This is a genomic window from Phyllobacterium sp. GQ127 (assembly GCF_059758635.1).
In genome coordinates this window covers 1-115,343 of record NZ_JCAXDZ010000007.1, presented here as the reverse complement: position 1 = coordinate 115,343, position 115,343 = coordinate 1, and the positions used below count along the sequence as shown (strand labels likewise).

Sequence of the window (115,343 nt, the reverse complement as noted above, 5' to 3'; positions counted from 1 at the left end):
GGACGGGCGGACGGGCATATCGTCCTTGAAGTCCGGCCAGCGGGTCGAAAGGTCTTCATAATAGGACGGACGGCCAAAACCTTCCCAATCTTCGCCGCCATCAGCGGGATGCTGAACGGCGACCATCATGGTTGCCATATCCGGCAACATCAGCGGACCGCACATTTCTGCGCCGATCGGCACGCGGAAGAAAAGTTTCGAGGTCGCACGGGCAGCACCTTCCGTATCAACCGCCCATAGACCATCGGTACGGCCCGTATCCTTCGGCGAGTTGCCATCCGTTGAAACCCACAACCGTCCATCAGCATCGACAGAGCAATTGTCCGGCATGCCGAACCAGCCATTCTTTGTGGTTTCGGTGGAGAAAGATGCGCCGACATCGGCAATGGAAGGATCGCCGCACTTGAGCAATATTTCCCATTTGCCCTTTGTTGCGGCGAAATCGCCATCAGCCTCGGCAATTTCAACGATATGGCCGAACGCGTTCTTGGCACGCGGATTGACAGCGTCGATCTGATCGTCCTTGCGTTTGGTATTATTGGTCAGCATGACATAGACCTTGCCGTTGACACCATTCGGCTGGATGTCTTCCGGCCTGTCCATCTTGGTAGCGCCCAACAGATCGCCTGCACGACGGGTTTCAATCAAAACATCCGCTTGCGAGGCGAACCCGTTTTCGGCTGTCAAAGGACCGGTGCCATGCACTATCGGCAACCAGTTAACAGTTCCGTCGGCTTCAAACTTTGCGACGTAAAGCGTGCCTTCGTCCAGCAGGTCCAGATTAGCAGCGCGATCATCAGGATTGAACTTGCCGGTGGTTACAAACTTATAAACGTAGTCGAAACGCTCGTCATCGCCGAGATAAAACACGACTCGGCCATCTTTGGAAACGATCGACTCAGCGCCTTCATGCTTGAAGCGGCCCATGCTGGTGCGTTTCTTGGGGACAGATACCGGATCGTTCACGTCGACTTCGACAATCCATCCGAATCTGTTGGCTTCATTGGGGTCTTTCGAGACATCGAAGCGATCATGGAATTTGCCCCATTCATAACTGCCCTCCGGAAGGCCGAGGCGTTTGTAGTTTGCCGCTTCCTTGCTGTCGGCAGCCAGTTCGCCCGTGAAATAGCCATGAATATTTTCTTCGGCCATCACATAGGTGCCCCAGGGCGTGACGCCTCCAGCACAATTATTAATTGTCCCGAAGACTTTTCTGCCGGAGGAATCTGCATTGGTTTTTACACGGTCATGACCGGCAACAGGACCGGACAATTGCATCTCGGTATTGGCGGTGATGCGGCGATTCAGCTTGCCGTCCTTGACGACCTGCCATTTACCATCGGTCTTCTTGATCTCGACAATAGTGCCTCCATGGGCAGCCATCTCGATATCAACACGCTTCTTGTCGGCAGGAGCGACTTCGATCTTGCCCTCAGCAACCTTAACGATGCCTGGGAACATGAGATGTTCATTCGTGTATTCATGGTTAACGACCAGAAGACCATGCTCAGACGAGCCATCTATCGGAATATAACCGACATAATCATTATTGTAGCCAAACTGCTTCGCCTGAGATTCCGGAGTCTGATTACGCGGATCAAACTCTGGAGAATCCACGAAAATTCCATCGCCCCAGCGTAAAAGCACATCCGCATCATATCCGGCTGCAACATGGTGTTTTTCATCAATACCGGCTTCTACTTCCTCAAAACTGAAAGCAGATTTGGTTTCAGCGCGAGCATCATCAGCCAGCATCAGCGCCATCGGGCTGACGGTGGCTGCAATAGCGGAAACCGCGAGTGATCCTTTCAGAAAGCCACGGCGGGAGAATCGAGCTGCAATTAGCTCGCCCATTGTAGGATTGTCGGTCGGATTGTGGCCAGGACCATCATTCTCTTCGAGCTGGCTGGTTCTGAAAACGGGAGTTTGATCATTCATGGCGTGACCTCTGGCTGTCTGGCTGGGTTGCGGATTAGAACCGTTCCAGAATGGCTAGAAGTTCAGCGTAACAAACTGATGACAAGAGTTCAGCTTTTATAGCGGTAGCTACCAACGATTAAAGTCAGAAACCTATTAAGACGCAATCAGCTTACTGAAAGAGTCGAGGTCCACATTGCCTCCTGAAAGGACGACCGCCACCGTCTTGCCCTTGATATCGACTTCGCCAGAAGCCAGCGCAGCAAGACCAACAGAACCGCCGGGCTCAACCACCAGTTTCAAATGGCTTGCTGCCTCGCGCATGGCTTTGCGCACGGCGATATCGGAAACAGCGATGCCGCCGGCCAGATTTTGCCTGTTGATTGGAAATGTGAGATCGCCGGGTTGAGCAGTAAGAATTGCATCGCAGATTGAGCGATATCCCGTCTCATTGCTGCGAATTTCACCAGCGACCAATGAACGGCGCAAATCGTCAAAGTTTTCCGGTTCGACGCCCCAAATGCGCGTTTGCGGAGAGCGCGCTTTTACTGCAATCGAGACGCCACTGATGAGACCACCGCCGCCGCTGGGCACAAACACATCATCCAGCGTGATACCGCGTTCTTTGGCTTCATCAGCAATTTCAAGCCCGATCGTGCCCTGACCCGCAATAATGGATGGGTCATCGTAAGGCGGCACCAAAACCATGCCACGCTCTTCAATGAAGGGGGCGGCAATCACGTCCCGACTCTCGGTGTAACGGTCAAAAAACACAACCTCCGCCCCGTAGGAGCGGGTATTATCAACCTTAACCTGTGGCGCATCGCTGGGCATGATGATGACTGCCTTGATGCCGAATATGCGGGCAGAACTTGCGACGCCTTGTGCGTGATTGCCTGAAGAGAATGCAACGATCCCGCGCTTTTTCTCTTCCGGCGTAAATTGACTGATACGATTATAGGCACCGCGAAACTTGAATGAGCCGGTCCGTTGCAGGCATTCTGGCTTGAAGAAAATACGCGCATTGTAGCGGTCGTTGAGACTTTCCGATTCCATCAGCCGTGTCGGCACAAGCTGCCCGGACAATCTCTTTGCGGCAGCTTCGATATCGGCAATCCCGGCGGCGAAATTCTGATGATCCATGAGCCCTCTCCTGTCAGCTATCCAGTCGATAGCATTCTATAATGCAGCAGGCACCCAAATCATTGTCATCATATCAATCTGGCACGAATACCGCATTGGCACGCTTTTCCAGAAACTCGGGCAACTCTGCAATCGAGCCAAGGATCGCGTCACTGAGGTGGGCAAGGTCATCCAATGTGCTGTTTCCTGACAGGACGCCTATGGCAAGTCCCGCTCCAGCGGCATGGGCCATTTCCAGATCGTGGGAATTGTCACCCACCATGGCAATCGCTTCGACTGGCAGGCCGGTTTTCGCGGCAAAGAGGTGAAGCTGGTCTGCATGCGGCTTGGCGCGGGCAACGGAGTCATATCCTATGATTGCCGAGAAAAGCGGTGATAGCCCCAAGGCTTCAGCTGTAGCGCGAGCGCCTGCTTCAGAATCATTGGTTGCTATGCCAAGCACGAAACCCCGAGCGACAAGAGCTTCGAGCGTTGCGTGCAATCCATCGATTCCGACAGCGCGGCGCGAGCCTTCCTGAACTGTATAATGATCATAGTCACGAATACATTGCCGTTTCTCTTCGAGAGAAAGCTCGGGATGCCACAGATCGACAACATCATTGATGGTTCCCGCAGCGACCACTGAGCCACCGCGGAACTTTTGCATCTCCCAATCATATCCCCCAGCCTCAACGAGAGCCTTCGCGCGGGTTTCATCACCCTTGGCGGCCATGTGCGCTAGTTCCATGGTGATGCCAAACCACGTTTTATTGAAATCGACCAGCGTTCCATCCTTGTCGAACAGAATACCGCGTATCTCGTTAGACTGGGTGGTTCGCATCATGATTCCAGCGAGCCGGGCTTGGCATTTTCAGAACGTCTGCTGCCAAGAAGTTTCAGGAGATCGTCGCCACGGCGGGTATAGCGATGGCCGCGCCTTGTCAGAACTCGGCCAGCCTGTGGAGCGGTCAATATTATATCACCGGCGGGATCCCCCGGCACGGTCACAACAGTGACCAGCTTGTCACCCGCCTTCACTTGAGCACCAATATCGACATGGAACAGGATCATCCCGCCTTGAGGAGCTCTGATCATCTCGACATTTTCAAGCGGCGTGACAGGTCCGTTGAAATCTACCGTCAGTGCAATACTCGTATCGACGATGACGCCGCGATGAACAAGGAACTTGTAAAGACCTTCCGCATCAGACTTTCCAGTATCGATATTGACATCACTGAGGCCACGAAACTCCACTGTGGTGACGGCTCGGGTTTTCTGTCCTGTTTTCGGCAGTTGGAGCACCGGATGCGCGCAAGCTTCTTCAAAAGCTGCATCGGCGGTGCTGTCCCACGAAAGAATAGCGGTAGAGCCGAGGGCGGACGCCAGATCATACATTTCCGGCAAAAACGCCTGGTGGATGTAGAGGTAGCTTTCGCTTTCATCGTCACAATGCAAATCGAGGACAATCTCGTGCGGGAGTGCCTGACGCAGAAGTTCGGCTTTCAGTCGCTCTGCCAGTGGCACCGGACCATCAATGGCGGGCAAGGATGATGTGTCAAAATTCTCCAGAAGGGGAAAGGAACGGTTGAAGTTCGTACTGGAGAAAAATTCGAAGCGACCAATATGCTGATGTGCCATCCACTGTGCAGAGCCTATCGGGTTGGCTTGAGGAATGACCGTTATATTCCCGGCAATACGCCCTTCCCTGGCAGCTTTTTCCAGCATGGGAATAAGGAAATGCAATGCAGCCTGGCCGGGTAGCTCCGAGCCGTGGAGGGACGATTGCAGATAAGCGCTTGTTGCCTCCCTATCCTTGCCCTCAAAACGCAACACGCGCAACTCAATGCTGTTGCCCGGCACATCACCGGCCAGTTGGATTGTCTCGGTCTTCATCATGCTATTCCTGGTCTGTTGACTGCTTCTATGTAGTCTATTGTTATTTTTCGCGGCGTTTACGCAGGTGCGCGACGAGTCCTTGCGTGGATGCGTCCTTGTCCTTTGCGCTGACCTCGCCCGAAACAACAGGAAGAAGCTCCGTAGCCAATTCCTTGCCAAGTTCGACGCCCCACTGATCAAATGCATTGATTCCGTAGAGCTGCGCTTCGACAAAGACCCGGTGTTCGTAAAGTGCGATGAGACGGCCAAGCGTATAAGGATCAAGCTTATCGTGGATGATCGTTATCGATGGACGATTACCGGTGAATACGCGATGCGGGGCAATGCGATTGACTTCTGATTTTGGCAGGTTTTTTGCAGCGAGCTGTGCCTTGGCCTCTTCCAACGTACGGCCCTTCATCAAAGCTTCAGACTGTGCCAGGCAATTTGCCAGCAACATCTGGTGCTGATTATCAAGTTCCGGCTCATGTCCGTTGGCAGCGACAATGAACTCGACGGGAATGGTATCGGTGCCCTGATGCAAAAGCTGGAAGAATGCGTGCTGGCCATTGGTGCCGGGTTCGCCCCAGACAACGGGTCCTGTCGGGCCTGAAACCGGCTTGCCATCAATGGTAACGCCCTTGCCATTCGATTCCATGTCAAGCTGTTGGAGATAGGCAGGCAGACGCGCAAGGCGCTGGTCATAGGGGATCACGGCCCGGCTCGTATAACCGGAGATGGCGCGATGCCAATACCCGACGAGACCAAGCATCATTGGCAGGTTCTTCGAAAGCGCTGCCTTGCGGAAATGTTCGTCCATTGCATGGGCGCCATCCAAGAACCGACCGAAATCTTCCGGGCCAATGGCGATCATCAAAGGCAGGCCAATGGCGGACCAGATTGAATAGCGTCCGCCAACCCAGTCCCAGAAGCCGAAAATACGATCTGCCGGAATCCCGAACGCATCAACTTTTTCAAGAGCTGTCGAGACAGCCGCGAAATGCTTACCGACAGCCTCCTCACCCAAAGCATCGGCAATCCATTTACGGGCCGCCTTGGCATTGGTGATTGTTTCAATCGTCGTGAATGTCTTGGAGGCAATGATGAAGAGGGTTGTCGACGGCTCAAGCCGGGCCAACGTGTCGGCTATATCCGCGCCATCAACGTTGGAAACGAAATGGGCTTTCGGCCCATCGTGATAGGGCGACAAAGCAAGCGTTGCCATGGCTGGACCAAGATCGGACCCGCCAATGCCTATATTGACGATATCGGTGATCGGCTTGTTTTTTGCGCCTTTGATTTCCCCGGAGCGAATACCGGTCGCAAAAACGGCCATACGGTCAAGCACGTCCCTGATGCCCGGCATGACATCCTGCCCGTCGACTTTGACAGGTTTGCCTGAACGGTTACGCAGCGCAACGTGGAGAACGGCGCGGCCCTCGGTATTATTGATGGGTTCGCCCGCAAACATTGCTGTGCGACGGCCTTCAACATTTGCAGCTTTGGCAAGATCACCAAGCAGCGCAAGCGTTTCATCATTGACGAGGCATTTCGACCAATCAAGCAGAAGGTCATCAAGATTGAGGGAATATCGGGAATACCGTTTTTTATCCTCGGCAAATGCATCGCGCATGTTTCTGGGTGCGCCATTCTTCCAATGGGCTTTCAACGCCTGAACCGAACGCTTGATGCTGTTCGCTTGTTCTGAGGCCATAGTCTATCTCCTGAAATAATCGTCTCATGCAAATGTCGCGCAAACCTGCCACTAGAACGACTTTAGTTCAATCGACGAAAGGTGGAATATCTTGGCTTTCCGCGATAAGTGATTGCTATGCCTAAAATCGGGCGATGTATCAGGAGATGCCAAATATGGATTTGACGGGTGAAGAACGGATTGCCGCAAACCGCGCGACTGTCTGGAACGCCCTTAACAATCCGGACATATTGAAAGCGTGCATTCCCGGATGCGAACAACTTGAATGGGTGAGCGAGACAGAACTCGAAGCCACGCTTGCTGTCCGGCTCGGTGTCATCAAACCGCGTTTCAGCGGTGCTATTTACCTCAGCAACCTTAACCCACCCTTTTCCTATACGATAAGCTGCGAGGGCAAGGGAAGCATCGCTGGTATCGCCAAAGGCGGTGCGGATGTCGCCCTTGTAGAGGATGGAAATGAGACGCGCCTGATCTACACAGTGAATGCGCAAGTGGGCGGAAAAATCGCAAAATTCGGCAGTGGCTTGATTGCTTCGACGGCGAGCAAAATTGCCACCCGCTTCTTTGAAAAGTTCAACGAAGCTGTTTCTGCCGCATAACTTCCATGCTGTCGTAATTTCCACAGCTCATGGCGGAAAGCCGTTTGGCTCAGGATCGGCTAAGGCGGATATGCTGACGGCGCGCAATTTTGCGCCGGACAGCCAGTCATGCGCATTTACGATTTCATCATTGTCGGGTCTGGATCGGCCGGCTCAGTCGTTGCGAACAAGCTATCGGAAAACGGGCGTTACTCCGTTCTCGTGCTTGAAGCCGGAGGGTCTGACCGGCGATTCTTCATCAGCATGCCGCTTGGCTACGGCAAAACCTTCTATGACAAATCGGTCAACTGGATGTATCGCGCCGAACCAGACCCCGGCCTCGGCGGCAATGCTGACTATTGGCCGCGTGGCAAGGTGCTCGGCGGATCAAGCTCTATTAACGCAATGGTGTATGTGCGCGGCGCACCGGAAGATTTCGACGAATGGCGCGATACCGGAAATCCGGGCTGGGGTTATGCGGACGTGGCACCAATCTTCCGTTCCCTTGAGCACCATGACGGCCCGGCAACCAGCCTGGGAAGCGATGGTCCCTTGCATGTTACCGATTGCTCCAGGCTCTTCCATCCTCTGGCTAACAGGATGATCGCGGCAGCACAGGAAGCGGGTCTTTCTTACAACCCCGACTTTAATGGCGCAGCGCAGGAGGGCGTAGGACCTTTCCAGCTCACGACCAAAGGTGGTCGGCGCATGTCAGCCGCCAAGGCATTTCTGCGACCGGCGATGAAGCGCCGAAACGTGACGGTGCTTACGCAAGCAATGGCGACGCGGATCATATTTGATGGGAAGCGCGCTATCGGTGTGCAATTTACCCGCAAGGGCAAAACGGAACTTGCCAAGGCTGGCCGCGAAGTCATCCTGAGCAGCGGTTCGGTCAACACCCCGCAATTGCTTGAGCTGTCGGGTATTGGTGACGCAAATAGGCTTCAGGCGCTTGGAGTAGAGGTTCTATACGATAATCCGCAGGTCGGCGAAAACCTCTGCGATCATCTCGGCATCAACTACACTTACCGGGCGAACATACCCTCGCTCAATCAGATACTGCGCCCGTGGTGGGGCAAGGCTGTAGCCGGCATGGAATATCTATTGCGCCGAACGGGGCCGCTATCGATCAGCATGAATCAGGGCGGTGGATTTTTTCGGACCGATCCTTCCCAACCGCGCGCAAACATGCAGCTCTATTTTCAGGCATTCTCAACCCTTGTGCCCAAAAATGGTGAGCGACCCATTTTGACGCCGGATTCATGGCCCGGCTTTTCTCTCGGCCTCTCCAACTGCCGGCCCACCAGCAGGGGTTCGATTCATATTCGCTCCAATAATGCGCATGATGCGCCGCGAATTATCGCCAACGCTTTTTCCACAGAGCATGATGTTGCAGAAATGCTGGATGCGGTGAAGTTCCTGCGAAAAATCGCAGCCACTCCAACAATGTCCATGCTGATTGAAGAAGAGCTTCTGCCAGGACCGGATTGCAACAGTGACGACGAGCTAATTGAAGATTTTCGCAAACGTAGCGGGACAGTTTATCATCCCGTCTCGACATGCAGAATGGGGCCTGATCCGTCCCGATCAGTCGTTGACCCGCGCTTGAACGTTCATGGACTATCTGGCCTGCGTGTTATTGATTGCTCGATATTTCCGAACATCATTTCCGGCAATACGAATGCTGCGGCAATGATGGTCGGAGCGAAAGGCGCGCAGATGATTTTGGAAGATCATCCATAGCGCGCCTCCATCATATCAATATCGCGCACCATTTTACTGGCAATCGTGCTTTCCAGCCGCCGAGCCCGAACCAGTCGATAGATTTCCTGCCGCTCCGCTTTAAGCGCGGTAATGCGTAGCCGCTTTTCAATCTCTTCGCTGAGAGCCGTCAATTCACGCTCTTCACCAAGATGCATCCGGCCATCGATGCGCTTGCGGTAAAGCTCCATGATGCGGGTTGCGACGTCCGTAAAAATATCGGCATCGGCACGCCCTGCCGCCAAATCGTGCTGGGCTTTTTCAATAGCCATAATCGCTGCTTCGGCGGCGGCAATACGTGCGTAATCTTCTTCCTTCTGGTGTGAATCCTCCGCTGGGAGATCGATGTTTTTGAGCAGTTTTGGCAAGCATATGCTTGCCGCAACCAGCGACAGAATAATCACACCGGCGGCCAGGAAAATAACGAGATCACGGGCTGGAAAGAGACTTCCATCGTTCAGGAAAAGTGGCAATGTCAGAATACCGGCAAGGGTGATTGCACCGCGCACACCGGCGAATGACATTGTGGCCACAAGCTGCCAACTTGGCCTGACAACTGTCTGCTGACCGTCGGAACGGCGTGAAAGCGCATAACGCCATGAGGCCCATACCCACAAGAAACGAAGCCCAACGAGAGCCGCAAAAATAACGCCTACATAGACTGGCAACCACCAATAGCTGTATCCGTTTGCGTGAACGTTTTTAACCGCGCCCCAGAATATGCTTGGAAGCTGTTCACCAAGCAGAACGAAGATGGCACCATTGGCGGCAAATTGCGCGGTATCCCAGACCGCCGTGCGCCTCACCCGCGTGACTGCCAGCGACTGACTGGAGCTTTCTGCGTAGCTCATCGTGATGCCTGCAGCCACTGCCGCAAGAATTCCCGACGCATGAACGTGCTCGGCAAGAAGATAGGCGCCGAAGGGGATGAGCAGACTGATAAGTATCTGCGAGCCGCTTTCCTCACCCAGTCGCCGTGTGAGAAACGCTTTGCCACGCGTGACGCCAATCGTGACGCCAATGCCTATGGCAATGCCTGCAAAGGCGAGCCACAGGAACGTGAAAAATGCTGCCGAGAATGAAAATGTGCCAGTCAACATGGCTGCTACCGCAAAGCGCATGCAAACGAGCCCTGACGCATCGTTCAGCAGTGACTCGCCCTCAAGTATATGCATCATTCGGGACGGAATGGGCACACGGGCGGCAATTGCCGAAACAGCAATCGGGTCCGTCGGCGACACGATTGCCGCCAGGGCAAAGGCAACGGGCAATGGTACAGACGGTATCATCCAGTGAACCAGAAAACCGACGCCAAGAACAGTGAAGATTACAAGCCCCAGCGCCATCTCCAGAATGATGCCCTTATCCCTGAACAGTCCTTCCTTGGGTATGCGCCATCCATCCAGAAACAATAGTGGCGGCAAAAACAGCAGAAAGAAAATATCGGGATCAAGTTCGACGCGGACTTTGGCAACCGAGGCGATCGCCGCGCCCAGACCAATCTGTACCAATGGCAGCGGCACCGGCAAAGGCAACACACGCACAATACTGTCACTGACAACAACCGCCAGCAGCATCAAAAGGACAATGGTAATCGTTTCCACGGCGAATCCTGTTTCGGGCTTATATTCAGGAGAGAGAAGTGCCGGTGCTTTGTCGAGGTGAACCTTGGCAACTTTGTGCCGAGATGTGGCCAAATGAAAGAAATGGAGCGTTACATTGAAACTATGATGAATAAGATTTTTTACGTTTACGTTAATGTAATTGCTTGCAACAGTATGGCTCTCGCCATAGGAGAGATTGTTGAGTAGCATGGTGTAGGGGAAAGATACCAAGCTAAAAAACTAACTGGGAGGTTAATGTGGCTAAACAGGCGAATCCGGTAACAAAGTCTAAGATTGCGGCGTCCAAGATCGCAACCAAAAAAACGGCACCATCTGCAGCAAAGAAATCCTCCGGAAATGTCAAAGAGGCTGTAGCCAGCGCGCAAGCAATATCCACCAAGAAAGCTGCGGTTGCTGCTAAACCGGCTACGACTGCAAAAATGGCTGCTGCCAACAAAGCAACGGCGAAAGCGCCTGCCTCCCAGAGCTCTGCTGAAAGCAAACCGGTAGCTGCAGCTGTAAAACCAGCCACACCCGCAAAAACGCCAGCTAAAAACATATCCAAAGCACCGGCCACTAAAAAAGAACCAGCTATCACGCCTGCTGCAAAGCCGAAAACTGCCGCAAAAGCAGTGCCAGCCAGCAAAGTGACGGCCAAAGCGCCTGCAGCCAAGAAATCTGCTGAAAGTAAATCGGTAGAACCAGCCACACCCGCAAAAGCCCCGGCAAAAAAGATATCAGCGACGCCCACCACTAAAAAAGAACCAACCACCCCATCTGCTGCGAAGCCGAAAACAGCCAAAAAAGTGGCTACCGCAAGCAAAGCAACGGCCAAAGCGCCTCCACCCAAGACAACAGCTGAGAGCAAACCGGCAGCGGCAACCAATAAGCCGATCATGCCAACGCCAAAAATGTGGGTGAAACACTATCCCGAGGGTGTCCCGGCGGACATTCCGGACCTGCCTCATCAATCGCTCGGCGCATTCTTTGAGGATGCTTTCAAAAAATTCAGCAACAAGTCTGCATTTAATTGCATGGGCAAAAGCATGAGTTATGGGGAGCTCGACAAACACTCCCGCTCCATTGCGGCCTGGCTGCAATCTCGCGGACTGGTCAAAGGCGACCGTGTCGCGATCATGATGCCGAATGTCTTGCAATACCCGATTGTGATCGCCGGTATTTTGCAAGCCGGACTAATCGTTGTTAACGTCAACCCGCTTTATACGCCGCGCGAGCTGGAATACCAGTTGAAGGATAGCGGTGCCAAGGCCATCATTGTTCTCGAAAATTTTGCTGCCACGCTGCAGAAAGTCGTCACCAAAACCTCTGTGCAACATGTCGTTGTTACCGCTATGGGCGACATGATGGGCCTGAAAGGCCATCTGGTAAATCTGGTTGTAAGGCGCGTAAAGAAGATGGTTCCAGCATGGTCATTGCCTGGACACATCCCTTTCAAGACAGCATTGGCAAAGGGCGCTTCCATGTCCCTCAAGCCGGTTGATGTCAAAAGCTCCGACACTGCTTTCCTGCAATATACAGGCGGCACAACCGGCATTTCAAAAGGCGCGACTCTCACCCACAGCAATATTCTTTCCAATATAGAGCAGATGAGTCTGTGGTGTGATGTTGGCTTCAGGGCCAAAGGCAAACCCGACAGCATTGTTTATGTCTGCGCGCTGCCGCTCTATCATATTTTCGCGCTTACCGTGAATGCGATGATCGGTATCAAGCAGGGTGGTCTGAATATTCTTATCCCGAATCCAAGGGATATCCCCGCATTCGTCAAAGTGCTGCAGAAGCACAAATTTCATTTCTTTCCTGGGCTGAGTACCCTCTTCAATGGTCTCATGAACAATGAAGAATTCCGCAAGCTAGACTTCAAGGAACTCAGAATGTCGTTCAGCGGCGGCATGGCCATGCAAAGGCCGGTTGCGGATCGCTGGCAGGAGTTGACCGGCAGCCTGATGATCGAAGGTTACGGGCTTTCCGAAACTTCACCCGTTGCCTCGGCCAATCCGCTTGATGCAAAAGAATTCTCCGGCACAATTGGCATGCCCATGCCATCGACGGATTTTTCCATACGCGATGATGATGGCAAGGAACTGCCCTTGCTGGAAGTTGGCGAAATTTGCATCCGCGGACCGCAGATCATGGCAGGTTATTGGAACCGTCCGGACGAGACCGCCAAGGTCATGACTGCGGATGGATTTTTCCGCTCCGGCGATATGGGTTATATGGACGAGCGTGGCTACACGAAGATCGTCGATCGCAAAAAAGATATGATCCTTGTCTCTGGTTTCAATGTTTATCCGAACGAAATCGAAGAAGTGGCCATGGAACATCCAGGTATTGCCGAGGCTGCTGCCGTAGCAATCGCCAATGAGCATTCCGGTGAAGCCGTGAAGCTTTATATCGTGCGCAAGGACAAGACGTTGACCGAAGAGGCTGTGAAAGCATTCTGCGCCGAACGCCTTACAAATTACAAACGTCCGCGCGTGGTCGAATTCCGGGATGAACTGCCCAAGAGCAATGTCGGCAAGATTTTGCGCCGCGAATTGCGGGACTAAAAACAAAGGGAGGGCCTCTTTTATGCAATTGCGATCGGAAAACCGCAACACGCTTTTCCAGGAATTGCTTCGACCCTCCCTTATTTTATGCGGGCTGCCCTACATCAATTCTGTTGCCGTCCCTGTCTTCAAAAACGAAGGACCTGAGACCATAATCGTGGTCGCGCAGTCCTTTGATGATACGTAGCCCTTCCCGCTGGCAAATTGCGTGAAGAGCATCAGCATCGTCTACTATGATATGCGCCACATTGAACGGTGGTGCGTCATAATCTTTCTGCAAACTTAAGTGCAGCTCGGCACTCTCGCGCTTCAGAATCATAAACCCGACGGGATTTCCGTTTTCGAACGTCTTGGTGAAGCCAAACACCCGCGTATAAAAATCATGTGCGCGGACCATGTCCTTGACCGGAAGCACGGCTGCAATACGCCCGAAGTGAACAGCGTTGGTGGACTTGTCATTCATTTCATAACCTCAAATATCGAAAGCACATTCCATCACTCATGCACAGTGGCGAAGCGATGGCTGTAACTTTCCCAAAAGATCATGAGACGGTGCCCACGCAGTTCCTATAATACGGCAATCTATTACTGGAAAGAGCTTCAGGCCACCTTGTCGCGCACCTGATAATCCTTGATCGCCGCGAAACGGATCGCCTTCCAACGCTCCGCTTCATAGGAAAGCGAGAAGGAATTTTGCGCAAGGAATACTGGATCATTGTCCAGATCATGCGCGATATCGGCGCGATGACCATTGATGAAACGCTGAAGCTCAGCGGGATCATCGGCAGAAATCCAGCGCGCAACAGTAAAGCGTGCTGGCTCAAAGCCTACAGGCAAGGTGTATTCCACCTTTAGACGTTCGGTCAAAACGTCGATCTGCAGGGCGCCGACAACACCAACAATAGCGGGAGAACCATCATCAGGCAGGAAGAGCTGAACCACCCCCTCCTCCGCCATCTGCTGGAGCGCTTCGCGCAGCTTTTTGGCTTTCATTGCATCATCCAGCCGCACGCGACGCAGGATTTCCGGTGCAAAGTTTGGAACACCGCGGAAAAGCAAATCTTCGCCTTCCGTCAGCGTATCGCCAATACGCAATGTGCCATGGTTTGGGATGCCGACTACATCGCCGGCCCATGCCTCATCGGCAATCTGGCGACTACGGGCAAAGAAAAATTGAGGCGCCGAAAGGCCCATCGGCTTACCGGTGCGCACAAGCTTTGCCTTCATGCCACGTGAAAGCTTGCCCGAGCAAACGCGCAGAAACGCGATCCGGTCACGGTGATTGGGATCCATATTGGCTTGAATCTTGAACACGAAACCTGTCATCTTTTCTTCCGTGGCTTCGACCCGGCGCGTATCGGCATCCTGTGCACGGGGGCTCGGACCAAAATCACAGAAGGCTTCAATGAGATCGCGGACGCCGTAATTGCGCAATGCGGATCCAAAGTAAACGGGCGTCATATGGCCTTCGCGAAATGCCTTAAGATCGAATGGGTTGCAGGCATCACGCGCCAGCGTTACTTCGTCGATCCACGCCTGACGCTCATTTTCGGGCAGGAGACCGGCTGCGCCGGAGGATTCCGGTCCATTGACGGGGCGCGGAGTCTCTTCCGAATCCCGCTGGCGAACCGTATTGTTCTGAAGATTATACGTTCCGGCGAAGCTCTTGCCTCGTCCTATCGGCCATGTGATCGGTGCTGTATCCAAGGCGAGCTTCTGCTCAATCTCATCAAGGATCTCATAAGGATCGCGGCTTTCACGGTCCATCTTGTTGATGAAAGTGACAATCGGGATATCGCGCATGCGGCAAACTTCAAAAAGCTTGAGCGTGCGCGCCTCAATACCTTTGGCGGCGTCAATCACCATGACCGCGCTGTCTACCGCCGTGAGGGTACGATAGGTATCGTCGGCAAAGTCTTCGTGACCCGGCGTATCGAGCAGATTGAAAATGCAATCCTTGTATTCGAATGTCATGACGGATGTCACAACAGAAATACCGCGATCGCGCTCGATATTCATCCAGTCCGAGCGCGTTTGGATGCGATCTTTCTTCGCCTTGACCTCACCCGCAAGCTGAATGGCTCCACCAAAAAGCAACAGCTTTTCGGTCAGCGTGGTTTTACCGGCGTCAGGATGCGCGATAATCGCGAATGTACGACGTTTGGAAACAGGATGGTCAGCAGAAGACATAAATCGGCTCAAAACTAAAGGAAAGGTTGGCGCCTTCTATCAGCCCCAGTCTTTCCCGTCGACCTTCAATTCCAATAGGTCAAACGCTTTCCAGCGCAGGCGTGAATTCATCTGCAATCATGAACGGCTCAATGGCAATGCGTTTGGTATCTTTGACAGTCACGAAACTGTTCGGAGGAACCGGCATCCAATTGCCTGCTTCACCGTCAAGAGGCTCAGAAACAACGCATAAACCCGCATTTGGCGAAAGCGTTGCGGTATAAAGGGACGGCGCAAAGCGATCTGTTGCATAGCGGACCGCATAGAGATGCTGTCCATCGGAAAAGGCTGCTGTCAGCCGGATAAAGGCGGGGACGCCGATACGCTCCGCTTCGGCTTTGATTGTATTGACCGTTGCAGCAAGAGACTGCGCGGGATGCTGATCAAGGCCATGTTGCAGCATGAGCAAGAATATCAGTTCGGAATCTGTCGAACCCAGTTTCTGCGCATAAATTGAGTCATCCAGACGAGACTCCAAACCACGTCGCAGCCTGTCAAAATGGCCAATCTGCCCGTTATGCATGAAGCTCCATTTTCCCGAAACGAAAGGATGGCAATTCATACGGCTAGTCACCCCGCCGGTCGATGCCCGAACGTGAGCCAGGAAAAGATGCGACTTGATCTGACGGGAAAGACTCCGCAAGTTCTGATCGGACCATGCGGGGAGAATATCGCGGTAAAGCCCAGGTTCGTCACGCGCACCATACCAGGCCACGCCAAAACCATCACCATTGGTACGCGTTTTGGCCTCGTGCGCATCATGGCTTTGCGCAATCAGCGAATGGCAGGGAGAGGCAATAACATCTTCAAGAAACAGTTCAGGTCCAAGATAGGCAGCCCAACGGCACATGAATCACCCGATTTCGTAACATAATATTATCTGTAACTGCACTTGTGCGAATCGCCAGCACGCTGCTGGGATAATAGCAGATTATGTGCAAACAATGGGCCCAGCGCATCTTGTCAGTTGACGGTGTGCGCTGACTGGTGAAAAAGGTCTCTTCATGTCACAGAAAATCGATTCCGCTCACCCGAAAAACCCTGCACTCGGCCTGGTCCGCCTTGACCACGCCAAGGGGCTGGACCTGCCCGCCTACGAAACATCCGGCTCTGCTGGCATGGACCTTCGAGCTGCTGTTCCGGAAGACAGACCATTGCTGTTGCTTCCGGGAAAACGGGCATTGGTTCCCAGTGGCCTGATCTTCGCAATCCCGGCCGGATATGAGGCGCAAATCAGACCTCGCTCGGGTCTCGCTCTGAAACATGGTATTACCTGCCTCAACACGCCAGGTACGATTGATTCAGATTATCGCGGTGAAGTAAAAGTGATACTGATCAATCTGGGCGATGACGATTTCTACGTCGAGCGAGGCATGCGCATTGCGCAGGTTGTTCTTGCACCGGTTGTGCAGCTCAATGTTGAGGAGCGACAGCATGCCAGCGAAACGTCACGTGGCTCTGGCGGATTTGGCTCGACAGGTACTGCATAGCAATTAGGAGGGTACCATGGATAAAGGCAAAACATTTCGTCTGTTGCATCAAGGGCCAGATGTGTTGCTGATGCCCAATCCATGGGATCCCGGCACTACAAAGTTTCTTGCTTCACTTGGCTTCAAGGCAATGGCGACCAGCAGTGCAGGCTTTGCTTTTTCTCGCGGCCTTGCTGACGGGGCCATAACATTCGATGTCATGATGCAGCACTGCCGCGACCTTGTTGCCGCCACGGATCTTCCTGTATCCGGCGATCTGGAAAAGGGCAAAGGCGACAGCGCGGACAGTGCTGCCGAAACGATCTTTGCAGCGGAAGCTGCAGGGCTGGCAGGTTGTTCAATTGAAGATTTCTCCGGGGATCCCGACAAGCCCGTCTATGAGTTTTCCCATGCCGTCGAAAGGGTTGCCGCAGCCGCTGAGGCAGCCCGTGCTTTGAAGCGCGATTTCGTCTTTACCGCGCGTGCCGAAAACTTCTTGCGGGGACAAAATGATCTGGATGACACGATCAAGCGTCTTCAGGCATTTGAGGAAGCGGGAGCGGATGTCCTTTTCGCCCCGGGTATTTCCGACCTTGAGAGTATCAAAATTCTTTGCGATTCAGTCTCCAAGCCGTTGAGCGTTTTGGCTCCTCCTTCGCTGACAGTTAGCGAGCTGGCGGCGGCCGGCGTGAAGCGGATTTCGCTTGGACCAAGGCTCACGACAGCTGCGTTCAGTGCTATCCACGACGCTGCCCGACAGGTGCTCGACAAGGGTACATTTGAATTCGGCACAACAGGCGTAACATTTGGCAATTTACAACAGCTCTTCTCACAGGGTGCAACCAAGGAAGTCTGAAGTATGGCCCGTCCAGACCTGGTGATTTTCGATTGTGACGGCGTGCTTGTTGATACCGAAACCGTCGGCAATCATCATCTGGTCAAGATGCTTGGGGAAGCCGGTTTTAAAACCAGCTTTTCCGAACTCCGCAAAACCTATACCGGCATGCCGATGCGGGCGGTTCAGGAGAAGGTCGAGGCCTTGGGCTATTCATTAGGCGATGATTTTGTCGAACGTTGGTATCAAGCTATTCCCGTTATTTTCGAGAATGTAGAGGCCATCCCCCATATCGAGAGTGTTATTGCTGCTGTTAAGGACGCGGGGCTTCCCTATTGCGTTGCATCCTCCGCCAATGTGGAGAAAATGCACATCACACTCGGCAAAACCGGGCTGATTGATCATTTCGAAAATGTTCTTTACAGCGCATCAATGGTTGCGCGCGGAAAGCCCTTCCCTGACCTGTTTCTCCATGCTGCTGCCAAGATGGGGTATGATCCGAGCCAGGCTGTCGTGATTGAAGACAGTGTGGCAGGAACGGTGGCCGGGATAGCAGCGGGCATGCGCGTATTTTCCTATTGCGGCGATGAGCATGCCGATCATGAAGGCCTGGCTGCAGCAGGCGGCATACTCTTTGACGACATGCGAAAACTTCCTGCCTTGCTGGAAATCAGCTGATGAATAGTCCCCTGAAAGTGATTGATATGCACACGGGTGGCGAACCTCTGCGTATCATTATTGATGGCTATCCCAAGCTGCCAAAGGGAACCATTCTAAGCAAGCGGGCCTATGTTCGAGATCGGCTCGATCATCTGCGGAAGATATTGATGTTCGAACCACGCGGTCATTTCGATATGTATGGCGCGTTGCTGGTTGATACCGATCTTCCCGATGCCGACCTCGCTGTGCTGTTCATGCACAATGAGGGTTATTCTACCATGTGTGGCCACGCCATCATTGCGCTTGGCCGTTATGCCGTTGACTATGGTCTCGTGGCCAAGGTGGAGCCAGTAACCACCGTTCGCATCGAATGCCCTTGCGGTATGGTCGTCGCTTCCGTGGAAGTTCGTGACGGAAAGTCTGGCAGCGTCTCGTTCGAAAGCGTTCCGGCCTTCCTTTTTGCAAGCGACCAGATCGTCGACGTTCCGGATTTCGGCAAGATCAGTTTTGATGTGGCCTATGGCGGCGCTTTTTATGCTCTCGCCGATTGCCATCAATTCGGCCTCGAATTCGGACGCGACGCCGCCTCTGCATTTAAACATGCTGCCACAGTGCTGACCGAGGCCGTGAAAGAAGCAGTCCCGCTTGATCATCCCGATCACAAGGATTTGGCATTCCTTTACGGTTCGATTTTAACCGATGGTGCCGATGAGTGGAATGAAGCGCCGACGAAAAACGTCTGCATCTTCGCTGACGCACAGCTGGACCGTTCCCCGACAGGATCGGGTGTTACGGCCAGGCTTGCGGCAATGCACGCCAAGGGGCAGATTGTTAAGGGCACAGCCCGGATATTCGAAAGCATTGTCGGCTCGCGCTTTGCGGGTTTTGTTGAGACCACGACGAAGGCGGGGCAGTTTGATGCAATAACCGCGCGTGTTTCCGGGCATGCTTATTACAGCGGTATGGCCGAATTCATCGTTGAAGATGGCGATCCGCTCGGAACTGGATTCCTTATTTCCTGAAGATTCTAAATAGTAAACCATATGGTTGACTATCTTTTATTGCCGTGATACTAAACCACATGGTTGAATTTCATACATCACATCTCGACGCTGTATTTCATGCGCTTTCCGACCCGACACGGCGGGCGATATTGCAGCGACTTACAGCGGGCGAACATTCTGTCAGCGATCTGGCAACGCCCTTTCAGATGTCCCTGGCAGGGGCATCGAAACATATCAAGGTTCTGGAGAGTGCCGGCCTCGTTCGACGGCGCATCGAAGGCAGAACCCATATCTGCCAACTTGAAGCTGCCAAGCTCGCGCAGGCGCAACAATGGTTAAGCACTTATGAGAAATTCTGGACCGCAAGGCTTGATGATCTTGAAGCTATCCTACGCCAGGAAGATGCCGCAGCATCAAAGTCTGCAACCGGGAAAGGAGGAGAATGAAATGAACGAGCACCTTGGAAATAATACCCTCGGCGTCGTCACTGCACCGGGAACCGTTTGTATCAAACGGGTGCTGCCGGGTCCCGTCGAGCGGGTGTGGGCTTATCTGACTGAATCGGACAAGAGGCGTAAATGGCTGGCGAGAGGGCCCATCTCCAGCTTCGTCGGAGGCGATGTGGAACTGACCTTTCACCATTCAGAACTATCGCAAGATCCCGTACCCGAGGAATACAAGAAATATGAGGGTCATACGAATAAGGGGAAAGTGACACGCTATGATCCTCCGCATATCCTCAGTTACACATGGCCTGATGGGCCAAACGAACCTTCGGAGGTGACATTCGAACTTGCCGCCCTGGGGAATGATACGCAACTGACGATTACACATACACGCCTTGCAAGCAGAAATTCCATGGTCAGCGTAGCGGCTGGCTGGCACGTCCATCTCGCGGTGCTGATTGCCCATATGGAAGGGCGGCAGGTCAAGGATTTCTGGGAAAACCACAGTCGTATTGAGCCGGAATACCAGCAGCTCATTGGCAATTGAACAAGCATCTTATGGGAGAGAAAATCATGAGACCTTCTTATGAGGGAAGCCACAATATTGCGATGAAGGTTCCCCCTCATCAGTATGAGGCAACAGTCGCATTCTACAGGGACATCATCGGTTTGGAGCCACTGACGAACCATCTGCCCTATGTGGGCTTTCATTTCGGATCAAATCAGCTTTGGATCGACAAGGCACCCGGTCTCAGCCAGTCCGAGCTTTGGCTGGAAATCGCAGCTGACAATGTCGGCGCTGCCGCCGGAGATCTTGCTGAGGCAGGTGTCGTGCGTTGCGACGAAATCGAAGAATTGCCGGAAGGGCACAAGGATTTCTGGATCACCAGCCCTTGCCAGATCATTCATCATGTGTCGCAAAAGGGCGAAGGCTGGTAGCTAGAGCAAAATTTTCTCTAGCGTTCAAACAGCCTTTCATGCAGCCAGACGGGCTCACCTGTATAAGTGGTTTCCGCGATTTTGCGGAAGCCATTTTTCTCGGCAATCCGGCGCGAAGCGATATTGTCCGGCGAGATGATGCAGCGTGTGCTTGTGGCCTTGAAGAAACCCGTTCCCCAATGAAGCATCTTTTCCAGCGCTTCATTGCCATAACCCTTGCCGTGAATCTCTTGCGATAATACCCATCCCATCTCCGGCCTGTCACCGAAGGGTGGCTCGATTTCTCTGTTGAAATTGGCAAAGCCGACATCGCCAATATAACGACCGGTCGCCTTCTCTTCCAAGGCCCAGAAACCATAGCCAATCGCATGCCACATGCCGATATATTGCAGCAGACGTCCCCATGAGCGCTCGCGCGTGGACGGCTGCCCCGAGATATATTGATAGACTGCGGGCTGGGTCCAAACTTCGTGCAATGCTTCGAAATCATCCTCGCGATGACCACGCAGGATCAACCGTTCGGTTTCAAGAACTGGGACGGAAATTTTGGTCATGCTCAATTCCAATAACTAGAAAACTTTTACCAGAACATCGTTGGCATGACGTTCACTTTCAAGCACAAAATCCACCGTGCCGATCTTTTGAAACAACTTACGTTGGTAAAACCTGTAAGCCGGCAAATTCCGTTGATTCACCATGAGCCATGCCTGGCGATGGTCACGCGATTGACATGCTTCAACGGCGTGATTGAGCAGGGCGCTTCCAATGCCGCAACCAGCGAAATGTTCCTGTACATAAAGCGTCTCTATTTCCGGCTGGCCGATATGACGAATTGGACATTCCGCTTCAAGATAGAGCCGGATATATCCAACCAGGTGATTTTCCACCTCTGCCACGTAGAGCTGTTTTATTCGGCTTTCTATTTCTCCGGCAAAACGTTCAGCAGTAAACTCTGCAAAGACATAACGCGAGAAAACGTCTCGGATACCCGCCTTGGCATATGTGTGCAGCCATACTTGAATGGAGAGCGCGGCGAGATTTTGCGCATCGGAATGCAAAGCTTCGCGAATGACAATCTTCATGCTTCAAGCTGCTGCAGAGCCGTGGCGATCTTCTGAGCAAGACGCTCCGCAACTTCCTCCTTGCTCATGTCCGGCCATTCTTCAACGCCTGTATGGGTCACGATGCGCACGGCATTCCGGTCGCCTCCCATAACGCCCTTGGTGTGACTTACATCATTGGCAACGATCCAATCGGCGCCTTTCTTGTCGAGTTTTTTTTGCGCATTAATCAGCAAATCCTGCGTTTCCGCTGCAAAGCCGACAACCAGCCGCGGGCGCAGTTTACTATGCCCTACTCCTGCCAGAATATCCGGATTTTCCACCATCTGCAGGGCGGGTGCTTTTTCGCCCGGGTGTTTCTTTATCTTTTCATTCGCTTCATTCGCATATCGCCAGTCTGCGACTGCAGCCACCATCACGGCAGCATCCGCAGGCAGAAGCTGCTCGACCGCATCACGCATCTCACGGGCGGATTCCACATGAATCACTGAGACACCTTCGGGATCCGGAATATTGACCGGGCCGGATACCAGCCGCACCGTCGCACCAAGGCGCGCAAGAGCTGCGGCAATTGCATGCCCTTGCTTGCCCGACGAACGGTTGGCGATATAGCGCACCGGGTCGATTGGCTCATGCGTCGGGCCGGACGTCATTATGATAGTCTTCCCGGATAGTGGCTTTGGCGTGCGGTCGAGTAGTTTTTCGATGGCACCAACGATTTCCATCGGTTCCGCCATTCGCCCTGCGCCACTCTCGCCGCTTTCTGCCATTTCGCCCCTGTTGGGGCCGATGAAACGGATGCCATCCTTTTCCAATGTGGCGCGATTGCGCCTGGTCGCAGCGTGATTCCACATCTTCGGGTTCATTGCCGGGGCAATCAGCACAGGCTTGTCCGTCGCCAACAAAACGGCACTGGCAAGATCATTCGCCAGACCATTTGCCATCTTCCCCATAAGATCAGCCGTTGTCGGAGCCACAACAATCAAATCGGCTTCGCGCGACAGGCGGATATGACCGACATCGTGCTCGTCTTCCCTGGAGAAAAGCTCGGTGAATACCTTATCGGCGGCCAGAGCGCCCACGGCCAGAGGCGTTACGAATTCTTCGGCAGCTTTGGTCAATATGGGGCGAATTTTAGCGCCGCGTTCCCGCAGGCGTCTGATAAGATCAAGACACTTATAAGCCGCTATGCCGCCGCCTATGATCAGAAGAATACGCCGCCCCGCAAGCGATCCTGAAGCGGTTGAAAGAGCATGTGGCAAAGTCGCTGGAGTTGACGGCTCATTGTCAAGTTCACCAAGAACAAGCCGGACTTCTTCTTCCATTGAGCGCCCATTCAAGGCCGCGCGAAGTCGCAATCTTTCCTTGGTAGCGTCATCCAGATTTCGGATCGTTATGCTGGCCATTTGATTGCACTCCACAAGAGAACGATTGCAAATGTGCAATCATTGCAATCAACTTAGCGCAAATTCTGTCACGATAAAAGCTCGTAGGTTATAATGACGAAGCAAATTGCAATCACCCAGAGGGCAATTCGGCCTGATCGTGTGTGCCGCGCTTCGGCCTTGCCGATGGCATGGGCCGTCTGATCATCAAACCGCAAACCCTTTTCAGCCATGCGATCCAGTTCAAGCGACAACCTGTCAGCACGTGCTACCAGATCAGGCGCTTGACGCGCCAGATGCAGCAGCGACATCACACCCTCACGCGCGTCAACAAGAATACCTTGCGGACCCAAATTACGTTTGATCCAGTCGCCAACGACAGGCTCGGACGCTTTCCACATGTTGAAATGCGGGTCGAGCGTACGTGACACACCCTCGACAACAACCATGGTCTTCTGCAACATGACCAGTTCAGGACGGGTTTCCATGTCAAAGAGTTCCGTCACCTCAAACAGCAATGTCAGCAGCTTTGCCATTGAGATGGTTTCAGCCGGCTGGCCATGAATGGGCTCGCCTATCGCACGGATCGCTTGGGCAAAGCTTGCAACATCATGATGATGTGGCACGTAGCCAGCCTCGAAATGCACTTCTGCTACACGCACATAATCGCGCGTAATAAAGCCATAGAGTATCTCGGCAAGGAAGCGGCGCTCCTTCTTCCCGAGCCGGCCGGTAATACCGAAATCCACAGCAACGATGTTGCCGTCAGCATCGACAAACAGATTACCCGGATGCATGTCCGCATGGAAAAACCCATCACGCAGTGTATGACGCAGGAATGACTGGATCAGAGTTTCGGCGAGCTTGATGAGATTGTGGCCAGCGGCGCGCAACCCTTCAATGTCCGACATTTTGACACCGTCGATCCACTCAAGCGTCAGCACGTCGCGCCCTGTACGCTCCCAATCGACTGCTGGCACCCGGAAGCCCGGATCATCTTTCGTGTTTTCACCAATTTCTGAAAGAGCCGCGGCCTCAAGGCGCAAATCCATTTCAATACGTGTCGTCTGCGCCAAGGTGCGCGTTACTTCGATGGGCCGCAAACGGCGGCTTGCCGGAACGTAACGTTCCTGCCAGCGGGCAACCAGAAAGAAGCTCTCAAGATCATTGTTAAAACGTTGCCGAACACCTGGACGCACAACCTTGACGGCAACCTTTTTGCTTCCTTCACTGGTTTTCACATAAGCGGGATGCACTTGGGCAATAGACGCCGCAGCAATGGGTGGCTCAACATTGACAAAGAGATCGTCGACCGAGCGGCCCAACGATCCCTCAATCGCTTTGATCGAGGCCTCCATCGGAAAGTAGTCGAGCTGGTCCTGCAACAGGGCCAGATCATCGGCGACCTCAGTCCCGACGACATCGGGGCGGGTTGCCAGGAACTGGCCCAATTTTACGTAGGATGGCCCAAGCTTGTTGATGGCCCGGGACATGCGCTCCGAGCGGCGCGCCGTCAGCGCACGGCGGCGAGCGAGAAGGCCTGCAATCTTGTGCCCAAACGCGGGAATACCGCTCAAACCATCAGCGGGAAGTGCGGCTATTACGCCCTCACGGGTCAATATCCACCCGGCTCGCATCAAGCGAAATGTTGCTGCAAAACTACTCATTCAGAAATCACAACTTCCAGCCGGAATGCAGCGCCGCAATGCCGCCGGTGAAATTGCGCCAGCTCACTCGCTCAAACCCGGCTTTGCGGATCATGTCAGCAAAATCCGACTGTCGCGGAAACTTGCGAATGGACTCCACCAAATACTGATAGCTGTCGGCATCACCTGTTACGGCCTTGCCGATCTTTGGAATGGCATTGAAGGACCAGGCATCATAAAGCTTGTCCAGAACAGGCAGTTCAACTTCGGAAAACTCAAGGCAAAGGAAGCGCCCGCCTGGTTTTAACACGCGATATGCTTCAGACAGGGCGCGATCTATATGCGGGACATTTCGAATGCCGAATGCGATTGTATAGGCATCGAACCTGTTGCTTTCAAACGGAAGCTCTTCCGCATTGGCTTCAACGAATTCGGTATTTTCGGCGAGGCCTTTTTTGGCAGCTCGGTCTTGACCAACCCCAAGCATGGAGCCGTTAATATCCAATACCGTCGCATGCGCATTGCGCCCGGATGCCTCCACAATCTTGAACGCAACATCTCCCGTGCCACCAGCGACGTCCAGCACCTTCCAATTTGCGGTTTTCGACGGGGACAGCCATGCAATCATCGAGTCTTTCCAGACCCGATGAAGACCGCCTGACATAAGGTCGTTCATGACATCGTAGCGCTTGGCTACCCTATGAAAGACGTCATTGACCCGGGTCTGTTTTTCGCCGTCGCTCACATCCTGAAAGCCGAAGGATGTTTCCATGCCACCCTGTGCACCGGTGCGTTGCTGGTTCATTTTCTTACCTGCCTGTATAATTCGCCGGAACCATAGAATATTGAGACGCAGAAGACCATCGCCTGTTGCGCGACAAAACTGTGCGTCTCCAGCACACACGCTTTGCGGTCACGCTCATCAACAGATAAGGTCGGGCAAGTTCAGTTTAAAGGAATCCCCATGGGCGTGACCATCGTTTCCCACCCGCTTGTTCAGCACAAGCTAACTATCATGCGCGACAAGGACACCTCCACCGCCGGATTTCGACGGTTGCTGAAGGAAATATCCCTGCTGCTTTGCTACGAAGTAACCCGCGATCTGCAACTGACAAATATCACGATACAGACCCCGCTGGTGGAAATGGAGTCGCCGGTCATAGAAGGCAAGAAGCTGGTCTTTGCATCGATCCTGCGGGCAGGCAATGGTTTGCTTGAGGGCATGCTGGATCTTGTGCCTGCGGCACGCGTTGCACATATCGGACTATACCGCGATCACGATACGTTGCAGCCAGTTGAATATTATTTCAAGGCACCGGAAGATATTGTCAACCGCCTCATCATTGTCGTTGACCCCATGCTTGCAACGGCCAATTCGGCAATTGTCGCAATTCAGAAATTGAAAGATCGCGGCGCCAGCAATATCCGCTTCCTTTGCCTGTTAGCGGCGCCAGAAGGAATCAAGCGCTTTACCGAAGCCCATCCGGATGTGCCGGTTTTTACGGCTGCCATAGACAGCCACCTCAATGAAAAAGGCTATATCGTTCCGGGGCTCGGCGATGCTGGCGACCGCATGTACGGCACGAAGTAATTACGCGCCAATGCGGCGCAGGACCGGGTTGACTGTTCGGGGCTTGCGATCCGTAAAACCATAAGCTTTTTCGATAGCAAGCGCCGCAGTCTTCGCATCATCCTGCGTGCGGGCATGGACCCGCGCAATTGGCTCACCCTTCTCCATTTTAGCACCGATGGGTTGTAGCGCTGTGATCCCGACAGCGTGGTCAACGGGGTCTTGCGGTCTGATACGGCCACCACCCAGCGCCACGACTGTGATGCCAATGGCACGGGTATCAATGGATGCAACATAACTGGCAACAGGCGCACTTACTTCGACTGTGATGGGCGCTCTCGGCAGATAATGATCGAGCTTTTCGATAAAGTCGCTCGGCCCGCCTAGACCAGCAACCATGCGTCCGAACACTTCTGCAGCCTTGCCGCTGTTGAGTGCTTCCCGCGTCTTGTCTATTGCGGCCTTCAGATTTGGCGCAAGCCGTGCAGATAAGAGCATTTCTCCAACGAGTGCCAGTGTGACACTTTCCAATCGGGTATCGCGACGATCACCCGTCAGGAAATCAACAGCATTTTTGACTTCAACCGCATTACCAGCGGCCAAAGCAAGCGGCTCATTCATGTCAGTCAAAAGCGCTGTCGTTGGCAGGCCTGCGCCGTTTGCCACCTCGACTATACTGGTTGCCAAGGCCACCGCGTCGCGGTTTCGGGCCATAAACGCACCATTGCCGGATTTCACGTCAAGGACGAGCGCATTCAACCCTGCAGAAAGTTTCTTCGATAGTATCGAAGCCGTTATCAGCGGAATGGATTCCACCGTCGCTGTAACGTCCCGGATGGAATAAAGCCGCTTGTCTGCCGGTGCAAGATTGGCGGTCTGGCCAATAATGGCGCACCCGACTTCCCGCACAACTTTCCGGAACAGAGTGTTATCCGGCTGGCTGATGTAACCGGGGATCGAATCCATCTTGTCCAACGTCCCGCCCGTATGACCGAGACCTCTTCCCGATATCATCGGGACATAGGCGCCGCAGGCAACTGCGAGTGGCGCCAACATCAAGGACACATTGTCCCCAACGCCGCCTGTTGAATGCTTGTCAACAACGGGGCCGGGTAAATCCGACCAATCCAGCACATCCCCTGAATCGCGCATGGCGAGGGTGAGTGCCACTGCCTCCTCGCGTTTCATGCCGTTGAAAAAAACAGCCATGGCGAAGGCCGCAACCTGACCATCGGTAATGGAACCTGCGCTCATGGCATTGACGAAGGCGGTGATATTGGCTGCACTCAGTGTCGCGCCGTCGCGCTTGCGGCGGATAATTTCTTGCGGCAGCTCCATTGGCTAACCTATTTCCTGAATAAGAGAGCGGATGATCTTCTGCAAACGCGCACCACCCTGCGGAGCAACATCCTTGGTCTCTTCATGCGACAGTTCCGCCCCGGTCATTCCAGCACCGAAATTTGTGATGACTGAACAGGCCGCCACGCGCAATCCATAAAACCGCGCGAGAATGACCTCCGGCACTGTCGACATGCCCACAGCATCTGCACCAAGAGTCCTTGCCATACGAATCTCTGCAGGCGTTTCGAATGATGGTCCCGAGAACCACATATAAACACCTTGCGCCAATTTCTCGCCAACCTCACCGGCAGCAATGATCAGGGCATCTTTCAATTGCTGGTCATAGGCTGTTGTCATGCCGACAAAACGTTTGTCAGACGGCTCACCTATCAGCGGATTCAGCCCGGAATAATTGATATGGTCATCAATCAGCATCACGCTGCCCGGTGCCAGATCATGGCGAACCGATCCCGCTGCATTTGTGAGGATCAGCGTCTCAATACCAATCTCAACCAGCGCCGCAATGACTGGACGCATGACCGATGCGTCGCCCTTTTCATAGTAATGCGCACGTCCAGCCAGCATCAGGACCGGCTTGCCCGAAAGGTAGCCGGCAACCACCTGACCCGCATGGCCCGAGACGCCACTGTGCGGGAAACCGGGCAAATCCGAATAGGGAATATGGATCGCATTCTCGACAGCATCAACCAGCGATCCGAGGCCGGAGCCGAGCACCAAAGCAATACGAGGGGCAAGACCGTTCAGTTTTTGAATGAGCGTGGTCGTGGCTGGCGAAATCATGCAGCACCTTTACCGAGCACTTCCGCCTCAAAACCGAAGGGGAATATTTCTTTCATCGTCAGGGTTTGAATGATCCCGTCATTGTCGCAAAGATGGAGCAGCGTATCGGGGCCCGCAAACTCCGCCAAGCGCTGGCGGCACCCGCCACAGGGTGTGCACTTTGCCTTCTTCTCGGCGACGACAGCGATCTCGGTAATCGTGCCTCCACCACCCATCACAAAATGCGAAAGCGCAGTTGTTTCGGCGCACCAGCCTTCCGGATAGGAAACCACTTCAATATTGCACCCCGAATAGATACGCCCGTCACTGGTACGCAGTGCGGCGCCCACCGGAAATTGCGAATAAGGCGAATGGGTTTTCTGCATGGCGGCGAATGCCGCGTCAAATAAGTCCGTACTCATAGCTATCTTTCCTTGACATAGGCAACACCGCCAGCTTTTGGCGGAATTGCCTTGCCGATGAATCCGGCAAGCAGAATTATCGTAAGAATATAGGGCAGCGCCTGCATGAGTTGCACCGGCACCTCACCGATCAACGGCAGAGTCTGGCCCTGAAGACGGATGCCCAAAGCGTCGAGGAACCCGAATAGGAGGCAGGCATACATTGCCTGGACTGGACGCCATTTTGCAAAAATCAAAGCGGCAAGGGCAATATAGCCTTTGCCTGCGGTCATATCCTTCACGAAGCCAGCGCCTTGCGCTGTGGCGAGATAGGCACCGGCAACACCACACAGAATTCCGCAGCAAATGACCGCGCGATAGCGCAGCCACGGAACTGAAATACCCGCTGTGTCAACGGCCGCCGGATTTTCACCCACAGCGCGCAAACGCAGGCCAAAACGTGTGCGATAAAGCACCCACCATGTCAAAGGCACCAGCAGGAAGGCCAAATAAACGAGGATGGAATGACCTGAAATCAACTCAAAATAGATCGGGCCGATGATCGGGACATCACGCAAAGCTTCGGCTCCGGGCAAATTGATAGCATTGAAGCGCGCCGTATTCGGCAAGGATGGCGTGCGCCCGCCCTGGTGAAACCATGCCTGTCCAAGGATGACCGTCGTTCCCGCCGCAATGAAATTTATCGCAACGCCGGAGACAATCTGATTTCCCCTGTGGGTGATGGAGGCAAAGCCGTGCACGAGGCCTAAAGCCACCGACACGGCAATGGCCGCTAAAAGGCCAAGTCCAGCAGAGCCGTACCATGTAGCAACAGCGCCCGCTGCAAAAGCACCGGCAAGCATTTTGCCTTCAAGGCCGATGTCGAAGATGCCAGCACGTTCGGAATAGAGTCCTGCCAGACAGGCGAGCAGCAAGGGAGCCGACAGGCGGATCGTCGAATCGAACAATTGCAGGATGGTGATGAAGCTTTCCATTACTGGCCACCTCCAGCAATAACGGGCGCTGTCTGGTCTTTTTTAAATGAAAAGCCATGGAAAATGCGCTGCAAGGTTGGCCGAAACATGTGTTCGAGTGCTCCAGCGAAAAGAATGACCAGACCTTGAATAATCACGATCATGTCGCGTGAAATATTTGGCATATCGAAAGCGATTTCAGCGCCGCCCTGATAGAGCATACCGAAAAGGATTGCCGCCAGCACAATACCGACCGGATGGGAACGACCCATGAGCGCAACGGCAATGCCTACGAAACCAGCCCCCGCAACAAAATCAAGCTGCAGGCGGTGCTGCGCTCCCATGATCGGATTGAGTGCCATCATACCCGCCAAGGCGCCTGAAATCATCATGGCGATGATGATGATACGCATCTCGCTTATGCCGGCATATCGAGCCGCCTTCGGGCTAAAGCCCATTGTGCGGATTTCATATCCAAGCTTTGTCCGCCAGATCAGTACCCACACCAGAAACGCTGCAATGAGGGATACGAGAAAACTGAGATTGAGTGGTGCGGAACGCATGTTGAGACCCACAGCGTTCAACAACCATCCAAGGCTTGGCAATTGCCCACCCTCTCCAAAAACACGCGTTTCCGGCGATTGGATGTTCATTGGCTTGAGAATTTGCACCACGATATAGACCATGATGCTGGCCGCTATGAAGTTGAACATGATGGTGGTAATAACAACATGCGAACCACGGCGCGCTTGTAGCCACGCGGGAATGAGCGCCCACAAGGCACCGGCTATGCCGGAAGCCACAATTGCCAATGGAAAGACGATCCACCATGGCAGGGTATCGCCGAGGCCAAGACCGACGAAAGCAACGCCGAGACCACCAATATAGGCTTGGCCCTCGCCGCCAATATTGAAGAGGCCGCAGTGGAAGGCAACTGCAACGCAAAGCCCGGTAAAGATGAAATTGGTTGCGTAGTAGAGCGTATATCCAACGCCGTCGCCTGTGCCAAAAGCACCCTTAACCATAAGAACCGCAGCTTCGATCGGGCTTTCACCAACGAGCAAGACGACAAGACCTGCCACGAAGAAGGCGACGATGAGATTGATCAGCGGCAGAAGTCCATAATCTGCCCAAGCGGGTAGTTTTGCAAAAGGCTGGCTCATGGCAGGTTTCCGATAATTTCTGTCGAGGTCGTGATCCGGGCATATTCGCCTTCAAGCACAGAGAGCGCTAAGGCATGCACGTCTTCGGCGACCCATTTTTTGCCCCGGTAGTCTTTGCGATCAATGCTCGCGACAGCATCTTCCGGAACAATCACCTCGAAACCGAGATTGGCAGCCATTCGAACCGTCGCATCAACGGAATTTTCCAGAAGCACGCCCGTGACCACCAGGCTGCGCGCTTGCAATTCATCGAGAACATCCATCAAATCAGTACCAATGAACGCATTGTTCGTGCGTTTGTCGATGACCGGCTCGCCCATCTGCGGGGCAACCTCATCTTTAAATTCATTGCCGTGGGTGCCGGGGCGGTACGGCGATGCAGGATCGGTTGAATCATGGCGGATGTGGATGACGGGCAAACGGCGTTCACGCCAAGCGCCGAGTAATTCACCTATACGCGCCTCTGCTTCAGGCTGGCCTCGACGCCCCCATTTGGGATCATCAATAGCGTTCTGGACATCTATAATAATGAGCGCTTGCGTTGTCATTCAGCGGCCTCCAGCTGCTCTACGCCGGCCATGAGGCAGCCGAGTTCCCCTTCATCTGCTTCAGCATCCCGCTCTCCAACGATGCGGCCGGCGAACATAACGAGGATACGATCCGACAAAGAACGGATTTCGTCGAGTTCCACGGAAACAAGCAGGACCGCCTTGCCCGCATCACGCATTTGAATAATCCGCTTGTGAATGAACTCGATTGCACCAACATCCACGCCGCGTGTCGGCTGGCCGATAATAAGGACGCCGGGGTCGCGTTCGATCTCTCGCGCAAGGACAATTTTCTGCTGATTGCCCCCGGAGAAATTTGCGGTCTTGAGATTGGGGTCACCCGGACGAATATCGTATTTCTCTATTTTCTTGCGTGCATCTGCTTTGATCGCATCAATATCAAGGAACGGTCCTTTGAGATAAAGTGGATCATCGTGATATCCCAGGATCGAATTTTCATATTCCTCGAATGCGAGGACGAGCCCCATATGGTGGCGGTCCTCTGGCACATGCGCTAATCCGCGATCGCGCAACTCACCCGGATCGGCAGCACCTGTAATATCGATAAGCTGTCCGTCAAGGAGAACGCGGCCTGATACTGCAGCGCGAATTCCGGCAATTGTTTCAATCAACTGTGACTGTCCATTGCCAGCCACCCCAGCGATGCCGACGATCTCACCCGCCCGCACAGTGAACGAGGCATTGTCGACCATGACCACGCCACGACTATCGCGCACAGTCAGATTTTCCACCGATAGTTTCACTTCGCCAGGCTGTGCCTCGCCCTTCTGGACACGCAACAAAACACGCCGTCCCACCATGAGTTCAGCTAGTTCTTCCACCGAAGTTTCGCTGGTTTTTCTTGTCGCTACTACTGCACCTTGGCGCATGACGGATACGTTGTCCGTTGCGGCCATGATTTCGCGTAATTTATGCGTGATCAGGATAATGGTCTTGCCCTGATCCCTCAATTGCTCGAGAATCCGGAAAAGATGGTCTGCTTCGGGCGGCGTGAGAACGCCGGTCGGTTCATCAAGAACGAGAATTTCGGCACCGCGATAGAGTGCCTTGAGAATCTCTACGCGTTGCTGCAGCCCAACAGGCAACTCTTCAATCAGGGCATCGGGATCCACATCGAGTTCATATTCCTGCTCGAGACGCTTCAATTCAGCACGGGCTTTGGCAATACCGTTCTTCAGAAGCGGTGCGCCCTCCACACCGAGCATCACATTTTCAAGGACGGTGAAATTTTCAACAAGCATGAAATGCTGATGCACCATACCAATGCCCATTCCGATTGCAGCATTCGGATCGGTGATCTTGGTCGTTTTTCCATTGATGCGAATTTCGCCGCTGTCCGCCTGATAAAATCCATAAAGAATGGACATCAGGGTCGATTTTCCGGCACCGTTTTCACCGATGATGCCGTGAATCGTCCCTTTCTCAATTGTCAGATGAATATCGCGATTTGCGTGGACGGAGCCGAAACGTTTGTCCACGCCAATAAGTTCGATTGCAGCTGCGCTCATATCCCCATCCGCTGTTGATCAGCTCTTGTTGTTTTTCGAAGCTTACGACCCTAACACGGGAATTTTTTCTTTCCAGTCAAGAAAAGCAACATTCAACAGCCGCTATCATCTCTTCATACCTTGACGCAATGGCTATCAACTTGTTCAAATATCAAAACGCGGGACAGAAAAAGAAGCAACGGAGACGGGAATGACAGCCGAAAGTAATGACCGCCTTACGCGGCTTGAAATCCTGGTAACCGAGCAAGAACATACGATTGACGAACTCTCTGGTCAGCTAACCGAACAATGGAAAACTATTGAGGCAATGCGGCGCAAGCTGGACGCCCTGACAGATCGTTTTCTTGTCTTGGAAGAGCAGACCTCCGAAGATACGCCCGTAACCAAACCCCCTCATTATTAAATGATGACAAAAGTAGAGTTGCTCGAAAACCACCCCGAACTCGTGCCATTATGTGCGCGCTGGAATTATATAACCTGGGGCCGTGACGGCGGCCACAGCCGGGAAGAAATCATTGATAGCTTCCTTGGTTTTCTTAATTCTGAAAGTCGCCAGAAAGCACTTGTCGGCTTTGTGTCCGGCTTGCCTGTGGGCCTGTCATTGCTGATCGACAACGATCTTGAAACGCATCCTCATCTGCAGCCTTGGCTCGCAAGCCTGTATGTTACGCCGGAAATGCGCTTGATCGGCGTTGGCAAGGCCATGGTAGAAGCAACGGAAAAGATTGCACAACAGCAAGGCCATCAGCAGCTTTATCTCTATACGTCTGAGACCGGCTATTATGAACGTATAGGCTGGCAAAAAATAGAAGAGCTAGACGGTGAGAATGCCGGAATGTGGATAATGAAAAAGCCATTAAAAAAGCCGCCGATGATCTGACCGGCGGCTTTTTTCAACTTTGATGCGTCGTTTTATTTGTACGGGCAAGCATTATCTGAAAAATAGCTGTGCACCTTCACCTTGCCGGAGATGATATCGGCCTTGGCGGCTTCGACAGCTGCCTTGATATCATCCGTCAGAAGCTTGGCATTGTTCTCGTCGGCAGCATAGTCAACACCGCCTTCTTTGACGCCGAGATAGCTCACACCGGCAGTAAATTTACCGTCGGCACCATCCTTGAAGGCGTTATAGGTGGCGACATCAACACGCTTGAGCATCGAGGTCAGAACCTTGCCCGGATGCAACCCGTTCTGGTTGGAATCAACACCAATGCTTAGCTTGTCGGCATCGGCTGCCGCCTGAAGAACGCCAATACCAGTGCCACCCGCTGCGGCGAAAATGACATCAGAACCCTGATCCATTTGTGACTTGGCGATCTCGCCACCTTTTGACGGATCATTCCAGGCAGCCGGCGTATCACCGGTCATGTTCTGGATGACCTTGGCATCCGCATTTGTCGCTTTAACGCCGCCTACATAGCCACAGGCAAAATTACGGATCAACGGAACGTCCATTCCGCCAATAAAGCTGACAGTACCAGTCTTGGAAGCTTTGGCAGCTATGACGCCGACGAGATAGGAACCTTCATTGTCGTTGAATATGACCGAACGAACATTGGGCTGTTTAACTTCAGCATCGATAATAACAAATTTAGTATCGGGGAATTCCGTGGAAACCTTTTCAATCGCGGCAGCAGCGGAAAAGCCTGCAATGACGATCGGCGAATTGCCGTCCGATGCGAATTTGCGCAGCGCTTGTTCGCGCTGAGCTTCGTTCTGGATTTCGAATTCGCGATATTTCACGCCGGAATCAGCTGCATATTTTTCAGCGCCATTGAATGCAGCTTCATTGAATGATTTATCGAATTTGCCGCCCAGATCATAAATCAAAGCGGGTTTGTCGTCCGCAGCGTTCGCTGCTCCAAGTGATATCAGGGGCAATGCCGTAGCAGCCAGGAGACCAAGAACAATACGCTTCATTTTATAGCAACCCTCTGGATTTTGTTTGAGGACACAACTTTCCGCTGTGCCCTAGACCATTGCGGCGAGGCATTCAACCCGCCGCACCTACGTCAATCTTGCATGCCATTAAGCAAAATTCACGCGGAATTTTGCCAAGTGATCAAAATTCAGATCGAAACCCGTTTTTACCCAGGTTAATTCACTGCTCTGGCACTCGGTATCGGGCAAGAGACTCCTGTTCCACGCAGCCCGCAATAACCGTCGGGATTCTTGGCCAGATATTGCTGATGATAGTCCTCGGCATAGTAAAATATCGGTGCTTCGAGAATCTCGGTGGTGATAGTTCCGCGCCCTTTGGCCGTTAGTGCGCTTTGGTAATCAGCGCGGCTTGCCTCAGCCACAGCCTGTTGCTCTGGTGTGAAAGTATAGATTCCGGAACGGTATGTTGTACCGACATCATTGCCCTGCCGCATGCCTTGGGTTGGGTCGTGCTCTTCCCAAAATATCGTCAACAGCTCTTCATACGACACGATCGCCGGATCGAATACCACCAGTACCACCTCGTTGTGGCCAGTCAGACCGGTACATGTTTCCTGATAGGTTGGATTTGGTGTAATTCCGCCAGTATAGCCCGCGGCAGTCAGATAGACGCCGGGCACTTGCCAGAACAGACGTTCAACGCCCCAAAAACAACCCATTCCGAACATGGCGGTTTGCAGATTGTCAGGCCAAGGGCCTTTTAATGGGCGCCCATTAACAAAATGCGTTTCTGCGGTTGCAATTGGCGATGAACGGCCAGGCAACGCCTGCTCTGCCGTCGGCATTTCGGATTTCTTGCTCAGCATGCTGAATATGGACATTGCGTTACCTCCGGTGGATGGGCTTCGACGATGCTTCAGCGGGCAGCGAACCTGCCTGTTTTGTCGGCGCGTCTGTAACCTATCGCGTATAACAACAGCGCGAGAAGAGCGAAGACGAGAACTGTAGGCGCGTCCAGTACCCAAAGCATCAACGGGTCCCAGAATATGCTGTATAAATGGGTTCTGATGCTTGTTTCGACAAGTGCAAAAGAGTTGGCTGAAACCGATTGCCAGCTATCTCTCAGCGACGTGATGACCAGGTTGGATGCGCCAACTGATCTGGCGGCATCCAGCACAGCGGCAATAATAGCCAGGCTAAGGCAGATATAGGCTAAAAGCCTGAAAATAAGACGTAGCAATATTCTTCTCCAAGGGCGAAACGTCCTTCACCTGAAAGGATGTTGGATCGCTTGATCTTCTATCCTCTAACGCAAAACCCCGGAAACCGGAATCGCTTTTCTGGACATGATTGCGATCCGTTGCGACGTGAACAGAATTGCGCGCCGTGTACCTCCGAGGAGCCGTCAGCCATATCTATACCTATAACCTATTGTAATTAAATGATAAAATGATGATTTTGCCGCGAACCAAAAATATATTGAATTAGGAGTTGAACAAGTGCTTGTTCTGGCTATAGTGCGCGCCGCACAGGGTAGCTGCCGACTAACCATCGTATAGCGCTGTGTCTGTATCGAAGAATGAGTGGCCGATGGTTGACGGTGCTCTTGCAGCCGATCTTTTCGGTTGCACATAATTAGCCCGATCAGCTATGTGCTGGGCGTATTGCGGAGAGGTGGCCGAGTGGTTGAAGGCGCACGCCTGGAAAGTGTGTTTACGTTAATAGCGTAACGCGGGTTCGAATCCCGCTCTCTCCGCCATCCTAACAATTTTATGCAGTAATATCAGCAGCTTGCCTTTCTGCAATTCTGGGAACTGCCTTTATACCCACCATCTCAAGACTATAGAATGAGTGAATGCCTTCAATGGTTTGGCAACCTCTTTTTCATGGCGCTCAATGATCGCCTTGAGGATCGGGCTCTGAAATCGCCACTCTCGTACCGAAGCGACCAAACTTACAATGGCTGCTTTGCGCCGGCATTTCGGTCATTCAAATCCGAACTGGGATCTCCCAAAAGCAGACGCATATCGTTAGCGAATAGGTGATCGAGCGGTAAAAAGATACATCAGCAATGCCCGAGCCGCCGGTCATTGCCGACAAGCCCACTGGCTCCCATCATCGTACCGCCGGTGCTTGTATCAAGATCGGTTGCATTGCTGTCACTGTCGAAATTGCCCCAGGAACCCAACGCCAGGCTCTATGCGGAGCGCCAGACATACCGGATGTGAAACTTATTCTTTGTCACTAGCGTAACCACTACTCATTGGTAAGTCGGCTCATCTTCCAAAAGTGCACGATCAACGACATCGGCGGCGATCGATAGCAGCGCAAAGACCACTTGATCGCGACTCCAGCCCGCTTCAGTGGCGAGTTCAATCAATGTGGTTACAGACGGTTCCAGAGCGAATTTGCACTCCTCCCTGTAATTGACGTCACTGTCGAACACCCTGCTTGGTCCGTTGATTCTGATGGCCTTCGTCATAAGCGCCTCAAAGTTTTAGAATCGCTCCAAGTACAGTTAGGTTCTTGGTGTTTAATGTACCGCGAAGCGTTGACCGAAGATCGCTCCCAAGGGAGCGAAGCTTGATGCTAACCCAATGATATTCTGACTGTTGCGCCCTTCAGCAAACGGACGGATATCGTGAATGAAGGTCTCTTCGATCTTGATGATTTCGAAATCAGTCAGATGGAGGAGCTTACGCAGAGTATTCAGGCCGGGAGCAAATATGCTTGCAGCGTAAACCTGTCTGTCCGACCCGGTCAGCCGAGCGAGGCATTCGCCACACAAAGTTTCCGACGGAGCTAAAACGGACCGAACGCCCTGAACCGTACAGCTTATGCGATCGTCGGCGACGGCATTCGCCACAATCTCCGCGTACTTTTCATCCAGAATATTAAGGTGCTCAAACATTTCCGGCTCCGCCGGAGCTGAGCGCGCCTTCAAAACTCCTAATGTGTTCCAGCAACAACATTGTTAACCTTCGGCGCGCTTTCCGAGGTGCTACAACAGCGATCTTAAAGAGAACTACCGAAAACACCTGCGTGCCCCAACTCTGTTCGTAGTTAGAGCTTAGAATTTGATGGCGAGGTGGACAATGCCATTTACTGACACTCTCTTTCACATGAGGCCTGTTAGGAATATTTTGCCCGCAGTTCGCTGGCGGTTGATCGTGATAGGAGGCCCTACCCTTACTCTGTAAAAGCGAAGCCTATTCCGCGAACTGCATGCAACGGGAGCACCATACCGGACTTGCGGGCCCTTTTACGCAGGCGGCTCACAATGGTGTCGAGATGAGCGTAATTGAAGTCATAAACGTCTCCGCCCAGGGCCTCCACGAGTGCACGCCGATCAACAGTTTTGCCCCGTTCAAGGAACAAGCGTCCCAAGAAGCGCTGTTCTGCAGTGGTTAAGCGAAGACGGTGCCCCATACCGTCGGTTAGTACCCAGTCGCCTTCCACCAGAGCCCATGCGGGACCTGTTGGTGACGATAGAATTCTCGATCTCTTGAGACGACTATTGAGCGCCATCACTGTGGCAGCCAGTTCTCGAACATCGATGGGTTTAACTAGGTACGCGTCAGCTCCGGTTCTCAAGCCGGCGACCCGGTCATCTATAGAGCCGCGGGCTGTCGCGATTATGATGCCCACTGACTGTGAGGCGCGCAAATGAGCAGTCACCGACAAACCATCTTCGTCTTCCAAACCAATATCAAGAATGACGATATCGGACGGCTTTACGGAGAAAGTTCGGTAGAGCGACGCTGCGTTGTCAAACCCACGCACATTCAGGCCAAGCCTGGATAGGCCCAGAACCATTTCCTGAAGGAACTTTTCCTCATGATCGACAAGATAAACAAGGGGAGTACTCGCCAAAGTATTAATACTGGCATCCTCTTCGGTCATCAACGCACCCAAATGTTCATTCCGAATTATTAGCGGCTACCTTGGTCGCGCATCTTCGCAGGCGATAACGCCTTGGCTAAAACCTTGGGCCTGTGAGGACTGGCGCAGGTAATTCCTCGCCGTCCAATTTCTTCGCTACCGCGCCGCAAAAAACTGTATCGCTTCTGGAAACAGCCGATACTCGGCTGTTCTCCATATCGAAAGTCCATTGGTGGGCTTTTTAGTAACCTAAATACCGAGCTTCCCCCAGCGACGACACTATTTGATGGCCGTCATACGGTCGATTGCCGCAGTGAGGCCAACCAATGACGAGGGGATCGAAAACTCTCTTCCCGCTGAGGTTTTCATCTTCAGCATCAATGTGCGTCCGACCTTTAATGCCGCGAGCAAATCGGGCGAAAGCGGAATGGAGGTAATTGCACCATTCTGCCTGCTGCTGCCAATGGCTGCTGTTCTTATTTCGCCTGCGTCAATCTGATAGGAAACCCCACTTAAAAGGTCGAGTCCGTGAGGGAGGACGAGGTCCATGGAGAGTGTCGCGTCTTTAGATTTTTTGGTTATGGCCAAAACCATAACCAATTCTCTCGTTTGTTGGCGGAAAAAACGCTGTTCGATCTGACAAACCAGCTCACCCGAGGCAGCGTCAGGACTCGCGCAGTTCAACGACCATGCCGGAGGAGAAGACGTGGGGCCGTCGGCACTTTCCTGGCCCAGGGATGATGAGGCGGAGCTAAGAAATAGAAGTGCCGCAAACGAACGAACAATCATGTTAAATAAACTTGGCATCTGTTTGAATCCGATCACTTCGAATTTGTGTTAGCTAACCGGCCTGTGCCACCGGTGCGAACGTAGAAGAATGTCATTGGAACTATGTCAGAACGGCGCGCCTTGATATTTCAAGGTCATTCCCCCGAGGGTGGCACCCTTTTATCGTTCGATGTTACGGGTTGCGGGTTCTGATCAATTCGGGTGTTGAAGAATAGCAAAGGTCGGACTGGGATAATCGCGATGCCCAGTCCGACGCATTGAGGTTAGGCGACTACCACTTGACGCGGAAGCCGACTTGTCCTTTTACGGTGTAGCTGTCGCCGAAGTTGTTCAAGCTGGTGTTGACAAGGCCTTCGCCATAGATGGAATACTTGTCATCATCCCAGTTGTAAGAACCACCTACGCCGAGGCCACCCCATACGCGGTCGTTGCGGCTCGCAAAACTTACACCTGCGACGTCGACCTTCGTTCCTTCAAGGAACTCGTAATAGAGATTTGTAACCCCATACAAATGAGTGCGGTTGAGCAAGCCTCTGTCATTCTGCCATGAGTTTTCATGATCGACGGTCAAGCCCAGACGACCTTGCAAGCTTTCCCCACGATCGAGACTGACACGGGCACCGAATACATCGGTAAACGCATCAAAATCGACATTGGAATAGACCAGTTGAGCCTGCGGTGTAACAGACCATGTCGGATTGATGGCAATGCGCTTTCCGCCTTCGATAGACAACGCGTAACCGAAACCGTCATTGCTATCCGTTAAATTCGTCCGGGCAAGCACAGAGTCAAGATCGCTCTTGTACCACGTCGCCTGTCCCTGACCGTCGAGATAGAAGCCGTTTTCACTATACCAAGTCAGCGCACCACCAACACCGTAACCGTCTGTGCTGATTTCGCCATCGCCATGTGCTGAGCTGGTTTCGGTTTTGCCGTGAACGTAGTGGACTGAAAGCCCGCCGATCAGCTTACCACTCTCGGTCTCGGCCAAAATACCGTCCATACCGGCCTGAACCTTGAATATATTCTGATCATATTCGGTGTTCGAAGTAGAGAACCGCGACTCAACACTGTTGTGAGCGCCTTCAATGCGGCCCCATACGCCGTTGCCATTAATTGCTGCACCAGCTTCCTCAGGCGCTGCATAAGCTGTACCAACAGCATCGGCACCTTGCGCCACCACCTGGTTTCCAGTGCCGCCCCAAAGTCGATTGCCGACGCGTTGTTGCAGGGTCGACAAGCCATTCATACCGAGCAGGGCCTGCGAGTATGCCTCATAGGTCGGGACGCCTGGCTGGTAGAGCGGACCGGTCGGGAAGGTAGGATCCACTGGATCAACCGGATCCACCGGATCCACTGGATCCACTGGATCCACCGGCGTAACTGGCGCCAGCCGTGAGCGCAGATACCAGTTGCCATCGGTCGGATTTGCAACGCCATTCTTCCAGAGAGTGTATCCATAGGCGCCGGCGACCACGGCCTGCCGGCCGGCTATCTCATAATCGCCGATGAGCGCGAACGTGCCGTTGGACGTTCCGGCTACATCGATGATTTTGATCCCTTCAACCGTCGGCGCACCGGTGCCGCCGATATTGTTAACCATGACACTGGTGTTGCCCGATGTATTGCCTTCGATCTCGATCAGGTCAGTGGCTGAACTGTCGTCGCCAAGGACGGTATCAAATACAATGGTGCCCCCGGCGCCGACGTAGTTGCCACTAGTGGCAGTGAGAGCGGCGATGGTCAACGAGTCGCCCACTTGATCCGCCCCGATGGCCAGCACCGCAGGATTGCCAGCAGCGTCCTTGCCCAAGGTGAAGGTGCCAGCCGTCATCGTTCCAACCAGATCCGCCCTGCCTCCGTTCAGGTTCACGTCCCGCCAGTTCTGAATTTCCTGGCCCACGGTATCCAGGTTGCGTGTCAAATTGCTAACGGCATTCAGGTTGAGGACATCCACTGCATCGTCGAACCCACCATCCAGCGTCCCGACATTCGTCATGTCGGTGCCGTTGAAGGTCAGTACGTCAGTACCAGTCCCCAAGCGGAAGCCGCCGGTTACCGTAGCCGTGCCGACGTTGATGACCGAATCGCCACCGTTGTCCGTCATCGCGAAACCGGTCCGGCCCGCAGCTTGCACAGTGGAGCCGTCATTGATGTTGACCGTCGTCGTACCGGGCGTTCCCCAGGTCCAGATAACGCCATCGGCCGCACCAATATTCGTCGTTGATTGCAGTTTGCCATCAACGTTGATCGTCGTTCCTGCGGTACCGTTGTTGGTCAACTCCATCGTATTGTTGAACGACGTGATGGTGCTGCTCTTTGCGACGTTGATGACAAGTGGACCTTCGCGTTCAATCACGCGCATGCCATCGCCGGCGATGTCATTTGCCGCCAGCGTATTGATGGCACCGTTCGTGGTGATCGTCGTCCCTTTAACCGCATTGGAGTCTACATTGATCGCCGTGTTGTTCGGCGTATCAATGTTGTTCACCGTGATGACGGTCTGGCTGTCGGGCGCAGGGGGGGTGAGCGTCAGGGAATCATTCGTCAGATTGATGCCGATGCCTTCCGACTTGATCGTCCCGGTAGAATTGATTTTTGCAGCACCCGTTCCGCTGTGGATGATGTCAATGCCATGGCTTCCGGACGTAATGCTGCCGACGTTAATAGTGGTGATGTTAGCGATATCTGTTCCGCCAAGAGTATCGCCGGTAATACCTTTTGCTGCAGCCGTAATGTTGCCGGCATTGATAATTAGGTCATTCTTGACGATGTTTGTGCCGAACTGGATGCCATTGCCGGTCGTTGCGGTAATGTCGCCGGTCGTAATGCCGACTTTGCCAGTACCGTTACGATTGTAAATAACGCCCGTACCAGCCTGGATATTTCCAGCCGTCACGGTCGTGTTGCCGTTGCCACCGTTCTGCACCGTGCCGAGCGCAATGCCCGTCCCTACGAAGTCGCCGGTGGAACGATTCGTGACGGTAATATTGCCAGCTTTGAGGTTCCAGTCTGCGCCACCCGCGCCCGCAACGGTGGTCCCGTGTGGATCGCTGTCCAGCCTGACGCCATAACCACCGGCATTCTGGAACCCGTTGACGGCGGGCGCAGTTGCCATGCCTGCATTAACATCGCCTGTCTCAACCGAAATGCTACCGGTTCCGGACTGGTTGACAGCAATGCCGGTACTACCTGTGGTGAGGTCGCCGGTCTTGATGATGATAGCGTAATTGTCGGCGTTATCGCCCGACTCGACCACGACACCCATGCCGCGGGCCGTTATATTGCCAGTAGTAACGTTGGTCTGGCCACTTACGCGGTTGATCTCGCGCGCCAAGTTCACGCCATTCTGGGCGACGTCAATGTTACCCGTGGTGATGTTCGTGCTTTGTGGATCGCCTGCCGCACCGACACTGCCTGTCAGCTGGATACCATCTCCGGCGCCGCTGGCGAAGAGATCCGAAGAACTAGCACGGCTGCCAGTTACAATATCCTGCGCATTGATGGTGAGCGATCCAGCAAGTTTCCCTGAATTGGAACCGTCAACACCATTTACTCGAATGCCGTGGCCAGCGGCACTCGAAATCGTGCCTGTTGCAGTTACGGTCGTCTCACCGCTCGCCCCATTATTTCCAACATCGACTGCAGTGTAGTCACCTGCGTTAATCTCGTTGACCTTGATCCTGACGCCACCTGTGGAAGCTGCACCGGCTTCTGCAAGCACGCCATCCCAACCGCTGTTGATGGTGCCAGTCGACGTGATTTCCAGAGCGCCAGTACCGTTCTGGCGCGCTTCAACGCCACGTCTGCCAGCATCAAGATCGTTGACATTGATGACAATGTCGCCCGTTCCCGGATGGTTTATTACAGAGATCGCATCCCACTCTTCACCAATGATATGCCCGTTCGAGTTTACGACGAGGTCACCCGAGGTCGTATTGTCAATTTCCAAGCCATACTGGTTTCCCGAGATTGTGGATCCATTGTTGTCATCAAATGTGACACCACCGACACCGTTTATCGTCAGAGCGTTGCCGGCTCCCACGGAAAGGCCGAAACCCGGTTCTGTTGTCACATTTACTGCGGTTCCGGATATAACTTGTGTCGTATCGGCTGGATCAGCAGTTCCCGAGCAAACGGAGGCTGGGCCCGTGGTGCAATCACCTGCAAGCGAGATTGATGGCAAAGCGACCAACGAGGCCAGTGCAAGAAGTGAAATTGAGGCGACCCCAGATAAGAGCGAGGACCCTGCAGTCTCGTTCGGAGCAACCCCGCCAACCACGCCCTTGTATTTGGTGACGCGACCGCCTTGGAGCATAACGCTATGCCGGGCAGCCTCCAGATCACCATTCTGCAACCGCTTGTAGGATTGACTTTCGGAGTAGATGTTTGAGGATTCGATACTTGAGGTGGTCATGAAAGATCCTGTTAATCATGTTGCTGAGAGTAGTTTGAATGCCAGCCAGGCAAGGTTTTGTGTTGCTTAGCTGGCAAATAAGAAGGCTGCGACCAAGGTAATAACGCGGGAGCGATATCCGTGGAAAAGATAGGGCCAGCCAGGCCCCCAAGCAGCTTGTTAATGATGTTCGAAAACGGGTTCGCCGCGACACGTTTTTCTGGTCGTAAAGAACTACGCCACAGCCGCACGAACTTGATATACGTATCGTCAGCACTTGCTTCCGAATTCGTATTCACCGACCTCCAAAGCTGCCCTTTAAACGACTGCAACCTCGCACCATCGCGATAGGGCACGCTCCGGCTGAACAAAGGGAGTGCTTCGACCCTCTCCTCTAGTGTATTCCATTTGCTGTCTCCGTGGGTCGTCTTGCGCGGCTGCGCTCGAACTCTGGGCGTAACTTTCAATGAATCCGTACTCCCCCATCGTGCGGCACTCAGCGCCTCTCACTTGGGCACGCACGAAACTGAAATATTACTGTTTGTTACTATTAAACGTCCAAAAAAGTATTTGCACTTTCAGTTGGTTACAATAACTGTCACTTACTGACAGATAATGCATTTCATATATACTTTGCTTCGCTGTATCGGCAGCAATATGGTCGAAAAGAGCTACTGGATTGGGAAGTTTTTAAACTTTTGTTGCGACGAAATATAGCGAATCATACCTAATAGCGGACAGGCGCAGCCCATCCATGCAATCCAGAGGCTGCTGCCTTGCTTTTGCGAGTATGTTGAGCTCCCCTTCTGCCCGCTTATATACTTAAAGATTGGTGGAGAAACTTTAGCCCCATACCCTTAATAACTGTGGAGAATCATTTTATTGCAGTTCACCCCAAAGTCTTTTCTTCTCCAGTGAGTTGCCGGTGGGCACCTCCGACTTAATTGGGCGAAATGAATAGCATTATGTCATTAGCTACATGCTGGTGTGCCGCGTTCGGCAACTCAAAGCCTCGCCTTCGACAAGGCCCTGAGTTTGTGTCCTGGTGTGACCTGGAGACGGGGTGGGAACGAAAGCATTGTGCATGCACCCCTGGCAGGAAGGCTCCGTTGAGAACATGAACATAAGAGCGCGATGCTATCCCACCACGTGACACCGATCTGTTGTCGCTCCCCATCGATCTGAAGTACCCGAACACTAGCGCTGTACGATCCCTATCGCGTCGGGCGACCACCCGATGGGCTGACGGCTTTACCGATGTGGCGTAGAAGCTAGGCGCCAGATGCCGCGCTCGTTGAAAACGAGCTTAGTCAGCTCATTATAGGCTCTACCGAGGGCCCATTGCTTGCCGGGCAAGGTCTTGATCCGGGCCCGTAACACGACATCTGAGGCACGGAAAGCTGCCACACCCTGCATGTCCAGCTCGTCGATGATATTTTCACCATGTTCGGTCTGTTTAAGCCGCTCGAAGGCCTCAAGCATCGCCGCCTTCGCCTGGGTAATGTCTACCGAATAGTCGATGCTCATCTCGGCGACGTGATGGCTGAAATTTCGAGCGAGATTGGTGACCGATTCAACCGAGGAGAAGGGGATGAGGTGGTAGCCCCCATCCGCGCCACGCAATGACACCGACCGGATAGTCAGGCGCTCGACTGTACCGGTGATGCCGCCCAGCGACACCACGTCGCCTTGGTTCATGGCGTTTTCAAATTGGATGAAGGCGCCGTTAATCACATCCTGGACCAGCTTTTGCGAGCCAAAACCGACGGCAAGACCGATGATGCCCACACCGGCGAGCAGCGGTCCGATATTGATACCCAGGGCGGCAAGCACTAGGAGCAGCACGACCACGCTTAGAGCGATGTTGAAAGCATTGCGAAGCAGCGCCAGCAGCGTGCGCTCGCGCGGGCTGGGGACGCGGCCAATGGGCGGATTGAGGCGATATTCCACCCAGGACTGCATGGCCAAATGAACGAGGCCGGCTACGAGCATTATAAAGACCGCAGCAACGACGGAGGTGACTACCCTCTGCCCGAACTCGCTTGAAATCCAGCCAACGAAGTCCGCCAACCGCCATACTTGGGCGATCGCCAGGGCGACACCAGCAAAGATTATGCCGCAGACGAGCTTGAGCACGCTGGGCACAAAGGCCTGCAGCCGCTGCTCCAGCAGCGGCAGCCGGCCTTTAATGTCGGAGGGAAGCCGCATCCCGCTCGCTGTAAACCGGACGATCAATCGCGTGAGCACCAGGCCGACGGCAACTGCGATGATAGACTGGAGCGTAGCAATTAAAACGAACGGAAGGGCGCCCTCGCGATTTGCGAGCCACAGCAAGAACATAAGCATGAGATAGCCGATCGCCACCACATGCCAGAGCCTTGCTACTGCGCCCAATGCCTTCACCATCGGCTCGTCTGCGCCACGGTCCATGCATTGAACTAGAAATGCATACACCGGGGCGCGGTTTTGCATAATGATGATCCAGGCCATTGCCAACGCACAGAAGAGGGTGACGACCCGCAGCGCTTCACCCGCACCGGGCGAGACGTGCTCGGCAAGCAGTGGGGCGGCGAACACAAACATGTACCCAACAACGCTGACGAGCCGACTCAACCAGAAATACCAGTAAGCGGCCGCCATGTCATCGATCCCGACCAGCCGCAACGCCGGCCAACGCGGTGTAAGTAGAAGCCGGGCGGCCACTTTGGCGAGCTCTATATAAAAGAAAGCGTTCAGGAAGAGTGTCTGGCTGCGTCCTGTGTCAGCGCCGAAATAAAGAGCTGTAAAATAGCCGAACGCCCAAGCGACAAGCGCTGTCAAAATATCGGCGCCGCCGACTAGGCCGATAATTCCGATTCGGCGCAGGAAGTCACTCTCTGTGGCTCTTTGGGCCAGGAGCCGCTGCGCGCGCCTCAAGGCGAGGCGCAGCAAATAGTAGGCACCGAAGGTACTGGCCACCACCAGGAAAATGCTTCGAATAGGGTCCCACAAGCGGTGGAAATCTACGGTGGCCGCGCCGGAAAAGAGGTCCCGGGCCTTGGCTCCCAAAGTAATGAGGCTGCCTACCAGATCGGCGCTGTCCTCGACAGCACCCCGCGCATAGCCGACGATCTTGTCCGCTATTGTAGGAGCTGCCGCGACGGATGCGTGTTCGTCCGCATGATTGCCATTGGCTCCGCGCAGTCTCTCGATCAGACGGCTCCGCGCCTCGTCGTTTTCAAGAATCCGGATCAGAGTCTCCACGTCCGCGCTGTCGTTGAGCTGAGCCTCCTGGGCCGCGACGGCGTGAGCAGTGGCCGGAATTGCCGTGAACCAAATCAGAAAAAGAACGCCCAACCAGCGCATCTTTGTCTCTCCCTATGCCAGCACTGAAATCGAGCGACCTTGATACTTCGCCCCTGAGGCGAAAAGAGCGATCCGCTGTTTCCGTTTGCCTGTAGGTTGATCAAAGTCCCTACCGAAGTCTGTGGCCGTCATTGGGTTGCCTGCATCCTTGAGAGTCGGAAAATTGCCGTGTGCCGAAATTATGATTGCCCCAAGCTGTGAGGATCCCGCAAAACCTGCATTCGGAACCACCAGACCTCATAAGGGATCTTGTTGGTTTCTTTAGACAGCACCTGGACTGCGCCGCCGTTGAAGGAAGGGCGACAAGATACCATCACGCCCTTCCTTCCGGCTCGGAAGCCCCCAGACGGCTTCGAAGCTTGTTTTTCACGGCGCTCAAGTGAGTGCTCAACAAGAAATCCAGACTTGGCATGCAATGAACCCTGTGCTGAAGACTAGCGGCTTCAGGCATCTACCCCCGTAATACGAGCGGCACATCTCTGCTCGATACGTTTCTTTTCTGGGTAGTCATTCTTACGATTCTGCACAATCGCATTAACTGACACTTACTGACACCCCCGGAAGGGGTGGGTATTGGAGGCATCAGCCCTCTTGCGCACCCCGAGGGTGATTCCTTCCGCAAGGACGAGATTCAATAGCCCAATCGATCCGATCGGTGTGGCCGCTGCTTTCCGCTAACCTGTCCGCCCTCGTTAGTTTTGTGGAGTGCTAGCTACTGATTTTGCTCGCATTCTCATTAAAATCGGCCAAAGAGCGATAAGACGTGATTGGCGTCGGGCCATCTGGGAGCTTAGTTGTTCAGTTGCCGATTGGACTATGATCGAATTGCTGCTTGAAGGGCGATGAAATTCGCAACGGAATTGAATCCGATTGTCAGACCGACTTCAGCAATTGTCATTATGTCCGCAGGGTGTGCGAGCATGGCGTGAGCTGTGAGAGGCAGTGGCGGCGAATAAAGCTTCACGACGCCACCAGATACTTCAACGAGCTGATAAAGTCCCGTTTTGAAAATTGTTAACTCCTTGCAGATCCTGTTCTATCGCTCGGTCGGTAAAAGCGAAGCCATTGCCGCGAATCGCATGCAAAGGGAGAACCATACCGGACTTGCTGGCTCTTCGACGCAGGCGGCTCACGATGGTATCAAGATGCGCGTAGTTGAAGTCATAAATGTCTTCACCCAAGGCTTCCACCAGCACACTCCGTTCGACGGGCTTGCCTTGCTCAATAAACAGACGCCCCAAGAGGCGCTGCTCTGCAGTGGTCAAGCGGAGACGATGGCCCATGCCGTCGGTAAGTACCCAACCGCCTTCCACCAGCGCCCACGCGGCTTGCGGAGGTGGCGCAGCGATGTTGAGCCTGTTGAGACGACTATTGAGCGCCGTCACCGTGGCAGCGAGTACCCGAACATCGATGGGTTTGATGAGGTAAGCGTCAGCTCCCGCTACAAGACCATTGACCCGGTCATCTATGGAGCCGCGGGCGGTCGCCATGATGATCCCGACTGACTGTGAGGTGCGCAAATGAGCAGCTATCGACAAACCGTCTTCGCCGTCCAAACTGATATCAAGAATGATGATGTCGGACCGCTTTGCGGCATAAGCTCGGTAGAACGATGCAGCGCCATCAAATCCATGCACATTCAGGCCAAGCCTTGATAGGCCCAGCACCATTTCCTCACGAAAATCCTCGTCAGCGTCGACAAGATAAACGAGGGGAATATTCCCAGTATTGTTAGATTTGAAACCCTCTTCGATCATTGACACGTCCCCCTCGCAATCCCAAATCTTCTTTCTGATCTGCAGTTTTCATTGTCCGTCTTGCTTGAATGCCTTGCGTCCCAAATTATGGGTGCATACAGCCAGCGTGTGCCGGCAGCTTCGCTCGATTGAAGAGCGCGCAGTGCATCAGAGGATTGTCCGGCACATGCGGATGGTACGCTCACCACTCCACCCGCCTTGCCAGCCTCCTTTAGCCGCAGCGCCTCTTTCGACCTAGATCGTCATCGTTCAATTCACTATATGCGGCCGCGAAGACCATCAGGATCGTAAGGCGATTCCGCGATCACCCGTGCCTTGCGGCGCTCGCCAAGGATTGGCACCTCCAGTTTCGTTCCAGGAGTCCCGAGTTCCACCGGCAGCAGGGCGAATGCGACGTCGTGTCCGAGCGTATAGGCATAGCTGCCGGAGGTGATGCGTCCGACGAGCCGGCCCCCATGATAGACGCCCTCATGAATAAGCGAGCTTGCACCATCCGTGTCGATAGCAATCGTCACCGAACGCTGCTTCACGCCTTCCTGCTTCTGGCGCACCAGCGCGGCCTTACCGATGAAATCGCCCTTGTCGAGCCGGATAAAGCGGTCGAGATTACTTTCCCAGGCCGTCAGTTCCGGGTTCATGTCGCGACACATGGCACGATAGGACTTCTCAAGGCGCAGCGATTCGAGCGCGTTATAGCCGACGAGGCGCAGGCCGTGCGGCTCACCCGCCACGATGATTGCCTGCAGCAGTTGCCGCTGATAGGGCAGCGGATGGTAGAGTTCCCAGCCAAGTTCACCCTCATAGTTGACACGCAGCATGCGCACGTCAGTCGCAAGGCCGACCGTGCCAGACTTGACGCTGAACCACGGGAATGCCTCATTGGAAAGGTCCATCTCCGTGAGACCCTGCAGTACCTCGCGCGCCTTAGGGCCTACGACGGTGAAGCAGCCGCGCTCGTTGGTGACGTTGCGGACCTGAACGCTGCCGTCCTTCGGCAGAAGTTTCGACAGGTCATCAAAATTGCTGCGCTCAGCGCGCGGGGTCGAGATCAGGTAGAAGGTGCCGTCCTCAAGGCGCGAGACGATATATTCCGCCTGTACACCGCCGTTCTTTGTCAGATGGTGACTGAGGTTGACGCGGCTAATCTTTGGCAACCGGTTGGCGAGGATGCCGTCGAGCCAAGCCTCAGCACCGGGACCGGAGACCTCGAACTTCGACATGGGGGTCATCTCGACTAGACCAACTGCCTTGCGCACGGCCCTTACTTCCTCGCCGACATAGTGCCCCTTCTGCGTCCAGCGCCAGCTGTACTGGTCTTTGGCCTCCACACCTTCCGGCGCGAACCAGTTCGGCACTTCCCAACCGTTTAGGACGCCCCAGACGGCGCCGCGCTGGGACAGAATATCGTAGGATGGGCCGGTTTTCTGCGGGCGGGCAGCGGGCATGTCTTGACCGGGATAGTGCAGCTCGGCATGCGTGCCCCAGCATTCGCGTACCTTCTGGCGCGTCCATTCCTTGTTGGCGTAGGTGCCGAACCGGCGCGGATCTAGTTCTGACGTATCGAGGCTGTTGACACCTTCGACGATGCGTTCGGAGAGATAGTAACCGATCGCGCCACCCCACAAGATGCCACCCGGAACGCCCTCGGCGATCCACACATTCTCCAGTCCCCACGCTGGCCCGACCAGTGGCAGTTCGTCCGCCGTCATCTGGAAGGGACCACGCACATTGGCCTTGATGCCGACGCGGCCAAGCGCGGGAACCATCTCGATCGCGGACTCCCAGTTCCACGCGACCGCATCGAAATCCTCTTCTACGAGGTCGGCACCGAACCATTCAGGCACGCCGTTCTCGGCGAAAAGCTTTAGATGCTCGGTCTTTTCATACGGGCCAAACATTAGCCCGTCGCCTTCTTCGCGCAGATAGCCTTCGAAGCCTTCGTCGCGCAAGATCGGCATTTCCGGCAAGCCCTGGCGCTTGCGCTCCACGACCTCGGGAACGGCATCAGTGATCCAGTATTGATGAAGAATGGGGATCGCCGGGATTTTCAGGCCAAGCATGGCGCCCGTCTGGCGGGCGTAATTGCCCGTCGCCGAAATGATGTGCTCACAGATGATCTCACCATTATTGGTGATGATCTTCCACTCGCCGCCGGCAAGTCGTTTGAACCCTTTCACTTCAGTGTTGAGGTAAATTTTAGCGCCGCGGTCTCGCGCGCCTTTGGCCATAGCTTGCGTCACGTCGGCCGGCGCAATGTGGCCGTCATCGGGATGATAAAGCGCAGCCAGCATGTTCTTGTTGTTTTCGAGCAGGGGCCAGAGATCGCGGGCTTCTTGCGGCGTAACCAGTTCGGCGCGAATACCCTGCACGGCGGCAACGCTCATATAGCTCATGTATTCGTCTAGGCGATCACGCGTATTGGCGATTCGAAGTTGACCGCATTTGTGCCAGCCGACGTGCTGGCCGGTTTCTTCTTCGAGGCCCTCGTAGATCTCGATGGTCTTGGCGATCATGCGGCCGATATTGATGCTGCGAGCATAGGAGGGAATGAGACCGGCGGCATGCCAGGTGGAGCCGGCCGTCAGTTGGGTGCGCTCCAAAAGCGCGACATCGGTCCACCCTCGTTTGGTGAGACCGTAGAGGATGGCAGCGCCGACACAACCGCCGCCAATGACAACGGCGCGAGCATGAGTTTGCATGAGAAAGTCTTTCAGATTTGATTTTCAGTACCGTACAAAGGTTGTGGAAGGCTGTAATCTTGCTAAAAATTACCGATGGGGATAACCTCAGATTATGCACAGACTCCGCTCCCTCATCCCCTCCGCCAATTATCTCTTCTGCTTCGAGGCTGCTGCCCGCAGGCGAAGTTTCACTGCTGCAGCGCAAGAACTGAATGTCAGCCAGCCGGCGGTCAGCAAGACGATCCGGCTGCTGGAGGAGGCAACGGGTCTAAAGCTCTTCCGCCGCGAACACACAAGACTGGAACTGACCGCAGATGGCCAGCGGCTCTACAAGGAAACACAGGAGGCCTTCGACCATCTGCACATGGTGATTTCCTCGCTCCAGAAGAAGCATTCGCAAGATATCGTGCGAGTCTCCTTTTCAGCATCCTTCGTGCAGCTCTGGCTGCTGCCGCGACTGGGGGATTTCAAGGCTAAGCATCCTGACGTATCGCTGCGCATCGAGGAGAGCAGCCGTGATGACCAGGACCTGGCGGAGGAGGACATCGACCTTTCCGCCCGCCTCGGCAATGGTAAGTGGCCAGGTGTCCATTCCTGGCGTTTTGCGGCTGAAGAGGTACTGCCGGTCTGTAGTCCCGGCTATCTGAAGCAACACGGGCCAATCCATGGACCTGCGGATCTGCTCCAGCACACGCTCCTGAGTTTCGAGGAGCGACACCGCACTCGCCTGGGCTGGCGCGAATGGCTGGAGCGCCAGGCTGTCCCCGTGGCGAAACTGAAGCAGGATTTTGTCTTCACTGATGCGCTCGGTTCCGTCGAGGCTGCGGTACGAGGCCAAGGCATTGCACTTGGCTGGAAGCATCTGGTGCACGAGCACATGCAAGACGGAAGGCTGGTTGCCCCGCTGAAGGAAACCTATCGCTCGGACCTGGCGGTCCACATCATCATGCCGGCGCAACGCCCGCCGAAACGGGGTACCGAACTCTTCCGCGAGTGGCTGATCCAGCAGAACGACGACGGCTGCGCCGCCTCAGTCAGCACGGATTGACGCCGTATCGATGAAATTGTCGTCGGCCTCGACATAACGATGGAAGATCAAGCGGGCGATTGCTCGTCACCGTCCTAGCAGCCACCAGGGCTGTAATACCCGCATTGCCCAAGGAGATGGTGCCGAGTGCGAGGCTGCTGCCCCGCAATCGGAAATGGTCGAGCTACATGTGGCCCCTATAGGGGCGGCGCACGATAGTCTGCTGCACGTAATTAATCATGGTGATGAAGTCGAAGATCGGCCGGCCGGTCGCCGCCTGTATCGCATGGGCATAGGGAGGCAGGTCGCTGCACTCAAGGAGGATCGAGCGGATGTCTGGATTGTTCTCCACGAGACGCAGCGCCACCTCCTTCACTTCTTGCTCGATTGCAGCGGAATCCAGCGTTCCGCGCTCTTCGAGAACAGCCTCGCGGAACTCCGTCTGTCCCTCCATGCCGGCAATGGCCAGTGGTACAAAGTCATCGACTTTGCAGGCGGCAAAGTGGCGCCGCGTCAGGCGCGGGGCATTTGCGGTGATGACGCCGACCCGCCCACCGCACAGAGCATGCATGAAGGGTATCTGCATCAGGCTGGAAAGGAAGACCGGAACCTCGACCGCCGCCGCCACTTCCTCCTGAAAGTAGGCCATGAACCCACAAGCGCCGGTGATCGCCTTGACACCGCGGTTCTGGAGTTCGACGGCAGCCTCGATGAACGCGTCTTTCAGAGCTGGATCGCGCTGGTTCAGCAACCGATCGATCGAGGCACCCTGCACCTCCTGGAAGCGTACCGGATAGTCATAGGTTGTCGCATTGCCGACATTGCCAGGGACGCAGGGATAGGCGGCATTGAGGATCAGGATCCCGATCTGCTCTCCATACCACGACTGCGTCTTTCGCTTGACCGTGTAGACAGTCATCGTTGTAGTCTCCGATTTCCATGTCTGGGAAATACGGGAATGTTGTTCCCGTATACTGAGTTCGTTACTCGACGAGACGCGGTACGCCTGTATCCGCTGCCGTGCCGTCCAGTCCGTAGGATTTGAGGATAGCCACGATCGTGCCATCAGCATGCATTTCGGCAATCGAGGCATCCAGCGCGGCGCCCAGTTCCTTCGCGTTCAGCGAATAGGGGAACGCCGCTTGCGCCGCCTCCCTGGTTGCCTTTACACGGTCGTCCGGAGCGGCGACATTGACCTTAACGTCGCCCAGCGCACCTTGCTGTTCGGCTACGACACCGGTCGAATAGCCGTCGACCGCAACATCGATGCGGCCGGAGTTCAGATCCTGCCGCAAATTGACCGAGTTCGGATAGAGCTTCAGCGATCCACCAAGCATTGCCTTGAGGTCGGCGACCCAGAGGTAGCCCTGCACAGTTCCAACCTGCTTGCTTTCGAGATCGGTGACGTTCTTGAAGCCTTCCTTTGAATAGATGCCCATCTGGTCAGTATAGAGCGGAGTGGAAAGGCTCATTACCTTCGCGCGCTCGACCGTGCGGTACCAATCGCCGGTGGTAATGTCCGCTTGTCCGGAGAGTACATACTGGATGGCGGCTGCCGGATCGACGGCGATCGCCTTAACCTTCAGGCACTGGCGCTTGGCGAATTCTGTGGCGATATCGCCATCGATACCCTTCATGTTGCCGCTGTGGTCGACGAAAGAATGCGGCACGTAGGTCGTAACTGCGACCGTTAACGTACCGGCCTCAACCGTGGTGAACTGATGCTTCGGCGTACAATCCTGCGCGGACGCGGTCCCAACCGAGAGCGCGAGAGCAGCGATACCGGAGAGAAAGATCTGCGTCGTGGTATTCATTCGGGGCATTCGGGCATCCTTTCAGGTTGGTTCAACGGTGGGCGTAAAGGCTCGCACGCTTTTCAACGTAATTGACGAGGAGAGCGGCAGGGACGGAAATACTGGCGTAAAGCATGCCGGCGGAGAGCAGTGCCGGGAAGTAGCGGAAGGTCGTGGAGCCGATTTCATAGGCGCGACTCACCAGCTCCGGCAGTGCAATGGTGAAGCAAAGAGAGGTGCCCTGAAAGATTAGGATGGAGAAGCCAAGCAATGCAGGAAGCGCAACACGGAGTCCCTGCGGCAGGAGAATATACCGCAACTCGTCAAGCCGGCTGAGGCCGAGAGCGACCGCCGCTTCGCGCTGGCCATGGGCGACCGATTGCAGGCTGGCGCGGATGATCTCGCTGGTATAGGCACCAGCATTCCAAGCGAGCGCAATCACGGCGGCCGGATAGGAAGCAAGAGTCAATCCGGTCGTCGGCAGACCGAAATAGATGAATTGTAGAAGCACCAGCGCCGGCGCTCCGCGGCCGATCTCGACCAAAAATAGGCTAAGGATTTTCACAACCCGGTTCCTCGCCAAGACACCAAGCGCGAGGACTAGCCCGAAGGGAATACCTATAAGAAGGCTGAGGACCGTCACCTGTATGCTTATCGACAGTCCAGCGAGAAGATCTGGCAGCCAAGTGGAAATTTCGGCGTAGCTCGGAAACATCAGCGTGCCACCTTCATCTGAAGATAACTATCAGCGACGCGTGAGAGCCACGCTATCGGCAGGCTGAGGAGTACATAGAACAGCCCGACCAGCGCAAAAATTTCGAGGCCGCGATAAGTCAGCTGCGATAGCTGATTGCCTTGGTAGGCTAGCTCCGCCACGCCGATGGTCGAGGCGACTGCCGTCTCCTTCATGAGACCAATAAGGTAGCTCGCCGCCGAAGGCAGCGCGACGCGGAACGCCTGCGGGGCGACGATGTCGCGCAAGGTCGACCAGCGGCCGAGATCGAGTGCGGCAGAAGCCTCAAACTGGCCGTGGTGGATCGACGCGACCGCACCACGGTAGATTTCCGCCATGTTCGCAGCCGCAATCAGCCCAAGCCCAGTCAGCGCGGCATTGAAGGGACTGATTGGCATCAAGCCCATGCCGAGGCCGAAGAAGATGATGAAGAGCCATAGGATCGGCGGAATCGCGCGGACGATCTGGATCACGACCATGGCGAGGAAGCGCAGCGGCGGCAGTCGGCTCTTGCGGGCTGCAAGCAGCGGTATACCGAGCACGGCACCAATGAGGAACGCGCCAGCTGTAAGCGCGACCGTCCAGGTGAGGCCGCGCAGGAGGGGAATCATGTCCGCCAGGCTCATCGATCGTGCACCGCGCGGAGGAAGCGTTTGGTCCGCTCTTGCTGCGGATTTCGCATCACCTCCTTGGATGGCCCCTTCTCGACGATATGGCCATCGGCCATGATCAAGACCGTATCGGAGACATTCTCGGCAAAGCCCATTTCATGAGTAACGACGATCATGGTCATGCCGCTGTCGGCAAGCTCGCGCATGACGGCGAGAACCTCAAGACCGAGTTCCGGATCGAGTGCCGAAGTCGGCTCGTCGAAGAGCATAATATCCGGATCAAGCGCTAGAGAGCGGGCAATGGCGATGCGTTGCTGCTGGCCGCCCGAACACCGCACTGGATACTGCTCGGCCTTGTCATCAAGGCCAACACGTTTGAGGAGTTGCATGGAACGCTCATCGGCGTCTTTGCGGCTACGACCAAGAACACGCTCCTGGGCAAGGCTGACATTGCGCAGCACAGACATATGCGGGAAGAGATTGAACGACTGGAACACCATGCCAACTCGCCTGCGTAGACCGGAGAGTTCGGCACCCGCAACGGCGCGGGCTGCATCGATCGTTATCGAACCGATCGAGATCGTGCCGCCGTCGGGCTGCTCGAGATAATTGATGCAGCGCAGGAGCGTGCTCTTGCCTGAACCGCTCGGCCCGATGATGGCGAGCACCTCCCCCGAACGCACTTCGAGGTCGATGCCGTCAAGTACGGTGTGGGTTCCATAGTGCTTGCTCAAGGACTTGAGACGAATGAGCACGTTGTCCGACGCGGCAGTCATCTCAGGCTGCACCTCGCTCGATCCGAGGTGAAGTCGATCTTCGCCTGCGATAAAGGATGGCACCGTCCATGTCATTTCACCCCCCTGCAATAATAGTCCGCGCGCCTGTCTGCGGGATGGCTTTTCAAGTGAACCACTTCCGTATGAGTTCGCCGTTGGACTTTCCGTTTCTAGCCGCGTTCCCGTTGTTACGACGAATGTTAGCATTCTGCCGTGCGCTGGGCAGGGCGAAAAAATTGCCGACACGCCAAACGCAAAGTTATGCTACTGTCAAAAATCGGGCGGCGAAGGCCATCGCTCCGCCGCCTTTAAAGCGTTGAACATTGGTCAAATGCCCGCAAAAGGCTCCGCCCCTTGGTGAATTGTCTGCCAACGAGACGTATCCGGTCTCCGTCTGTTGCGCAAGGCTTACAGATGCTGGAACGACTCAAAGTTTTTGCAGGCCTTGGCGACATCACGCGTAACCGAATCCGAGAAAAAATTGCCTTGAAAATGCGTCGCACCAGCGGCTCGCGCAGCTTCGATCTGGGCAACGGTTTCCACGCCTTCAACGACGATCCGCGGAGCGAAGCTGGATGCAAGGCCGACAATGTTCTGTAAGCTATTGCGCTCTTCGAATGAAGGTCTGATATCGCAAACGAAGGCCTGATTAATCTTGATGATATCGAAGTCGATCAACTGGATCAGTCTCGGAGACGCAAAACCCGCTCCGAAATCGTCTAACGCGAAGAGGCAGCCCAAGCTGCGGGCCTCTGCTATCTTGTCTACGCAGAATAACAGGCTGTTCAGTCCGTGCGCCTCGGTCACTTCCAGAACAATCCGCGGTGCGAGATGGGAGCGGTGGTGAAGCTGATCTAGGATATCATTCCATACCGCTGCATCCGCAATACTGTCGGCGGACAGGTTGCATCCCAAGACGCTCATCGGATCAGCATCGAGTAAATCGAGGACCAGCTTGACCATATGCCGGTCGAGCATCGATACTTCACGTAGAACATGGAGGCAGGGAACAAATGCACTGGCCGCATATATCCTACCATCCGGCCCGATCAGCCGCGCGAGGCATTCGCCATAGAGGCTCTCATCATTGTCAGATGCAGACCGGATGTCCTCAATGACGCAGCCTATGCGGTCATCGGCAATGGCAGTGGCTACAATCTCCACGTGCTTTTCATCGAGAATATCAAGGTGCTTAAACATCTCTACTCCCCAAGAGCCGAATAGAGCGCGCCATTAAACTTGTCGGATGTGTCCCAGGAAAAAAGATGACGCCTCCAGCAAGATTCCCAAGCGCGCAACACTGCGACCTTAAAAGAACTCCTATCGGGAACGACCAGTGCGCCCCAACGCTCTATTTCTAGCATCAGAATAGATTTTTATGAGGCGCGAGCAATATCAGTAACTGACACTTTATGACACTCTCTGAGCTACAAGCAGCGAGAGCAAGCGAGAAGCGGCTCGTTCTTGGATGGGCATGACTGGCAAGCGGGCGCAGTTCAGGGGGCTGCCTGCTCCAGACGCCGTTGGACAGGCCCATGACGCAACTAGGGGAGACCATCTGGTGATTGCACCATCGGTGATGCATTCTTAGCCCGAGTGGATGGCATTGGCGGAAGAGAGCCTTAAACACCGCGAAGACTCGCGATGTGATCCCACCGGTCAGCACCGACATCTGCTTTAGCTATTTTACCTTCAGATTGGACTTTTTTTCCAACGGCGTGGCCACAATGAGGAGGCCTTGTCGTAAAAAGTGCCGCTGCCAGTAAGTTGAGGGGTCAATTACTGGCAGCGGCGTAGACCGGAGCGACTGGTGGGCACGCAAAGCTCCGGTATTTAGGAGATGTTACCACTTCACGCGAAAGCCAACTGTTCCTTTAACGGAATAGCTATCGCCGAAGTTGTTGAGACTGGTGTTGACAAGACCTTCACCATAGATTGAATACTTGTCATCGTTCCAATTGTACGTCCCGCCAACGCCAAGCCCGCCCCAAATGCGGTCATTGCGGCTGGCAAAACTGGTACCATCAACATCGATCTTCGTTCCTTCAAGAAATTCGTAGTAGAGATTGGCAATGCCGTAGACGTGGGTGCGGTTGAGCATGCCGTTATCATTTTGCCACGAATCTTGATGATCAAGCGTTAGGCCGAGACGGCCTTGCAGGCTCTCGCCGCGATCAAGGCTGACACGCGAACCGAAGACATCTGTAAATGCGTCAAAATCGACAGTGGAATAGACCAGTTGGGCTTGCGGGGTGAGAGACCATGCCGGGTCAATGGCAATCTGTTTGCCGCCTTCCAGAGACAGCGTATAACCGAAGCCGTCATTGCCATCAGTAAGGTTTGTGCTGGCAAGAAGGGAATTTAGATCACTTGTGTACCAGGTCACCTGACCCTGACCGTCAAGATAAAAGCCGTTTTCGCCATACCATGTCAAAGTACCGCCGAATCCGTAACCGTTGGTGCTGATATCACCGTCACCGTAGATCGAGCTCGTCTCGGTTTTTCCATGGGCGTAATGGACTGTGATCCCCCCAATGATCTTGCCGTTTTCGGTCTCGCTCAGCAATCCATCGATACCAGCCTGAAGCTTGAAGATATTCTGGTCATAATCGGTATTTGAGGTGGAGAAGCGCGGTTCGATGCTGTTATGCGCACCTTCGATGCGGCCCCAGACGCCATTGCCTTCAATCGCAACGCCAGCCTCTTCCGGAGCAGCATAAGGTGTGCCGATCGGATCGGCTCCCTGCGCGATAACCTTGTTGCCGTTACCGACCCAGAAACGATTGCCGACACGCTGTTGCAAGGTCGGTACGCCATTCAGGCCGAGCAATGCCTGCGGATAGGCTTCATATGTCGGAACACCTGCTTGATAAAGTGGTTCGGTCGGCTCTCCAGGATCAACAGGATCGGTTGGGTTCAATTGAGAGCGCAGATACCAGTCGCCGTCGGTTGGTGTAGAGGTGCCACCCTGATAAAGCTGATAGGCATAAGCGCCTGCAACGGTTGCTGGCTTGCCGTCCACCAGATAGTCGCCGATGAGTGTGAATGAACCGTTGGAAGCGCCGTTCACTCCGATGATCCGGATACCTTCATTGGTCTGCGCGCCGGTTCCGCCAACATTGTTGACACCAACGTTCGTCGTGCCAGACGTATCGCCATTGATGACGACCATATCAGTCTTTGAACTGTCGTTACCAAGAACAACGTCGAACAGCATCTGTCCGCCATCGCCGACATAATTGCCGTTGATCGTGACCACGTCGCCTACGGCATTGTCTACCGTGGTGATTGTTCCTGCATTGGTGACATCTCCGCTGAACGAATAAACGCCTCTACCATCGCCAGTTCCAACGAAGGTGGATGTGCGATCGATCGTCATATTGCCGTTGAAGTCGAGCGACGCCATGCCATCGAGCGTCGATCCGTTCGTGAGATTAACGCCGGTTGTTCCCTCATCTGGCTCGCCGACGTGCCATGCACCGTCATCAATCGACAGATTGGCTTGATCCAGAGTGACGATTTCCCAATTGACGATCTTGCCGCCATTCGTGGTCGCAGTAACACCCTTGAGCGTAAGCCTATCAATCATGCCATCGGCAACAGACGTGTCGTCTCCGCCGTCAAGCACCTGCGAGCCGTTATAGGCCGATGCACTCACCATTGCGGTGTCGGAGCCGTCCTGGCCATAGAAGCCGCCGACCAGATTGCCGCCTGCCCAGTTGAACGTATCGTTGCCTTCATGGTTGACAACGCCGTCGCTGCTTTGCGCATCGTCCCGGTCGTCGCCGTAGATCTTGCCGGTATAGGTTCCGCCGGTCAGATTGAACGTGTCGTCGCCAAGGCCGAGGATCGCATCACCGGTAACGGTGCCCGCGCTGTTCAACACGGCATTGCCGCCGATCATATCTGAATCGGTCGGGTTAATCCAATCGTTGAAGACATTGAAGTCGTGTCCGCCGTCACGAATGGCAATTCCGGACATTGCCGATACCGTTGCCGATGCTGCAATATCAATGGTCGCACCGTTTGCTGCTATCGTCTGGATGGCAGCGCCATCTGTTCCGCTGACTTCACCCGCGACACTGACCAATGACGGCCCGGTGCCCTCGTTCTTTAGCAGAATGCCGGTATTGCCGGTAACGGAACCGACAGTCTGCTCAACGGTTACGCCGGTTGTCTTACTACCGCTACGGGCTACGATACCAAACCTGTCAGTCCCGGTCACATCACCCGCTACGCTAACAGCGGTCGCACCCGTTCCGATATTGACGGCCAGAATGCCAATAGATGGTCCGACTATTGTTCCTGCCGTCTGGTTCACGGTCAGATCCGTGGTCCGGCTGCGATTGTAGGAATAAACGCCATAAGTGCCGGTTGCGGTCACGTCTCCGGCCAAGGTGACCGTCGTTGCGCCGGTGCCCGTATTGTCAGCAAAGACGCCGTTTCGGCCACCCTTGACCGTTCCGCCAGTCTGCTCGATGACGATATCCGTGGCATTGCTGCCATTGAAGGCCCACAGACCGGCACGCTCGATAGCAGTCACGTCGCCGGAACTGACAATCGTCGTTGCCCCGGTTCCCAAATTGTTGGCAAACATCCCGAACCAATTGCCGGAGATCGATCCCGCCGTCTGCCTAAGGGTAATATCCGTCGCAGATGCGGCATTATATGCATACACGCCATAAGTATCATTATTAGTGGCTCCGGTCTGGGTCTGATTCACAACCCCCGCCGTCGTAATCGACGCAGCACCTGTCCCGTAATTATCGACCCGAATACCATGCGAAAACCCAGTAATTACACTACCGGCAGTCTGTGTCACCGACACATCGGTAGCAGGCGAATTATTTACCGCCCAGATTGCGGCATCGCCATTGCCGTTGATGTCGCCCGAAATCGTCATATCGAGCGTACCAGACGTGCTTAACGTGGAATAAATGCCGGTTGACGAACCTGTAATCGTGCTGCCACTTTGCTGCGTGAAGTCGATCCCGCCATCATTGGAATCGATATAAAGGCCTTGCCCGGCCCCATTGTTTGCGTTGAAGGTGCTGTCGGCAGTAATCGTCAGCGGCACTGCGTCGCTTATCACCTGACCGCCCGAAGCGCCCGAACAAAGATACGTGCTATCCGGCTGAACCGAGCAGTCTGCCCATGCCCTATCTGCAATGTTTGTCCAAGAGGACGGAGCTAGAACCGGCGAAACCGCTCCTGATGCTGCAAGAATGAAAACGGAGCCGTAAAGACCTGCCACCGACGCGACCTTGCCCCGCCACTTGGTCATGCGTCCGCCAAGATGGCAGACTGTCGCTTCATTCGCGAAATTTCCGGATTTGTGCTGCGCTGATACCAAAATCGTGCTCCCCCTCGTCCTATCGAACGATATTCCCTGCGCAAAGCAAACGAGTCACCTTAATGAACGAAAGCCATTAGTCATCGTCTACCTTGAGCTGCTCATCTCGGCTAAATTTCCAATACTGTACAGGCAGAAAAATATCACTGTAGTCATAACTACAAGTTATGACAGAGTAATTGATTATTTCGGATCATATGGGCTACTTTGATCGGCGCGATAGTGGCCGAAGTGGAATGGAACGACTTGAAGCCCACCATTTGCTGATCAGATTTTATTATCGTATCTGATGACACTTGAGGTAACGCTATCACTTGACGTAGATTCTCCAACAAAAGTTCATTTAACGATAACAGTAGTTCCGATCGGTACCTGGTCGTAAAGATCGATCACATCTTCATTTATCATTCGAATGCAGCCTGACGATGCTTCGGTGCCTATAGTCCAAGGCTCCGATGTGCCGTGTATGCGGTACAGCGTATCTTCACTGTTGCGATATAAATAAAGCGCGCGCGCTCCCAGCGGATTATGTGTGCCGGGCGAGATTCTACGTGGCAGACCGGGTGTTAAGTTGCGCATGTCGTCTGTCGGATACCATGCTGGCCATTCCGCCTTGCGCCCAACTTTTGCTGTACCCGACCAGGAATGGCCCGTTCCGCCAACTGCAATTCCATAGCGTCTGGCCGTGCCGTCACTGCGGTGCAGATAGAGAAACTTGTTCTTTGTATCTATAAGAATGGTACCAGGCGGCAGATGTTGTGGAGTTTTGATGTCCGTTGGCCAAAAGCGACGATCGAACCGGCTTCGGTCGATAATACGTACCTCATGAGGCTCGCTCGCGAATGCCGCTTGCTGACTGGCCAGAACAGCCCTAGATGGCCGGCCATCATCGGGATGCGCCGAACATCCTGCAAGCGCCGCAAAAATCAACAGGAATACCGCCTTAGTTTTCAATATGAGATCCAAGAAGATGCGCACGATTGCGTTTAACTCTGCTTGGTTTCGTCAACCACATTTGCGCTCTGTGATCGTAATTGTTCGATATGTATTGGCTCTTTCAGCAAGCGCTTTACCCGATGATTTTCATCGGCAACGGCTTTTCCGGTCGGCGAAGTTCCCTTCAGATAATGCTTTTGCCACTTCTGTTCGACTGTTAGCTCATCGCTCATCTGCAGCCCGGCGGAAAAGAGCCGCCGTTCGCTGCTCCAGACCCGGTGTTCACGATGGAAGTCCGGATCGTCTTCCATAGGTCGAATGACGGGCTGCACTTGTTCGATAGCCACGCTTGGCATCATAGTGATGAAGCAAAACGGCTCGCCTTTGGCAAAAGTGACAGAACCAGGGCGAGTGAAGCGCCAATTCATTGTAAAACTGAATGGCAACCAGTTGGTTTCCACCAGGCCGTCCAACGGGGCGATCCCATCCTTCATTCGGTTTGGAGATCCTCGAGCCCATATCATCCAACCCGGATCAGTACGAAAAACGTAGCCTGGATGAAAAGTAACAATTCCATGCCCAAACGTTGAGCTGATGAAGCGGTGCCTTACATTGGCTTCGTTAACGTGAAAGGTCACGTCATTTGTAGTGTTGAACCCATTCCATGTGATCGTAATATCCACCGGGTTTAGCAGTTCCCATCCGCTGGCATTTGCGATGGAAAGTGGTGTGCAACGGTAGGCAAAATGTTGATTGGTCGCGTCCATCCAATCGCGTGTTCCCTCCGCAGCAACAAGCTGGGGAGGGTCGGGAGTTTGAATCATGCAATCAAGACGCGTGCCAGTCATACTTCCGTATACTCCACAATCAAATCACAACAAGCTTCTGATCGTGCTCAGTTTACATGATCAGAATTTGCAGGCCTAACACGCCGAGCGTCGTGTCCGGTATTCTCTAGTATAGCCCCGGAGTCGGCTGTTTTTTCTATCGTTGCTATACTCCGGACCCAGGAGGTCCTTCAGGTCCGGGAGGTCCGGGAGGTCCGACAGGTCCAGATTCACCGGGAGTGCCAGGTTCTCCGGGGCTTCCGGGAGGTCCCTGAGGTCCTTCAGGTCCGACAGGTCCAGATTCACCGGGAGTGCCAGGTTCTCCGGGGCTTCCGGGAGGTCCCTGAGGTCCCTCAGGCCCGGGAGGACCTTCAGCTCCGGGAGTTCCCGGCGTACCATCGACACCTGGGGTACCCGGGGTTCCGGGAGTACCTGGAGTACCGACACCTGGAGCGCCAGGGGCACCTGGAGTGCCAGGAGCACCCGGCGTACCGACACCTGGTGTGCCAGGAGCGCCCGGTGTACCGACACCTGGTGTGCCCGGCGTACCAGGAGCACCAGGTTGACCCCAATTACTTGATGTCGGCTTGGGTAAGCCGCCGACATCAGTCACGAGGTGAGACCGCATGCGGTCACTACGATCGCGTTGAATAAGCGAGCGAGTTGGCTTATCGGCATAGTAGTCGTTCTGGTCGTCAGAGAGCAGACATTCGTAATTCTTCGCCGGGTCCTTACAGAAAACCGTCGTGCGGCCATACTGCCGCGATGAAGCGCCCGTTCCGAAATGGACGCGTAACCCCAGCATAGCGCTAACGTCACCGCTAGATGATACATCGGAGTTGTTTAGATCGACCGCAAGCTCGCTGTAGATTGAAGCCGCTGTACCCGTAGAGCCAAACTCTGTCAGATATTCCGCGCCGCCAACCGCTCGTACACGGCCGCCGAAAGCATCACTATAGCGCAGACCTGCATTGACCTTAAAATTGTCAGTTGGATAGTAGCCTACCCGACCTTCAGCAAAAGGACCGAATGCTTCTTCAAGCGAGTTCCATTCAATACCCGCCAGACCTTCAAGGGTTACTCGATCCAGATAATACTGGCCCTCGATGCCTGCCTTGCCTTCGACATAGCCATTTTCAATGCCGCCTTGACCATCATCATAGCCGCCGCCACTATACAAATAGCTGCCATAAAGTCCGATTGCACCTTTCTTCGGATCACGCCGGAAAAGATGTACGGCCGCACCGCCGATAGGATTACTGCGTGAAACGCCGCCAAGTGCGTCGACCTGGAATCCGTATTTGTCTCCTAACGGAACAGCGACCGAGCCCTCAGCGAAACCGTAACCATTGTCGCTGTTCGTTCCCCCTCCAAAACCAAGACTCACATTGGGAGCTGCCACGGCGCGTGCGTCGGATTGCTGCGCGAATGCGAGCTGTAGACGCCGATCCGCGGACGAGAGAGGCAAATTTTGAGATTGCGCCACGGAACCTTCGAGGGTGGCTAGTCTTTTCTGGACCTCAGCAGTCTTTGCATGAGCACTTGCAAGTTGCTGCTCTAATTTTTTCTGGCGTTGCTGAAGTTCCAGCACCATCTGATACAATTGTGTGGTTGTTGGCGCCTGCGCCGTCGCAGGCATTGCACTTCCAAAGAATACTGCGAACGTTAGTACTGAACAGCTCGTAAAGAGCATTCTTCTATGCTGCCCCATGGCCCCTCTCGGTAGATCAACTTCCGGTCCCGCCGACTCAGTGATTGTTGTCTACATTCATCGAGTATGATTTAAGAATAATCATTACTGTAGCAACTACACATACAGTCACTAAATGACACTTGCTGTCGTTGTATTGGGATTGGTAGACCCTCTGCTATGAAATTAGCCGGGGCAACGCGTAATTGCCATTCAGAATATAGCCATATGACTCTCTCCTCGCTGATTTTGCAGCGGAGATAACGCAGGGATCCACATAGGACATTTAAACATCCGCCGCGCGTTTTTGCGTGACAAGCTGTTGATCCGTGAGGTCACGTGGCGGACTGGTCGTTCACTCAAAACCGTTATAAAACATCTCGATTCGGGAACGATAGGACTTAAGTTTGCGACGCCGGGTCGGCCAAGCAAGCTCGATCCGTATGCAGAGAAGTTTGCAGTATGGCTAAAAATCGATGCAGCAATAAACGTTCTTTGGGTTCATCCTCAATTTTTTCGATTTAGGGGCAACACTCTTGCCATCAATTCTGGGCCGGTGTGACCGTACATTGATCGCTTCAACATCTTGAGTCGGTTGATCTGCCTTCGGCTTGACCGTTGCTCCAAGGGAGTTCGATCACATTTTTGACGGCATCAATATCCCGGCGCAAAACGCTGGCGAAACGCTTGATCGCCGTAAGTTCGGTCTCAACGGCATCGTCGGTCCATTCATCCAGTGCTGCCTCTGATGCACAGAATGCCGTTGAAGCGCATGGCCAAGTCACGCATTATGTCTCGCCCCGCCCTGATGGCCCATTGGGAGAACCAAGGGAGTGAGGCGGATCGACCTCCAGGGACATAGTGTTGCAGGCGATTGAGAAGGGCTCCGGTGCGACGACGACATCGCTTGCCAATAGACATGACGGGACGACCAAGCGAAATCCGTAGCCACCAGCGCATGCCGACATGTTGGAGTTTTTGTTCTCGCGCGATACGAACAAGAGCTGCGATCCGTTCTTGCAGATAGGCCGTCAAGCGGACGAAGACTGCCGGCCCCGCCGCTGCATACACATGCCTTTTACAGGCCAAATATTATGGAGGGGCGGTACTGCCTCGGCACAGAAAATGGGGCCGCCAATGCCAGTTCCCATCTCTATTACACGCGGCCATCAATTCTCGACGTGACCTCCGCGTTTTCTTCACATTCAGATGCTCTGATGGATCACCGATCCATAAAGAATCTGTTCATGCCCATACCCATCCTTATGTACCATCAGATCGCTGAACCCGCCGGTTCCGGCAGTCCTTTCCGTAGTCCAACAGGACTCAGGAAAACTCCTGAGTCCTGCATCCGTTGTCGCCTGGTTTGTGCCTTAGAACTTCACTTTGAACCCGGCTGTGCCATTGAGGCTGTAGCTGTCGCCGAAATTCGACAGGCTGGTGTTGATGGAAACCTCACTGTAGATCGAATATTTGTCATCATTCCAGTTATAGCTGCCGCCAGTGCCGATACCGCCCCAGGTCCTGTCATTCTCGCTGGCAAAGTTAACGCCTGATACCTCAACCTCGGTTCCGTCCAGGAACTCGTAATAAAGATTGGCAATACCGTAGAGATGCGTGCGGGTGGTCGTTCCCGAAGCGCTCTCCCATGCATTTTCATAATCTGCCGAAAGGCCAAGACGACCCTTGAGGCTCTCACCAGTTCCCAGAGAAACTTTGGTGCCGAAGGGGTCGGTGAAACCGTCAAAGTCGACGTTGGAATAGGCAAGCTGAGCCTGCGGAGTAAGCGTCCAGCTCTGGTTCAAAGCTAGTCTCTTGCCTGTTTCCAAGCTAAAGGCATAGCCGAAACCATCGTTGCCATTCGTAAGACTGCCAAGGAGGCCGGAAGACAGATCGCTTTCGTACCAGGTCGCCTGGGCCTGGCCGTCGAGGTAAAAGCCGTTCTGTCCGTACCATGTTAACGTAGCACCCAGCCCATAGCCGTCCGTGTCGATATCACCGTCGCCGAATATGGAAGATACATCTGCAGATGCATTGCCATAGTGAGCAGTGATGCCTCCGATGAGTTTGCCGCTATCGCTTTCGTAAAGTTGCCCGTCCAGACCGCTTTGGATCTTCCATGTGTCAAGGTCGTAGTCTGTAGAACTCGTTGACGTTCTTGGATCAAAGCTACCATGTGCGCCTTCAACGCGGGCCCACAAACCGCGTCCCTCAACGAGGGCTGGCCCTCCTTCAGAAGGCTGCGGAGCAGGCTCGATTGTTCCAGGACCATCACCCTGTGAAAGCACTGCGTTGCCAGCACCTGCCCAATAGCGATTACCTACACGTTGCTGTAGCGTTGGCAGTGCGTTGAGACCGAGCAATGTCTGTGCGTACGCCTCATAAACGGGAACACCAGGTTGGTAGAGAGGCGACGGTGGCGGCGGGGTTGGATCTGTGGGATCCGTGGGATCGGTAGGGTCAACCAAAGCGGAACGCAGGTACCAGTTGCCATCGGTTGGCGTCGCAATACCATTCTTGTATAGCCGGTAGGCATAGGCGCCGCCAATGACTGCTTCTTCGCCCTCAAAGACATAGTCTCCATCAAGCGCAAAACTGCCAGCGGAAGAACCGGCAACATCGATCACCCGTATCCCTTCCACTGTCGCCGCCCCATTGCCGCCAATGTTTTCCACGACAAGCGTTGTCGACCCTGACGTGTCGCCCAGAACAACCAGCCTGTCCGTCGTTGACGCGTCATCGCCAAGCGCCGTGTTCAATCGTAAAGTGCCATCGGCGCCTATATAGTTGCCGTTGACAGTCAGTGTTGCTCCCGGCGCACCGCCAATATTGACAAGCCCGGCATTGGTAAGCATGCTCAGGGTCTGATTGAACCCTGCGGCATCGAGGGTACCACCGGCAAGCACAGAAGTCGGGGAGTTGGGGCTGAAGGCGTTCGTTGCGCCAGCCGCGAGCGTTCCGGCCTCCACCGTTGTTGCGCCCAAATATGTGCTCTGTGCGGTCAGGACTGTCGTTCCGCCGCCGACCTGCCTGACGTTACCCGAGCCCGAGATCACACCGCCAAAATTCATCGTGTCGGAGCGATTGAAAGCAAGGGAGCCATCGTTAGCGACATCTCCGACAATAGAACCTGAAGTGCCCCCATTGCCAAGCTGCAAGGTGCCGGCGTTGATCGTGGTCCCGCCGCTGTAAGTATTGTTGCCGGTAAGAACCGTCGTGCCCGAACCGTTCTGTTCCACGGCACCCGAACCCGAAATGACTCCCGGTACTAAAAATGCATCGGAGCGGTTGAAGGAGAGGATGCTGTTATTGAGTACATCGCCCGCGATCGAGCCACTGGTTCCGCCGTCTCCAAGCTGCAGGGCCCCTGCCGAGATCACGGTACCGCCACTATAAGTGCTGTTACCTGTCAGGATGAGAGACCCTGTTCCCGTCTTTGTAAGTCCGCCCGGGCCGGTTGCTCCCTGAGCCAATGTCGAGTCAAAGGCCTGTGTATCAATCGTGCCTCCCCCGACATCCAGGTTCACCGCGCGGTCCGCCGACAAGTTGAAACTGCTGTTTAACTGAAGAGTGCCGCCATTGAAACTGATACCGCCGGTTGAAGCACCCAGCGCATTGTCAGCGCCGACTGCAACTACGCCGCCATTGATGAAGGTCCCGCCGGAATAGGTGTTGCCGGCTGCGACCGAAGGCTCGAGGGTAAGAGTACCCGCACCCGTCTTTTCGACGGCACCGGTTCCGACTATCTGACCGACATAGGTGCCATCATCGGGCTGAGCAAACCGCACAAGACCGTTATTGGTAATATTGGCGACGTTGTTTGCCGGAAGGAGCTGCGTTGGGAGAGCTTGCGCACGCGCTTCCAAGGTGCCAGCAGGATCGATGATCACCTGTCCGGTATAATTGGTGTTTGCCCCAGTCAGAACGAGGGTGCCGTTTTGGACTGTAGCCACAGTGATGCCGGTGATCGTACCCGTCAGCGTCCATGTTCCAATATCGTTTTTAACGAGACTTTCAAAGCCGTTGAAATTGCCAGCCAGGGACGACTGGCCCACACCACTAAGAAAGATTGCATCGGTGCCGCCACCACCGGTAAAGTTGCCGGTAACGGTCGATCCTGTATAAAGGCGTAGAATATCATCGCCGTTGGCCAGATTGATGCTGCCGCGAATTATGCCTTTGTTGGTGAAGTCGAGCGCTCCGGCGCCTGATCCGCCGATGACCGTACTGGTTGTTCCATTTCCCGCTTCGATAATGCCAGTTTCATTGTTGATCACGGTATTGAGACCGGACGTGTTTTGCGACCAGATTGCGACAGAGTTGTTTGCGTCGATCAGGCCATTATTGGTGAGCACATTGCCCGTGCCCTGGAAGTTCACGGCTTCCGCGCTGCCTTGAGTGCCTAGCGCAAGCAACTGCCCTCCCTGTTCAATCGTCAGCCTGCCATTATTGTTGATCTCAACAGCGTTCCCGCCCGTATTGTAATTGCCAGAGGTATTGGTGGCCGTGGCGCTCACAACGCCGCCACCTGCAATGGTAATGACCGCATTATTGCGCAGGCTGATGGCATTCAAGTTGCCCACAGCAACCTGGGCACCGGTACCCACATTGACGGTGATATTGTCTGCAGCAGCAGAATTACCAGCGCCGACTGTATTCGTAAAAGGATTGGGAGCTGCGGCGTCGCAAGTGATGACGCCTCCAAGGGCGACGCAATCGGCAAACGCCACTGACGGCGCCAATAACGAGCCTCCCGCGAAGACAGCAGCGAGAATTGGTAGACGTGCGGCCGACGATGACAAAGCCGAATGAAGTCTCTGCATACTTATCTCCTGAGAATCGTTTTTTGACTGTCTAGCGCAGGACGAGGTCATTGCCTGTGTTCAATCGGCAACATAATTCAAAACTTGCAGTAGTTTTGATCTTTTTCTAAAACCTTAAGAACACGCGGTCATCGATATCGCCGCGCAGGGCCGGCAGCGACTCCCATCTCAGCCGAATACTGGGTGTCGTGCGGTTGTCCGACCTTTGGAATATTCTTGGGCAGAATTGGCACTTCGGCGATGGCCGCTCCCGTACCCAGCAGAACTACGTTCGTCACATCCGGCGCTTCGCTGTGTTCCTTGGCTGCTCGTCCGCCATAGAGGCAGCATCCGGTGGGTGCGCGGCGCCGCAGTCACGCACTTGGAAGGACACTGGTCGATTGCTTCGGAGATTAAGTCAGCCTGTCGGGCCGTCCTCATCTGGCAGCTAGGCTTTGATGGTGGAATAGCGTTTCAAGCTGTTCACCAAGACATTGATTGTAAACAAAGATTATGCGCAATCTAGCTTGAAACCCTCATGCGGCACTCCTACATCGGAATCAGTCGACGCGGACCCCTCCCAATTTTCCGCGTTGACGGTCCCCTCCCTGGAGGTTTTTAACCTTCACAATTAAAGCCGGACTTTTTAGTCCCGCTCTTAGTCTTAACTTGGCTGAACCATATCGTTATCACGCCAGCCCGATGTTGGTGTGGAGGAACGGATCATCTGGTCAAGTTGAAAAGACTCTCGCGTCCAGACCCAAAGCTAAAAAACAGTGGTGTTGCGGGTGCTAGCCTTCGACGGCGTTGTCATGTCTGGATGACAGCGAGCGAGCTTAGCGATCGCTCGCCTTGATGTGATCCGGACCTGCGACCACTTAACTACCCACGAACATCATAGGGCATTGACGACGCGAACCCTGTTTGTATTCAGGGAGCGATGCTAATGCGCCAAATCTTTAGAGATGACCTATATCTTCTGATCTATGATCGACACATCGTCACGACAGGACAAGTCTTATGAAAGCACGTATCAAATGGGTGGAGGATCGGACCTTCGTCGGAGAGTCTGGGAGCGGCCACAAAGTCGTATTGGGGACGGCCTTTGGACCAGAAGGAGTAACGCCGGGCCCTAGCCCCATGGAACTGCTATTGATCGGCACCGGAGGCTGTTCGGCCTTCGATGTTGTCCACATCCTGGAAAAAGGCCGCGAGGCAATCGAGGACTGTGTCGTCGAGATCGACGCAGAGCGTGCAGAACAGGATCCGAAGGTCTTTATCCGCATTCACATGCACTTCATCGTCAAAGGGCGTGGCCTGGCTGCGAAGAAGGTGGAGCGCGCTATCTTGTTGTCGGTCGAAAAATATTGCTCAGCCTCTGCGATGCTGGCCAAGACTGCGACAGTCACCCATGACTTTGTGGTTGTCGATACCGCCGCAACGACTGAACCTTAGTGGAACGGAGATGGATCAGTTACCTCTAGGAGTTTTGATCGCGGGAAGCTCGCACGTGGGAAAGCCCACCATGGCTGAACAGCTGGCTTACGCGCTCGACCGGAGGGTGATGGCCACAGAAAATCTGGCGCGGCATCCGGAATCATTTTTGCGAATGTCCGGGTTCTAACCAAAGTCCTGTTGTGTGAGTATCCAATGGTGAAGTTCAAGGGTATGAAGCCAAGCGGTACGCTGCGCGAACCGGGTTACCTTGAATATTTGGCACGAAAGTATTCCAAGCCTTCGTTCAAAGGACACATAAGTGAGAGTTCCTACATTTCTGTTTTGGCTGGCTGTTTTTGCGGGAGTGGTCGGTGGGTTGATTTGGGGACTGACCCCTACACGGTCTAACTATCCATCAATCGGCGGAGGCGGTTACGACCTGTCGCGGCCGGTCTACACGCTCCTGCTTTTGGGTTTTACCGGTCTCTGGACATTGACCACGTTGCTCATCAGTTGGAACATCAAGAATTCAATCGCCTCACGGCGAGTTTTATTACTCGCAATGATCGGAGCGTTGGCTACTGTTGTCTCGATTATTGTTTATCATGACAATTTGACCTAGCTAGCTCATTATTCCACGATTTGGTTGCATCAAGAAAAGTAGTAATGATGGACCCTTATGGCCAACGCACCCAAGAATGAGCAGACGGGCAAGAAAGCCGCGACGTCGACTTCTAAAACTCTGACCGGCAAAGGCAACGACAAAGACAGCACATCTGCCGCCGGCTCTGCCCTTACTCAAGCGCCCTACAAAAAGAAGAAGTAGTCGCTTTGAAAAACCAATCGATCAGTTGTCGTTGTCGGCTGATCGATTGGTGCGGTCGCACGAAGTCCACCCCAGGTTATGAGCCTTGCACGCTACCAACCTGCGCCATCCTACGAAACCGAAATTATGTGTCCCGATCATCGCTCAATCGTACTTGCTCGAAAACCAAGATTGAGGGTGAAGTGGGGGTTTGCAAGCTTGTTCGAAAAGAAGCCGTTGAAGTGGTTTGTAATACCGGGATCGGTGACGAGCCCATATGTTGGGTTTCGCCAAAATTGGTGGAAAGCCATTCTCTTCTGGTTGATCGTAGGAGCGCTGGGTTTTGCTGCGGGAAAATTCTTGGAAGCGGTACAAATTGCACGAATTCAGAACGATCCACATACCACGGCGAAGATCATTCGAACCTAGCAAGAAACGCGCGGCAAATCTTCCCGATCTGAAAAAATGGCCCGAATTGCCTTCACCGTAATCAGCAACGATAAGGCCATCGCCTGCGAACAGTCTATTGCGACTGATAATTTACCACCAAGCTTGCAAAACGTGGGTGCTGAGATTGACATCATTCCTAACGGATTGAGCTGTTACGACCCGATAATCCCGATACTGTTCTATCAAACACATTCGCGTCCATAAACTTCCATATTTATGGTTGCCTTCTGCATCGTGCAGTATCTGCTTTCGTACAGGCATTTAAATCTAAAGACGTGGAGGCAAAATTGATATCTGAACACAACGAAAAAAATTCCTCCGTGCAGACGCCATCATCGGCCTTGCAAACTCACAGATGGGAGCAGCAACCCGTGGCGAAGTGAGTTCATCCTGCATGTATGCTACGGCGCGGTTCGATGCATTCATAAGCGCGGCTGGCCAGTCAAGTAGTGCGGAATTGAAAGCCGCAAAGCAGAGACCATCGACTATTTTGTCAAACAGTATCGCGCCATGCTGGATGAAAATATCGAAGATCACATCGAACGGTTCGAAGAATTAACTGGACGTTAGAGAGCTGGCAGAAGGCCACGCGACTCAGACCGTCGGATGACATGCGAATTACCGGTTCCAGCGTCAGCCGACGAAAGGCTTGAACAAGATTAGCACCATGAGATGCAGTTCGCCAATGCCGGTTTAGCATCCGATCCAGAGGTGCACATGGCGTTAAGGCAGAACGAGGAACAAAGGCGGAAAGCGGCAGCTACTATTCTAGCCAATATGGAGAGCTTAGCTGACCGCGTAACCTAGTGGGATACATTCAAACCCAGAGAGCGTGTTGCTTCCGACGCAGAGAGCCTGCAAGCCATATAGCGTGGGTCTAGAAACTGAGTGCGTTTCCACATACCCGTACTTCTCTAAATTAATTAAGTGAACTGAAGAATGAAGAATATTCCTCGTGATACCACAGACAGCGCAGCCCCTTTGCGCATTGAGCTTGACCAGATTTATTGCGGTTCGGTCGTGCTGCAAATAACGGTCGACAATGAAGTCATCACGACGGCTTTTGACGATTTTGCAGAAGTATCCGTTAGTTGACGGCATCCAGCTGGCCGTCACTCAGAATTTGATCGAGTTCTGAAGTTGTGGGGAAAGCGGAGCGTGTACCAACTTTCGATATAGTGATTGCCGCTGCCTGAGACGCATGTTCGAGCGCTTTTCTATCGAGTTGGCAGCCGCGTTTTAAAGATGATGCCAAAGAGACGGACATGAACGTATCGCCAGCTCCGGTCGTATCGACAACCATACCAGGTGATGCAGCCACTACGATAGTTTCCCGCCTGTTCACCAGCAAGGCACCTTCACTCCCCAAAGTTAGAACCACCTCTTGAATTCCTTTTTGCAGGAGATATTTGGCGGCAGCTTCACCTTCAGCACCTGTTAAAGCCTGCGCTTCCCCGCGATTGAGAAACACTATATCCACCAACGCCCAAATATCCGAGAAAAATGACCGCTGTGGCGACGGATTGAAGGCGGTGATCATGCCAAGCGATTTAGCGAATTGAAGAATTCCTACCGTCGCCTCGGGGGAAAGATTTCCCTGCAGAATGGCAAGATTGCCTGGTTTGGCTTCCGCCAGAGCGGGCGCAACATGTGAAGCGCATAGCCTTTGAGCAGAGTCCGTTGTCGTAACGATCGCATTTTCTCCGTCCGGCAGGCGGAAAATAAGAGAAATGTCGCTCGATATCCCCTCAATGCTGATGAGTTCGCTGGTCAAGGGCTCCCCCTGAAGATGTTTGCGGATCGTTGCAGCTCTCGAATCCTGCCCCACCGGAGCCACAAGTACCGTGGGAATGCCGCAGCGCGCCATTACGACAGCCTGGTTTGTCCCCTTCCCTCCGAGATCGTGCGCGCCCACATGCCCAAGGATCGAAGCGCCGGAGATAGGAAGCTCATCGACAATGATCGTTTCATCCATGGCAATATTGCCGATTACATAGGCACGCATGCGGTCACTTCCTTGAAGTCAGAGATATGGCGCGTCGTGAAAATCAATTTCAAGCTGCATCGCGTAGCCAAAAATACTGCTTAGCCGGACGCACAAGCCTTCAGGGAGCCCCTCCTCACCTGCCATATCGAGCTGATCCCTGAGCCACGTGGCCTGATCCGCAAATGCCTGATCCACATGCATTGCAACCCATTCCTTTAAAAGCGGATCACTGATGTTGCAGGCAGACGCCTCCTTCGACCAAGTCCAGTACATCCATTCTGCCGCAAACATTGCTGCGATAATATCGAGAAACTCACCATCCTTGGCGATGGCCAGCATGCTCGAACAAAAGTTTTTGACGGCCGGTATACTGGTATCGAACGATGAGGGATCGATGCGACGGCTGGCAAAGGTCCGCTCGAAATAAGCAATCTGGTCATTTGCAAGAGCGATAACGACTGCTGCAAGCCAGCGCTTTTGCTCGATGGTCTGCGCTTTTGCCACCGAGAAAGCGAAGATGGAAATTGCCGTATCAACAAAAGCCCCCTCATAAACGAGGTAGCGCTCGAATACAGTATTGCTCAATACATCGTTCTTGATGTCCACGACAAAGCGATGATTGATCATCTCTTCAAGAACGCCCGCGTTTTCGCGAAGAATACGTTCGGAGAGGGTTTCGGTTGCCATCGGTTCAGGCCTCCAAACCTGGCTCCGCCGCCTTGCGGAATGCCTTTACGCGATCGATATCCACCGCATTCCACCACACGCCATCATACTTGAGTGATGAGGCAACAATAACGCCATTGGTGCGACCAAGAATATCTACGATATTGTCCTTGGTTACGCCGGATCCAACGAGCAGTGGAAGGTGCGTAGCAGAGCCGATTTCGTCGATCTCTTCCATCGTTGCACTGTTTCCCGTCCGCTGGCCTGTAGCAATGATGCCATCTGCATCAAAGAATGCCAGATCGCGGGTTAGTTCCTCGATTGAACGGTCGGCAACAATAGCATGGCTGCCGTGTTTGACGTGGCTGTCGGCAAATACCTTGATGTGCTCTGCCCGCAGCATGGAACGGTAACGCATGGCTTCGGCGGCGCGTCCTTCCATGAACCCTTCATTCGCCACATAGGCATTGGCCCACTGGTTGACGCGGATGAATTTTGCTCCGCCTGCCATGGCAATGGCGAATGCCGGAATTGGTGCATTGGCAAGGACATTGATCCCAAGTGGAACGCCAATGGCGCTTGCGATACGGTCCGTCACCACGGACATGAAACCCGTTGTTTCAGGACCGATATCGTCCGGCTTCGAAAATGGAATGTCGCCGTGGTTTTCGATGACCAGACCATGCAAGCCGCCTTCAATGCAAGCTTCGGCATCGCGCATGCACGCGTCATAGATCACATTCATATCGGCGCCCCTATATCGTGGAGAACCGGGAAATGCCGGGCAATGGATCATCCCGATGAGCACCTTATTGGTGCCGAATATTTCCTGCACAGCATTGGATTCGCGATCCGATATTGCTTGCATGTTTTTCCCTTTCATGGAGACTTCATATCTGTCTGCTGGTTGCCCCAGACGCCTGTCTTCAGTCGCGCGTTAGCCAACCGAGAATGTTTTTCCAAAGCCTGCCATAACCTTCCCACTCGCAGAATGCAGGCGATAGCCAATGCGGGCCAATATCCGATGTCCATGCCGCGGTCTTACCTTTGCCGAAACGTCCGAGAACCAGAAGCGGATGCCCGCCCTGATCGTCAGGCAGGCGCGCGATTACCTCCACATCTTCCCGTTCTCGAAGCTCGACCTCGTTGACACCGAGAAGCAACGGCCATTCGCCATCGAGCCCGGCCATAACTGGGTGATCCGGTAGTTCGATCTTCGGCGTCGTTCCTTCCGGTATCTCGACACGATCGTCGTAAGGAAGGCAGGTAACAGGAAGGACGTCTTCCACCGCAGTGCGCCGCCAGCGGGCCTTCCCATCAATGCCTTGAAAGGAGAAGTATCCGCCAACCATCAAGAGCGAGCCGCCCTTTTCGACCCAGGCCTTGATCAGCTTGAGGCGGTTGGGGACTGTACGGGAATGCAGCCAGACATCAGGTGGCAACAGCAGCGAGTTTGCACCTATGTCGGAAAGGATGATGACGTTATACACGTCCAGACCGGCCATTTCGAAGGGAAATTTCTCAACCGCTTCGTGCGCGGGCATGTAGGTCAGTTCGAAATCGCTACCCGCGAGCGCCTTGACCAATGGTTCGGCACCAAGATGAAAGGTAACGCTGCCGAACTGATCAAAACCTTTGTAATGTGTTGCAGAACTAACCCAGCTCTCGCCAACGAGCAGTACTTTCTTTGTCATCGTCTTACCATTCTTTCTTAAAATTTCCGGGTCTTTCCCAAGAATCTGGGCAGGCAACTCGCGTTAAATACCTGCGTGAAAAACTGAGCGGGGGTTGGCTCGCATCATTTGATCGAGAGCCGCTTTATCCAGACCGTGGCGTTGCAGCCGCGGCAGAAAATGACGCAAGACATAGGCATAGCCATTGCCACCGTATCGGGTCAGCATCATCTTGAGGAAAACGTCGTGCGACAGCAGCACCCGGTCGAGATGACCGACATCTGCGAGGCGGACAATGGCCCGTGCTGCCTCTTCATCACTTGGACACTGGACCTGCTGATCAGCATAGAAGAAGTCCATGCCGATCATATCATATTCGAGGAAAGCGCCGCGGGCGGCGAGTTCGCTCTGATAAGCAAAATCGTCATGGGAAGGGTTCATATGGCACAGAACGGTATGCCGCAGGTTCGCACCCTCTTCCGCAACGATATCGAGGACGCGGTGGCCCAACCTGAACCAGCCAGGCAGATGCACCATAAGCGGCAGGCCGGTTCGCACCTGCGCCTGAGCAGCGCCACGCAATGACTTCTCTTCATCGGCGGTGAAATCCGAAGAGACGCCGATTTCGCCGATCAATCCAATCCTGACATCGGTCCCGTCCACTCCCTCCACCGCCTCGCGGACAATCTCCGTCGCTATATTTTCAACGGTCATTGCCGCAACCTCAGGGGGGTGCGAGGAGCCAAGATAATATCCGGCTCCCATCACCACATTGAGGCCGGACGCCTTGGCAATGCGCCTCAAGGCAAGCGGGTTCCGGCCGATACCCCGGCAGGTTGGCTCTACAACTGTCTGCCCACCCTCAGCGACAAAGGCCTTCAGCTCCGTTACCGCCAGCGGTTCATCATCAAGCGTAATATTATGCTTGTTGACGAAAGGATCCTGCTTCAACTCGCCCAGTATTTCGATGCAGACAAAACCGCCTGCAAGATATTGGCGCTCCGGGGTCTTCGGCGCATGCCACCAGCACCGGCAGTCGTTCAGAATATGCTCATGCATCAAGGTAATGCCAAGCTTCTCCGAGGCTATCGGGCCGTTGACGGTCATCACCTTGCCGGAATGGATATGGGCTTCCGAGAGATCTTTGCTCATGGAAGTCAGCCTTTTCTGCCGAACCGGAAATTCGCGGTGAATATCCGGGTATTCAACCAGATGGCGACAAGGATAATTGCGCCTGTGACGATCTGTGTGAAGAAGGGCGAGATGTGCATCAGGATCAAGCCATTGCCGATGACCGCAATGGTGAACGTTCCAAGCACCGTGCCTATGATTGTCCCCCGGCCGCCCATCAAGGAAGTTCCCCCGAGAACGACAGCGGCAATCACTTGTAGTTCAAAACCCACAGCAGCGTTGGACGAGCCTGACCCCAGCCGCGCTGCAATCAGCAGACCCGCGATCGCACATGCCACGCCAGAAATGATGTACACTGATGCGATGATCCACCTGGCAGGCATGCCGACACGGCGGGCAGCTTCCATGTTGGAGCCGACGGCCACAACCTGACGTCCGTATTTTGTCGACCGGATCGCTACATAACCTAGAAAGGAAATAACGACGGCAATGATCGCGGGTACCGGAAACCCGGCGACGATACCCCGTCCCAAAGCAAAGAACCCCGGCGCATCCTGAATTGGGATAGAATAACCTTGGGTGAGATAAAGGGCAAAGCCACGCAGAATCGAGAGTCCTGCCAGCGTGACGATAAATGCCGGGATGCCCTGATAGGCAATGAACCAGCCCTGTGCAAATCCTAATCCACCGCCCAGTGCGATCATTGCAACCACCACAACCGGCCACGGAAAGCCCATCGCCATCACAACAGCAGCGACTGCATTGATCAGCGCAACCTGGGAGCCAACGGAAAGATCAATGCCTCCGGTGATGATGACGAAGGTCATGGCGATGGCGACAATCAAGATCGGAGCAGCCTGCCGGATGATATTGAGAATGTTTCCGGAGGTTAGAAAAGTCTCGCTGCCAACTGAAAAGAAGATCATGCAGGCGGCAAAAAACACAGCAATCGAAAGAACCTGCGCATGTTCGCCGAAGAAATCTGCAATGCGCGACCCCTGGCCACGCTCTGTATAAACGGTCATTGTCTGGCTCCCTCACCGACAATCAGCTTCACGAGGTCTTCAAGATTAGTGCCGCCGATCTGCCGCTCGGCAACCTTCGTGCCCTCGTACATGACGGCAATCCGGTCACAGACCCGAAAGAGGTCTTGAAGACGATGTGTAATGAGAATGACCGAGACGCCCTGCGCCTTGACTCGGTTGATCAGTGCCAGCACCGCTTCAACCTCGGCAACTGCAAGTGCCGATGTAGGCTCGTCCATGATCAAGACCTTGGGCTTGAACGATGCGGCGCGGGCAATGGCAATCGCCTGGCGCTGCCCGCCTGAGAGTTGCGCGACCTTACCCGTCAGCTTTGGAATTCTGATTTCCAAAGCGTCCAGCATCGCGCGCGCTTCGGTCAGCATTTTCCTGCTGTCGAGAAACATGCCCTTGCTGAGTTCACGGCCCAAAAAGAGATTGCCGACAACGTCGATCTGGTCACAGAGGCTGAGATCCTGAAATACCATTTCGATGTGCCGATTGCGCGCATCGGCGGGTCCGGACAGACGAACTTCCTCGCCTTCGATCGCCATCGTGCCGCCATCGGGAATATAGGTTCCTGAGATGATCTTGGTTAAGGTGGATTTCCCTGCCGCATTGTCGCCGACCAATCCAAGGCATTCGCCAGGAAAGATATCTAGATCGACACCGCGTAAGGCTTGGTGCGAACCAAAGGATTTACGGATACCGCGCAACGAGACGCGGGGATTGGAATCAGTCTCGCCGCTTGTTCCACCTCCGGAGGGAACGCCCCCTCCGGAGTGAACGACGGCCGCTACCTGCCGGCCGTTCTGGTTCATTTGAAGACAGCCCTGTATGGATCGACATTGGCTTTTGTCACGATGGTAATCGGCACGGAAATGTTCTGATCAACAGCCTGGCCGGCAGCCACCTTCTGCAAGGCATCCACAGCCGCTGCTCCCATTGCCGACGGGTCCTGCTGGATGACAGCTGCAACGAATCCGGCATCAATGCCTGCAATGGCTTCCGCCGTCAGATCCCAACCGAAGACCTTGATCGTATCCTGCTTGCCCTGGCTTTGAACAGCAGCAATGGCTCCCATAAGCGCCGGTTCGCCTGTCGCGTAGATCGCAGTCAGGTCAGGATTGGCGGTGATAAGGTTTTCTGCCGCCGAAAGCGCATTGTCCTGAACGTTCTGTCCATCAACGACTCCGGCAAGCTCGATACCATCAGTACCCTTGATCGTCTTTTCAAAACCTTCCTGACGGACATTCTGAATGTAGGAGTTCAACGCTCCAACGACGCCGATCTTTGCTTTGCCGGCCATGTTTGTCTTGACGTAGTCAAGGAAGAACTTGCCCATGTCGGCACCCGCCGTCGCGTTGTCCACGCCGATCTGCGCTTTTTGCGGGCCCGCCGGCAAGATGGCATCGATAGCGACAACGGGAATACCCGCATCCGCTGCCTGCTTGACTGCAGGCATCAGTCCGTTGACGTCGATAGCGACTACAGCAAGGCCAGAAACCTTTTCCTGAATATAGGTTTCGATAGCGCTGTTCTGTGCCGTTGGTTCATTATTGGAGTTGAAAATCACCAGCTTCACACCAGCTGCATCGGCCGCTTTCTGTGCGCCTTCGTTCATCTGGTTGAAGAAAAGCGCCTGCTGGTTGATCTGAACCAGCGCGATCGTCTTTTTCTCCTGAGCCACGGAGGCCGAAACGGCACAGCTTAATATGGTAAACCCTGCCAGCGCGATCATCATTCTTCTTGTTAGATTCAAAGTCATGTTCTCATCCTCTGTTGTTTTTAGCCGTCGCTTTTTTGTTATTTCGCTGGCGGAGCAACGGAGTTCCGCACCACGATTTCGACAGGCAAAAGCTCTTCCGAAGCGGAGGGTTTCCACTCTTGCCAGTTTGTCTCCAGAAGCAGTTCCAATGCCCGGCTGCCAAGCTGCCGGACTGGCTGGCGGATCACCGTCAGCGGAGGCGAGAAGAGATGCAGGGGCCCGACATCATCGAAACCGATCATCGATACGTCGCCCGGAACTGAGACGCCCCTATCTTTGAACACTTCCAGCATGCCAATGGCGATTTCATCCGAGCTGGCAAAAATCGCGGTGGCCTCATGGCGTTCTTCAAGGAAACGCAACGCAGCCTGACGGCCGTAATTGATGGTATATTCACCGGCGTAGCGGTCCACCCGGGCCAGACCTGCATGGTGCTCGCGAAGAGCTCTCATCACGCCATCGAAACGGCGACGCGCACTAATCATGCGCTCATCTCCACCGATAAACAGGACATGCCTGTGCCCATGGCCAGCCAGATGCAGTCCAGCAAGATATCCGCCATGATCATTGTCACAGAAAAGCTTTGGCGCTTTGGAGCCAGGGATATCTTCGTCAACCACAATGACCTTGCTGGAACGATTGATCAGATTAGCAAGCGCGCCGTCGTCAGGATGGTTTGTGACAAAAATCAAGCCATCGACATGATTCCGCTCGATGAGCTGGAGATATTCTATTTCCCGGCCCGGTCGGTTAAGCGTTGCATGCAGCGAAACAGCCAATTTTTTCTCGTCCGCCGCCTGCTCTACCGCTGCCACGAATGTAGAGAAGAATGGATTGGCGATTTCCGGTACTACCAGACCAATCGTATCGGAGCGCCCCATGCTCAACCGCCGCGCATGTGGGTTTGGAACGTATTTGAGCGTGGTGATCGCATCTTCGATGCGTTTCTTGGTGTTGTGGGGCAGATCAAGGCTGCCATTTACGAAGCGCGAGATCGTCGTCACTGACACACCCGCAGCGGCAGCCACATCTTTCAAACTTGGCATCGTTCGCTTAACCAAGAGCAAAACCCCATTGTAAAGCGGTTTAGTAAACCGATTTACAAGAATGATATCACTTTCCGTTGGTTGTCAATTACGTTTTTTTTGCAGCTTTTAAATTATTCCGCACACCACGACGTTCATCGTCGCCAGTACGCTGTCGCTGACTCAGCTCTCAAGCAAACCAGCACCACCGGCTGAATGGACTGTCTCCAACCAGGTACACTTTGTCCTAGTCACCTTGACCACGACGCGATGCACGGGTGATTGAACTCACCCCGGTCCCTCTAAAAAGTTTGTCTTGACGGCTTTCAACAGTGAGGCGACACTTGCAACCATGGCAGGACAAGAGAAAACGATGGATGAGCCAAACCGCTGGCGTCACATGGCGAGCGCACCAAAAGACGGCAGTCGCATCCTTGTAACAATCCGTCCATCCGAACAGGGACAGGCGGAAGTTGATCTTGCTTACTGGTCTAATGGTGATCAGTTCAGTGCTGAAGGTTGGCGCGCCTCCGATTCCTCACCCGGCCGCGTCGTCGAATATGCCGAACCGGAACTGAAGTGCTGGATGCCGATGCCCTCAGCTAATCTGAATCGTACATCCATGCCCCTACCTTGGGAAGGCGACGACGCCAAGCAGCTTGACGGTTCAGGAATTTAAGCACTCGCGTCGATTCGAAAACCCGACATATTGAGCGTTCGAGCGAAGGGCTGCTTTTCCCATCCCGACTGGTCATTGAATGGCTACATCATCTTCGGCAGCGCGATTGCCAACGCATCCACAGCAATGCGTACCTTTAACGATAAATGAGGCGTCTGCAGCCACATCGCATAGCAATCGTAAGGCAGTCCGGGCTGATCGGATAAGAGTTGGACAAGCGTCCCCTCTTGCAGACGGTCCCGCACCAGCCAGCTTGGCAGCCAGGCCAGTCCCATCCCGCTGCTGGCAGCGTCGGCAATAGCATCGAGGTCGTCGAGACGTATTCGATTGATCGGCACCAGCGTCTCGCCTCCCGGAAAACTCCATGAGGGTATCCGGCCAGAACGGCGGTACATGACGGCCTGGTGTTGATTGAGATCAATAATCTGTTCAGGTTTGCCATGCTTTTCGAGATAAGACGGCGACCCGCATACGATCATTTCTTGACGTGCGATACGGCGCGCGATGACACCGGCCCTGTCTTCAGGGACACCCGTTCTAACCGCCAGATCGAAACCGTTTTCCGCAAGATCGTAAAAGTCATCATTATAGGATAAATCTAGCTCCAACGCGGGATATTTCCGCGCCAGTTCCAGCAAGACAGGCGTTACGCAACGGCGCCCGAAATGCACCGGCATCGTCACGCGCAATTTTCCGCGAGGCTCCAAAAGCTGATCAGCCGCCTGTGCATCGGTTGCATCCACTTCGGCAAGAATAATGCGGCAACTCTCATAATAGACATGTCCAAAATCCGTCAGACTTTGGCGGCGTGTCGTCCGGTTGAGGAGACGCAAACCAAGTCGCTCTTCGAGAAAGCGGATGTGCTTTCCAACCATTGGTCCCGACAGGCCGAGTTCTTCAGCGGCTGCCGCAAACGAGCCCAGATCTACGGCTTTAACAAATACAGCCATACTCAGAAGACGATCCATATTCGAAACTCTCAGTTTCTACTGCATTACTTTTAAGCATATTTATCGCCAATCCAACTCCTGTCATACCCTATTCAATTCAAATAATTTGGAGTTTTGACTTATGGCTCGCGTCGTTCGCTTTCATGAATTTGGTGGCCCGGAAGTTCTACGTATCGAAAACGTTAATCTACCAGCACTTGGCCGTGGCGAAGTAAGTCTTCGCGTTAAAGCACTGGGTCTCAATCGCGCTGAAACCCTGCTACGCATGGGACGCTACATTGAAACCCCATTATTGCCTTCAGGATTGGGACTGGAAGCTGCGGGTTTTGTCGAAACGGTCGGCGAAGGCGTAGATGATTTTGCACCAGGTGACATTGTCAGCGTTATTCCGCCCGTCTCAATGGTTCGTTGGCCTGCTTACGGCGATGTCGCAACTTTTCCAGCAAGGCTGCTCGTCAAGCATCCGCCATCGCTTGGCTGGGTAGAGGCTGCCGCTCTCTGGATGCAATATCTTACCGCCTATGGTGCTTTGATCGATATCGCCAGCTTGCATAAGAATGATTTTGTGGTCATCACCGCAGCATCCAGCAGCGTTGGACTCGCTGCAATCCAGATTGCAAACATGGTAGGCGCCACTCCAATTGCGGTTACTCGAACATCTAGCAAAGCGCGTGCATTGCTTGACCATGGGGCGGGCTACGTCATTGCCTCGCAAGAGGAGAATCTAGAGAGGCGCTTGGAGGAGATTACGCAGACCAAGGGCGTAAGGGTGGTGCTGGACGCTATTGGCGGCCCCATATTTGAACCACTGACCGCTGCAATGTGCGAGGGCGGCATTCTTATCGAATATGGCGGGTTAAGCAACGAACCCACCCCCTTTCCATTGTTCAATGTCCTAAGCAAACGACTAACGTTACGCGGTTATCTTGTTCACGAAGTTATCAATGATCAAGACAGATTGGATACTGCGAAGTCATTCATTCTGGCCGGGTTGGCATCTGGCGGTTTGCAGCCGGTCATCGCAAGAACATTTGCATTCGATGATATTATTGAAGCTCACCACTTTCTCCAGTCAAACCAGCAATTCGGCAAAATCGTCGTGACGCTTTGAGTATGCCTAGAATGTACGGATAATCCGCGTAACATCCTCGTTGAACTTCCCGATGATTTCCTGCGCGGCATCCCGCTCCTTGCGCAGCTCTCCCAGACGGTCTTCTTCTTCACCCATTTGCGCCAGATATCTGCTTTGAAGATCGCCATTGGGTACAGCTCGCAAGTTCTCGCGGGTACGATCCTGAGATTCAGCTACCTGATCATACTCTCGTTGAACGCGGTCAAGCGCCTCTTGGGCATCGACCTGCTTCATTCGGGCTTCCGCCAATTCTTTCAGCTTGGTTTTTACTTCCGGATCTTCCGCGGCATCAGCCCAACTTGTTATCATCTGAGGAGCGGCATCCGACAATGCAAATTCTTCAGCCTGAGTTTGCTCACTGACCGTTTCCACATTGCGCGTTTCGCCTGCCTTCAAGGCAATACGAACGCGGTCATGAGTCAGCGTCGAATCGGCGGTATTTTCGGCCCTGAATTTCCAGCCCGGGCGTTTCTCCTGCTCGATAAGCACAGTGCGATCACCATCAGCTGCACCATTCACTGTAAATATAGTAACTTCCCGTAACAGCGTCTTTGCATGAATGATTCCATCAACGACCTTTATCGAAGTGATCATCCTTTGAGGTTTCGTGTCGGCACCCACTGAAACCTTTTGATCAAGCGCAAAACTGGCAGCCCGCTTTTCGCCAGATGGCATTCCAGCTATCTGAGCATCTCCCACATAGCCGGACTTGCCATTATAGACGGTCAATATGCCTTGCGGAAAACTGGAACCACTATCATTTTCAAGCATGACAGAAGCTGTCGGGTGCTCACCACTGCGACCGACCTGATAGACCGAAACCATTTCAACCTTCACGTCCTTGTCCAGCAAAGGCACGGAAATTGTTTCGCCGTTCTTCAGATCAAATTGACCTGGAAGGGAGAAGTTGGACGTAACCTCCTGCTCCTCAATGGCGGTTTGCTGTGCGGCTGGAGCCATTTCGATTGGCCTTTGTGCCATCTGCATCTCTGGAGCCGGGGCTGCATAGCCGGCTGCCGCATCCTGCTCTTGTGCCAGCTTTTGTCTGCGAGCGGTGCCGAGACTTGCGATTGCAGGATTTTGCGCGGATGTATCGACGACAAGTTCAGCCCGGTCTTTCCAGTAGCGCCTGTGAAGCGCCTGCTTCAGCGTGACAGGCTTGCCCGACGAAAGCACGATAGAAACGTCGTTCCAATCTTCGCCGGAAGCGTTCTCGAATATGGCCCAGGCCTGTAGCCGCGCCGTGCCATTTTCACCCGTCACCATGCGGTAACTGGTTTTCCAGATCGGGGCCGAGACAACATATGAAATGTCTACGGTGCGGGTACCCTGCCCATCCAGCTCGATTTTAATTGTGCGGGAGCCATCCACGGCTCCCTTGCCTGCGACAAGAGTTGCGTCGGCTATTTTAGCGTTCAGAGTCTTGTCCAAAATTTCAACGGATACTGAACTGTCGAGCGGGACCGTCGTGATGTCTCCCTTGACGGTAAGTATGGAGAGAACCGCATTTTGTGCACCGTTTGCGCCGGTTTGATATTCGACACCAAGTATGCTGCCTTCGAGCTCGCGCGCTCCCGATATGCGGATGCCCGTGCCCTTTACGGCATTCAGCAATCGGGGAAGCGAGTTCAGATCATCAACGCTAAAGGGCAGTGTACGAAACGTTTCTTCCAGCGGATTAGGACCCGCCAATGAGAGATTTTTAACCTTGCCATTGGCATCTCTGATGATGAGACTTTTCAGGATGTCATCTACCTGATCCAGCGGAACATTGATCGTAATCTCGCTATTATCGCCAACATTGGCGGAGCGAACAATTTCCGACAGGCCGCCCGATGATAGCGTCACGGATTTTACGGGTCCATTCACGGCGGCCAATGCAGTCGTGCAGATCAACGGAAAAAGCAAAACCGGCAAAAGCTGACGTTTCAATGCCATGGACAGTTCTCCCCAATGTGTCGAAGTGACAATCACGCCCCTATCCGGGAAAGGTGAAGAATTTAAGATTTGGCAGGCTCAGTCTCAATCTTCTGCATTCTCTCGGCTGCTCGCGCAGCAAAAGATTCCGATCCGCTATCTTCTACGGGAAGGAAAATGCTGCAAAGGAAGCTTATTCCAGCGATGAAAATGAACAGACCCGCCAGCGGTGCCCACTGGACTCCATAGGTGTGAACGAGCCAGACACCGATAACCGGCGTAAGACCACTGAATATTGCACCGCTAAGTGAAGAGCATAGCGAGATGCCTGTATAACGCAGATGGACTGGAAACGCCCGGGTCAGAAACGGTGCCATAACTGCGTAATGGGCGGCGAGAAACACGGTTGCGACCAGAATAGCAATGTAAATATTGGTTAGATTACCGGTAATGATGAGCATCATCATTGGTACCGCAAAAAGCAATGCCGCTCCGGACATGGCAATCAGGAGAAAGCGCTCGCCAAACCGCGTAGCAATGTATGAACCGGCAGGAAATGCAAAGAGCTCAATAACGCCGACCCATGAAACAAGCTCCAGCATGTCAGAGCGGTTGATTCCAAGCGATGTTGTTGTGAATGTCATCATCAATGTGGTGATGAAATAGAAGCCTGCGACACCGAGCAGACAAAGTCCCATGCCAAGCACCAGCGACTTCTTTTTCGTGAGAAAAATTTCCTTGGCTGGGATGACGTTTTGTACCGTCTTCTCTTTTAATCGCTCTTCAAGCTCAGGACTCTCATTGATGCCCGCGCGAATGATGAAAGCAAAGATGATCAATATGCCGCTAAGCAGGAAGGGGATTCGCCAGCCCCAACTCAAAAAGTCTTCTTGCGGCAGATCAGACACTGTACGGAAGGCCAGCGTTGCAAGAATAAGCCCAATCGGGCTTCCATATTGCGGTGCTGAGGCGAGAAAAGTCCGCCAGCGAGGTGGAGCATGTTCGGCGGCAATCAGCACAGCACCACCCCACTCGCCCCCGACTGCCACGCCCTGTACGAGGCGCAGCAGCACAAGCATAACTGCCGCCGACATACCGATGGAGTGATAGCTGGGCAAAACACCGATCAGCACTGTTGCGGCGCCCATCAGCAGAAGAGTTATGATCAAAGAATTCTTGCGTCCGACCTTGTCGCCAAAATGGCCGAAAAGAAGCGCGCCGACAGGTCTTGCCACAAATCCAATAGCGAACGTGCCCAGGGACGCAAGCACCCCCATCACAGGATCTTGCGAGGCGAAGAAGACATCCCCGAAAACCAAAGCAGCAGCAGTGCCGTAAATATAAAAATCGTACCACTCAATCATGGTGCCGACAAAGGCACCTATTGCGGCACGAATTGGCTGGCGTTTTGCTGCGATCTGATTCATCTACTTTCCCCTATGATGATATAGTGACCGCAGTCACTCATATTGTTCTATTAGCCTGATAGGCGGCCATGAAACGTGGCGCAGCTTCCGATACGGCGCTGAGCGAATAACCACCTTCCTGCACGATTGCGGTAGGCAAGCCAGCGGCTCCCCAGATTGCTCCTATTTCGGCATAGGCCGCTGTCGTCACGGTAAGCCGGGAAAGTGGGTCTTCGTGGTGCGCATCCCATCCAGCTGAGATAACAAGCGCCGCAGCACCGTGATCGGCCACTGCGGCCGCTAGCCTGCGATTGGCATCAATGAAGGCATCATCACCGCTGCCTTCCGCCAGCGGTAAATTGAGGTTCGCACCAAGGCCGCTACCGGCGCCGATTTCATCCGCATAACCACTATAGTGGGGATAGTAGTTGGAAGGATCGGTATGGGTTGAACCAACGAAAACATCATCACGGCTGTAGAATATGGCCTGTGTTCCGTCGCCGTGATGTGTATCAAAATCAATGATTGCCACACGCTCGTGCTGCTGACGCAAATGTTGCGCAATGATTGCCGCATTGTTGAAGTAACAAAATCCTGCGGCGCGATCGACATAGGCATGATGGCCCGGAGGGCGGCAAAGAGCAAAGGCCGCCTTCTCGCCATTCAACAAAGCATTGGCAGCAGAGATCGCCGTTTGGGCAGAGGCATAAGCCGAAACATAAGTGCTTTCCATCATGGCGCAGGAAAGCCCGTTAATGTACCAGCCAGCCTGTCCAAGCACACCAACAGGTCTTGGTCTTGGACGGGTAGCGTAGTTTTGATCTGCGCCTTGATACGCACTCACATTCGGCAGAACTTCAGGGCCATGATTTGGCAGTTGCATGAACCGGTCATATGCCGTCTGTAAAAACTCGACATAGTGGTCCGCGTGAACGGCAAGTATGGGATTAAGTCCCGCGTCACCGGTCGCTTCTTGCGAAAGTCCAAGATCAGTCAGCGCTTTTATCAGGGTTTGGGCACGTTCCGGATTTTCCAGCGGGTCGGTAATTCGGCCATTTACCATATATTGTTTAGGCTGATGAGCCATTTGCTGGCTGGAAAAGAAAAGTTTCATGATGCTCATTTTCGATGCTATTTGCCGTGAGTCGGCTTAGAGCCTATTCGCTGGGGCCAACAATGCAAGTTTGGACTTGCAATAGTGATCAACGCGCTCTCGCTAACCTGCGATTGCTGGCTCCAATGTTGATCCATGATTGCTCTCCCGAACCATAACTGCAATGTCTAGGAGCTACGGAAGATTTCCCGTTCAGAATGAGCTGCCCACGGCAAATATAGTTGGATGAATTGACTGACACGGACACAGACTCGAGTTCAGGGGAATCAATTTACTGGAAGCAGAATCTATTGGTCTGCCTTCTCGGGTCGTTCACAACAATTGTTGCGATGACTTTGATACTGCCTTTTTTACCGCTCTACATAGAACAGTTGGGGGAGACAGGTCATGCCGCGATCGTCCAATGGTCTGGCATCGCCTATGGCGCAACCTTCTTCACCGCCGCTCTGGTCGCTCCATTGTGGGGCCGTCTTGCAGATATCTATGGACGCAAGCTGATGCTGATCCGCGCCAGCCTTGGCATGGCCATTGCCATGTCTTTGATGGGCATGGCCACAGAGGTCTGGCATCTCATTGTCCTTCGGCTGCTCACCGGCCTGCTTGGTGGTTACGCATCCGGATCGACTGTCCTTGTAGCCACACAAACGCCCAAAGCGAGAACTGGCTGGGCTCTGGGTACGCTTGCCTCGGGCATCATGGCAGGAAACCTTATCGGGCCTCTGATTGGTGGCGGACTGCCTCCGTTGATCGGCATCCGCGCAACATTCTGGCTGATAGGTGGGGTCATCTTTGTCACATTTCTCGCAACAAGCCTCTTTATCAAGGAAGAAAAGCGGCCGCCCAAAAGCCAGACGCAAAAGCAGAACAGCGGATGGAAGGCAATCCCGGACAAGCGCCCGGTAATTGTCATGCTACTGGCGGGAATGCTTTTGATGCTCGCTACCATGTCCATTGAGCCCATCATCACAGTCTATGTGGCACAACTCGTAGACAACCCGGCCCATATAACCATGGTTGCAGGAATTGTGATGTCTGCGGCAGCGCTAGGCAGCGTGTTGTCCGCATCCAGACTGGGCAGACTGGCGGATCGTATCGGGCACTGGAATGTTATCGTTGCAGCTCTCGGCATATCTGCCCTGCTGTTGATCCCTCAAGCTTTTGTGACCGAGGGCTGGCAGCTGGTCATTTTGCGCTTTCTGATGGGACTATCTCTTGGAGGGCTCCTTCCCTGCATAACCAGTGTTATCCGCCACAATGTTCCAGATAGAGTTGCGGGCAACATTCTTGGCTATGCGACATCCTCGCAATATGCAGGCCAAGTCATCGGTCCGCTCATGGGAGGATTTGTCGGTGGGCATTTCGGTATGCGAGCGGTTTTTCTTGGCACAAGCATATTACTTGCCGGCAGTGCGCTTTATGGATGGATCATCCGGCCCAAGCCCTAACGAGGCAGCTAACCACCCTGCTTTGCTGCTTCATGCAAGGCCGATCCCTCGAAACGATAGAACAACTTTTCCGGCTTCGGGACACCGCCTAACCCTTCATAGAAGGCACGCAAGCGCGGGTTGTCGCGATCGGCTGTCCAGTCGATGCGTGCATGGCCCCGCTCAAGCGCCAATTTTGCCAGCCCCTGTATCAGGCTTTTTCCCACGCCGGATCCGCGGTGTTGCTTTGAAACAAAAAGCTCTTTGAGAAACAGACCAGACCCAAGACCGGGTCCCGGATAGACTGGCGTGATCGCAGCAAAGCCCACAATCTGTCGCTGGGTGGCAACAAGAATTTCTGTACCTGTTGGCATCGAGGCCAAGCCTTCGAGTATTTTCTCGCGCGGCGGGCATGGTACATCGTAGTGCGCTTGCATTTCCTCGAATAGAGCAGCCAGGGCAGCGTGGTCCGATGCGCTTGATAGTCTCACTTCCAACAATTCAACGAACTCCAGGTTACAAGAATGGCAACTTCACATTGCCATTCTTGTACAATTTCATAACCGAAATCTATTCGCCCATGTTGACCGTGATTGGCGACAGCTTATTGGCTTTGAGACCGTATTTGTCGAGAAGAGCGTCATAGGTTCCGTTCGTCTGCAGCTTCTCAAGCGCCACTTTCACGGCATCGCGCAATTGTGGTTCGGATTTTAAAACCGGAATACCAGCCAATGATTGGCTGAACGCATCGCCAATTGTAACATATGTGTCAGGCTCGAGCTTTTGATTATAAGGTAGAGTTTCATTTCCCTGAGCGGCTGCCTGCAAACGCTGGCTTTTGATTTGAGTTCGGGCATCAGCAGACCCTTCCGTACCCGTCACGTTGATTGCAGGCTTGCCCTTTGCAACGCAATTTTTCTCGCTCCAGGCGGTAATTTGCGCTGGCCAGTCGGTTGAGCGGCTGGCACCGACGGACTTTCCGCAGAGATCATCTACTGTCTTGATTTCTGCTGCCATAGCCTTGGACGTATAGAACTGAGCACCCGACTTCATGTAATCAACAAAGTCGGCAGTTTCCTGGCGGGCCTTCTTGTCGCTCATTCCGGCCATTGCCAGATCAACGCGGCCTGTCTGCAAGGAGGGTAGCATTTGGGCGAAAGCGATTTCCTGCCACTCGACCTTTACGCCAAGCTCTTTGCCTATTGCTTCACCCAGATCAATATCGAAGCCCTGAAGCTCATTTGTAGCCGGGTCCTTATAGGTGATCGGCGGATAGTTTGGCATTGTCGCGATGACGATCTTGCCAGCGTCCTTGATACGCGCTGGAAGTTCCTGTGCTGCAGCCGGAAGGCTGACGACGATGGCAGCGCCCAATAGGGCAATCGTTTTATAATTGTTCATATTCTGTGTTCCTCTTTTATGTTTATGATATTTCAAGCCAATACGGCTGCGATAAAATCCTGTGTACGCTTTTCTTTCGGGTTACTGAGAATCTCTTGTGGTGTTCCGCTTTCAATGATCTTACCTCGATCCATGAAAACAACGCGGTTGGCGACTTCGCGCGCAAAGCCGAGTTCATGGGTGACCACAACCATGGTCATTCCGCTGGTCGCCAGATCACGCATAACATTGAGAACGTCGCTGACGAGTTCTGGATCAAGCGCTGATGTGGGTTCGTCAAACAGCATGAGCTTTGGCTTCATCGCCAATGCCCGGGCAATGGCGATGCGCTGCTGCTGGCCGCCCGAAAGCTCGCTGGGATAGGCGTTTTTCTTGTCCGTTAGCCCCACTTTTTCGAGCAAAGCCATCGCTTCCGGAATGACCGCGCTTTTGGTGCGCCTTTGCACAATGACAGGGCCTTCAATTATATTCTCAAGAACTGTCATGTGTGCGAACAGATTGAAGCGTTGAAACACCATGCCACTTGAAAGCCGCTGCCGCGCAATTTCCGTGTCATTAAGTTGATAAAGCTTATCGCCTTCTTGCCTGAAGCCGATGAGTTCATCGTCAATCCATATTGCACCGGAATCAATTCGCTCAAGCTGATTTATACAGCGCAGCAATGTGCTTTTTCCTGATCCCGACGGACCAATAATGCACAATACTTCACCATGTTCGATTTCCAGCGAAACCTTATCCAATGCCTGAAAATCACCGAAAAATTTGTTGAGATCGACTGCAACCACCATCGAAGACATCGTTACACTCCCTCCGCTTCCGTGGGTGTCACGCGCTTGACGTCACGGCGGCCCTGGCTTTTCGCATAATGCTTCTCAAGCAGATGCTGTCCGATAGAAAGTATGGTCACCACAACCAGGTACCAAATGGCGGAAACGATCAGCAATTCCATCACCCGGTTATTTGCATAGTAGACAGACTGCGCATTGCGCAAGATTTCGGCATAACCGATCACGCTGGCGACTGATGTGAGCTTGACCATGCTGATGACTTCATTGCCGACCGGCGGAATGATAACCCGCATCGCCTGGGGAAGGATGATCCGGCGCAGCATGGTAAGGCGGGTCATGCCAATAACTTTCGCCGCCTCGATTTGACCGTTGTCGACAGAGAGAATCCCGCCGCGCACCACTTCTGCAGTATAAGCCCCTTGATTGATGCCCAGTCCGAGCAGGGTCGCCATGAATGGAGTCATGAAATCGACGGTGCGCATTTCAAACAGACCGGGAATCCCCAATGTCGGAAAAATCAGTGCAAGGTTGAACCAGAGGAGCAATTGCAGAAGTAGCGGTGTCCCCCGGAAAAACCATATGTAGAATACGGCGACATATTTGAGCACCGGGTTCGGTGACATAATCATGATGGCAAAAACGACGCCGAGAAAAAGCCCCAGCGCCATAGCACAAATCGTCATCAAAATTGTGTTCCAGAGCCCCGACAGAATGGCGGGAGCTGTGAAAAACTGGGCGACTACCGGCCATGCGATCTGCCCCTGAGCGAATGCTTTGACAATTAAAGCCAGTGCCAGAATGATAAGGCTGGCAGCCAACCAACGTCCGTAGTGTCGCCGGGGCTGATGATGAAGATGAGCAATCGAATATTTTGCCGGAGGAATGGAGATGGTGCTATCGACGTTTGCCATATCTCTTACCTTTCAAATCGGGGACCGGAATAAAGTTTCAGCCACTCCTGTTGCTTGTTCAACAGATCACGCAGCCGCCCGATTTGTTCTTTAACCCTGTCAGGTGCCGTTCCGCCATAAGCTTTGCGGGCTTCAATCGCCGCTTTCGCGCTTAATGCTGACTTGATGGAAGGATGCAGCCGCGCATCAACAGTGGCTAGATCGTCCTCACTCAAATCCTCCAGACCGATCGACCGGTCCTCGCAATACCGCACCAAGGCCCCTGTAATTTCGTGTGCTTCCGAGAATGGCACACCATTTTTTGCCAACCAGTCAGCAACTTCGGTGGCCAGTGTAAAGCCTTCGACCGAGTGCTGCTGCATCCGGTCGACATTCACTCGCATTGTGCGGATAAGCCCGGTCATGGCAGGAACGACCAGTTCCAGCGCATCGATCGTATCAAACGCTGCATGTTTGTCTTCGGCCAGGTCACGATTATAGGCGAAGGGCAAACCCTTCAATGCGACCAGCATCGTCGTCAAACTACCGATCAAACGTGATGCACGACCGCGCGTCAGCTCCGCAATATCGCAGTTTTTCTTTTGCGGCATGATCGATGAACCCGTTGCATAGGCGTCATCCATTTCTATCCAGCGGAATTGCCGCGACGACCACAGGAATAATTCCTCGGCGAGACGCGACAAATGGACACCGAACATCGCCATGACAAAAAGGAATTCGGCGACGTGGTCACGGCTGCCGACCGCATCGATGGAATTCTCGCTTGGAGCATCATACCCAAGTTCCTGCGCGGAGATTTCCGGATGCATTGCAATGGCGGAGCCTGCCAGTGCCGCTGCACCCAGGGGCGAGCGCGCTGCACGGCGATCCCAGTCCTGTAACCGCTCAAAGTCACGGGCAAAGGTTTGAGCATGCGCAAGCAATTGATGCGCAAAGCTGACAGGTTGCGCCGGTTGCAGATGTGTGAAGCCAGTCGTCACTGTCTCGACATGCTGATTTGCCTGCCCAATCAATGCTGATTGGAGATTCAATATATCCAAACCGATCCTGTGGGCCACATCACGCAGATATAATTTCAGATCATTGGCAGCCTGATCATTGCGTGACCGTCCTGCGCGCAGCTTCCCCCCCAATATGCCAACGCGTTCTCCCAATACTCGTTCGAGAAATGTATGTATGTCCTCATCGGCTGGAGAAGGAATGACAGCGCCTGATCGATGCTCTTCTCCAATTGTCTGCAAGGCTGAACATACTTGTTCGGCTTCCGAAGCGGTCAGGATGTTGGCACGAACAAGCTCACGGGCATGAGCAGCCGAGGATGCAAGATCGTAGGGGACGAGCCGGAAATAGCTGCTTTCTGATCTTGATAGTGCTGTAAGCTCTGCAGACGGGCTCGCTCTGAAGCGGGCGCCCCACAGACGCGCGGATTGCTCAGCCATAATATCGTTCCCTTATTCTTGTTATTTTGAAGCTTATGGTTGTGCTTTAAGCGCGACAAACGAAATTATTTCGCGTAACCATTCCAAAATGGAATACCCTGCCACCAATAACTGACAGGCAGTCGAAATGGTTACCGGCCGCAACTATCCATCTACGCGCGCATTGCAAGTGATCGTCACGATTGCAGAGCAGGGAAGCACTACGGCCTGTGCAAGAGCTCTGAACATGACCCAGAGTGCTGTCAGCAAGCAACTTCAGACGCTCGAACAAATGGCAGGAACTGCGCTTTTCACGCGAACTCCCTATGGGCTATCCGCTACGGAAGCAGGCCGGATTTATGTCGCTGAGGCACGCGTGGCCTTGGGCGCTCTGGAAAACGCCACCTTGCGTATTGCTGCTTTGGGTTCATCACCAAATGCGATCAAGCTGCATATTCTGCCGATCATGGGAGACCGCTGGGTAATTCCCCGCTTCGCCGGGTTTGCTGATGAGCACCCCGAAATAGACGTTGAACTATCAACCTTTGCCACAACTGACTTGATCAACCAGGCAGACGCAGCATTTCGGTTTGGAGAGGGCGATTGGCCCGGACAGAACAGCTATTATTTGTTTGGGCGTCAGGTCGCGCTCGTGGGAGCGCCACACTTTCTTGCCAAAAATGGCGGCATTCAAAAGGCCGCGGATATTCGCTCATTTCCCCTTCTCGACCACAAACATACGCCCCTTCGCTGGAGCGAATTCGCTTCTGCTCACAAGATCACAAATTTCACTCCGGAACGCATTACCCACTTTGGCTATTATGCTCTCGTCATTCGTGCTGCAATAGCAGGGCAAGGTCTTGCCTTGGTGCCACGCGGCCTGATTGCCGACGAGCTTGAATCGGGCAAGCTTGCCAACCCGCAAGGCTTTGGTTTTAAAAGCAATTATGGCTATTGGCTGACCTGTCCTGATGACCGCCCTCAACGTCCTGCCATGCAGCTTTTCCTGAAATGGCTCCTGGAGGAAGTTGGCTCGATGCCCCCGGAAATGCGATAACAAAAAAATCATCGAATTGTCATGGAACCCAATGAACTCCAGACACATTGAAGTGTCAGTCTGGCGGATGATCATCCCGTCTGACGATTCTACATATGGAGGAAGTGATGAACGACAAGCGTTTTCCCATCCCTGTTATGATTACTCTTGGAGAAACCGGACAACGGGCGGTATCCAGCGTTTGGGAAGCGATCGAATGCCTTCGCAGTCTTTGGCCCGTGAAAAACGGGCCGGGTTATCGTCGCGCCTTGCAGGCATGTATGGACGCTCTCGATGGCTGGAAACCTGCTCATAAAGCCCGGCACGCCTTTATCCGCGCCGCTCGCGAAGCGGGAGTTTTTCTCGATACAAGGCTGCATCAATAGTGGCTGGGCGGCACCTCCGCCGCCTAAAGTCTTTCTGGCATAAATCAGTCAGCTTATGTGCGCCCGTGACCGCGGGCGTTTTGCGTTGAGTTCGTTAGAAAATATGGTGGGAGGCAAAGGCACCATATTGCGGATGATATCGGCACCCTTTTCACCAATCATGATCGTTGGCGCATTGGTATTTGCCGACGGAACACGCGGCATGATTGAACTGTCACAGACGCGCAGTCCTTCCATTCCATATACTTTCAACTCCAGATCAACGACAGCCATGCTGTCTGTTCCCATCTTGCACGTGCCGACCGGATGATGATCCGTCTTGGCGTTGGCGCAGCCATATTCGAAGAGCTCTGCGTCGGAGTTGTATTTCGGCCCCGGCAAACGCTCGGCGAGAACATAAGGCTTGAGTGCCGCTTGCTGCATGATTTCACGCGCGAGCTTCAGCCCTTCAATCGACATCTGGCGGTCATGAGGATCGCTCCAATAATTCGGATCGATTAGTGGTGCAGCAGTCGGGTCGCCGGAACGCAGGCGCACTGTTCCACGCGAACGCGGATGTAAATAGGCTGAGTTAAGGGTAACGCCTGCATTCTTCAAACGCTCTACTCCAGCCTCAATACCTGAGCCGAGTCCCAGGTGAAACTGAATATCTGGCGAACGCGCATCCGCGTCTGCATACCAGAAACCACCTGTTTCGAAGAGGCTTGAGGCAACCGGGCCAGAGCGGAACATCACATATTGAAGTCCTGCCCACAATGTACGGTGGAGCTTGGCGACGCCGTCATAGGTATGATCGCCAGTGCACTCGCTGATAACAAAAAGATCAAGGTGGTCTTGCAGGTTTTCACCAACCCCCGGCAGATCGTGCACCACTGAGACGCCTGCACTTGTTAGGTGATTAGCAGGGCCGATACCCGATTGCAGCAAAAGCTTGGGCGATCCTATTGCACCGGAACTGACCACAACCTCGCGATCTGCACGGATCACCTCGCGCCTGTTTCCTGTTATGACCTCCACACCAACAGCCCGCATACCCTCAATGACAATCTTCGCCACTTGTGCGCCCATACGTACCGTCAAATTCTTCCGGTTCTTTATGGGGGCGAGATAGGCCATCGAAGCGGAAGAACGCCGCCGATTGCGCTGGGTCAATTGGTAAAAACCAACGCCCGCCTGTTGTTCTCCGTTGAAGTCATGATTGTAGGGAATACCGAGTTCCTGCCCCGCCCGAATATAGGCATCGCAGATTGGCAAAGTGGCAGCGGGCATCGAAACACCGAGCGGGCCGCCATAGGAGTGGTAATCATCGGCAAAGCGCTGATTGTCTTCAGCTCTCTTGAAATAAGGTAGAATGTCCCGATAGCTCCAGCCCGTGCAACCATCCTCCTTCGCCCACAAGTCATAATCTGTTGCATTGCCGCGTGCATAAAGCTGCGCATTGATACTGGAACCGCCGCCGATGACCTTGGCTTGTGTATAGCGCAGAACGCGATTTTTCATGTGCTTTTGGGGCACGGTTTCCCAGCCCCAGCTGGCGACGCCCTTTGTCATTTTGGCAAAGCCTGCCGGCATATGAAAAAGTGGGTTCCAATCACCCCCACCCGCCTCAAGCAGGAGAACCGAAACATCTTCCTGCTCACTCAACCTATTGGCTAAGACACAGCCCGCAGGACCGGCGCCGGTAATGATGTAGTCAAAGCTTTTCATGTCAGAGCCTGCTTATTGAAAGGGCACCATCGGCATTGATAACGGAGCCCGTTGCAAAATCGAAATCTCCGCTGGCAAGTGCGACTGCAATACGGCCAAGATCATCCGGCTCACCCCAGCGCTTCATAGGCACTAGACCCTCGGAGATCAGCTTGTCGTATTTTTCGGCGACCGCAGCAGTCATGTCGGAGCGGATGATACCGGGGCGAACATCAAAAACACTGATGCCATGCTGCGCCAGTCTGAGTGCAAGCCCTTGCGTAAAGGAGGCGAGTGCCGCCTTTGTCATGCAATAATCGAGCCGTTCAGGCGATGACATTGCCGCCGACACAGAAGTTACGTTTATGATCGAGCGTGGATTTTCGACAGCTTTGTCTTGAAGCATTGCGCGAACAACAGCCTGTGTGAAGAATACTGTCCCACGCAGGTTAACGTCAAAAATCGCATCGTAATTTGCCGGGTCAAGATTAAGGAAATCACCCCGGACCTTCGAACCAATCCCTGCATTGTTGACCAAGCAATTGATCGGACCCAATGCACCGATAACAGTTTCCACCGCTTCGCCATGTGCAGAGAGATCGGCAATATCACTTTGGACAAAGAGCACTTTTGCACCGAGATTCTGCAATGTTTCGACTGCCGATTCACTGGCATTGTCGACTGCAATATCGGTAATCGCCAGATCGAACCCCTTGGAAGCCAGCGCCTTGGCAATTCCAAGGCCGATACCCCGGCGAGCCCCTGTGACAAGTGCAACCGGTCGCCGCATCAGTTCAGCTCCTTTGCAATAATGTAATCTGCCACGCGCAATGCTTGTGCGGCAATCGTCAGCGCAGGATTGACCGCAGCAGAGGTTGGCAAGAACGCGGCATCAACCACAAAGAGGTTCGGATGCTGATAAGCCCGGCAATATATATCTAGAGGTGCAGTCGAAGGATCATTGCCCATGCGCGCCGTCCCACACTGATGCGAGGGAGTTTTTCGATCAAAGGCTTTGGAGACAACCAATGGAAAACCAGCCGCACGAAGCACGGTCTTGATCTCGGCAACCAGTTTGAGATGTGCTGGCCAGTTGCTCCTTATCCACTGCAGAATGATTTTGTCACCATCAATTCGGACGCGGCTTTCCGGCTTTGGTACGTCCTCGCTCATGGCTAGAAAATCCACCGTATGAGCGCAGAACCTTTGCAGCAGCCACTCCGGAACAAGTTTCAAATCTGATTTCAAAACGGGTGCACTAATGCGGCCAAGGAGTTGAACATTGCCTAGTGGCGCGCCACCTTTTCCGTCCGAGAGATAAAAATCGTTGAAGCCCAAGGTTTTTTGATAAACGGAATCATTTCTAAAGCGCGGATCAAAGCCAATGACAGCCGAAAGATTATGATTCATGAAATTGCGCCCGACCTGATCGGAGCGATTAGCCAACCCTGTTGGATTGGCATCATTGGCAGAACGCAAAAGAAGAACCGCAGATTGCACCGCACCTGCGGACAGAATCACAAGCTTCGGCTTGATCGAAAAGCGTTGACCGCTGCGTTCATAGTGGACAGCAGTAATCATTTTACCATCAGCGGCTGTTTCAAGCCGGATGACGCGGGAGTTCGTCTGAAGCTGAACGTTTGCATGCTTCAACGCAGCGGCCAAAGCAGTGGTTTCAGCGTCCATTTTTCCATTGAAGCTATTAGGATGGGCATCCCAAGGGGTCTTCCCGTGTGAAAGCCATGTGTCGATATCGACACCGAGCGGCAACGAGAACGGATGAACGCCAACACCTTTGAGCCGCTGGCGAAGCAAGCCGATAGGCGCTTCATCCGGCACTGGACTGAAATCATATGGTCTCGAATGTTCCGGCTCAGTCGGGTCTTCCCCAAGCGCGCCCCGCACTTGAAATAACGCCTCGGCTTTGCCGTACCAAGGCTCAAGCTCCTCATAGGAGAATGGCCAGGCCGGAGAAACGCCCTCCATATGCTGCATTTCCTTGAAATCCTCAGCACGATACCGTGTAAGCACCGCACCATAAAATTTCGAGTTGCCACCTACATTGTAGTAGTTACCGGGATTGAAGGCTTTCCCCTGCTCGCCATACCAAGTCTCATTCGGTCGGAAGACGCCTTGTTGAAAAATGGCTCGTGGGTCACGGTTTTCGGGGCGTTCGGGAAGATGATCGCCCGCTTCCAGAATAAGTATGTCAGCACCTGACGCGGCAAGTCCCGCCGCCAAGGTGGCGCCGCCCACGCCAGAGCCTATGATAACGATATCAGCAGTTGTCCGCGGTTGCATATCCATTGACATGAGCCCTGACCCATCAGCGCCTCAATCAGGCACCGATACGGAGTTGTGATGTTGGGTCAAAGAAAACGGCTTTATCCAAATTAAACGATAGCTGTGTCTTTTGCCCCGGCAGAATACGCGCATCGGCGCGTAGACGCGCCACCACTTCCTTACCGCCGAGCTTGGTCACAGCAAAAGTATCGGATCCTGCAGGTTCCACCACTTCGATCAGGCATTCGCCTTCGACCAAAGATGCTGCGTTCCTGTCTGCACCGTCCGGGTCGGTGAGTGCTTCAGGGCGGATGCCGAATACAACCTCCTTGCCATCATAAGTTGCGAGCGCCGCATTGGTCTTTTTGATTGGGAGCCTTAATGGTGCTGCATCCGGACGCTCCAGAGATACGTGAAGGTCTGATGCTCCTCCATCAATCTTCGCATGAAGCAGATTCATCGCGGGCGAACCCATGAAATCCGCTACAAAAAGATTGGTCGGATTATTGTAGATTTCCGCTGGCGTTCCGAACTGCTGCAAAATTCCGTCCTTCAGAACGGCGATTTTGGTAGCGAGCGTCATGGCCTCGATCTGGTCGTGGGTGACATAAACAATCGTGGTTTTCATACGCTGATGCAGGCGTTTGATTTCCGTGCGCATATCAACACGCAGCTTGGCATCCAGGTTCGATAGCGGCTCGTCGAAGAGAAACACTTGGGGGTTACGCACAAGCGCCCGCCCCATGGCAACGCGCTGACGTTGACCACCGGAAAGCTGGCTTGGCTTGCGATCCAGCAAATGGCCAATCTGCAACATGTCGGCAACCTGTTTGATTGCCTTTTCGCGCTCGGGCTTCGGAACACCACGAATTTCCATACCGAAGGCAATATTACCACCAACTGTCATGTTGGGATAAAGCGCATAAGACTGAAAAACCATGGCAATATCGCGCTTGGAGGGATGCAGCCCGCTAATCGACTTTCCCTTAATGGATATGTCGCCCGACGTGATCGGTTCAAGGCCAGCGATGGTATTGAGAAGCGTGGACTTGCCGCAACCGGATGGACCGACGAGAACGAGAAAGCCGCCCTCATCGATCTCAATATTGATATCCTTCAGGATCGGCACATTGCCGTATGATTTATGCAGGTCTTTGATTTGGAGAAATGACATTGAATTATCCCTTCACGGCGCCGGACATGAGGCCGCGGACGAAATAGCGTCCGGAGACGATGTAGACGATGAGAGTTGGCAGCGCAGCGAGAATGGCGCCAGCGAAATGCACGTTATATTCCTTCACACCCGTGGATGAGTTGACAAGATTGTTCAGGGCAACCGTCATGGGCGTGCTGCTGAATCCGGAAAACGACGCACCAAAAAGAAAGTCATTCCAGATATTGGTGAATTGCCAGATCACCGACACAACAATGATCGGGCCAGAGGAAGGCAGCAGAATGCGCCGGAATATCTGGAAAAAGCTCGCGCCATCTATCTGTGCAGCACGCACAAGTTCTGTTGGAAATGCTTCATAATAATTGCGGAAATACAGCGTCGTGAATCCCAGCCCATAAATGACATGAACAAGAATCAATCCCTGAATAGTGCCCGCCATGTTTAATATGCCGAGGACACGCGCCATCGGAATGAGCACGATTTGAAATGGTATGAAGCAACCGAGGAGCAGCATGCCGAACATTACATTCGAGCCGCGAAACTTCCACTTTGTCAGAACGTAGCCATTCAATGCGCCGAGGATTGTCGAAATCGCAACGGCGGGAACAACCATGATAATCGAATTGATAAAGTAAGGCCGAAGGCCCGTTGGCTGCACGCCGATCTGGGCGGTTGACCAAGCGGACAGCCAAGGCTCGATTGTCCATTCGCGCGGCGGAGACAACATCCCACCCTGCCGGATTTCATCAAGCGTCTTGAGCGAATTCACCACCATTACATATAGCGGCAGGAGATAGTAAAACGCGAACAACAACAATGCCGCATAAATGAGAATACGCGTAAGCTTGCCGCTAGAGATCGCATTATCGGGGCTGGGAGCACTCATTTGTTGCCTCCCCGGATTTCCGAATAAAGATAGGGAACAATGATCGAAAAGATCATGATCAGCATGATGATTGCCGACGACGCCCCTATGCCCATCGAGTTACGAGTGAATGTATAGGAATACATGAAGGTTGCAGGCAATTCGGTGGCCTGCCCCGGTCCGCCGCCTGTCAATGCTATGACCAGATCGTAAGCCTTGATAGCAAGATGGGCGAGCACGACGAAAGCGGAAAGAAACACGGGGCGCATCAGCGGAATGATGATACGGCGGTAAATCATGCTGGTCGATGCGCCATCGATCTGTGCCGCCTTGATGATTTCATTATCAACACCGCGTAGCCCTGCGAGGAACATGGCCATGACAAAGCCTGACGATTGCCACACAGCTGCAATGACAACCGTATAGATCGCCATCTTTGAATCCTTGATCCAGTTGAAGGAAAAACTCGCCCAGCCCCATTGATGCATGGTGTTTTCAAGCCCGATGCCCGGATCGAGGAACCATTTCCATGCAACGCCGGTCACAATGAAGGATAGCGCCATGGGATAGAGATAAATCGGGCGCAGGAAACCTTCAATGCGGATTTTCTGATCCAGCAGAATAGCCAAACCAAGCCCGATAACCGTGCAAATAATAATGTATAAGGAGGCGAAAATGCCGAGATTGGTGATGGCGCGCCACCAATGCGGCAGGGCCCACAATTTGCGGTAATTTTCCAAACCGACGAATCCATAAGTGGGCAGCATTTTGCTGTCCGTAAAGGACAAGACGCCCGTATAGGCAATGAACCCATAGACGAAAATCAATATGATCAGGAAGCTCGGTCCTAATACCAGCTTCGGTATAAGGTCCTGTATGCGGCTGCGGGTATCCATAGCCTCACCCCTTCAATTAAGTATTATTATCGCTGCCGCGCAATTGCGGAAAACTGTTCGGGGCGAAATCGCCCCGAACAGAGATGTATGCTCACTTGGCAGCGTCAACGGCTGCAACAAGTTCCTTGACAGCATCTTCAGACGACAGATCGCCGTTGAACTGGCGTGTTACCACGTCATAAATCGCATTCTTCACGGCAGCCGGGTTGGCATGGCCGTGAGCCATCGAACCATAGAGCGTGCCCGCCTTGTTGGCTTCGGCAAGATCCTTGATCGCCTTCTTGCCGCAAGCATCAAAGTCTGTGTCCGGAACATCGGTACGGGCAGGAGCAGAACCCTTGACCACGTTGAACGCTGACTGGAAGACAGGGTTTTCGATTGCCGAAGCCATAACGAGCTGGGGCTTGGCCTTTTCTTCACTGACCTTAAACATTGCAAACTGGTCAGAGTTGAATGTCACAGACCCTTGGGTGCCGGGGAAGCGCATGCAAACAAAATCCTTGCCTGGCTCCTTCTTGGCTTTGACAAATTCACCCTTTGCCCAGTCACCCATGAACTGAAGGCCGGCCTTGTTCTCGATGATCATGGCGGACGCAAGATTCCAGTCGCGACCGGAGAAATTATCGTCCACGTAGCTGCGCAGCTTGGTCATGCGGTCGAAAGCTTCCTTCATTTTCTCGCCGCCCAGAGCAGCCGGATCAAGATCGATGAATGCGGCCTTGTAGAAGTCATTGCCGAGCGACAGAACGACAGCATCGAAAATCGTCGCGTCCTGCCAAGGCTGACCACCATGAGCGACTGGTGTAATGCCCTGCTCCTTGAACTTGTCGAGAAGAGCAATCAACTCGTCCCAGTTTGCAGGTTCCTTGCCACCGGCCTTGTCCAGCGCGGCCTTATTGATCCAGATCCAGTTGGTCGAATGCACATTTACCGGGGCTGCAATCCAATGGCCGTCATATTTCGAGAACTTCTGCAGAGCTGTCGGGATTACATCGTCCCATTTTTCTTTCGCTGCAACTTCATCGAGATTGCCCAGCGCGCCTTGCTTTGCCCAATCGAGAATGTCAAAACCCAGCATCTGCACCGCTGTCGGAGCATTTCCCGCTGTGACGCGAGCACGAAGAACTGTCATGGCTTCTGTACCGCCACCACCAGAGACAGGCATATCAGACCAGCTGATACCCTTGCCTTCCAAATCCTTCTTCAGCACTTCCAGTGCTGTCGCTTCACCACCGGATGTCCACCAGTGCAGAACCTCAACGTTTTCAGCAGCGCGAGCTGCTGTTGCAACACCCATCAGCATGGCTGCTGCGGCAACAGTATTCATCAACTTTTTCATTTAGTCCTCCCGTGAGAAAAAAGAGATAAAAATCCAACAAACCGACTGAAGTTCCCCCAAGTCCGGAACATTCATACAGCATGCAGAATGGCTCTTACAATCGATTTAATTGGTCGACCATACTACTTTCCTACTACCTATATGCATGTTCAATGTCTTGGTTTCCGTGTAGTCCTCGACGGCATGCCGCCCGAGTTCCCGGCCAAGGCCGGATTGCTTGTATCCCCCAAATGGCAGCTCCGATGCGCCATCCATGAAGGTGTTTATCCATACCGTACCCGCCCGCACCCGGCGTCCCACGCTCAGGCAGGTGTCGAAGTCTCGACTCCAGACGCCTGCGGACAGCCCATAGTCAATGGAATTGGCTATACGAACCGCGTCGTCCAAAGTATCGAATGTCAGAACTGATAAAACGGGCCCGAAAACCTCCTCGCGCGCAACTGCCATTTCGGGCTTCACCGCAGAGAGAATTGTCGGCGACATGAATTGCCCCATACCCAGGTTTAGCGGCTCGCCGCCGTGGCTGATATCTGCTCCTGACGAGGCGGCATTGCGAACATAATCATTGATTTTCGTCAGGTGTTCAGGCGTGATAATGGCCCCAACCTTGGTGTTAGGATCAAGCGGATCGCCGACTTTCACGCGAGCGGACAAAGCCGCGACGCGGGCCACAACGTCATCCGCGATGTCCCGATGGACAATCAGGCGCGACCCGGCATTGCAGCACTCACCTGCATTGAAATAAGCCCCAAAGACAGCCGCATCGATAAAGTCATCCAGATTTGCATCGGGGAATACGATCTGGGGATTCTTGCCGCCCAGTTCCAGCGATACTTTTTTCAAAGTCTGTGCAGCATTCGCCATCGTTAGCCTGCCAACCCCGGTCGAGCCGGTGAAGGAAACCATGTCGACATAGGGGTGCGTCGTCATCGGCGCGCCAACTTCAGGACCTGTTCCGACAATTATATTGACGACACCCGAAGGAACGCCTGCTTCCATCAATATTTCGCCAAGCAGCAGAGTTGAACCCGATGTGAGTTCCGATGGCTTGACCACTGCGGTGCAGCCCGCAGCAAGCGCAAATGGCAGTTTTTGACTGACGATCAGGAATGGAAAGTTCCAAGGCGTAATGATGGAGACAACGCCAATAGCCTCGCGCAGGACAACGCCCAATGTTCCGTCACCAAGTGTGTTGTAGCTTTCGCCATGAAGATCACGACCCAGTGCAGCAGCATAACGCCAGATATCCACTGCACCGCCAAGCTCGGCATTTGCCTGACTTATCGGTTTTCCTGACTCAATGCAGTCAAGATAAGCAAGCTCGTCGGCACGGGCAGCGATGAGATCGGCTGCTTTAAGCAATATATTAGAGCGTTCTGCGCCCGTCATATACGGCCATGGGCCAGTATCAAACGCAGAGCGCGCGGCAGCGATTGCGCGCTCTGCGTCAACTTTCGTACCCGCCTGATACCGTGAGACCACAACGCCATGTCCCGGACTTTTGCGCTCAATAACATCGCCCGCAGCGCCATTGGTCCATCTGCCATCAATCAGCATCTGGAATTCACGCACCTTGAAATTTTCAAGTGCTTGTGGACGTACCAGAACTGTCATTACCATTCTCCTTTGAACGCGGGCTCACGCTTTTCGGTAAATGCCGAAACACCTTCTTTCAGGTCCGCTGTCTTTGCTACGAGGATCGAGCCTAGGGCTTCGACCGCTGTTCCATTGTCTTCGCCATTGGCAGAAGCGATCATGAGTTTTGCCACTTCGATGGCGGATGGTCCGCGTTTGGCAATGCGTTCTGCATAAGCCTTGGCGGTATCGAGCGCAGTGCCTGTTTCAACCACATGATCGACAAGCCCTAGGGCGTGTCCTTCGTCAGCACTGAAAACCTCGCCACCCAAAGCCATCCGCCGCACAGCCTGCGCGCCAAACCGCAATGTGAGGCGCTGCGTGCCCGACCAGCCGGGGATCATTCCCAAGCCAGTTTCCGGTAGACCAAGCTTGATATGCGTTTCTGCAATACGGATATCCGCAACCGCAGCAAGCTCGAGCCCGCCACCCAGTGCATGCCCGTTAAGCGCTGCAATCAGCGGCATCCGCAAAGTCGCAAGGCGCTCGAAAACGCGATGACCAAAACGGACCCAGGCATGTCCGAATTCATTTGGCGTCATTGCTGCCCAAGCCTTGATATCACCGCCAGCGGAAAACGCTTTTCCCTCTCCTGTCAGGACTGCGACACGTACCCGGCCATCAGCTTCAACTGTGTCACAAGCCGCGCTCAACTCCTTCAACATGTCGATGTCCAGAGCGTTCAGTTTTTCGGGCCGCGCAATGGTTATGATTGCGACATGACCGTCAATTGAAACGTGGATACGAGCCTCAGTCATGGAGTGTCCTCGGCTTTTTCTGTGGCAGTTTCAGACCAAATGGCTCCGAGGCAAACAGATGGGCGTCCATTAGTTTCAGATCGCGCGCAACAACCAGCGGGAAATCGGATTGATCGAGAATATGCGCTTGCAGATCGATCCCCGGCGCGATTTCCGTCAAAACCAGGCCTTCTGGCCGTAGAACCATAACGCAGCGTTCTGTCACGTAAGTGATGTCCTGACCCTGTTCTATCGCCCGGCGGCCGGAGAAGGTGACATGTTCGACTTCGTTGACAAGCTTTTTAAGCTTGCCTTCCTTCTCGATAACAAGTTTGCCGTTTTCGATATGGACTTTCGCACCGGCATTAAACATGCCCGAGAAGACAATCTTCTTTGCCCTTGCCGTGATATCGACAAAGCCTCCGGCACCCGCCGTAACGTGAGGACGGAAACTGAGCTTTGAAACATTGACCGACCCGGACTTGTCGATTTCCAGAAAAGAAAGAAGCGATGCATCGAAGCCCGCGCCTTGGAAATAGGTAAATTGGTGCGGTGAAGGAACAAAAGCTTCGGCATTGGATGCACAACCGAATGCGAAGTCCAGCAGCGGGATGCCACCGACCGGCCCTTGCTCGATCACCCAAGTGACAGTGCCATGCAGGCCTTCTTCAAGCAGAATGCGAGGCACATTTGCTGAAATACCGAAACCGAGATTAACGGCGCTGCCTGCCTCCAATTCGCAGGCAACCCGGCGTGCAATCACTTTTTGAATGCCGAAATCAGCGAGGGCAAAATCCTCAAGCGGATGAGAAATTTCTCCGGAAATTGCCGGATCATAAATGGTTTGCGTGGTTTGTTTCTGATCTGGATCTACAATAATATAATCGACCAGAATGCCGGGCACGCGCACATCATGCGGCTTCAAGGACCCGCTTTTGGTAATTCGCTTTACCTGCGCAATAATAATTCCGCCGTTGTTGCGCGCGGCCAATGCTTGATCAAAACCACCAAGATAGGCGCCCTCATGTTCGTAAGTCAGATTGCCGCGCTCATCGGCAGTCGTGGCACGAATGATCGCAACCTGTGGAACAACAGGCTTGAAGAACAACCATTCCTCACCCTCGAAATTAACCTTCCGGACGAGTGCTTCTTTCGCGGCTGAGGCATTCATAGCGCAGCCCTGCCGGTCCGGATCGACAAATGTATCCAAACCAATCTTGGTCAATACGCCCGGACGTTTGGCGGCGGCTTCGCGATGCATATCAAACAGAATGCCGGACGGAACATTATAGGCCGCAACCTCATCATTACCGATCATTTGCCAGATCAAGGGCGGCTCAGAAGATGAAGGTCCCGACGGATAGGAACCACCGATAATCTTTTTCAGCAGGCCCTTCTTCGCAATGTAATCGACGCCCTTAATGCCACTCATATCACCGGCTGCGATTGGGTGCAGCGTGGTGAGGTCGCGCGGATGCCCCGTTGCATTGAAACGGGCACCAATTGCCTTTAGCATCAGATCTGGACAGCCGAGACCACTTGATGAAGATACCGAGACAACGGCTCCATCAGGGATGAGTTCTGCAGCCTGTTCTGGTGTTATGTGCTTGTTCATACTTCTTTTTCGTTCTTCTCAAAGACCAGGATCAATTGGTTGGGTCACCCCGGTTTTCGCCGCTTCCGCTACAGCCAGACCCGCAGCCAGCGACCAAAATCCATCTTCGCCGTCTGCTGCCGGTTTGCCGTTTCCGGCTATTGCTGCGTGAAATTTGGCGATGCCAGTTTCGTAAAGGTTTTGGTGATCGAGTTTTAATTCGAATTCGCCATCGGCATTGCGCAATGTCACGATGCCGACGGGCTTTTGCGACATCACATTACGGCCAACGAGAGATCCTTCAGTGCCATGCACCTCGAATCCGGTATCGGCGTATTTGGTTGTGAACCCGTCATGAAACATGGCGATCAAGCCGGATTTGAAGCGCATGACGCCCATCACGGCATCAGCAAGATCAGCCTTAGCCAAACCGCTTTGTTGAGTGGAAGCAATGACTTCTACCGGATCATCGCCCAAAACATAACGCAACGTATCCGTATCGTGTACGGTGATGTCGAGGATGACTCCACCACCCGCATCCGGGCGATCAAGTCGCCAGCCCTGCAAATGCGGCGGCAAGTAAACAGCGTGAAATACCCTCGCCGCCAGTGGCTTGCCGATCTTGCCGGCGGCAATCGCATCACGCATGGCTGTATGGGTCGCGGCATTGCGCAGATGATGGTTGGTGGCGAAGACAACATTCGCAGCTTTGCACGCGGCCACCATCGCCTTCGCATCGTCCAGACTGGTCGCCAAAGGCTTCTCGCAAAGCACGTGTTTTCCGGCCTTTGCCGAAGCCAGAACCTGATCTTTGTGCAGCTCGTTGGTAGTGGAAATATAAACGGCATCAATGGGTTGTCCGCTCAGTAATTCGTCCAGCGCCGTAACCGAATGAGCAATGCCATGATCGGCGGCATATTTTGCACCGCGCTCGGCATTGGCGCTCATGACTGAAACGATCTCGCCGCCATTGGCGCGGATTGCATCGATCACCCATTCATGCGCAATCGTGCTGGCCCCGATCAATCCCCAACGTATCACTCTATTTCCTCCAATTGCTTTACAGGTGCACCGCAGCTCTGGCGAACGACGAGCCGTACCGAAGTCGTGATCGCCTCCTGATCCCGTTGCCCCGAATTGATTTGCTTGAGCAGCAGCTGGGCTGCTCGCTGGCCCATTCCCTGAGGATCAACAGATACAGTTGTCAGTGCCGGCACCGCAGTCTTCGCCTCGATCACATCATCGAAGCCTATGATTGCAAAGGATTTTCCGGGCTCAAGGCCATGGGCGCGCAGACCATCGCAAACACCAAAAGCCACAGCATCATTCAAGCATAGTGCTGCTGTTGGGCGCTCTGGAATAGTCATTAGACGCTCCAATGCGACGACTCCGCCAGCGCGTGAAGGCGCCGAATGAATGGTGTATTTTTCTTCCGCCGCGATGCCCGCATCCTGCAACGCATCGCGATATCCGCGAAGTCGTTCACCAAACACGGCTGTATCCTGGAAGCCGCCCATGAAGGCGACCCGGGAATGTCCCAGCGAGATCAAATGGCGCACAGCCGCTTTTGCACCGGCATAATTATCGGACAGAAGTGTCGATACTTTTGCGCCGGGCAGATTACGCACAACGACCACAACCGGAATGTCGCCGCCCACTAATGCTTTGATATCACTAGCTTCTGTTCCCCGCGCCGGTGACAGGATCAACCCTGCAATACCGTTCTCCCGCATGGAAGCGATGACCTCGCGTTGGCGGTCGACGCTCTCGCCGCTATGGGCAAGGAACTGAACATAACCAGCCGATTGAACCACCATATCCATCCCGACGGCCAGTTCGGCGAAGAAACTATTGGTCAAATCATTGACGACAATGCCAACGATTTTCGATTTGGACTGACGAAGATTGGCGGCGCCGCGATTATAAATATAGCCAAGCTCCTTGATGTGAGCATTGACCTTTTCACGGGTAGTCTCGCTGACGAGAGGGCTTTTCTGGAGGACCAACGACACAGTGGATTTCGACACACCAGCGGCGCGCGCAATATCCACGATGCTTGTTCTGGTTCGGCTCAAAAGCATATCCTCCAACCTATGCGATATATAATTGGAACGTTCCAAAAAGGTCAAGTGAATATTTAACACAACCTAACACACCGATTATTCCATTTATGGTAGAAATTTTTGGGGAATTTTCGTGCATTCTTCGGCAAAAATCCGCAGCTTTTTGGCTATACGCTCCCATTACACGCCGACCTTCATCCAATTTCCATTTATTGCTTGTATTTTGGATCGTTCCAAAATATTTGTGACTTGTTCGATGGGAGCCAAGCAATGACCCACACCTTGAAGTTGCCAGATCAGGATAGTGCAATCTGCGATTACAAGCTGATAGGCACCCCAATTGCCTTTCCAGCCAGCCCGCCAGTCTTCAATCGCATTGCATACGCAGCTGCGCATATTGTTTCTGATCCGCTTCGGGATTCGACACCTTGGGGTTCGCCAGCCATTGATTGGGATGCAACCTTGGCGTTTCGTCACCACCTCTGGTCACTTGGTTTCAAGATTGCAGAGGCGATGGATACAGCGCAGCGCGGCATGGGGGTCGATTGGCCAGTTGCACGCGAGTTAATCCGCCGGTCACTGGCAGAGTCGCGCACTGTTCCGGGTGCTGATCTTGCCTGCGGTGCCGGTACAGATCAGCTTGCACCCGAAAACGCCAAGACGCTTCAGGATGTCATCGACGCCTATGAAACCCAGATTGATTTTATTGAGGCTGAAGGTGGACGCGCAGTAATGATGGCCAGCAGAGCGCTGGCCCGCATAGCTCGCTCAGCGGAAGACTATCGCGCTGTCTATGGAAATATTCTCGCGCAGACGCGTGAGAAAGTCGTGCTGCATTGGCTGGGTGACATGTTTGATCCGCAACTTGCCGGTTATTGGGGTTCCTCCTCTTTCGACAAGGCGCTGGAGACAGTGCTCGCGATTATCAATGACAATAGAGACAAGGTCGAAGGCATCAAGATTTCCCTCCTCGACAATGCCAGCGAGATCGAACTGCGCAAACGCCTGCCGGAAGGCGTTCTCTGCTTCACCGGCGATGACTTCAACTATGCGGAACTGATAGAAGGTGATGGGGAACGCTACAGCCATGCTTTGCTCGGCATTTTTGATGCGGTAGCCCCCTCGGCCTCCAAAGCGCTAGCTCATCTCGCCAAAGGTGAAACACAGGCATTCCGTTCAATCATTGAGCCTACTGTTCCGCTCTCGCGCAAAATTTTCGAAGCCCCCACACAATATTACAAAGCCGGCGTTGTATTCCTCGCCTGGCTCAACGGCCACCAGCCACATTTCATCATGCCCGCAGGTATGCAATCGGCACGCGGCATTGTTCACTATGCGGATATTTTCCGTCTCGCCGATCAGGCAAACGTTCTGGACAAGCCTGATTTAGCAGTGGCCCGCATGACGAGCCTGATGCAGGTCTACGGATTGTAAAAATGGGATAACGACCATCTAAGCCAAAAAGAGCATTGATTTTTGTAATGTTATTTAATAACTAAACGCATTTCCTATAGACGGCACGGCGGAATTTTCTGCTCAAGCATCGTCAATTTTCGTCAGCTCTTTCCAATCCAAGGAGGTCAACGCGCTGATCCATTTGCGCAGCAAAGGCACGTGCTGGAGTACGTTTAACCATCCGTCCCAAGTTTATTTTAAATTTTGCATATTTCCGGAGTTCATTATGAAGATCGACTTTTTGAGCAATTCAAACCGCTCACCCCTTTCGTACCATAGTTCTTACGTTCCCTCGAAGAGAACAGGCCATCTCAAGTTTTGGAAGGCCGCAAAATTAGCATCAATTGCCGGGATCGCTTGCTTTTGCCTCAATCCTCTCGCCCAGGCAGACCCTGCCCCAGTCGTAAGTGTGGTCGGCAAACAAGGAGACAACGGTCAGGTAGGAGATGATAGCCATGATGACAAAGAGGAGCTTGGCGGAACCGGAGGATCAGGCGGTGTGGGCGGTGTGGGCATAACCATTTTGCAATCAAACGATCCGACCTATAATGGCAATGTTATCGGGGGTAATGGTGGCATAGGTGGGCAAGGCGGCAAAAAACACCATATCCACACGAAAGAGGAAGTTGGCCACTCCGGAAAACACCTTGAAATGAGAGGTGGCTCAGGCGGTTACGGTGGAGTAGGCGGACTAGGCATTTTCGTGAAGAGGGACGAATTGACTTTTCACGGGACCGCAACCGGCGGAACTGGTGGAAAAGGTGGCTCAGGCGGCGAAGGTATGGAAGTCGATGGTGATGCTATTACATCAACCGCTCCTACCAATGATCCCTCTAATATTCCGGGCGAAAAACAATATTCCTCTGCAGAGGAACACAATGGCGGAGACGGCGGAAAAGGCGGAGACGGTGGCGTCGGCATTTATGCAAAAAAGCTGGAAAATAACGGCACAATTATCGGCGGCACAGGCGGCTTAGGCGGTGATGCGGGCTATGGCAACAATGGCATCGGTGCTCATGGGCAAGGCGGCAAAGGTGGCATCGGTGCCAGCGTTGCTGATCTGCTTAATAAAGGAAAGATTCAAGGTGGCATTGGCGGTAGTGGTGCCGGAAAACCAAAATTTGGCCTCGGGGGTAATGGTGGAACAGGTGTCCTTGGCCGCAGGGACAGTATTATAGTTAATGATCAAGACATTCTGGGGGGCATTGGCGGGCAAGGTGATTCAAGCATGGCCTCTGGCGATGGCGGCGCTGGCATGGAAACGATGTCCGGCAGTCAAGTTACCAATAATGGTACTATCCGGGGTGGTGACGGCGATGCCAACACTCAGGGAAGAGGTGGTATAGGCGTATCTCTTATAGGAACTCTTATTAATAACGGAACCATAAGTGGTGGTGACGGCGGTAGAATACGCTCGCTTGTGAAAACACCGGACATGCCCGAAGCGATCAGGGGGACAGACAGCCTTGGGGTCAATGTTGGCAAGGGTTCTGGTAGTACGATCATCAATAATGGCACTATCACCGGCGGTTTTGGCCCGGACAACCAACAAGGCGAGGCCATACAGTTTTCCGAAAAGGCCGAGGACGGCGCACTTATTCTACATGCCAAATCAAATATTATTGGTAACGTAATAGCCAAAAAATCGATCAGTTTGAAACTAGGCGGTACGCAAGCAGCAAGCTTCGATGTCTCCAAAATTGGCCGCGCAGCGCAGTATCGCGGTTTCGGCGCATTTTCGAAAATTGATAGCGGAACCTGGACACTTGAGGGTGAAACAGACGCTGTTATGCCTTGGGCAGTCTCTGGGGGTACGCTTGCAATTTCTTCGAAGCGAGGTCTTGGCGACGACAAGGGGCAACTCAATTTAGACGGCGGCACTTTGAAAACGATAAAGGAGATGGAGCTGACAAAGTCTATTCTCCTCTCCGACAAGGGCGGAACAATCGAAAATGAAAAAGCCCTCACCCTTTCCGGCCCTATTCTTCAATCTGGCCCCTTTACAAAGACGGGTGCAGGTCGTCTCGCACTGCTTGCGAAGAACACCTATAAGGGCGAGACAATTGTTGAAAGCGGCGAATTAAATATCGCGGCAGGAGCGGCAATTACCTCCAACACCACTGTCAAAAGATTGGGGCGTCTGTCTGTAGATGGCACAGCGCAAGATGTGACGCTGGACAGTGGCTCCCGCATTTCCGGTGTCGGAACAATAGGTGATCTGACTGTAAAGTCCGGCGCAACGGTTTCGCCGGGCAATTCGGTTGGCACGCTTCATCTTGGCAAGGATGTCACTTTTAACAAGAGCAGCATTTTTGACGTCGAAATCAAACATGATTTCTCTCAAGCGGATCAATTGTCGGTTCAAGGTTCGGCAAAACTTCTTGGCGGTGTGGTCGACATACGGCTTGAAAATGATTTAGCAGTTCTAACTGAGGATATGGGCAAGAGCCTGCTCTCAAAAAGCTATAATATCCTCGTTGCAGCCAATGGTGTTACGGGCCAGTTTGACGGCGTCTTGTCGCGCTATAATTACATTAACCCGAAATTGAACTATGCCGCGACCCAGGTGGTACTCGGTTTTGAACTCGCGCCGACTGTAAAGAGCGCAAAAACTCAAGATCTGGAGAAACAGCTGGCAGAGGTTGAGAGCGCTGGCATTGCTGCTGATGCGGATGCCAAGCCATTGGCAACGC

The 115,343-nt window shown here is 53.7% G+C and carries 100 protein-coding genes, 1 tRNA gene and 2 pseudogenes (1 of these 103 running past the window's edge); 27 read left to right on the top strand and 76 right to left on the bottom strand.

Annotated features, from left to right (window positions below):
- From AC6CHM_RS20930 to pgi, 5 genes are all read right to left on the bottom strand, one after another.
- On the bottom strand, window positions 1–1,938 hold the 5' portion of the coding sequence (locus AC6CHM_RS20930) for a PhoX family protein (protein ID WP_307282086.1). 45 nt of this gene lie to the left of the window's left edge; only the first 1,938 of its 1,983 coding nucleotides appear in the window; the start codon lies at window positions 1,936–1,938; its stop codon lies off the left edge, out of view.
- A gap of 135 nt (window positions 1,939–2,073) precedes the next feature.
- The gene (locus AC6CHM_RS20925; RefSeq protein ID WP_498174588.1) at window positions 2,074–3,060 is read right to left on the bottom strand and encodes a threonine ammonia-lyase; all 987 of its coding nucleotides are present in this window, start codon (window positions 3,058–3,060) and stop codon (window positions 2,074–2,076) included.
- Window positions 3,061–3,133: 73 nt separating this feature from the next.
- Window positions 3,134–3,880: an HAD family hydrolase gene (locus AC6CHM_RS20920; RefSeq protein WP_307286324.1), complete on the bottom strand. Its 747-nt coding sequence runs from the start codon at window positions 3,878–3,880 to the stop codon at window positions 3,134–3,136.
- On the bottom strand, window positions 3,880–4,932 hold the full coding sequence (locus tag AC6CHM_RS20915) for a M14 family metallopeptidase (protein ID WP_498174688.1): 1,053 nt from the start codon (window positions 4,930–4,932) through the stop codon (window positions 3,880–3,882). Before AC6CHM_RS20915 ends, AC6CHM_RS20920 begins: the two co-directional genes overlap by 1 nt.
- A 43-nt stretch (window positions 4,933–4,975) precedes the next feature.
- Window positions 4,976–6,628, bottom strand: a complete 1,653-nt coding sequence (gene pgi / locus AC6CHM_RS20910) for a glucose-6-phosphate isomerase (protein ID WP_337354028.1) — start codon at window positions 6,626–6,628, stop codon at window positions 4,976–4,978.
- A 155-nt stretch (window positions 6,629–6,783) separates the two neighbouring features.
- Between pgi and AC6CHM_RS20905 the strand changes: the two genes are divergently transcribed.
- Together AC6CHM_RS20905 and AC6CHM_RS20900 are read left to right on the top strand one after the other, a co-directional pair.
- A complete protein-coding gene (locus AC6CHM_RS20905) occupies window positions 6,784–7,227 on the top strand; it encodes an SRPBCC family protein (protein ID WP_115054748.1) in 444 nt (147 codons plus the stop codon).
- Window positions 7,228–7,335: 108 nt separating this feature from the next.
- Window positions 7,336–8,949: a GMC family oxidoreductase gene (locus AC6CHM_RS20900; protein ID WP_498174585.1), complete on the top strand. Its 1,614-nt coding sequence runs from the start codon at window positions 7,336–7,338 to the stop codon at window positions 8,947–8,949.
- On the opposite strand, the gene AC6CHM_RS20895 is transcribed toward AC6CHM_RS20900, so the two are convergent.
- Window positions 8,940–10,571, bottom strand: coding sequence for a Na+/H+ antiporter (locus AC6CHM_RS20895; RefSeq protein WP_336440452.1), 1,632 nt, complete (start codon window positions 10,569–10,571; stop codon window positions 8,940–8,942). The genes AC6CHM_RS20900 and AC6CHM_RS20895 overlap by 10 nt on opposite strands.
- A 232-nt stretch (window positions 10,572–10,803) precedes the next feature.
- On the bottom strand, window positions 10,804–11,469 hold the full coding sequence (locus AC6CHM_RS20890) for a hypothetical protein (protein ID WP_498174583.1): 666 nt from the start codon (window positions 11,467–11,469) through the stop codon (window positions 10,804–10,806).
- On the opposite strand from AC6CHM_RS20890, the gene AC6CHM_RS20885 reads away from it, so the two are divergent.
- Window positions 11,468–13,138 carry a long-chain-fatty-acid--CoA ligase gene (locus tag AC6CHM_RS20885; protein ID WP_498174581.1) on the top strand — a complete coding sequence of 557 codons (1,671 nt, stop codon included), beginning with the start codon at window positions 11,468–11,470 and terminating at the stop codon, window positions 13,136–13,138. The genes AC6CHM_RS20890 and AC6CHM_RS20885 overlap by 2 nt on opposite strands.
- 85 nt (window positions 13,139–13,223) lie before the next feature.
- Here the strand turns inward: AC6CHM_RS20885 and AC6CHM_RS20880 are convergent, their stop codons facing one another.
- The 3 genes from AC6CHM_RS20880 to AC6CHM_RS20870 form a co-directional block, all read right to left on the bottom strand.
- Window positions 13,224–13,601 (bottom strand): VOC family protein, encoded by a 378-nt coding sequence (locus AC6CHM_RS20880; protein WP_336440454.1) that lies wholly within the window; start codon window positions 13,599–13,601, stop codon window positions 13,224–13,226.
- 137 nt (window positions 13,602–13,738) lie between these two features.
- Window positions 13,739–15,328 carry a peptide chain release factor 3 gene (locus AC6CHM_RS20875; protein WP_115054744.1) on the bottom strand — a complete coding sequence of 530 codons (1,590 nt, stop codon included), beginning with the start codon at window positions 15,326–15,328 and terminating at the stop codon, window positions 13,739–13,741.
- A gap of 79 nt (window positions 15,329–15,407) precedes the next feature.
- Window positions 15,408–16,217 carry a class II glutamine amidotransferase gene (locus tag AC6CHM_RS20870; protein WP_307282061.1) on the bottom strand — a complete coding sequence of 270 codons (810 nt, stop codon included), beginning with the start codon at window positions 16,215–16,217 and terminating at the stop codon, window positions 15,408–15,410.
- Between the two features lie 154 nt (window positions 16,218–16,371).
- Here AC6CHM_RS20870 and dut point away from each other — a divergent pair, with 154 nt between their 5' ends.
- Genes dut through AC6CHM_RS20835 form a run of 7 tightly spaced genes read left to right on the top strand, consistent with a single transcriptional unit; the run spans window position 16,372 to window position 20,720 of the window.
- Window positions 16,372–16,857, top strand: coding sequence for a dUTP diphosphatase (gene dut, locus AC6CHM_RS20865; RefSeq protein ID WP_498174578.1), 486 nt, complete (start codon window positions 16,372–16,374; stop codon window positions 16,855–16,857).
- 16 nt (window positions 16,858–16,873) lie between these two features.
- Window positions 16,874–17,692, top strand: coding sequence for an isocitrate lyase/phosphoenolpyruvate mutase family protein (locus AC6CHM_RS20860; protein ID WP_115054741.1), 819 nt, complete (start codon window positions 16,874–16,876; stop codon window positions 17,690–17,692).
- 3 nt (window positions 17,693–17,695) lie between these two features.
- On the top strand, window positions 17,696–18,349 hold the full coding sequence (locus AC6CHM_RS20855; RefSeq protein WP_440807761.1) for an HAD family hydrolase: 654 nt from the start codon (window positions 17,696–17,698) through the stop codon (window positions 18,347–18,349).
- Window positions 18,349–19,353, top strand: a complete 1,005-nt coding sequence (locus tag AC6CHM_RS20850) for a proline racemase family protein (protein ID WP_440807764.1) — start codon at window positions 18,349–18,351, stop codon at window positions 19,351–19,353. The genes AC6CHM_RS20855 and AC6CHM_RS20850 overlap by 1 nt, the downstream gene beginning before the upstream one ends.
- Window positions 19,354–19,412: 59 nt before the next feature.
- Window positions 19,413–19,781 (top strand): ArsR/SmtB family transcription factor, encoded by a 369-nt coding sequence (locus AC6CHM_RS20845; protein ID WP_115054738.1) that lies wholly within the window; start codon window positions 19,413–19,415, stop codon window positions 19,779–19,781.
- Window position 19,782: 1 nt separating this feature from the next.
- Complete coding sequence (locus tag AC6CHM_RS20840; protein WP_115054737.1) at window positions 19,783–20,328, top strand: SRPBCC domain-containing protein; 546 nt, start codon at window positions 19,783–19,785, stop codon at window positions 20,326–20,328.
- Window positions 20,329–20,354: 26 nt separating this feature from the next.
- Complete coding sequence (locus tag AC6CHM_RS20835; RefSeq protein ID WP_498174574.1) at window positions 20,355–20,720, top strand: VOC family protein; 366 nt, start codon at window positions 20,355–20,357, stop codon at window positions 20,718–20,720.
- Between the two features lie 17 nt (window positions 20,721–20,737).
- Here AC6CHM_RS20835 and AC6CHM_RS20830 read toward each other — a convergent pair whose 3' ends face one another.
- The 5 genes from AC6CHM_RS20830 to ubiE all read right to left on the bottom strand — a co-directional run bounded on the left by AC6CHM_RS20830 (window position 20,738) and on the right by ubiE (window position 25,617).
- Complete coding sequence (locus AC6CHM_RS20830) at window positions 20,738–21,274, bottom strand: GNAT family N-acetyltransferase (protein ID WP_498174572.1); 537 nt, start codon at window positions 21,272–21,274, stop codon at window positions 20,738–20,740.
- Window positions 21,275–21,289: 15 nt separating this feature from the next.
- The gene (locus AC6CHM_RS20825; RefSeq protein ID WP_498174570.1) at window positions 21,290–21,802 is read right to left on the bottom strand and encodes a GNAT family N-acetyltransferase; all 513 of its coding nucleotides are present in this window, start codon (window positions 21,800–21,802) and stop codon (window positions 21,290–21,292) included.
- Window positions 21,799–23,187 (bottom strand): bifunctional phosphopantothenoylcysteine decarboxylase/phosphopantothenate--cysteine ligase CoaBC, encoded by a 1,389-nt coding sequence (coaBC, locus tag AC6CHM_RS20820; protein ID WP_498174568.1) that lies wholly within the window; start codon window positions 23,185–23,187, stop codon window positions 21,799–21,801. Before coaBC ends, AC6CHM_RS20825 begins: the two co-directional genes overlap by 4 nt.
- A 68-nt stretch (window positions 23,188–23,255) precedes the next feature.
- Entirely contained in the window at window positions 23,256–24,833 is a 1,578-nt protein-coding gene (ubiB, locus tag AC6CHM_RS20815) for a 2-polyprenylphenol 6-hydroxylase (RefSeq protein ID WP_354342841.1), read from the bottom strand.
- 7 nt (window positions 24,834–24,840) lie between these two features.
- The gene (gene ubiE, locus AC6CHM_RS20810; RefSeq protein ID WP_115054731.1) at window positions 24,841–25,617 is read right to left on the bottom strand and encodes a bifunctional demethylmenaquinone methyltransferase/2-methoxy-6-polyprenyl-1,4-benzoquinol methylase UbiE; all 777 of its coding nucleotides are present in this window, start codon (window positions 25,615–25,617) and stop codon (window positions 24,841–24,843) included.
- A gap of 159 nt (window positions 25,618–25,776) precedes the next feature.
- Here ubiE and upp point away from each other — a divergent pair, with 159 nt between their 5' ends.
- Window positions 25,777–26,403, top strand: coding sequence for a uracil phosphoribosyltransferase (gene upp / locus AC6CHM_RS20805; protein WP_115054730.1), 627 nt, complete (start codon window positions 25,777–25,779; stop codon window positions 26,401–26,403).
- On the opposite strand, the gene deoA is transcribed toward upp, so the two are convergent.
- From deoA to AC6CHM_RS20770, 7 genes are read right to left on the bottom strand one after another with little or no spacing between them, the layout of a single operon-like run.
- Window positions 26,404–27,720: a thymidine phosphorylase gene (gene deoA, locus AC6CHM_RS20800; protein ID WP_498174565.1), complete on the bottom strand. Its 1,317-nt coding sequence runs from the start codon at window positions 27,718–27,720 to the stop codon at window positions 26,404–26,406.
- A gap of 3 nt (window positions 27,721–27,723) precedes the next feature.
- Entirely contained in the window at window positions 27,724–28,524 is an 801-nt protein-coding gene (locus AC6CHM_RS20795; RefSeq protein WP_336440463.1) for a purine-nucleoside phosphorylase, read from the bottom strand.
- Entirely contained in the window at window positions 28,521–28,925 is a 405-nt protein-coding gene (locus AC6CHM_RS20790; protein ID WP_115054727.1) for a cytidine deaminase, read from the bottom strand. The genes AC6CHM_RS20795 and AC6CHM_RS20790 overlap by 4 nt, the downstream gene beginning before the upstream one ends.
- Before the next feature lie 2 nt (window positions 28,926–28,927).
- Entirely contained in the window at window positions 28,928–29,899 is a 972-nt protein-coding gene (locus tag AC6CHM_RS20785; RefSeq protein ID WP_336440464.1) for an ABC transporter permease, read from the bottom strand.
- Window positions 29,899–31,041, bottom strand: a complete 1,143-nt coding sequence (locus tag AC6CHM_RS20780; RefSeq protein WP_498174561.1) for an ABC transporter permease — start codon at window positions 31,039–31,041, stop codon at window positions 29,899–29,901. The genes AC6CHM_RS20785 and AC6CHM_RS20780 overlap by 1 nt, the downstream gene beginning before the upstream one ends.
- Window positions 31,038–31,589, bottom strand: coding sequence for a cysteine hydrolase family protein (locus AC6CHM_RS20775; protein WP_115054724.1), 552 nt, complete (start codon window positions 31,587–31,589; stop codon window positions 31,038–31,040). Before AC6CHM_RS20775 ends, AC6CHM_RS20780 begins: the two co-directional genes overlap by 4 nt.
- Window positions 31,586–33,118, bottom strand: coding sequence for an ABC transporter ATP-binding protein (locus tag AC6CHM_RS20770; RefSeq protein ID WP_307282014.1), 1,533 nt, complete (start codon window positions 33,116–33,118; stop codon window positions 31,586–31,588). The genes AC6CHM_RS20775 and AC6CHM_RS20770 overlap by 4 nt, the downstream gene beginning before the upstream one ends.
- A 190-nt stretch (window positions 33,119–33,308) precedes the next feature.
- Here AC6CHM_RS20770 and AC6CHM_RS20765 point away from each other — a divergent pair, with 190 nt between their 5' ends.
- Both AC6CHM_RS20765 and AC6CHM_RS20760 read left to right on the top strand, forming a co-directional pair.
- Complete coding sequence (locus AC6CHM_RS20765) at window positions 33,309–33,521, top strand: SlyX family protein (protein WP_115054722.1); 213 nt, start codon at window positions 33,309–33,311, stop codon at window positions 33,519–33,521.
- Complete coding sequence (locus AC6CHM_RS20760) at window positions 33,522–33,998, top strand: GNAT family N-acetyltransferase (RefSeq protein ID WP_498174558.1); 477 nt, start codon at window positions 33,522–33,524, stop codon at window positions 33,996–33,998.
- Window positions 33,999–34,030: 32 nt separating this feature from the next.
- Here AC6CHM_RS20760 and AC6CHM_RS20755 read toward each other — a convergent pair whose 3' ends face one another.
- From AC6CHM_RS20755 to AC6CHM_RS20745, 3 genes are all read right to left on the bottom strand, one after another.
- A complete protein-coding gene (locus tag AC6CHM_RS20755) occupies window positions 34,031–35,038 on the bottom strand; it encodes a BMP family lipoprotein (protein ID WP_115054720.1) in 1,008 nt (335 codons plus the stop codon).
- Window positions 35,039–35,214: 176 nt separating this feature from the next.
- Window positions 35,215–35,880 (bottom strand): peptide-methionine (S)-S-oxide reductase MsrA, encoded by a 666-nt coding sequence (gene msrA / locus AC6CHM_RS20750; protein WP_115054719.1) that lies wholly within the window; start codon window positions 35,878–35,880, stop codon window positions 35,215–35,217.
- Between the two features lie 35 nt (window positions 35,881–35,915).
- Entirely contained in the window at window positions 35,916–36,239 is a 324-nt protein-coding gene (locus tag AC6CHM_RS20745; protein WP_115054718.1) for a hypothetical protein, read from the bottom strand.
- A 428-nt stretch (window positions 36,240–36,667) separates the two neighbouring features.
- On the opposite strand from AC6CHM_RS20745, the gene AC6CHM_RS20740 reads away from it, so the two are divergent.
- Window positions 36,668–36,758: transfer RNA gene (locus tag AC6CHM_RS20740), tRNA-Ser, on the top strand.
- A gap of 306 nt (window positions 36,759–37,064) precedes the next feature.
- Here AC6CHM_RS20740 and AC6CHM_RS20735 read toward each other — a convergent pair.
- From AC6CHM_RS20735 to AC6CHM_RS20695, 9 genes are all read right to left on the bottom strand, one after another.
- Window positions 37,065–37,187 carry a hypothetical protein gene (locus tag AC6CHM_RS20735; protein ID WP_354342851.1) on the bottom strand — a complete coding sequence of 41 codons (123 nt, stop codon included), beginning with the start codon at window positions 37,185–37,187 and terminating at the stop codon, window positions 37,065–37,067.
- A 72-nt stretch (window positions 37,188–37,259) separates the two neighbouring features.
- A complete protein-coding gene (locus AC6CHM_RS20730) occupies window positions 37,260–37,481 on the bottom strand; it encodes a hypothetical protein (RefSeq protein WP_115054717.1) in 222 nt (73 codons plus the stop codon).
- Between the two features lie 51 nt (window positions 37,482–37,532).
- Window positions 37,533–37,910 (bottom strand): hypothetical protein, encoded by a 378-nt coding sequence (locus AC6CHM_RS20725; protein ID WP_354342853.1) that lies wholly within the window; start codon window positions 37,908–37,910, stop codon window positions 37,533–37,535.
- Between the two features lie 278 nt (window positions 37,911–38,188).
- Window positions 38,189–38,902: a response regulator transcription factor gene (locus AC6CHM_RS20720; RefSeq protein ID WP_115054824.1), complete on the bottom strand. Its 714-nt coding sequence runs from the start codon at window positions 38,900–38,902 to the stop codon at window positions 38,189–38,191.
- A 258-nt stretch (window positions 38,903–39,160) separates the two neighbouring features.
- Window positions 39,161–39,706 (bottom strand): invasion associated locus B family protein, encoded by a 546-nt coding sequence (locus AC6CHM_RS20715; protein ID WP_354342855.1) that lies wholly within the window; start codon window positions 39,704–39,706, stop codon window positions 39,161–39,163.
- A gap of 235 nt (window positions 39,707–39,941) precedes the next feature.
- Complete coding sequence (locus AC6CHM_RS20710) at window positions 39,942–44,087, bottom strand: autotransporter outer membrane beta-barrel domain-containing protein (protein WP_498174553.1); 4,146 nt, start codon at window positions 44,085–44,087, stop codon at window positions 39,942–39,944.
- Window positions 44,088–45,317: 1,230 nt separating this feature from the next.
- Window positions 45,318–47,411 carry a mechanosensitive ion channel domain-containing protein gene (locus AC6CHM_RS20705; RefSeq protein WP_498174551.1) on the bottom strand — a complete coding sequence of 698 codons (2,094 nt, stop codon included), beginning with the start codon at window positions 47,409–47,411 and terminating at the stop codon, window positions 45,318–45,320.
- Window positions 47,412–48,391: 980 nt separating this feature from the next.
- On the bottom strand, window positions 48,392–49,168 hold the full coding sequence (locus AC6CHM_RS20700; RefSeq protein ID WP_115054711.1) for a response regulator transcription factor: 777 nt from the start codon (window positions 49,166–49,168) through the stop codon (window positions 48,392–48,394).
- Window positions 49,169–49,425: 257 nt separating this feature from the next.
- Complete coding sequence (locus AC6CHM_RS20695) at window positions 49,426–51,867, bottom strand: GcvT family protein (RefSeq protein WP_498174548.1); 2,442 nt, start codon at window positions 51,865–51,867, stop codon at window positions 49,426–49,428.
- Between the two features lie 94 nt (window positions 51,868–51,961).
- Between AC6CHM_RS20695 and AC6CHM_RS20690 the strand changes: the two genes are divergently transcribed.
- Window positions 51,962–52,897: a LysR substrate-binding domain-containing protein gene (locus tag AC6CHM_RS20690; RefSeq protein ID WP_115054709.1), complete on the top strand. Its 936-nt coding sequence runs from the start codon at window positions 51,962–51,964 to the stop codon at window positions 52,895–52,897.
- 163 nt (window positions 52,898–53,060) lie between these two features.
- On the opposite strand, the gene AC6CHM_RS20685 is transcribed toward AC6CHM_RS20690, so the two are convergent.
- The 12 genes and pseudogenes from AC6CHM_RS20685 to AC6CHM_RS20630 form a co-directional block, all read right to left on the bottom strand.
- Window positions 53,061–53,795, bottom strand: a complete 735-nt coding sequence (locus AC6CHM_RS20685; protein WP_498174545.1) for an aspartate/glutamate racemase family protein — start codon at window positions 53,793–53,795, stop codon at window positions 53,061–53,063.
- 64 nt (window positions 53,796–53,859) lie between these two features.
- Window positions 53,860–54,690, bottom strand: a complete 831-nt coding sequence (locus tag AC6CHM_RS20680; protein WP_498174543.1) for a substrate-binding periplasmic protein — start codon at window positions 54,688–54,690, stop codon at window positions 53,860–53,862.
- A 31-nt stretch (window positions 54,691–54,721) separates the two neighbouring features.
- The gene (locus tag AC6CHM_RS20675) at window positions 54,722–55,384 is read right to left on the bottom strand and encodes an amino acid ABC transporter permease (protein ID WP_115054706.1); all 663 of its coding nucleotides are present in this window, start codon (window positions 55,382–55,384) and stop codon (window positions 54,722–54,724) included.
- Entirely contained in the window at window positions 55,384–56,028 is a 645-nt protein-coding gene (locus tag AC6CHM_RS20670; RefSeq protein WP_498174540.1) for an amino acid ABC transporter permease, read from the bottom strand. Before AC6CHM_RS20670 ends, AC6CHM_RS20675 begins: the two co-directional genes overlap by 1 nt.
- On the bottom strand, window positions 56,025–56,789 hold the full coding sequence (locus AC6CHM_RS20665; RefSeq protein ID WP_115054822.1) for an amino acid ABC transporter ATP-binding protein: 765 nt from the start codon (window positions 56,787–56,789) through the stop codon (window positions 56,025–56,027). The genes AC6CHM_RS20670 and AC6CHM_RS20665 overlap by 4 nt, the downstream gene beginning before the upstream one ends.
- Window positions 56,790–57,197: 408 nt before the next feature.
- The gene (locus AC6CHM_RS20660) at window positions 57,198–57,989 is read right to left on the bottom strand and encodes an EAL domain-containing protein (RefSeq protein WP_354342872.1); all 792 of its coding nucleotides are present in this window, start codon (window positions 57,987–57,989) and stop codon (window positions 57,198–57,200) included.
- A 643-nt stretch (window positions 57,990–58,632) separates the two neighbouring features.
- Complete coding sequence (locus tag AC6CHM_RS20655) at window positions 58,633–61,386, bottom strand: autotransporter family protein (RefSeq protein WP_498174685.1); 2,754 nt, start codon at window positions 61,384–61,386, stop codon at window positions 58,633–58,635.
- A gap of 1,095 nt (window positions 61,387–62,481) precedes the next feature.
- Complete coding sequence (locus AC6CHM_RS20650) at window positions 62,482–63,096, bottom strand: L,D-transpeptidase (protein ID WP_498174538.1); 615 nt, start codon at window positions 63,094–63,096, stop codon at window positions 62,482–62,484.
- 32 nt (window positions 63,097–63,128) lie between these two features.
- Window positions 63,129–63,902 (bottom strand): DUF6065 family protein, encoded by a 774-nt coding sequence (locus tag AC6CHM_RS20645; RefSeq protein WP_498174683.1) that lies wholly within the window; start codon window positions 63,900–63,902, stop codon window positions 63,129–63,131.
- A 169-nt stretch (window positions 63,903–64,071) separates the two neighbouring features.
- Window positions 64,072–65,544, bottom strand: coding sequence for a hypothetical protein (locus AC6CHM_RS20640; protein WP_354342878.1), 1,473 nt, complete (start codon window positions 65,542–65,544; stop codon window positions 64,072–64,074).
- Between the two features lie 558 nt (window positions 65,545–66,102).
- Window positions 66,103–66,384: pseudogene (locus AC6CHM_RS20635) on the bottom strand (transposase); the annotation flags it as partial.
- Window positions 66,385–66,968: 584 nt separating this feature from the next.
- Window positions 66,969–70,418 (bottom strand): autotransporter outer membrane beta-barrel domain-containing protein, encoded by a 3,450-nt coding sequence (locus AC6CHM_RS20630; protein ID WP_498174535.1) that lies wholly within the window; start codon window positions 70,416–70,418, stop codon window positions 66,969–66,971.
- 999 nt (window positions 70,419–71,417) lie between these two features.
- On the opposite strand from AC6CHM_RS20630, the gene AC6CHM_RS20625 reads away from it, so the two are divergent.
- The 5 genes and pseudogenes from AC6CHM_RS20625 (at window position 71,418) to AC6CHM_RS20605 (ending at window position 74,184) form a co-directional block, all read left to right on the top strand.
- Entirely contained in the window at window positions 71,418–71,852 is a 435-nt protein-coding gene (locus AC6CHM_RS20625; protein WP_115054701.1) for an OsmC family protein, read from the top strand.
- Between the two features lie 301 nt (window positions 71,853–72,153).
- Window positions 72,154–72,456 carry a hypothetical protein gene (locus tag AC6CHM_RS20620; RefSeq protein WP_115054700.1) on the top strand — a complete coding sequence of 101 codons (303 nt, stop codon included), beginning with the start codon at window positions 72,154–72,156 and terminating at the stop codon, window positions 72,454–72,456.
- A 57-nt stretch (window positions 72,457–72,513) separates the two neighbouring features.
- Window positions 72,514–72,660 carry a hypothetical protein gene (locus AC6CHM_RS20615; protein WP_498174532.1) on the top strand — a complete coding sequence of 49 codons (147 nt, stop codon included), beginning with the start codon at window positions 72,514–72,516 and terminating at the stop codon, window positions 72,658–72,660.
- Window positions 72,661–73,417: 757 nt separating this feature from the next.
- Window positions 73,418–73,659: pseudogene (locus tag AC6CHM_RS20610) on the top strand (DUF3144 domain-containing protein); the annotation flags it as partial.
- A gap of 369 nt (window positions 73,660–74,028) precedes the next feature.
- Window positions 74,029–74,184 carry a hypothetical protein gene (locus AC6CHM_RS20605; RefSeq protein WP_162802605.1) on the top strand — a complete coding sequence of 52 codons (156 nt, stop codon included), beginning with the start codon at window positions 74,029–74,031 and terminating at the stop codon, window positions 74,182–74,184.
- Here the strand turns inward: AC6CHM_RS20605 and AC6CHM_RS20600 are convergent.
- The 9 genes from AC6CHM_RS20600 to AC6CHM_RS20560 form a co-directional block, all read right to left on the bottom strand.
- The gene (locus AC6CHM_RS20600) at window positions 74,177–75,094 is read right to left on the bottom strand and encodes a ribokinase (protein ID WP_498174530.1); all 918 of its coding nucleotides are present in this window, start codon (window positions 75,092–75,094) and stop codon (window positions 74,177–74,179) included. The genes AC6CHM_RS20605 and AC6CHM_RS20600 overlap by 8 nt on opposite strands.
- Window positions 75,095–75,112: 18 nt before the next feature.
- Window positions 75,113–75,763, bottom strand: coding sequence for a TenA family protein (locus tag AC6CHM_RS20595; RefSeq protein WP_354342888.1), 651 nt, complete (start codon window positions 75,761–75,763; stop codon window positions 75,113–75,115).
- 4 nt (window positions 75,764–75,767) lie between these two features.
- Window positions 75,768–76,610, bottom strand: a complete 843-nt coding sequence (locus tag AC6CHM_RS20590; protein ID WP_115054696.1) for a BtpA/SgcQ family protein — start codon at window positions 76,608–76,610, stop codon at window positions 75,768–75,770.
- A 58-nt stretch (window positions 76,611–76,668) separates the two neighbouring features.
- Entirely contained in the window at window positions 76,669–77,436 is a 768-nt protein-coding gene (locus AC6CHM_RS20585; protein ID WP_307281991.1) for a glutamine amidotransferase, read from the bottom strand.
- Window positions 77,437–77,499: 63 nt separating this feature from the next.
- A complete protein-coding gene (locus AC6CHM_RS20580; protein ID WP_336440471.1) occupies window positions 77,500–78,567 on the bottom strand; it encodes a phosphotriesterase family protein in 1,068 nt (355 codons plus the stop codon).
- 5 nt (window positions 78,568–78,572) lie between these two features.
- Window positions 78,573–79,571: an ABC transporter permease gene (locus tag AC6CHM_RS20575; protein WP_498174526.1), complete on the bottom strand. Its 999-nt coding sequence runs from the start codon at window positions 79,569–79,571 to the stop codon at window positions 78,573–78,575.
- Window positions 79,568–80,389: an ATP-binding cassette domain-containing protein gene (locus AC6CHM_RS20570; RefSeq protein WP_498174524.1), complete on the bottom strand. Its 822-nt coding sequence runs from the start codon at window positions 80,387–80,389 to the stop codon at window positions 79,568–79,570. Before AC6CHM_RS20570 ends, AC6CHM_RS20575 begins: the two co-directional genes overlap by 4 nt.
- Window positions 80,386–81,336, bottom strand: a complete 951-nt coding sequence (locus AC6CHM_RS20565; RefSeq protein WP_498174522.1) for an ABC transporter substrate-binding protein — start codon at window positions 81,334–81,336, stop codon at window positions 80,386–80,388. Before AC6CHM_RS20565 ends, AC6CHM_RS20570 begins: the two co-directional genes overlap by 4 nt.
- Window positions 81,337–81,374: 38 nt before the next feature.
- Entirely contained in the window at window positions 81,375–82,397 is a 1,023-nt protein-coding gene (locus AC6CHM_RS20560; RefSeq protein ID WP_498174519.1) for a LacI family DNA-binding transcriptional regulator, read from the bottom strand.
- A gap of 337 nt (window positions 82,398–82,734) precedes the next feature.
- Here AC6CHM_RS20560 and AC6CHM_RS20555 point away from each other — a divergent pair, with 337 nt between their 5' ends.
- Window positions 82,735–83,040, top strand: a complete 306-nt coding sequence (locus AC6CHM_RS20555; RefSeq protein WP_498174517.1) for a hypothetical protein — start codon at window positions 82,735–82,737, stop codon at window positions 83,038–83,040.
- Window positions 83,041–83,123: 83 nt separating this feature from the next.
- Here AC6CHM_RS20555 and AC6CHM_RS20550 read toward each other — a convergent pair whose 3' ends face one another.
- Complete coding sequence (locus tag AC6CHM_RS20550) at window positions 83,124–84,008, bottom strand: LysR family transcriptional regulator (RefSeq protein ID WP_498174515.1); 885 nt, start codon at window positions 84,006–84,008, stop codon at window positions 83,124–83,126.
- A gap of 103 nt (window positions 84,009–84,111) precedes the next feature.
- Between AC6CHM_RS20550 and AC6CHM_RS20545 the strand changes: the two genes are divergently transcribed.
- A complete protein-coding gene (locus tag AC6CHM_RS20545) occupies window positions 84,112–85,101 on the top strand; it encodes a zinc-dependent alcohol dehydrogenase family protein (protein ID WP_498174513.1) in 990 nt (329 codons plus the stop codon).
- A gap of 6 nt (window positions 85,102–85,107) precedes the next feature.
- On the opposite strand, the gene AC6CHM_RS20540 is transcribed toward AC6CHM_RS20545, so the two are convergent.
- From AC6CHM_RS20540 to AC6CHM_RS20530, 3 genes are all read right to left on the bottom strand, one after another.
- Window positions 85,108–87,060: a DUF4139 domain-containing protein gene (locus tag AC6CHM_RS20540; RefSeq protein WP_498174511.1), complete on the bottom strand. Its 1,953-nt coding sequence runs from the start codon at window positions 87,058–87,060 to the stop codon at window positions 85,108–85,110.
- A 62-nt stretch (window positions 87,061–87,122) separates the two neighbouring features.
- Window positions 87,123–88,466 carry an MFS transporter gene (locus AC6CHM_RS20535; protein ID WP_115054686.1) on the bottom strand — a complete coding sequence of 448 codons (1,344 nt, stop codon included), beginning with the start codon at window positions 88,464–88,466 and terminating at the stop codon, window positions 87,123–87,125.
- 37 nt (window positions 88,467–88,503) lie between these two features.
- A complete protein-coding gene (locus AC6CHM_RS20530) occupies window positions 88,504–89,568 on the bottom strand; it encodes a histone deacetylase family protein (RefSeq protein ID WP_498174508.1) in 1,065 nt (354 codons plus the stop codon).
- A gap of 221 nt (window positions 89,569–89,789) precedes the next feature.
- Here AC6CHM_RS20530 and AC6CHM_RS20525 point away from each other — a divergent pair, with 221 nt between their 5' ends.
- On the top strand, window positions 89,790–91,004 hold the full coding sequence (locus AC6CHM_RS20525) for an MFS transporter (RefSeq protein ID WP_336440505.1): 1,215 nt from the start codon (window positions 89,790–89,792) through the stop codon (window positions 91,002–91,004).
- An 8-nt stretch (window positions 91,005–91,012) separates the two neighbouring features.
- Here the strand turns inward: AC6CHM_RS20525 and AC6CHM_RS20520 are convergent, their stop codons facing one another.
- The 5 genes from AC6CHM_RS20520 to argH form a co-directional block, all read right to left on the bottom strand.
- Complete coding sequence (locus tag AC6CHM_RS20520) at window positions 91,013–91,474, bottom strand: GNAT family N-acetyltransferase (protein WP_498174681.1); 462 nt, start codon at window positions 91,472–91,474, stop codon at window positions 91,013–91,015.
- Between the two features lie 79 nt (window positions 91,475–91,553).
- Window positions 91,554–92,384: an ABC transporter substrate-binding protein gene (locus tag AC6CHM_RS20515; RefSeq protein ID WP_115054684.1), complete on the bottom strand. Its 831-nt coding sequence runs from the start codon at window positions 92,382–92,384 to the stop codon at window positions 91,554–91,556.
- Window positions 92,385–92,416: 32 nt separating this feature from the next.
- On the bottom strand, window positions 92,417–93,181 hold the full coding sequence (locus tag AC6CHM_RS20510; protein WP_115054683.1) for an amino acid ABC transporter ATP-binding protein: 765 nt from the start codon (window positions 93,179–93,181) through the stop codon (window positions 92,417–92,419).
- A 2-nt stretch (window positions 93,182–93,183) separates the two neighbouring features.
- Window positions 93,184–94,083 (bottom strand): ABC transporter permease subunit, encoded by a 900-nt coding sequence (locus AC6CHM_RS20505; protein WP_115054682.1) that lies wholly within the window; start codon window positions 94,081–94,083, stop codon window positions 93,184–93,186.
- A gap of 5 nt (window positions 94,084–94,088) precedes the next feature.
- Window positions 94,089–95,522, bottom strand: coding sequence for an argininosuccinate lyase (argH, locus tag AC6CHM_RS20500; protein ID WP_115054681.1), 1,434 nt, complete (start codon window positions 95,520–95,522; stop codon window positions 94,089–94,091).
- 127 nt (window positions 95,523–95,649) lie between these two features.
- On the opposite strand from argH, the gene AC6CHM_RS20495 reads away from it, so the two are divergent.
- Both AC6CHM_RS20495 and AC6CHM_RS20490 read left to right on the top strand, forming a co-directional pair.
- Entirely contained in the window at window positions 95,650–96,558 is a 909-nt protein-coding gene (locus AC6CHM_RS20495) for a LysR substrate-binding domain-containing protein (RefSeq protein WP_307281952.1), read from the top strand.
- A 107-nt stretch (window positions 96,559–96,665) separates the two neighbouring features.
- Complete coding sequence (locus AC6CHM_RS20490) at window positions 96,666–96,923, top strand: DUF982 domain-containing protein (RefSeq protein WP_115054679.1); 258 nt, start codon at window positions 96,666–96,668, stop codon at window positions 96,921–96,923.
- A gap of 48 nt (window positions 96,924–96,971) precedes the next feature.
- Here AC6CHM_RS20490 and AC6CHM_RS20485 read toward each other — a convergent pair whose 3' ends face one another.
- The 12 genes from AC6CHM_RS20485 to AC6CHM_RS20430 all read right to left on the bottom strand — a co-directional run bounded on the left by AC6CHM_RS20485 (window position 96,972) and on the right by AC6CHM_RS20430 (window position 111,207).
- Window positions 96,972–98,630 carry a GMC family oxidoreductase gene (locus AC6CHM_RS20485; protein ID WP_498174504.1) on the bottom strand — a complete coding sequence of 553 codons (1,659 nt, stop codon included), beginning with the start codon at window positions 98,628–98,630 and terminating at the stop codon, window positions 96,972–96,974.
- A 1-nt stretch (window position 98,631) separates the two neighbouring features.
- The gene (locus AC6CHM_RS20480; protein ID WP_115054677.1) at window positions 98,632–99,399 is read right to left on the bottom strand and encodes a 3-ketoacyl-ACP reductase; all 768 of its coding nucleotides are present in this window, start codon (window positions 99,397–99,399) and stop codon (window positions 98,632–98,634) included.
- On the bottom strand, window positions 99,399–100,922 hold the full coding sequence (locus AC6CHM_RS20475) for a GMC oxidoreductase (RefSeq protein WP_498174501.1): 1,524 nt from the start codon (window positions 100,920–100,922) through the stop codon (window positions 99,399–99,401). Before AC6CHM_RS20475 ends, AC6CHM_RS20480 begins: the two co-directional genes overlap by 1 nt.
- Before the next feature lie 25 nt (window positions 100,923–100,947).
- Window positions 100,948–102,066, bottom strand: a complete 1,119-nt coding sequence (locus AC6CHM_RS20470) for a sn-glycerol-3-phosphate ABC transporter ATP-binding protein UgpC (protein WP_115054675.1) — start codon at window positions 102,064–102,066, stop codon at window positions 100,948–100,950.
- Window positions 102,067–102,070: 4 nt separating this feature from the next.
- Window positions 102,071–102,952, bottom strand: a complete 882-nt coding sequence (locus AC6CHM_RS20465; protein ID WP_115054674.1) for a carbohydrate ABC transporter permease — start codon at window positions 102,950–102,952, stop codon at window positions 102,071–102,073.
- Window positions 102,949–103,827, bottom strand: coding sequence for an ABC transporter permease subunit (locus AC6CHM_RS20460; protein ID WP_115054673.1), 879 nt, complete (start codon window positions 103,825–103,827; stop codon window positions 102,949–102,951). The genes AC6CHM_RS20465 and AC6CHM_RS20460 overlap by 4 nt, the downstream gene beginning before the upstream one ends.
- Before the next feature lie 91 nt (window positions 103,828–103,918).
- Complete coding sequence (locus AC6CHM_RS20455; RefSeq protein WP_498174498.1) at window positions 103,919–105,166, bottom strand: ABC transporter substrate-binding protein; 1,248 nt, start codon at window positions 105,164–105,166, stop codon at window positions 103,919–103,921.
- A gap of 105 nt (window positions 105,167–105,271) precedes the next feature.
- Window positions 105,272–106,780: an aldehyde dehydrogenase family protein gene (locus AC6CHM_RS20450; protein WP_498174496.1), complete on the bottom strand. Its 1,509-nt coding sequence runs from the start codon at window positions 106,778–106,780 to the stop codon at window positions 105,272–105,274.
- Entirely contained in the window at window positions 106,780–107,559 is a 780-nt protein-coding gene (locus tag AC6CHM_RS20445; RefSeq protein WP_498174494.1) for an enoyl-CoA hydratase/isomerase family protein, read from the bottom strand. The genes AC6CHM_RS20450 and AC6CHM_RS20445 overlap by 1 nt, the downstream gene beginning before the upstream one ends.
- Window positions 107,552–109,153 (bottom strand): acyl CoA:acetate/3-ketoacid CoA transferase, encoded by a 1,602-nt coding sequence (locus AC6CHM_RS20440; protein ID WP_498174492.1) that lies wholly within the window; start codon window positions 109,151–109,153, stop codon window positions 107,552–107,554. The genes AC6CHM_RS20445 and AC6CHM_RS20440 overlap by 8 nt, the downstream gene beginning before the upstream one ends.
- An 18-nt stretch (window positions 109,154–109,171) precedes the next feature.
- Window positions 109,172–110,173, bottom strand: coding sequence for a Gfo/Idh/MocA family protein (locus tag AC6CHM_RS20435; RefSeq protein ID WP_498174490.1), 1,002 nt, complete (start codon window positions 110,171–110,173; stop codon window positions 109,172–109,174).
- Window positions 110,170–111,207 carry a LacI family DNA-binding transcriptional regulator gene (locus AC6CHM_RS20430; RefSeq protein ID WP_307281928.1) on the bottom strand — a complete coding sequence of 346 codons (1,038 nt, stop codon included), beginning with the start codon at window positions 111,205–111,207 and terminating at the stop codon, window positions 110,170–110,172. Before AC6CHM_RS20430 ends, AC6CHM_RS20435 begins: the two co-directional genes overlap by 4 nt.
- 258 nt (window positions 111,208–111,465) lie before the next feature.
- Here AC6CHM_RS20430 and AC6CHM_RS20425 point away from each other — a divergent pair, with 258 nt between their 5' ends.
- Together AC6CHM_RS20425 and AC6CHM_RS20420 are read left to right on the top strand one after the other, a co-directional pair.
- Window positions 111,466–112,629 (top strand): dihydrodipicolinate synthase family protein, encoded by a 1,164-nt coding sequence (locus AC6CHM_RS20425; protein ID WP_307281925.1) that lies wholly within the window; start codon window positions 111,466–111,468, stop codon window positions 112,627–112,629.
- Between the two features lie 247 nt (window positions 112,630–112,876).
- Window positions 112,877–115,343, top strand: a 2,467-nt coding sequence (locus tag AC6CHM_RS20420; protein ID WP_498174488.1) for an autotransporter-associated beta strand repeat-containing protein, incomplete at its 3' end; no start/stop codon positions are given.

What these genes read in the sequence shown, in the direction of transcription:
- AC6CHM_RS20480 (WP_115054677.1), bottom strand. Translation starts at nt 99,399, where the DNA reads ATGCGGCGACCGGTTGCACTTGTCACAGGGGCTCGCCGGGGTATCGGC.
- AC6CHM_RS20495 (WP_307281952.1), top strand. Translation starts at nt 95,650, where the DNA reads ATGGTTACCGGCCGCAACTATCCATCTACGCGCGCATTGCAAGTGATC.
- AC6CHM_RS20850 (WP_440807764.1), top strand. Translation starts at nt 18,349, where the DNA reads ATGAATAGTCCCCTGAAAGTGATTGATATGCACACGGGTGGCGAACCT.
- AC6CHM_RS20860 (WP_115054741.1), top strand. Translation starts at nt 16,874, where the DNA reads ATGGATAAAGGCAAAACATTTCGTCTGTTGCATCAAGGGCCAGATGTG.
- AC6CHM_RS20670 (WP_498174540.1), bottom strand. Translation starts at nt 56,028, where the DNA reads ATGAGCCTGGCGGACATGATTCCCCTCCTGCGCGGCCTCACCTGGACG.
- pgi (WP_337354028.1), bottom strand. Translation starts at nt 6,628, where the DNA reads ATGGCCTCAGAACAAGCGAACAGCATCAAGCGTTCGGTTCAGGCGTTG.
- AC6CHM_RS20450 (WP_498174496.1), bottom strand. Translation starts at nt 106,780, where the DNA reads ATGACAGTTCTGGTACGTCCACAAGCACTTGAAAATTTCAAGGTGCGT.
- AC6CHM_RS20900 (WP_498174585.1), top strand. Translation starts at nt 7,336, where the DNA reads ATGCGCATTTACGATTTCATCATTGTCGGGTCTGGATCGGCCGGCTCA.
- AC6CHM_RS20870 (WP_307282061.1), bottom strand. Translation starts at nt 16,217, where the DNA reads ATGTGCCGTTGGGCTGCCTATCTTGGACCTGAACTGTTTCTTGAAGAT.
- AC6CHM_RS20575 (WP_498174526.1), bottom strand. Translation starts at nt 79,571, where the DNA reads ATGACCGTTTATACAGAGCGTGGCCAGGGGTCGCGCATTGCAGATTTC.
- AC6CHM_RS20830 (WP_498174572.1), bottom strand. Translation starts at nt 21,274, where the DNA reads ATGACCAAAATTTCCGTCCCAGTTCTTGAAACCGAACGGTTGATCCTG.
- AC6CHM_RS20465 (WP_115054674.1), bottom strand. Translation starts at nt 102,952, where the DNA reads ATGAGTGCTCCCAGCCCCGATAATGCGATCTCTAGCGGCAAGCTTACG.
- AC6CHM_RS20675 (WP_115054706.1), bottom strand. Translation starts at nt 55,384, where the DNA reads ATGTTTCCGAGCTACGCCGAAATTTCCACTTGGCTGCCAGATCTTCTC.
- AC6CHM_RS20455 (WP_498174498.1), bottom strand. Translation starts at nt 105,166, where the DNA reads ATGAAAAAGTTGATGAATACTGTTGCCGCAGCAGCCATGCTGATGGGT.
- AC6CHM_RS20470 (WP_115054675.1), bottom strand. Translation starts at nt 102,066, where the DNA reads ATGTCATTTCTCCAAATCAAAGACCTGCATAAATCATACGGCAATGTG.
- AC6CHM_RS20920 (WP_307286324.1), bottom strand. Translation starts at nt 3,880, where the DNA reads ATGCGAACCACCCAGTCTAACGAGATACGCGGTATTCTGTTCGACAAG.
- AC6CHM_RS20700 (WP_115054711.1), bottom strand. Translation starts at nt 49,168, where the DNA reads ATGATCGAAGAGGGTTTCAAATCTAACAATACTGGGAATATTCCCCTC.
- AC6CHM_RS20590 (WP_115054696.1), bottom strand. Translation starts at nt 76,610, where the DNA reads ATGCAAGCAATATCGGATCGCGAATCCAATGCTGTGCAGGAAATATTC.
- AC6CHM_RS20790 (WP_115054727.1), bottom strand. Translation starts at nt 28,925, where the DNA reads ATGAGTACGGACTTATTTGACGCGGCATTCGCCGCCATGCAGAAAACC.
- dut (WP_498174578.1), top strand. Translation starts at nt 16,372, where the DNA reads ATGTCACAGAAAATCGATTCCGCTCACCCGAAAAACCCTGCACTCGGC.
- AC6CHM_RS20505 (WP_115054682.1), bottom strand. Translation starts at nt 94,083, where the DNA reads ATGGCAAACGTCGATAGCACCATCTCCATTCCTCCGGCAAAATATTCG.
- AC6CHM_RS20545 (WP_498174513.1), top strand. Translation starts at nt 84,112, where the DNA reads ATGGCTCGCGTCGTTCGCTTTCATGAATTTGGTGGCCCGGAAGTTCTA.
- AC6CHM_RS20660 (WP_354342872.1), bottom strand. Translation starts at nt 57,989, where the DNA reads ATGTTTAAGCACCTTGATATTCTCGATGAAAAGCACGTGGAGATTGTA.
- AC6CHM_RS20565 (WP_498174522.1), bottom strand. Translation starts at nt 81,336, where the DNA reads ATGACTTTGAATCTAACAAGAAGAATGATGATCGCGCTGGCAGGGTTT.
- AC6CHM_RS20475 (WP_498174501.1), bottom strand. Translation starts at nt 100,922, where the DNA reads ATGTCAATGGATATGCAACCGCGGACAACTGCTGATATCGTTATCATA.
- AC6CHM_RS20890 (WP_498174583.1), bottom strand. Translation starts at nt 11,469, where the DNA reads ATGATCGGCTTATTGGTTGCCGCTGCCGGTTTGCTCTCAGCTGTTGTC.
- AC6CHM_RS20825 (WP_498174570.1), bottom strand. Translation starts at nt 21,802, where the DNA reads ATGAAGATTGTCATTCGCGAAGCTTTGCATTCCGATGCGCAAAATCTC.
- AC6CHM_RS20630 (WP_498174535.1), bottom strand. Translation starts at nt 70,418, where the DNA reads ATGCAGAGACTTCATTCGGCTTTGTCATCGTCGGCCGCACGTCTACCA.
- AC6CHM_RS20925 (WP_498174588.1), bottom strand. Translation starts at nt 3,060, where the DNA reads ATGGATCATCAGAATTTCGCCGCCGGGATTGCCGATATCGAAGCTGCC.
- AC6CHM_RS20440 (WP_498174492.1), bottom strand. Translation starts at nt 109,153, where the DNA reads ATGAACAAGCACATAACACCAGAACAGGCTGCAGAACTCATCCCTGAT.
- AC6CHM_RS20845 (WP_115054738.1), top strand. Translation starts at nt 19,413, where the DNA reads ATGGTTGAATTTCATACATCACATCTCGACGCTGTATTTCATGCGCTT.
- AC6CHM_RS20760 (WP_498174558.1), top strand. Translation starts at nt 33,522, where the DNA reads ATGATGACAAAAGTAGAGTTGCTCGAAAACCACCCCGAACTCGTGCCA.
- msrA (WP_115054719.1), bottom strand. Translation starts at nt 35,880, where the DNA reads ATGTCCATATTCAGCATGCTGAGCAAGAAATCCGAAATGCCGACGGCA.
- AC6CHM_RS20540 (WP_498174511.1), bottom strand. Translation starts at nt 87,060, where the DNA reads ATGGCATTGAAACGTCAGCTTTTGCCGGTTTTGCTTTTTCCGTTGATC.
- AC6CHM_RS20615 (WP_498174532.1), top strand. Translation starts at nt 72,514, where the DNA reads ATGGCCAACGCACCCAAGAATGAGCAGACGGGCAAGAAAGCCGCGACG.
- ubiE (WP_115054731.1), bottom strand. Translation starts at nt 25,617, where the DNA reads ATGAACCAGCAACGCACCGGTGCACAGGGTGGCATGGAAACATCCTTC.
- AC6CHM_RS20725 (WP_354342853.1), bottom strand. Translation starts at nt 37,910, where the DNA reads ATGTTTGAGCACCTTAATATTCTGGATGAAAAGTACGCGGAGATTGTG.
- coaBC (WP_498174568.1), bottom strand. Translation starts at nt 23,187, where the DNA reads ATGGCCAGCATAACGATCCGAAATCTGGATGACGCTACCAAGGAAAGA.
- AC6CHM_RS20485 (WP_498174504.1), bottom strand. Translation starts at nt 98,630, where the DNA reads ATGAAAAGCTTTGACTACATCATTACCGGCGCCGGTCCTGCGGGCTGT.
- AC6CHM_RS20580 (WP_336440471.1), bottom strand. Translation starts at nt 78,567, where the DNA reads ATGAGCAAAGATCTCTCGGAAGCCCATATCCATTCCGGCAAGGTGATG.
- AC6CHM_RS20555 (WP_498174517.1), top strand. Translation starts at nt 82,735, where the DNA reads ATGGATGAGCCAAACCGCTGGCGTCACATGGCGAGCGCACCAAAAGAC.
- AC6CHM_RS20655 (WP_498174685.1), bottom strand. Translation starts at nt 61,386, where the DNA reads ATGTTTGCCAACAATTTGGGAACCGGGGCAACGACGATTGTCAGTTCC.
- AC6CHM_RS20755 (WP_115054720.1), bottom strand. Translation starts at nt 35,038, where the DNA reads ATGAAGCGTATTGTTCTTGGTCTCCTGGCTGCTACGGCATTGCCCCTG.
- AC6CHM_RS20515 (WP_115054684.1), bottom strand. Translation starts at nt 92,384, where the DNA reads ATGAACAATTATAAAACGATTGCCCTATTGGGCGCTGCCATCGTCGTC.
- AC6CHM_RS20915 (WP_498174688.1), bottom strand. Translation starts at nt 4,932, where the DNA reads ATGAAGACCGAGACAATCCAACTGGCCGGTGATGTGCCGGGCAACAGC.
- AC6CHM_RS20445 (WP_498174494.1), bottom strand. Translation starts at nt 107,559, where the DNA reads ATGACTGAGGCTCGTATCCACGTTTCAATTGACGGTCATGTCGCAATC.
- AC6CHM_RS20605 (WP_162802605.1), top strand. Translation starts at nt 74,029, where the DNA reads ATGAAGAATATTCCTCGTGATACCACAGACAGCGCAGCCCCTTTGCGC.
- AC6CHM_RS20720 (WP_115054824.1), bottom strand. Translation starts at nt 38,902, where the DNA reads ATGACCGAAGAGGATGCCAGTATTAATACTTTGGCGAGTACTCCCCTT.
- AC6CHM_RS20425 (WP_307281925.1), top strand. Translation starts at nt 111,466, where the DNA reads ATGACCCACACCTTGAAGTTGCCAGATCAGGATAGTGCAATCTGCGAT.
- AC6CHM_RS20595 (WP_354342888.1), bottom strand. Translation starts at nt 75,763, where the DNA reads ATGGCAACCGAAACCCTCTCCGAACGTATTCTTCGCGAAAACGCGGGC.
- AC6CHM_RS20665 (WP_115054822.1), bottom strand. Translation starts at nt 56,789, where the DNA reads ATGACTGCCGCGTCGGACAACGTGCTCATTCGTCTCAAGTCCTTGAGC.
- AC6CHM_RS20795 (WP_336440463.1), bottom strand. Translation starts at nt 28,524, where the DNA reads ATGATTTCGCCAGCCACGACCACGCTCATTCAAAAACTGAACGGTCTT.
- AC6CHM_RS20730 (WP_115054717.1), bottom strand. Translation starts at nt 37,481, where the DNA reads ATGACGAAGGCCATCAGAATCAACGGACCAAGCAGGGTGTTCGACAGT.
- AC6CHM_RS20550 (WP_498174515.1), bottom strand. Translation starts at nt 84,008, where the DNA reads ATGGATCGTCTTCTGAGTATGGCTGTATTTGTTAAAGCCGTAGATCTG.
- AC6CHM_RS20585 (WP_307281991.1), bottom strand. Translation starts at nt 77,436, where the DNA reads ATGACAAAGAAAGTACTGCTCGTTGGCGAGAGCTGGGTTAGTTCTGCA.
- AC6CHM_RS20685 (WP_498174545.1), bottom strand. Translation starts at nt 53,795, where the DNA reads ATGACTGTCTACACGGTCAAGCGAAAGACGCAGTCGTGGTATGGAGAG.
- AC6CHM_RS20855 (WP_440807761.1), top strand. Translation starts at nt 17,696, where the DNA reads ATGGCCCGTCCAGACCTGGTGATTTTCGATTGTGACGGCGTGCTTGTT.
- AC6CHM_RS20600 (WP_498174530.1), bottom strand. Translation starts at nt 75,094, where the DNA reads ATGCGTGCCTATGTAATCGGCAATATTGCCATGGATGAAACGATCATT.
- argH (WP_115054681.1), bottom strand. Translation starts at nt 95,522, where the DNA reads ATGGCTGAGCAATCCGCGCGTCTGTGGGGCGCCCGCTTCAGAGCGAGC.
- AC6CHM_RS20695 (WP_498174548.1), bottom strand. Translation starts at nt 51,867, where the DNA reads ATGCAAACTCATGCTCGCGCCGTTGTCATTGGCGGCGGTTGTGTCGGC.
- AC6CHM_RS20570 (WP_498174524.1), bottom strand. Translation starts at nt 80,389, where the DNA reads ATGAACCAGAACGGCCGGCAGGTAGCGGCCGTCGTTCACTCCGGAGGG.
- AC6CHM_RS20705 (WP_498174551.1), bottom strand. Translation starts at nt 47,411, where the DNA reads ATGCGCTGGTTGGGCGTTCTTTTTCTGATTTGGTTCACGGCAATTCCG.
- AC6CHM_RS20875 (WP_115054744.1), bottom strand. Translation starts at nt 15,328, where the DNA reads ATGTCTTCTGCTGACCATCCTGTTTCCAAACGTCGTACATTCGCGATT.
- AC6CHM_RS20535 (WP_115054686.1), bottom strand. Translation starts at nt 88,466, where the DNA reads ATGAATCAGATCGCAGCAAAACGCCAGCCAATTCGTGCCGCAATAGGT.
- AC6CHM_RS20880 (WP_336440454.1), bottom strand. Translation starts at nt 13,601, where the DNA reads ATGAATGACAAGTCCACCAACGCTGTTCACTTCGGGCGTATTGCAGCC.
- upp (WP_115054730.1), top strand. Translation starts at nt 25,777, where the DNA reads ATGGGCGTGACCATCGTTTCCCACCCGCTTGTTCAGCACAAGCTAACT.
- AC6CHM_RS20765 (WP_115054722.1), top strand. Translation starts at nt 33,309, where the DNA reads ATGACAGCCGAAAGTAATGACCGCCTTACGCGGCTTGAAATCCTGGTA.
- deoA (WP_498174565.1), bottom strand. Translation starts at nt 27,720, where the DNA reads ATGGAGCTGCCGCAAGAAATTATCCGCCGCAAGCGCGACGGCGCGACA.
- AC6CHM_RS20680 (WP_498174543.1), bottom strand. Translation starts at nt 54,690, where the DNA reads ATGAATACCACGACGCAGATCTTTCTCTCCGGTATCGCTGCTCTCGCG.
- AC6CHM_RS20785 (WP_336440464.1), bottom strand. Translation starts at nt 29,899, where the DNA reads ATGGAAAGCTTCATCACCATCCTGCAATTGTTCGATTCGACGATCCGC.
- AC6CHM_RS20775 (WP_115054724.1), bottom strand. Translation starts at nt 31,589, where the DNA reads ATGACAACGCAAGCGCTCATTATTATAGATGTCCAGAACGCTATTGAT.
- AC6CHM_RS20490 (WP_115054679.1), top strand. Translation starts at nt 96,666, where the DNA reads ATGAACGACAAGCGTTTTCCCATCCCTGTTATGATTACTCTTGGAGAA.
- AC6CHM_RS20510 (WP_115054683.1), bottom strand. Translation starts at nt 93,181, where the DNA reads ATGTCTTCGATGGTGGTTGCAGTCGATCTCAACAAATTTTTCGGTGAT.
- AC6CHM_RS20640 (WP_354342878.1), bottom strand. Translation starts at nt 65,544, where the DNA reads ATGCCTGCGACGGCGCAGGCGCCAACAACCACACAATTGTATCAGATG.
- AC6CHM_RS20690 (WP_115054709.1), top strand. Translation starts at nt 51,962, where the DNA reads ATGCACAGACTCCGCTCCCTCATCCCCTCCGCCAATTATCTCTTCTGC.
- AC6CHM_RS20885 (WP_498174581.1), top strand. Translation starts at nt 11,468, where the DNA reads ATGCCAACGCCAAAAATGTGGGTGAAACACTATCCCGAGGGTGTCCCG.
- AC6CHM_RS20710 (WP_498174553.1), bottom strand. Translation starts at nt 44,087, where the DNA reads ATGACCACCTCAAGTATCGAATCCTCAAACATCTACTCCGAAAGTCAA.
- AC6CHM_RS20905 (WP_115054748.1), top strand. Translation starts at nt 6,784, where the DNA reads ATGGATTTGACGGGTGAAGAACGGATTGCCGCAAACCGCGCGACTGTC.
- AC6CHM_RS20460 (WP_115054673.1), bottom strand. Translation starts at nt 103,827, where the DNA reads ATGGATACCCGCAGCCGCATACAGGACCTTATACCGAAGCTGGTATTA.
- AC6CHM_RS20780 (WP_498174561.1), bottom strand. Translation starts at nt 31,041, where the DNA reads ATGAGCCAGCCTTTTGCAAAACTACCCGCTTGGGCAGATTATGGACTT.
- AC6CHM_RS20645 (WP_498174683.1), bottom strand. Translation starts at nt 63,902, where the DNA reads ATGATTCAAACTCCCGACCCTCCCCAGCTTGTTGCTGCGGAGGGAACA.
- AC6CHM_RS20625 (WP_115054701.1), top strand. Translation starts at nt 71,418, where the DNA reads ATGAAAGCACGTATCAAATGGGTGGAGGATCGGACCTTCGTCGGAGAG.
- AC6CHM_RS20835 (WP_498174574.1), top strand. Translation starts at nt 20,355, where the DNA reads ATGAGACCTTCTTATGAGGGAAGCCACAATATTGCGATGAAGGTTCCC.
- AC6CHM_RS20770 (WP_307282014.1), bottom strand. Translation starts at nt 33,118, where the DNA reads ATGAGCGCAGCTGCAATCGAACTTATTGGCGTGGACAAACGTTTCGGC.
- ubiB (WP_354342841.1), bottom strand. Translation starts at nt 24,833, where the DNA reads ATGAGTAGTTTTGCAGCAACATTTCGCTTGATGCGAGCCGGGTGGATA.
- AC6CHM_RS20840 (WP_115054737.1), top strand. Translation starts at nt 19,783, where the DNA reads ATGAACGAGCACCTTGGAAATAATACCCTCGGCGTCGTCACTGCACCG.
- AC6CHM_RS20530 (WP_498174508.1), bottom strand. Translation starts at nt 89,568, where the DNA reads ATGAGCATCATGAAACTTTTCTTTTCCAGCCAGCAAATGGCTCATCAG.